At 67.4% G+C, this 111,116-nt stretch carries 108 protein-coding genes, 1 tRNA gene and 3 pseudogenes (1 of these 112 running past the window's edge); 54 read left to right on the top strand and 58 right to left on the bottom strand.

Features of this window, described 5'->3' with window-relative positions; genetic code table 11:
* A protein-coding gene (locus tag G524_RS15055; RefSeq protein ID WP_051220925.1) for a DMT family transporter crosses the window boundary here: on the bottom strand, positions 1-242 show its 5' portion. Its footprint begins 697 nt before the window's first position; 242 of the gene's 939 nt are visible here — the first part of the coding sequence; the start codon lies at positions 240-242; the stop codon falls past the left edge of the window.
* 65 nt (positions 243-307) lie between these two features.
* On the opposite strand from G524_RS15055, the gene G524_RS0105295 reads away from it, so the two are divergent.
* Positions 308-547 carry a hypothetical protein gene (locus tag G524_RS0105295; protein ID WP_027442780.1) on the top strand — a complete coding sequence of 80 codons (240 nt, stop codon included), beginning with the start codon at positions 308-310 and terminating at the stop codon, positions 545-547.
* A gap of 32 nt (positions 548-579) precedes the next feature.
* Here the strand turns inward: G524_RS0105295 and G524_RS0105290 are convergent, their stop codons facing one another.
* Positions 580-2,118, bottom strand: coding sequence for a TadA family conjugal transfer-associated ATPase (locus G524_RS0105290; RefSeq protein WP_027442779.1), 1,539 nt, complete (start codon positions 2,116-2,118; stop codon positions 580-582).
* A gap of 210 nt (positions 2,119-2,328) precedes the next feature.
* On the opposite strand from G524_RS0105290, the gene glmS reads away from it, so the two are divergent.
* Entirely contained in the window at positions 2,329-4,164 is a 1,836-nt protein-coding gene (glmS, locus tag G524_RS0105285) for a glutamine--fructose-6-phosphate transaminase (isomerizing) (protein WP_027442778.1), read from the top strand.
* A 75-nt stretch (positions 4,165-4,239) separates the two neighbouring features.
* Positions 4,240-6,597 carry a putative bifunctional diguanylate cyclase/phosphodiesterase gene (locus G524_RS0105280; RefSeq protein WP_027442777.1) on the top strand — a complete coding sequence of 786 codons (2,358 nt, stop codon included), beginning with the start codon at positions 4,240-4,242 and terminating at the stop codon, positions 6,595-6,597.
* A 6-nt stretch (positions 6,598-6,603) separates the two neighbouring features.
* On the opposite strand, the gene purQ is transcribed toward G524_RS0105280, so the two are convergent.
* Together purQ and purS are read right to left on the bottom strand one after the other, a co-directional pair.
* Complete coding sequence (gene purQ / locus G524_RS0105275) at positions 6,604-7,293, bottom strand: phosphoribosylformylglycinamidine synthase subunit PurQ (RefSeq protein ID WP_027442776.1); 690 nt, start codon at positions 7,291-7,293, stop codon at positions 6,604-6,606.
* The gene (gene purS, locus G524_RS0105270) at positions 7,293-7,541 is read right to left on the bottom strand and encodes a phosphoribosylformylglycinamidine synthase subunit PurS (RefSeq protein ID WP_027442775.1); all 249 of its coding nucleotides are present in this window, start codon (positions 7,539-7,541) and stop codon (positions 7,293-7,295) included. The genes purQ and purS overlap by 1 nt, the downstream gene beginning before the upstream one ends.
* Before the next feature lie 305 nt (positions 7,542-7,846).
* On the opposite strand from purS, the gene G524_RS0105265 reads away from it, so the two are divergent.
* Positions 7,847-10,087 (top strand): TonB-dependent receptor, encoded by a 2,241-nt coding sequence (locus G524_RS0105265; RefSeq protein WP_027442774.1) that lies wholly within the window; start codon positions 7,847-7,849, stop codon positions 10,085-10,087.
* 84 nt (positions 10,088-10,171) lie between these two features.
* Here G524_RS0105265 and G524_RS0105260 read toward each other — a convergent pair whose 3' ends face one another.
* The 7 genes from G524_RS0105260 to infA form a co-directional block, all read right to left on the bottom strand.
* Positions 10,172-13,084 carry a M16 family metallopeptidase gene (locus tag G524_RS0105260; RefSeq protein WP_036857469.1) on the bottom strand — a complete coding sequence of 971 codons (2,913 nt, stop codon included), beginning with the start codon at positions 13,082-13,084 and terminating at the stop codon, positions 10,172-10,174.
* 61 nt (positions 13,085-13,145) lie between these two features.
* Positions 13,146-13,949: a phosphoribosylaminoimidazolesuccinocarboxamide synthase gene (gene purC, locus G524_RS0105255; protein WP_027442772.1), complete on the bottom strand. Its 804-nt coding sequence runs from the start codon at positions 13,947-13,949 to the stop codon at positions 13,146-13,148.
* Between the two features lie 23 nt (positions 13,950-13,972).
* A tRNA-Phe gene (locus G524_RS0105250) sits at positions 13,973-14,047 on the bottom strand.
* Between the two features lie 131 nt (positions 14,048-14,178).
* Positions 14,179-14,367: a DNA gyrase inhibitor YacG gene (gene yacG / locus G524_RS0105245; protein WP_027442771.1), complete on the bottom strand. Its 189-nt coding sequence runs from the start codon at positions 14,365-14,367 to the stop codon at positions 14,179-14,181.
* Complete coding sequence (locus G524_RS0105240) at positions 14,364-15,338, bottom strand: ribonuclease E/G (protein ID WP_027442770.1); 975 nt, start codon at positions 15,336-15,338, stop codon at positions 14,364-14,366. Before G524_RS0105240 ends, yacG begins: the two co-directional genes overlap by 4 nt.
* Positions 15,331-15,903, bottom strand: coding sequence for a Maf family protein (locus G524_RS0105235; RefSeq protein ID WP_027442769.1), 573 nt, complete (start codon positions 15,901-15,903; stop codon positions 15,331-15,333). The genes G524_RS0105240 and G524_RS0105235 overlap by 8 nt, the downstream gene beginning before the upstream one ends.
* Positions 15,904-15,921: 18 nt before the next feature.
* A complete protein-coding gene (gene infA / locus G524_RS0105230) occupies positions 15,922-16,167 on the bottom strand; it encodes a translation initiation factor IF-1 (RefSeq protein ID WP_007163491.1) in 246 nt (81 codons plus the stop codon).
* A 228-nt stretch (positions 16,168-16,395) separates the two neighbouring features.
* Between infA and G524_RS0105225 the strand changes: the two genes are divergently transcribed.
* The 4 genes from G524_RS0105225 (at position 16,396) to G524_RS0105210 (ending at position 23,043) form a co-directional block, all read left to right on the top strand.
* On the top strand, positions 16,396-19,623 hold the full coding sequence (locus tag G524_RS0105225) for a porin family protein (protein ID WP_027442768.1): 3,228 nt from the start codon (positions 16,396-16,398) through the stop codon (positions 19,621-19,623).
* Between the two features lie 73 nt (positions 19,624-19,696).
* A complete protein-coding gene (gene uvrC / locus G524_RS0105220) occupies positions 19,697-21,658 on the top strand; it encodes an excinuclease ABC subunit UvrC (RefSeq protein ID WP_027442767.1) in 1,962 nt (653 codons plus the stop codon).
* A gap of 9 nt (positions 21,659-21,667) precedes the next feature.
* A complete protein-coding gene (locus G524_RS0105215) occupies positions 21,668-22,351 on the top strand; it encodes a DUF6445 family protein (RefSeq protein WP_027442766.1) in 684 nt (227 codons plus the stop codon).
* A gap of 119 nt (positions 22,352-22,470) precedes the next feature.
* Positions 22,471-23,043 (top strand): beta/gamma crystallin-related protein, encoded by a 573-nt coding sequence (locus G524_RS0105210; RefSeq protein ID WP_027442765.1) that lies wholly within the window; start codon positions 22,471-22,473, stop codon positions 23,041-23,043.
* Between the two features lie 81 nt (positions 23,044-23,124).
* Here G524_RS0105210 and G524_RS0105205 read toward each other — a convergent pair whose 3' ends face one another.
* From G524_RS0105205 to G524_RS15050, 3 genes are all read right to left on the bottom strand, one after another.
* Entirely contained in the window at positions 23,125-23,997 is an 873-nt protein-coding gene (locus G524_RS0105205; RefSeq protein WP_027442764.1) for an OmpA family protein, read from the bottom strand.
* Positions 23,998-24,236: 239 nt separating this feature from the next.
* Complete coding sequence (locus tag G524_RS0105200) at positions 24,237-26,087, bottom strand: DUF885 domain-containing protein (protein ID WP_027442763.1); 1,851 nt, start codon at positions 26,085-26,087, stop codon at positions 24,237-24,239.
* A gap of 103 nt (positions 26,088-26,190) precedes the next feature.
* A complete protein-coding gene (locus G524_RS15050) occupies positions 26,191-27,690 on the bottom strand; it encodes a carotenoid oxygenase family protein (protein ID WP_036857465.1) in 1,500 nt (499 codons plus the stop codon).
* Positions 27,691-27,842: 152 nt separating this feature from the next.
* On the opposite strand from G524_RS15050, the gene G524_RS0105190 reads away from it, so the two are divergent.
* Positions 27,843-28,655 carry a universal stress protein gene (locus tag G524_RS0105190; RefSeq protein WP_027442762.1) on the top strand — a complete coding sequence of 271 codons (813 nt, stop codon included), beginning with the start codon at positions 27,843-27,845 and terminating at the stop codon, positions 28,653-28,655.
* A gap of 38 nt (positions 28,656-28,693) precedes the next feature.
* Here the strand turns inward: G524_RS0105190 and G524_RS0105185 are convergent, their stop codons facing one another.
* The 8 genes from G524_RS0105185 to hisG all read right to left on the bottom strand — a co-directional run bounded on the left by G524_RS0105185 (position 28,694) and on the right by hisG (position 37,559).
* Entirely contained in the window at positions 28,694-29,635 is a 942-nt protein-coding gene (locus G524_RS0105185) for an acyl-CoA thioesterase (protein ID WP_027442761.1), read from the bottom strand.
* Positions 29,636-29,657: 22 nt separating this feature from the next.
* Positions 29,658-30,536, bottom strand: a complete 879-nt coding sequence (locus tag G524_RS0105180) for a cupin-like domain-containing protein (protein WP_027442760.1) — start codon at positions 30,534-30,536, stop codon at positions 29,658-29,660.
* On the bottom strand, positions 30,533-31,702 hold the full coding sequence (locus tag G524_RS15045) for a GNAT family N-acetyltransferase (protein ID WP_245561298.1): 1,170 nt from the start codon (positions 31,700-31,702) through the stop codon (positions 30,533-30,535). The genes G524_RS0105180 and G524_RS15045 overlap by 4 nt, the downstream gene beginning before the upstream one ends.
* Before the next feature lie 203 nt (positions 31,703-31,905).
* Positions 31,906-34,050, bottom strand: a complete 2,145-nt coding sequence (locus tag G524_RS0105170; RefSeq protein ID WP_027442759.1) for a sodium-translocating pyrophosphatase — start codon at positions 34,048-34,050, stop codon at positions 31,906-31,908.
* A 186-nt stretch (positions 34,051-34,236) separates the two neighbouring features.
* Positions 34,237-35,094, bottom strand: coding sequence for a thiamine-phosphate kinase (gene thiL / locus G524_RS0105165; protein ID WP_425387205.1), 858 nt, complete (start codon positions 35,092-35,094; stop codon positions 34,237-34,239).
* A gap of 16 nt (positions 35,095-35,110) precedes the next feature.
* Entirely contained in the window at positions 35,111-35,581 is a 471-nt protein-coding gene (gene nusB / locus G524_RS0105160) for a transcription antitermination factor NusB (protein WP_027442757.1), read from the bottom strand.
* Positions 35,578-36,870 (bottom strand): histidinol dehydrogenase, encoded by a 1,293-nt coding sequence (hisD, locus tag G524_RS0105155; protein WP_027442756.1) that lies wholly within the window; start codon positions 36,868-36,870, stop codon positions 35,578-35,580. The genes nusB and hisD overlap by 4 nt, the downstream gene beginning before the upstream one ends.
* A complete protein-coding gene (gene hisG / locus G524_RS0105150; protein ID WP_027442755.1) occupies positions 36,870-37,559 on the bottom strand; it encodes an ATP phosphoribosyltransferase in 690 nt (229 codons plus the stop codon). The genes hisD and hisG overlap by 1 nt, the downstream gene beginning before the upstream one ends.
* 45 nt (positions 37,560-37,604) lie before the next feature.
* On the opposite strand from hisG, the gene G524_RS0105145 reads away from it, so the two are divergent.
* Positions 37,605-38,693: a DUF2332 domain-containing protein gene (locus tag G524_RS0105145; RefSeq protein WP_027442754.1), complete on the top strand. Its 1,089-nt coding sequence runs from the start codon at positions 37,605-37,607 to the stop codon at positions 38,691-38,693.
* On the opposite strand, the gene G524_RS0105140 is transcribed toward G524_RS0105145, so the two are convergent.
* The 4 genes from G524_RS0105140 to G524_RS0105125 are packed head-to-tail and all read right to left on the bottom strand — an operon-like array spanning position 38,690 to position 41,176.
* Positions 38,690-39,586 carry an alpha/beta fold hydrolase gene (locus G524_RS0105140; RefSeq protein ID WP_027442753.1) on the bottom strand — a complete coding sequence of 299 codons (897 nt, stop codon included), beginning with the start codon at positions 39,584-39,586 and terminating at the stop codon, positions 38,690-38,692. The two genes, G524_RS0105145 and G524_RS0105140, sit on opposite strands and share 4 nt — an antisense overlap.
* Positions 39,583-40,395, bottom strand: coding sequence for an SDR family NAD(P)-dependent oxidoreductase (locus G524_RS0105135; RefSeq protein ID WP_027442752.1), 813 nt, complete (start codon positions 40,393-40,395; stop codon positions 39,583-39,585). Before G524_RS0105135 ends, G524_RS0105140 begins: the two co-directional genes overlap by 4 nt.
* 53 nt (positions 40,396-40,448) lie before the next feature.
* Complete coding sequence (locus G524_RS0105130; RefSeq protein ID WP_027442751.1) at positions 40,449-40,904, bottom strand: NUDIX hydrolase; 456 nt, start codon at positions 40,902-40,904, stop codon at positions 40,449-40,451.
* Complete coding sequence (locus G524_RS0105125) at positions 40,901-41,176, bottom strand: BolA family protein (RefSeq protein WP_051220922.1); 276 nt, start codon at positions 41,174-41,176, stop codon at positions 40,901-40,903. The genes G524_RS0105130 and G524_RS0105125 overlap by 4 nt, the downstream gene beginning before the upstream one ends.
* Before the next feature lie 78 nt (positions 41,177-41,254).
* Here G524_RS0105125 and G524_RS0105120 point away from each other — a divergent pair, with 78 nt between their 5' ends.
* A complete protein-coding gene (locus G524_RS0105120; RefSeq protein ID WP_027442749.1) occupies positions 41,255-41,848 on the top strand; it encodes a J domain-containing protein in 594 nt (197 codons plus the stop codon).
* A gap of 4 nt (positions 41,849-41,852) precedes the next feature.
* On the opposite strand, the gene aac(6') is transcribed toward G524_RS0105120, so the two are convergent.
* From aac(6') to G524_RS0105105, 3 genes are read right to left on the bottom strand one after another with little or no spacing between them, the layout of a single operon-like run.
* Complete coding sequence (gene aac(6') / locus G524_RS0105115; RefSeq protein ID WP_027442748.1) at positions 41,853-42,299, bottom strand: aminoglycoside 6'-N-acetyltransferase; 447 nt, start codon at positions 42,297-42,299, stop codon at positions 41,853-41,855.
* Positions 42,296-42,928, bottom strand: a complete 633-nt coding sequence (locus tag G524_RS0105110; RefSeq protein WP_027442747.1) for a glutathione S-transferase family protein — start codon at positions 42,926-42,928, stop codon at positions 42,296-42,298. The genes aac(6') and G524_RS0105110 overlap by 4 nt, the downstream gene beginning before the upstream one ends.
* A 24-nt stretch (positions 42,929-42,952) precedes the next feature.
* Positions 42,953-43,810 carry an oxygenase MpaB family protein gene (locus G524_RS0105105; RefSeq protein WP_027442746.1) on the bottom strand — a complete coding sequence of 286 codons (858 nt, stop codon included), beginning with the start codon at positions 43,808-43,810 and terminating at the stop codon, positions 42,953-42,955.
* A gap of 116 nt (positions 43,811-43,926) precedes the next feature.
* Between G524_RS0105105 and cobS the strand changes: the two genes are divergently transcribed.
* Complete coding sequence (cobS, locus tag G524_RS0105100; RefSeq protein WP_027442745.1) at positions 43,927-44,916, top strand: cobaltochelatase subunit CobS; 990 nt, start codon at positions 43,927-43,929, stop codon at positions 44,914-44,916.
* Positions 44,917-44,966: 50 nt separating this feature from the next.
* Here the strand turns inward: cobS and G524_RS0105095 are convergent, their stop codons facing one another.
* From G524_RS0105095 to G524_RS0105085, 3 genes are all read right to left on the bottom strand, one after another.
* A complete protein-coding gene (locus tag G524_RS0105095; RefSeq protein ID WP_027442744.1) occupies positions 44,967-46,151 on the bottom strand; it encodes a glycosyltransferase in 1,185 nt (394 codons plus the stop codon).
* 27 nt (positions 46,152-46,178) lie between these two features.
* On the bottom strand, positions 46,179-46,493 hold the full coding sequence (locus G524_RS0105090) for a hypothetical protein (RefSeq protein ID WP_027442743.1): 315 nt from the start codon (positions 46,491-46,493) through the stop codon (positions 46,179-46,181).
* 168 nt (positions 46,494-46,661) lie between these two features.
* Positions 46,662-47,024 (bottom strand): hypothetical protein, encoded by a 363-nt coding sequence (locus G524_RS0105085; protein ID WP_027442742.1) that lies wholly within the window; start codon positions 47,022-47,024, stop codon positions 46,662-46,664.
* A gap of 372 nt (positions 47,025-47,396) precedes the next feature.
* On the opposite strand from G524_RS0105085, the gene G524_RS15040 reads away from it, so the two are divergent.
* On the top strand, positions 47,397-49,595 hold the full coding sequence (locus G524_RS15040) for a transglycosylase domain-containing protein (protein ID WP_051220921.1): 2,199 nt from the start codon (positions 47,397-47,399) through the stop codon (positions 49,593-49,595).
* 30 nt (positions 49,596-49,625) lie between these two features.
* On the opposite strand, the gene G524_RS0105075 is transcribed toward G524_RS15040, so the two are convergent.
* The gene (locus G524_RS0105075; RefSeq protein ID WP_036857461.1) at positions 49,626-50,024 is read right to left on the bottom strand and encodes a PaaI family thioesterase; all 399 of its coding nucleotides are present in this window, start codon (positions 50,022-50,024) and stop codon (positions 49,626-49,628) included.
* On the bottom strand, positions 50,017-50,499 hold the full coding sequence (locus G524_RS0105070) for a PaaI family thioesterase (protein ID WP_027442740.1): 483 nt from the start codon (positions 50,497-50,499) through the stop codon (positions 50,017-50,019). Before G524_RS0105070 ends, G524_RS0105075 begins: the two co-directional genes overlap by 8 nt.
* A 132-nt stretch (positions 50,500-50,631) precedes the next feature.
* On the opposite strand from G524_RS0105070, the gene G524_RS0105065 reads away from it, so the two are divergent.
* The 3 genes from G524_RS0105065 to G524_RS15035 are packed head-to-tail and all read left to right on the top strand — an operon-like array spanning position 50,632 to position 52,638.
* Positions 50,632-50,772, top strand: coding sequence for a hypothetical protein (locus tag G524_RS0105065; protein ID WP_156894017.1), 141 nt, complete (start codon positions 50,632-50,634; stop codon positions 50,770-50,772).
* 7 nt (positions 50,773-50,779) lie between these two features.
* Positions 50,780-51,721, top strand: a complete 942-nt coding sequence (locus tag G524_RS0105060) for a hypothetical protein (RefSeq protein ID WP_027442738.1) — start codon at positions 50,780-50,782, stop codon at positions 51,719-51,721.
* Positions 51,721-52,638 carry a hypothetical protein gene (locus tag G524_RS15035; RefSeq protein WP_036857459.1) on the top strand — a complete coding sequence of 306 codons (918 nt, stop codon included), beginning with the start codon at positions 51,721-51,723 and terminating at the stop codon, positions 52,636-52,638. The genes G524_RS0105060 and G524_RS15035 overlap by 1 nt, the downstream gene beginning before the upstream one ends.
* Here the strand turns inward: G524_RS15035 and ruvX are convergent.
* Genes ruvX through pyrE form a run of 7 tightly spaced genes read right to left on the bottom strand, consistent with a single transcriptional unit; the run spans position 52,635 to position 57,173 of the window.
* Positions 52,635-53,114 (bottom strand): Holliday junction resolvase RuvX, encoded by a 480-nt coding sequence (ruvX, locus tag G524_RS0105050; RefSeq protein ID WP_027442737.1) that lies wholly within the window; start codon positions 53,112-53,114, stop codon positions 52,635-52,637. The two genes, G524_RS15035 and ruvX, sit on opposite strands and share 4 nt — an antisense overlap.
* A 5-nt stretch (positions 53,115-53,119) precedes the next feature.
* Positions 53,120-54,256, bottom strand: coding sequence for a DUF3089 domain-containing protein (locus tag G524_RS0105045; RefSeq protein ID WP_027442736.1), 1,137 nt, complete (start codon positions 54,254-54,256; stop codon positions 53,120-53,122).
* Between the two features lie 20 nt (positions 54,257-54,276).
* Positions 54,277-55,149: a signal peptidase I gene (lepB, locus tag G524_RS0105040; RefSeq protein ID WP_027442735.1), complete on the bottom strand. Its 873-nt coding sequence runs from the start codon at positions 55,147-55,149 to the stop codon at positions 54,277-54,279.
* Between the two features lie 11 nt (positions 55,150-55,160).
* The gene (gene acpS / locus G524_RS0105035) at positions 55,161-55,562 is read right to left on the bottom strand and encodes a holo-ACP synthase (protein WP_027442734.1); all 402 of its coding nucleotides are present in this window, start codon (positions 55,560-55,562) and stop codon (positions 55,161-55,163) included.
* The gene (locus G524_RS0105030; protein ID WP_245561297.1) at positions 55,559-55,792 is read right to left on the bottom strand and encodes a pyridoxal phosphate biosynthetic protein; all 234 of its coding nucleotides are present in this window, start codon (positions 55,790-55,792) and stop codon (positions 55,559-55,561) included. Before G524_RS0105030 ends, acpS begins: the two co-directional genes overlap by 4 nt.
* Positions 55,793-55,839: 47 nt before the next feature.
* On the bottom strand, positions 55,840-56,595 hold the full coding sequence (locus G524_RS0105025; protein ID WP_027442732.1) for a pyridoxine 5'-phosphate synthase: 756 nt from the start codon (positions 56,593-56,595) through the stop codon (positions 55,840-55,842).
* The gene (gene pyrE / locus G524_RS0105020; protein ID WP_027442731.1) at positions 56,592-57,173 is read right to left on the bottom strand and encodes an orotate phosphoribosyltransferase; all 582 of its coding nucleotides are present in this window, start codon (positions 57,171-57,173) and stop codon (positions 56,592-56,594) included. The genes G524_RS0105025 and pyrE overlap by 4 nt, the downstream gene beginning before the upstream one ends.
* Positions 57,174-57,421: 248 nt before the next feature.
* Between pyrE and coxB the strand changes: the two genes are divergently transcribed.
* The 16 genes from coxB (at position 57,422) to G524_RS0104940 (ending at position 69,147) form a co-directional block, all read left to right on the top strand.
* On the top strand, positions 57,422-58,432 hold the full coding sequence (gene coxB / locus G524_RS15030; protein ID WP_036857457.1) for a cytochrome c oxidase subunit II: 1,011 nt from the start codon (positions 57,422-57,424) through the stop codon (positions 58,430-58,432).
* A gap of 39 nt (positions 58,433-58,471) precedes the next feature.
* Positions 58,472-60,184 carry a cytochrome c oxidase subunit I gene (gene ctaD / locus G524_RS0105010; RefSeq protein WP_027442730.1) on the top strand — a complete coding sequence of 571 codons (1,713 nt, stop codon included), beginning with the start codon at positions 58,472-58,474 and terminating at the stop codon, positions 60,182-60,184.
* A 95-nt stretch (positions 60,185-60,279) separates the two neighbouring features.
* Entirely contained in the window at positions 60,280-61,209 is a 930-nt protein-coding gene (locus G524_RS0105005) for a heme o synthase (RefSeq protein WP_027442729.1), read from the top strand.
* Positions 61,206-61,337 carry a hypothetical protein gene (locus G524_RS17305; protein ID WP_027442728.1) on the top strand — a complete coding sequence of 44 codons (132 nt, stop codon included), beginning with the start codon at positions 61,206-61,208 and terminating at the stop codon, positions 61,335-61,337. The genes G524_RS0105005 and G524_RS17305 overlap by 4 nt, the downstream gene beginning before the upstream one ends.
* Complete coding sequence (locus G524_RS0104995) at positions 61,337-61,936, top strand: cytochrome c oxidase assembly protein (protein ID WP_027442727.1); 600 nt, start codon at positions 61,337-61,339, stop codon at positions 61,934-61,936. The genes G524_RS17305 and G524_RS0104995 overlap by 1 nt, the downstream gene beginning before the upstream one ends.
* Positions 61,937-61,968: 32 nt before the next feature.
* On the top strand, positions 61,969-62,838 hold the full coding sequence (locus G524_RS0104990; RefSeq protein WP_027442726.1) for a cytochrome c oxidase subunit 3: 870 nt from the start codon (positions 61,969-61,971) through the stop codon (positions 62,836-62,838).
* Entirely contained in the window at positions 62,838-63,209 is a 372-nt protein-coding gene (locus G524_RS0104985; protein WP_245561296.1) for a DUF983 domain-containing protein, read from the top strand. The genes G524_RS0104990 and G524_RS0104985 overlap by 1 nt, the downstream gene beginning before the upstream one ends.
* On the top strand, positions 63,206-63,769 hold the full coding sequence (locus tag G524_RS0104980) for an SURF1 family protein (RefSeq protein WP_027442724.1): 564 nt from the start codon (positions 63,206-63,208) through the stop codon (positions 63,767-63,769). Before G524_RS0104985 ends, G524_RS0104980 begins: the two co-directional genes overlap by 4 nt.
* A gap of 11 nt (positions 63,770-63,780) precedes the next feature.
* The gene (gene thrC, locus G524_RS0104975) at positions 63,781-65,190 is read left to right on the top strand and encodes a threonine synthase (RefSeq protein ID WP_027442723.1); all 1,410 of its coding nucleotides are present in this window, start codon (positions 63,781-63,783) and stop codon (positions 65,188-65,190) included.
* Positions 65,190-66,089 (top strand): RsmD family RNA methyltransferase, encoded by a 900-nt coding sequence (locus tag G524_RS0104970; RefSeq protein WP_027442722.1) that lies wholly within the window; start codon positions 65,190-65,192, stop codon positions 66,087-66,089. Before thrC ends, G524_RS0104970 begins: the two co-directional genes overlap by 1 nt.
* 63 nt (positions 66,090-66,152) lie before the next feature.
* Positions 66,153-66,539 (top strand): dihydroneopterin aldolase, encoded by a 387-nt coding sequence (locus G524_RS0104965; protein WP_027442721.1) that lies wholly within the window; start codon positions 66,153-66,155, stop codon positions 66,537-66,539.
* Between the two features lie 4 nt (positions 66,540-66,543).
* Positions 66,544-66,894 (top strand): Rossmann fold domain-containing protein, encoded by a 351-nt coding sequence (locus tag G524_RS15025; RefSeq protein ID WP_051220920.1) that lies wholly within the window; start codon positions 66,544-66,546, stop codon positions 66,892-66,894.
* A complete protein-coding gene (gene moaA / locus G524_RS0104955) occupies positions 66,866-67,927 on the top strand; it encodes a GTP 3',8-cyclase MoaA (RefSeq protein ID WP_156894023.1) in 1,062 nt (353 codons plus the stop codon). The genes G524_RS15025 and moaA overlap by 29 nt, the downstream gene beginning before the upstream one ends.
* 1 nt (position 67,928) lies before the next feature.
* Positions 67,929-68,168 (top strand): MoaD/ThiS family protein, encoded by a 240-nt coding sequence (locus G524_RS0104950; RefSeq protein ID WP_027442719.1) that lies wholly within the window; start codon positions 67,929-67,931, stop codon positions 68,166-68,168.
* Between the two features lie 3 nt (positions 68,169-68,171).
* On the top strand, positions 68,172-68,636 hold the full coding sequence (locus tag G524_RS0104945; RefSeq protein WP_027442718.1) for a molybdenum cofactor biosynthesis protein MoaE: 465 nt from the start codon (positions 68,172-68,174) through the stop codon (positions 68,634-68,636).
* Positions 68,637-68,706: 70 nt separating this feature from the next.
* On the top strand, positions 68,707-69,147 hold the full coding sequence (locus G524_RS0104940; RefSeq protein ID WP_027442717.1) for a hypothetical protein: 441 nt from the start codon (positions 68,707-68,709) through the stop codon (positions 69,145-69,147).
* A 60-nt stretch (positions 69,148-69,207) separates the two neighbouring features.
* Here the strand turns inward: G524_RS0104940 and G524_RS0104935 are convergent, their stop codons facing one another.
* Positions 69,208-69,900 carry a Crp/Fnr family transcriptional regulator gene (locus G524_RS0104935; protein WP_027442716.1) on the bottom strand — a complete coding sequence of 231 codons (693 nt, stop codon included), beginning with the start codon at positions 69,898-69,900 and terminating at the stop codon, positions 69,208-69,210.
* The gene (locus G524_RS15020) at positions 69,897-70,394 is read right to left on the bottom strand and encodes a hypothetical protein (protein WP_051220919.1); all 498 of its coding nucleotides are present in this window, start codon (positions 70,392-70,394) and stop codon (positions 69,897-69,899) included. The genes G524_RS0104935 and G524_RS15020 overlap by 4 nt, the downstream gene beginning before the upstream one ends.
* Positions 70,395-70,629: 235 nt before the next feature.
* Between G524_RS15020 and rplU the strand changes: the two genes are divergently transcribed.
* The 4 genes from rplU to G524_RS0104910 all read left to right on the top strand — a co-directional run bounded on the left by rplU (position 70,630) and on the right by G524_RS0104910 (position 72,695).
* Entirely contained in the window at positions 70,630-71,013 is a 384-nt protein-coding gene (gene rplU / locus G524_RS0104925) for a 50S ribosomal protein L21 (RefSeq protein WP_027442715.1), read from the top strand.
* A gap of 15 nt (positions 71,014-71,028) precedes the next feature.
* On the top strand, positions 71,029-71,298 hold the full coding sequence (gene rpmA, locus G524_RS0104920) for a 50S ribosomal protein L27 (protein WP_027442714.1): 270 nt from the start codon (positions 71,029-71,031) through the stop codon (positions 71,296-71,298).
* A gap of 219 nt (positions 71,299-71,517) precedes the next feature.
* The gene (locus tag G524_RS0104915; protein ID WP_027442713.1) at positions 71,518-72,051 is read left to right on the top strand and encodes a GNAT family N-acetyltransferase; all 534 of its coding nucleotides are present in this window, start codon (positions 71,518-71,520) and stop codon (positions 72,049-72,051) included.
* A 47-nt stretch (positions 72,052-72,098) separates the two neighbouring features.
* Positions 72,099-72,695: a TetR family transcriptional regulator gene (locus G524_RS0104910; protein ID WP_027442712.1), complete on the top strand. Its 597-nt coding sequence runs from the start codon at positions 72,099-72,101 to the stop codon at positions 72,693-72,695.
* Here G524_RS0104910 and ygfZ read toward each other — a convergent pair.
* Complete coding sequence (gene ygfZ, locus G524_RS0104905) at positions 72,692-73,432, bottom strand: CAF17-like 4Fe-4S cluster assembly/insertion protein YgfZ (protein WP_027442711.1); 741 nt, start codon at positions 73,430-73,432, stop codon at positions 72,692-72,694. The genes G524_RS0104910 and ygfZ overlap by 4 nt on opposite strands.
* Positions 73,433-73,470: 38 nt before the next feature.
* Between ygfZ and pyrC the strand changes: the two genes are divergently transcribed.
* A complete protein-coding gene (gene pyrC / locus G524_RS0104900; RefSeq protein ID WP_027442710.1) occupies positions 73,471-74,508 on the top strand; it encodes a dihydroorotase in 1,038 nt (345 codons plus the stop codon).
* Here the strand turns inward: pyrC and rarD are convergent.
* Positions 74,505-75,422 carry an EamA family transporter RarD gene (gene rarD / locus G524_RS0104895; protein WP_027442709.1) on the bottom strand — a complete coding sequence of 306 codons (918 nt, stop codon included), beginning with the start codon at positions 75,420-75,422 and terminating at the stop codon, positions 74,505-74,507. The two genes, pyrC and rarD, sit on opposite strands and share 4 nt — an antisense overlap.
* A 326-nt stretch (positions 75,423-75,748) precedes the next feature.
* Between rarD and G524_RS0104890 the strand changes: the two genes are divergently transcribed.
* Positions 75,749-76,468 carry a hypothetical protein gene (locus tag G524_RS0104890; protein WP_156894016.1) on the top strand — a complete coding sequence of 240 codons (720 nt, stop codon included), beginning with the start codon at positions 75,749-75,751 and terminating at the stop codon, positions 76,466-76,468.
* Between the two features lie 8 nt (positions 76,469-76,476).
* Here G524_RS0104890 and G524_RS0104885 read toward each other — a convergent pair whose 3' ends face one another.
* Positions 76,477-77,889 carry a succinylglutamate-semialdehyde dehydrogenase gene (locus G524_RS0104885; RefSeq protein ID WP_027442707.1) on the bottom strand — a complete coding sequence of 471 codons (1,413 nt, stop codon included), beginning with the start codon at positions 77,887-77,889 and terminating at the stop codon, positions 76,477-76,479.
* Between the two features lie 112 nt (positions 77,890-78,001).
* A complete protein-coding gene (locus G524_RS0104880) occupies positions 78,002-79,429 on the bottom strand; it encodes a protein adenylyltransferase SelO family protein (protein WP_027442706.1) in 1,428 nt (475 codons plus the stop codon).
* 92 nt (positions 79,430-79,521) lie between these two features.
* Here G524_RS0104880 and G524_RS0104875 point away from each other — a divergent pair, with 92 nt between their 5' ends.
* The 5 genes from G524_RS0104875 to G524_RS15015 all read left to right on the top strand — a co-directional run bounded on the left by G524_RS0104875 (position 79,522) and on the right by G524_RS15015 (position 85,359).
* Positions 79,522-80,388 (top strand): alpha/beta fold hydrolase, encoded by an 867-nt coding sequence (locus G524_RS0104875; RefSeq protein WP_027442705.1) that lies wholly within the window; start codon positions 79,522-79,524, stop codon positions 80,386-80,388.
* The gene (locus G524_RS0104870; RefSeq protein WP_027442704.1) at positions 80,385-81,524 is read left to right on the top strand and encodes a glycosyltransferase family 4 protein; all 1,140 of its coding nucleotides are present in this window, start codon (positions 80,385-80,387) and stop codon (positions 81,522-81,524) included. The genes G524_RS0104875 and G524_RS0104870 overlap by 4 nt, the downstream gene beginning before the upstream one ends.
* A gap of 167 nt (positions 81,525-81,691) precedes the next feature.
* On the top strand, positions 81,692-82,477 hold the full coding sequence (locus G524_RS0104865) for a tetratricopeptide repeat protein (protein WP_027442703.1): 786 nt from the start codon (positions 81,692-81,694) through the stop codon (positions 82,475-82,477).
* Between the two features lie 26 nt (positions 82,478-82,503).
* Positions 82,504-83,847, top strand: coding sequence for an outer membrane protein assembly factor BamB family protein (locus tag G524_RS0104860; protein ID WP_027442702.1), 1,344 nt, complete (start codon positions 82,504-82,506; stop codon positions 83,845-83,847).
* Positions 83,848-83,937: 90 nt separating this feature from the next.
* The gene (locus G524_RS15015; protein WP_051220940.1) at positions 83,938-85,359 is read left to right on the top strand and encodes a methyltransferase family protein; all 1,422 of its coding nucleotides are present in this window, start codon (positions 83,938-83,940) and stop codon (positions 85,357-85,359) included.
* A 3-nt stretch (positions 85,360-85,362) separates the two neighbouring features.
* Here the strand turns inward: G524_RS15015 and G524_RS0104850 are convergent, their stop codons facing one another.
* The 3 genes from G524_RS0104850 to G524_RS0104840 form a co-directional block, all read right to left on the bottom strand.
* Positions 85,363-85,665 carry a putative quinol monooxygenase gene (locus G524_RS0104850; RefSeq protein WP_027442701.1) on the bottom strand — a complete coding sequence of 101 codons (303 nt, stop codon included), beginning with the start codon at positions 85,663-85,665 and terminating at the stop codon, positions 85,363-85,365.
* A gap of 14 nt (positions 85,666-85,679) precedes the next feature.
* Positions 85,680-87,050, bottom strand: coding sequence for a glutamate--cysteine ligase (locus tag G524_RS0104845; protein WP_027442700.1), 1,371 nt, complete (start codon positions 87,048-87,050; stop codon positions 85,680-85,682).
* Positions 87,051-87,173: 123 nt separating this feature from the next.
* On the bottom strand, positions 87,174-87,917 hold the full coding sequence (locus G524_RS0104840) for a 16S rRNA (uracil(1498)-N(3))-methyltransferase (RefSeq protein WP_027442699.1): 744 nt from the start codon (positions 87,915-87,917) through the stop codon (positions 87,174-87,176).
* 39 nt (positions 87,918-87,956) lie between these two features.
* Between G524_RS0104840 and ubiA the strand changes: the two genes are divergently transcribed.
* The 4 genes from ubiA (at position 87,957) to G524_RS0104820 (ending at position 94,123) form a co-directional block, all read left to right on the top strand.
* Positions 87,957-88,865 carry a 4-hydroxybenzoate octaprenyltransferase gene (gene ubiA / locus G524_RS0104835; protein WP_027442698.1) on the top strand — a complete coding sequence of 303 codons (909 nt, stop codon included), beginning with the start codon at positions 87,957-87,959 and terminating at the stop codon, positions 88,863-88,865.
* A gap of 6 nt (positions 88,866-88,871) precedes the next feature.
* Positions 88,872-89,531: an SOS response-associated peptidase gene (locus tag G524_RS0104830; protein WP_027442697.1), complete on the top strand. Its 660-nt coding sequence runs from the start codon at positions 88,872-88,874 to the stop codon at positions 89,529-89,531.
* A 95-nt stretch (positions 89,532-89,626) separates the two neighbouring features.
* Positions 89,627-90,514: an ABC transporter ATP-binding protein gene (locus G524_RS0104825; protein ID WP_027442696.1), complete on the top strand. Its 888-nt coding sequence runs from the start codon at positions 89,627-89,629 to the stop codon at positions 90,512-90,514.
* 15 nt (positions 90,515-90,529) lie between these two features.
* Positions 90,530-94,123 (top strand): ABC transporter permease/M1 family aminopeptidase, encoded by a 3,594-nt coding sequence (locus tag G524_RS0104820; RefSeq protein WP_027442695.1) that lies wholly within the window; start codon positions 90,530-90,532, stop codon positions 94,121-94,123.
* 24 nt (positions 94,124-94,147) lie between these two features.
* Here the strand turns inward: G524_RS0104820 and G524_RS0104815 are convergent, their stop codons facing one another.
* Together G524_RS0104815 and G524_RS15010 are read right to left on the bottom strand one after the other, a co-directional pair.
* Entirely contained in the window at positions 94,148-94,687 is a 540-nt protein-coding gene (locus G524_RS0104815) for a SixA phosphatase family protein (protein WP_027442694.1), read from the bottom strand.
* Positions 94,684-97,485: an ATP-dependent DNA helicase gene (locus tag G524_RS15010; protein ID WP_051220918.1), complete on the bottom strand. Its 2,802-nt coding sequence runs from the start codon at positions 97,483-97,485 to the stop codon at positions 94,684-94,686. The genes G524_RS0104815 and G524_RS15010 overlap by 4 nt, the downstream gene beginning before the upstream one ends.
* A 127-nt stretch (positions 97,486-97,612) precedes the next feature.
* Between G524_RS15010 and G524_RS0104805 the strand changes: the two genes are divergently transcribed.
* On the top strand, positions 97,613-99,232 hold the full coding sequence (locus G524_RS0104805; protein WP_156894014.1) for a lysine--tRNA ligase: 1,620 nt from the start codon (positions 97,613-97,615) through the stop codon (positions 99,230-99,232).
* Positions 99,233-99,296: 64 nt separating this feature from the next.
* Here G524_RS0104805 and G524_RS17185 read toward each other — a convergent pair whose 3' ends face one another.
* Positions 99,297-100,454, bottom strand: coding sequence for an RcnB family protein (locus G524_RS17185; protein ID WP_245561295.1), 1,158 nt, complete (start codon positions 100,452-100,454; stop codon positions 99,297-99,299).
* 175 nt (positions 100,455-100,629) lie between these two features.
* Between G524_RS17185 and G524_RS0104795 the strand changes: the two genes are divergently transcribed.
* Entirely contained in the window at positions 100,630-101,217 is a 588-nt protein-coding gene (locus G524_RS0104795; RefSeq protein WP_027442692.1) for a pyridoxamine 5'-phosphate oxidase family protein, read from the top strand.
* On the opposite strand, the gene G524_RS0104790 is transcribed toward G524_RS0104795, so the two are convergent.
* Together G524_RS0104790 and ettA are read right to left on the bottom strand one after the other, a co-directional pair.
* On the bottom strand, positions 101,214-101,897 hold the full coding sequence (locus tag G524_RS0104790) for a GGDEF domain-containing protein (RefSeq protein WP_027442691.1): 684 nt from the start codon (positions 101,895-101,897) through the stop codon (positions 101,214-101,216). The genes G524_RS0104795 and G524_RS0104790 overlap by 4 nt on opposite strands.
* A 90-nt stretch (positions 101,898-101,987) precedes the next feature.
* Entirely contained in the window at positions 101,988-103,661 is a 1,674-nt protein-coding gene (ettA, locus tag G524_RS0104785; protein ID WP_027442690.1) for an energy-dependent translational throttle protein EttA, read from the bottom strand.
* Between the two features lie 213 nt (positions 103,662-103,874).
* Here ettA and G524_RS0104780 point away from each other — a divergent pair, with 213 nt between their 5' ends.
* The 3 genes from G524_RS0104780 to G524_RS16790 all read left to right on the top strand — a co-directional run bounded on the left by G524_RS0104780 (position 103,875) and on the right by G524_RS16790 (position 107,912).
* Positions 103,875-105,101 (top strand): GGDEF domain-containing protein, encoded by a 1,227-nt coding sequence (locus G524_RS0104780; protein WP_169447831.1) that lies wholly within the window; start codon positions 103,875-103,877, stop codon positions 105,099-105,101.
* Complete coding sequence (locus tag G524_RS0104775) at positions 105,098-106,528, top strand: M20/M25/M40 family metallo-hydrolase (protein ID WP_027442688.1); 1,431 nt, start codon at positions 105,098-105,100, stop codon at positions 106,526-106,528. The genes G524_RS0104780 and G524_RS0104775 overlap by 4 nt, the downstream gene beginning before the upstream one ends.
* Before the next feature lie 241 nt (positions 106,529-106,769).
* Entirely contained in the window at positions 106,770-107,912 is a 1,143-nt protein-coding gene (locus G524_RS16790; protein WP_156894013.1) for a DUF4145 domain-containing protein, read from the top strand.
* Positions 107,913-107,960: 48 nt separating this feature from the next.
* Here the strand turns inward: G524_RS16790 and G524_RS16550 are convergent.
* The 3 genes and pseudogenes from G524_RS16550 to G524_RS17410 form a co-directional block, all read right to left on the bottom strand.
* Positions 107,961-108,348, bottom strand: a pseudogene (locus G524_RS16550) (transposase); the annotation flags it as partial.
* 156 nt (positions 108,349-108,504) lie between these two features.
* Positions 108,505-109,749, bottom strand: a pseudogene (locus G524_RS17180) (PAS domain S-box protein); the annotation flags it as partial.
* Positions 109,697-110,029 carry a hypothetical protein gene (locus tag G524_RS17410; protein WP_425387202.1) on the bottom strand — a complete coding sequence of 111 codons (333 nt, stop codon included), beginning with the start codon at positions 110,027-110,029 and terminating at the stop codon, positions 109,697-109,699. The pseudogene G524_RS17180 and the gene G524_RS17410, both read right to left, overlap by 53 nt.
* A gap of 28 nt (positions 110,030-110,057) precedes the next feature.
* Between G524_RS17410 and G524_RS16265 the strand changes: the two genes are divergently transcribed.
* Both G524_RS16265 and G524_RS16535 read left to right on the top strand, forming a co-directional pair.
* A complete protein-coding gene (locus G524_RS16265; RefSeq protein WP_051220916.1) occupies positions 110,058-110,393 on the top strand; it encodes a hypothetical protein in 336 nt (111 codons plus the stop codon).
* Positions 110,394-110,771: 378 nt separating this feature from the next.
* A pseudogene (locus G524_RS16535) lies at positions 110,772-111,116 on the top strand (transposase); the annotation flags it as partial.

Below are 111,116 nucleotides of genomic sequence, written 5' to 3'. Positions count from 1 at the left end.
GCGCGCCGGGCATGGGCGCCAAGCCGCCTTGTCCTGAGCAGCGCCAGCCTGCCCGTGAGCACCATCCCTGTGCCCAGCAGCAGCGCGGTGAGCGCCTGGCGCCAAAAGATCAGCTCGACAAGATGCGCGCCGCGCTGCCCTGCCAGCTTGACCAGCATCCCCATGCTCGCCAGCGCAAAGGCAGCAAGCAGTCGGACGAAGAGCGCGAGCATCGGGCGGGGGCGGGCGATCGAGCCATCCATCGCCCTGTCGCTTGGCCGAGCGGCGGGGATTGCGCAAGCGGGCGCAGGCCCCATATGCGCGCGGCATGGACATTCTCACCCGGCTCGAACTGCTCAGCGACGCGGCCCAGCTTGCCCTTCTGGGCGGGCTGTTCTGGGCGCTGGCGGGGATCGCTGCGGTGATGGAGCGCCGCCGCACCCGGCGCCGCGATGTCGCCCGCCTTGATCGGGTCGGCTGGGTGCCGTGGCTCACGCTGTTCGTGCTCGCCGCGGTGCTCGGCGGGGGGCTGCTCGCGGTCAGCCTTCCGGCCGTGCTGGCGGGTTGAGCCAAAGCGGCACGAAAGCGCCGTGCGCCGTTTTACAGGCAGGCCTCCAGATAGGCCTGATCGAAGCCGAACTGGCGCGCCTTTTCCAGCGTGTAGGGCCTCAAGCCCGAGCTGCGGAACTCGCCGATGATCTTCCCGTCCTCGGTCTCGTCGAGATATTCGAACTTGAACAGCTCCTGCGTCACGATCACGTCGCCCTCCATCCCGATCACCTCGGTAATGTTGGTGGTGCGGCGCGAACCATCGCGCAGGCGCTTGACCTGGACGATGAGATCGACGCTTTCCGCGATCTGGCGGCTGATCGCTTCCTTGGGGATCTTGATATCCCCCATCATGATCATGTTCTCCATGCGCCCGAGCGCCTCGCGCGGCGAGTTGGCGTGGAGCGTGCACATCGAGCCATCGTGACCGGTGTTCATCGCGGCGAGCAGGTCGAAGCACTCCGCGCCGCGGATTTCGCCGAGGATGATGCGGTCCGGGCGCATACGCAGGGCGTTCTTGACGAGGTCGCCGATGGTGATCGCGCCCTGGCCTTCAAGGTTGGGCGGGCGGGTTTCGAGCGGCAGCCAGTGCGGCTGCTGCAAACGCAGTTCCGCCGCGTCCTCGATCGTCAGCACGCGTTCGCCCGGATCAATCATTTTAGAGAGGGCGTTGAGCATGGTCGTCTTGCCCGAGCCGGTGCCGCCCGAGATGACGATGTTCATCCGGCACGCGCCCGCGATCTTCAATGCAGTGCACATCTTGTCCGACATCGAGCCGAAGTCGCGCAGCATATCCAGCGTGATCGGCTTTTCGGAGAATTTGCGGATCGAGATCGCGGTGCCGCGCAAGGAGAGCGGGGGCACGATCACGTTGACGCGGCTGCCATCCTTGAGGCGCGCGTCGGCGAGCGGCGTGGTCTGGTCGACGCGGCGGCCGACCTGGTTGACGATGCGCTGCGCGATCTGGAACAGGTGCTGCTCGTCGCGGAACTTGATCGGGGCGAGCTGGAGCTTGCCCTTCTTCTCGATGTAGGTCTGATCCGGCCCGTTGACCATGATGTCGGAGACGTCGGGGTCGTTGAGCAGCTCCTCGAGCGGGCCGAAGCCGAGCAGCTCGTCGATCAGCACCTTCTCGAGCGCGAATTGTTCGCGCCGGTTGAGGGTGACCTTGAGCTCGGCCAGCACCTCCATGATGATCGGGCGGAACTCCTCGGACAGTTCCTCCTTAGAGAGGGTCGCGGCGGCCTCGGGATCGACGCGCTCGAGCAGGCGCGGGAGCACCTGTTCCTTGATCTTGTGGACGCTCGCCTCGAACCCGCCGACTTCCGACTGCGCTTCGGCAGCCGCCGCCATGCGCTCGTTGAGCCGGCCGAGCGCTTCCGCGGTGGAATTGGGGCGGGGCTGTGCCGGTCCGGGGGGCGGCGCCGGGCTTGACGGCATGGCTTCGCCCGGAATCGGCGGGAACTGCTCGCCCCCGCGCATGGCCGGAACCGCGGGCCCGCCGCCCTTCATCGGGCGAGCAACGCCGAAGGCAGGCCGGGCGCCGGGCTTGATCCCGCCAACATTGCCTCTCTTGCCGAATGCGCTCATTCTCAGCCCCCAAGGCTTTCCATCACGTTGCATCCCCGCCGCGGCGTCGCGGCAGGTGTTCGGGCCATGGTCAATAGGTAGGAATGGTTGTTTTTTCCTAAATCGGCCCGCTGGCGCGCCGGCGCGGGGCGGCCCAGGCTAGCGGGGGCTTGTCGCGGCGCGCGCGGCGGCTAGAGCGGGAGAAGAAACAGCAGGGAATCGGCCAGGATCATGTGCGGCATTATCGGGATCGTAGGCAGCAGCGCCGTGGCCGACCGGCTGGTCGATGGCCTCAGGCGCATGGAATATCGCGGCTATGACAGCGCCGGGCTGTGCACGCTCCACGATGGCGCGCTGGTGCGGCGGCGGGCCGAGGGCCGGCTTGCCAATCTGGTGCGGGTGCTCGAGGCCGATCCGGCGCCCGGCATGGTCGGCATTGCCCATACCCGCTGGGCCACCCACGGCGCGCCCACCGCGGCCAATGCCCACCCCCACGCCACCGACGAGGTGGCCATCGTCCACAATGGCATCATCGAGAATTTCAAGGAGCTGCGCGCGCAGCTCGCCGCGCTCGGGCGCCGCTTCGAGAGCGAGACCGACAGCGAGGTGGTGGCCCATCTGATCTCGGTCGAAGTCGAGGCCGGGGCCGATCCCGAAACCGCGGTGCGCCGCGTGCTGCCGCGCCTGCGCGGGGCCTTTGCGCTGGCGATCGCCTTTCGCCAGCATCCCGATCTGCTGATCGGCGCCCGGCTCGGCTCGCCGCTGGTGCTGGGCTATGGGCCGCAAGGGCGCGAGGCCGAGATGTATCTCGGCTCCGATGCGCTCGCGCTCGCCCCGTTGACCCAGCGCATCACCTATCTTGAAGAAGGCGATTGGGTGGTGATCCGCCGCGATGGCGCCACCATTTTCGATGGCGCGGGCCAGCCGGTCAGCCGCCCGATCCAGACCTCGGGCGCCTCGGCCGCGGCGGTGGAGAAGGGCAATTACCGCCACTTCATGCAGAAGGAGATCTTCGAGCAGCCCACCGTGGTGGCGCAGACCCTCGCTTCCTACCTGCGCCTGTCGGACAATTCGGTGGCGCTGCCGCAGATCGACTTTGATCTTTCCGCGATCCGCCGCCTCACGCTGGTTGCCTGCGGCACCAGCTTCTATGCCGGGATGGTGGCCAAATACTGGTTCGAGCGCTTCGCCCGGGTGCCGGTCGATATCGATGTGGCAAGCGAGTTCCGCTACCGCGAGCCGGTGCTCGAGGAAGGGGGCCTTGCGCTGTTCATCTCGCAGAGCGGCGAGACCGCCGATACGCTCGCCGCGCTCAGGCACTGCAAGGCCAATGGCCAGACCATCGCGGTGGTGGTCAATGTGCCCACCAGCACCATGGCGCGCGAGGCCGATTTGCTGCTGCCCACCCATGCCGGGCCGGAGATCGGCGTTGCCTCGACCAAGGCCTTCACCTGCCAGCTTGCGGTGCTTGCGGCACTGGCGGCGCACATGGCGGTGAAGAAGGGGCGCCTGTCCCGCGAGGAGGAGGCCGAGATCGTGCGCCACCTGCTCGAGGCGCCCGCCGCGCTCAACGCCGCGCTTGGCCATGATGATGACATCGCTGCCATGGCGCACCTTATCGTCCCGGCCCGCGACGTGCTCTATCTGGGGCGTGGTCAGGATTATCCGCTGGCCCTCGAAGGGGCGCTCAAGCTCAAGGAAATCAGCTATATCCATGCCGAAGGCTATGCCGCAGGCGAGATGAAGCACGGGCCGATCGCGCTGATCGACGATCAGGTGCCGGTGGTGGTGATTGCCCCGTCTGGCCCGCTGTTCGAAAAGACCGTCTCCAACATGGAGGAGGTGCGCGCGCGGGGGGGGCAGGTGGTGCTGATTTCCGATGCCGAGGGCATCGCCGCTGCGGGCGAGGGCTGCATCGCCAGGATCGAAATGCCGGTGGTCCACCCGCTGATCGCGCCGCTCGTCTATGCCGTTCCGGTGCAGCTGCTTGCCTATCACGTGGCGGTGGTGAAGGGCACCGATGTCGATCAGCCGCGCAACCTGGCCAAGTCGGTGACGGTGGAATAGCGCGCCCGCACGCGCGGCAAGGATTGTGCTGCGGGCTTTACCGCAATCTAACCATTGCGCGTTAATTGCGCCTGCGTGCATCAGCAGCCCGCGCCTTCTCCGCCGCCGGCCGTGCCGGCCAGCCTGCCGATTTCCGACGTGCTTGGCCTGTCGCGAAATCCGGCATTCGATCCTGCGCGCCTGCGCGGCGATGACTATGCCGAACTTGCCTATGCCAGCCGCAACCGGATGTTCGCCAATGCCCTGGTGATGCTGTTCGTCTGCGTGGTGTTCATGCCGCTGATCGGGCCGCCGCTGGTGGGACCATGGGCCCTGCTGCTCGGCTTCATCCTGTTCAAGGCCCGCCAGACCGACATGCGTCTCGTCAACCCGGGCAGCCGCAGCGCGGCGGCGGAGCTGGAGCGCTGGCAGCTCACCTATGCGGTCGCGGCGGCGGTGTGCTGGGTGGGGGCGTTGCTGGCCTTCCCGGCGCTCGCCGGCGGGGCCGAGGCCATCACCATGGTGCTGGTGCTCATGGTGCTGATGGCTTGCTCGACCTTCGTCTTTTCAACCTCGCCGCTGGGCGTGGTGATCTACATCGCCATGCTCGGCCTCGGGATCGTGATCCATCTTGCGCTTGCGGGCCAAATGCTGGCGATGGGCGGGGCGGTGCTGTTCACCATCTCCTGCCTCGTTGCCACCATCCAGGTGCGCACCATCTTCCTTAAGGCGCGGCTGGCCGAGGCGGCGGTGCTCGAGAAGGAGGAGGTGGTCTCGCTGCTGCTGCGCGAGTTCGAGGAGAACGAGGCCGATTGGCTGTGGCAGATCGACCCGGCTCGGCGGCTGCGCTCGGTCTCGCCCCGCTTCGCCTTCGCGCTCGGGCGGTCGCAGGCCGAGGTCGAGGGCAAGTCCCTGCTGGAACTCATCGCCGGGCCGGGCTGGGAACGGGGACACTATTCGCCCAGTCTGCGCGATCTGGCCGAGCGGCTGAAGAACCGCGAGAACTTCTCCAACCTGCTGGTGCAGGTGACGATCATGGGCGAGGAGCGCTGGTGGGAGCTTTCGGGCACGCCGATGCGCGATGATCAGGGCCGCTTCTCGGGCTTTCGCGGGGTTGGCTCGGACGTGACCGAACAGCGCAAGTCTTCCGAGAAGATCGCCTATCTGGCGCGCTTCGACACGCTCACCCAGCTGCCCAACCGCCTGCAGCTTACCGAAGCGCTGGGCGATGCGCTGCGCTATGCCGAACAGTGGCGCACCCGCTGCGCGCTGCTTATGGTCGATCTGGATCGTTTCAAGGCGGTCAATGATTCGCTCGGCCACATGACCGGCGACAAGCTGCTGGCACAGGTATCGGCGCGGCTGAAGTCATTGATGAGCGAGAATCAGCTGGTTGGCCGGCTCGGCGGCGACGAGTTTGCGATCGTGATTCGCGATGCCGCCTCGCCCGCGACGGTGCGCGACCTAGCGCAGCAGGTGATCGCGCGCCTGTCTGAGCCCTATCAGGTCGATCAGCACACGCTCTATGTCGGGGCCAGCGTCGGCTCGGCGGAAGGGCCGCGCGATGGCACCACGGTGGAGGAGTTGATGCGCAACGCCGACCTTGCGCTCTATCGCGCCAAGGACATGGGCGGGGGCGAGCATTGCCGCTTCGAGCCGACCTTGCACGCCTCGGCCGAAGAACGCCGCCAGCTCGAAGTGGCGCTGCGCAAGGCGCTGGGGCGCGAAGAGATGGTGCTGAACTTCCAGCCGGTGGTCGATGCCCGCAGCGAAAGCGTGGTCAGCTTCGAGGCGCTGGTGCGCTGGAACAGCGCCGAGCACGGCTTTGTCAGCCCCGGCAAGTTCATCCCGCTGGCCGAGGACACCCGGCTGATCGTGCCGATCGGCCAGTGGGTGCTGCACCGCGCCTGCGAGGAAGCGCGCAATTGGCCCGAGCATGTGAAGGTCAATGTCAACGTGTCGCCCGAGCAGCTGCTCGAACCGGGCTTTCATGCCGAGGTGGTGCAGGCCCTCGCGGCAAGCGGCCTCAGGCCCGAGCGGCTCGAGATCGAGGTGACCGAGAGCATCTTTTTGCGCGATGCCAGCTTGGCGCGCAACGCGCTCGAACAGGTGATGGCGCTGGGCTGTTCGGTGGCGCTCGATGATTTCGGCACCGGCTATTCCTCGCTCGGCTATCTGCGCAAGCTGCGCTTCTCGACAATCAAGGTCGATCGCACCTTCGTGCAGGGCGCGGCGCAGGGCAGTGCCGAGAGCCTGGCGATCATCAACGCGGTGGTCGCCATGGCCAAGAGCCTCGACATGACCACCACCGCCGAAGGGGTGGAAAATGCCGAGGAGGCCGAGCTTATCCGCAACCTCGGCTGCGACAATATCCAAGGCTATTATTTCGGCCGCCCGATGAGCGCCGAGGAGGCGCGCAGCCTGTTCCGCCAGCCGATCGAGCGGCGCGCCTGATCGCGCTCAGGCGCTGGCCAACGCCGCCAGCACGCTCTCGAACAGGCGCCGGCCATCGGCCCCGCCCAGCGCCGGGTGGGCTGCCGGTTCGATCGCGCGTTCGGGATGGGGCATCATGCCGAGGATGCGGCGGTTGGCGCTGAGCACCCCGGCAATCCCGCGCGCCGATCCGTTGACCTCCTCAGCATAGCGAAAGGCGATCCGCCCTTCGCCTTCGAGCGCATCGAGCGTTGCCGCATCGGCATAGTAATTGCCGTCGTGATGCGCGACCGGAATGCGGATCGTCTCGCCCGCCCGGTAGGCGCTGGTAAAAAGCGAATCCGTGGTCTCGACCGTGAGGCTGACGGTGCGGCAGATGAAGCGCTGGGCGGCATTGCGCAGCAGCGCACCGGGCAGCAGCCGCGCCTCGGTGAGAACCTGGAAGCCGTTGCACACGCCGAGCACCGGCACCCCGCGTGCCGCTGCGGCCACCACCGCGCGCATGATCGGGCTTTGCGCGGCCATCGCGCCCGAGCGCAGATAGTCTCCATAGGAAAAGCCGCCGGGCAGGGCGATGAGATCGAGCCCTTCGGGCAGATCGGCATCGCCGTGCCAGATCCTGAGCGCCGGCGTGCCCGAAACCGCCTCGAGCGCCACCGCCATGTCGCGGTCACAATTGGAGCCGGGAAAGGTGATGACCGCCGCGCGAAAGCCCATCAGTCCGCCCCTCCCGCCGCGGGCGCCTCGATGGTGTAGCTTTCGATCACGGTGTTGGCGAGCAGCTGCTCGCACATCTGCCTGATCGTGGCGTGATCGGTGCCATCGGCAAGATCGAGTTCGATCAGCCGGCCCACGCGCACATCCGCGATCCCCGAAAAGCCGAGCCCCTCGAGCGCATGATGCACCGCGCGCCCCTGCGGATCGAGCACACCGGGCTTGAGGCGGACGAGGACGCGCACATGCATGAGGGCTTGCTCCCTTGGCTGGACCAACGGGCCGCGCGGCCCTGACGGCACGCGCTATAGCGCCCCCGCGCGGCGGTGCAATCGCCTCGATCGCGCCCGCACACCGCGGCGCGCGGCGCAGGGCTTGTCGCAATCCGGTCATACACGGCCCGCGCATGTAACCTGCTTGCAACATCTGACCGCAGATCGCCGCCAAAGTGACGTCTTGGCGCAACATTTGCCTCGGCCAGCCTCGCGCGAATCGCGCAAAAGTGCCAGCCACCGCCGCGCCCCTCTCCATCCGATCCAGCCCTGGAGGTTGTTTCATGTCCAAAGCTTTCACCGCCGCCCGCGCCGCCTGGGCGTGCAGCACCATCCTTGCCGCGGCCGCTGCCGGGTTTGCCGCTCCTGCCGCCGCGCAGGACGAGCTTGCCGCCGAAACCGAAGGCGGGCTTGCCACCATCATCGTCACCGCCAACCGCCGCGAGGAGAACCTGCAGGACGTGCCGGTATCGGCCGAACTGCTCGACAGCGAGCGGCTCGGCGCGGTGTTCAGCGGCGCGGCCGACATCACCGCGCTCGCCGGCACGGTCCCCGGGCTCAATGTCGAAAGCTCGAACGGCCGGGTTGCTCCGCGCTTCTATATCCGCGGCCTTGGCAACACCGATTTCGATCTTGCCGCCTCGCAGCCGGTCTCGGTGCTGCTCGATGACGTGGTGCTCGAGAACGTGACGCTCAAGAGCTTCCCGGTGTTCGATGTGGCCGGGGTCGAGGTGCTGCGCGGGCCGCAGGGCACCCTGTTCGGGCGCAACACCCCGGCGGGTCTTGTCAAGGTGACCTCGATCAAGCCGTCCAATGCCCGCGATATCCGCGCCTCGATCAGCTATGGCCGCTATGACACCATCGCGCTCAACGCCGCGATCGGCGGGGCGCTGGTCGAGGACGTGCTCGCCTTTCGCGTCTCGGGCCAGCTGCAGAGCCGGAGCGACTGGATCAGCAACGGCTTTACCGGCGAGAACGACGCGCTCGGCGGCTACACCGATATCGCCGTGCGCGGCCAGCTCCTCTTCACCCCGGGCGAGCGCGCCAGCATCCTGGCCGCGGTCAACTACCGCGATCTCAAGGGTGCCTCGACCTTCTTCCGCGCCAACGTGCTCGGCCCCACGCCGCAGCAGCCGCGCAACACCAACGGGCTCAACAACAACTACGAGCGCGACACGGTTTTCTTCGATGGCGGGGCGGGCAACAATGCCGATTACGAACAGCTCGGCCTGACGCTCACCGCATCCTACGAGTTCGACGGCGCCACGCTGACCGCGATCGCCAGCCGCTGGACGAGCGAAGGGGCAAGCCGCGGCGATATCGACGGCGGCTTTGGCGCCTCCTTCCTGCCGGTGATGGGGCCGGGCTTCATTCCCTTCCCCGCCGACACGCAGGATTCGATCGATCTGGAGCAGAACACCTTCGAGCTGCGGCTCGCCTCGAGCGGCAGCGGGCCGCTGACCTGGCAGATCGGCGGGTTCTATTTCGACAGCGACTTCGATGTCACCACCGTCGGCTTTCCCTTCCCGCCGCAGGTTACCGTCAACCACACCAACACCGCCTGGGCGCTGTTCGGGCAGGTGAGCTACCAGCTTACCGATACCCTGAGGGCGACCGGGGGCATCCGCTACACCGATGACGAGAAGGATTTCTTCGTCCGCGCGGGCGCGCCGCGCCAGCCGGTGAGCGTGGGTGACGACCAGTTCGACTGGGATATCAGCCTGTTTGCCGACGTGGCCGACAATGCCAGCGTCTATGCCAAGGTGGCCAATTCCTTCCGCGCCCCCACCATCCAGGGCCGTGACGTGGCCTTCTTCAGCGCGCCCTCGGTCGCCCAGTCGGAGAACATCACCTCCTATGAGGTGGGGTTCAAGAGCGAGCTTTCCGACCGCCGCGTGCGGCTTAACGGGGCGGCCTATTATTACACCGTGGAAGACCCGCAGTTCACCGCGGTGGGCGGGGCCGGCAACCTGGTCCAGCTGATCAACGCCAACAAGGGCGTGGGCTGGGGGCTCGAGCTTGACGGCGCCTTCCAGATCACCCCGCGCCTGATGCTGACGCTGGGCTTTGCCTATACCAACACCGAGATTAAGGATCCCAACCTTGCCGTGGGCATCTGCGCCCAGTGCCGGGTGATCGATCCGACCGTGGTGATCGCCGGCACGCCGCGCGCGCTCATCGATGGCAACCCCTTCCCCAACGCGCCCGAGATCAGCGCTGATCTTACCGCGCGCTATGGCGTGCCGGTGGGGCAGAGCGGCGAGTTCTTCGTCTTTACCGACTGGGTGTTCCTCGGCGAGACCAACTTCCTGCTCTACGAAAGCGCCGAGTTCAACGCCGGCAGCCGCCTCGAAGGCGGGCTCAAGGTCGGCTATTCCGGGAATGACGGACAGTGGGAAGTGGCCGCCTTTGCCCGCAACATCACCGGCGAGGACAATGTCCTTGGCGTCATCGACTTCAACAACAACACCGCCTTCGTCAACGAGCCGCGGATCTTCGGGGTGATGCTCGGCGTCAAATATTGAGGCGCTGCGCTCCGACACCCGTGCCGGGTGCGGGCAGGATCGGGGCCGGTCGGAGCAGTCCGGCCGGCCCCTTATCATCGCGGCTCAGGGCGAAGGCGCGGCCGGCACCACGCTGAAGGTGACCGCGGCCTTAAGATCGAGATAGCGCCGCGCGGTTTCCTGTACCTCCTCGGCGGTGATGGCGCGCATCACCTCGGGCACCGCGGCAAAGCGGGCGAGGCGCTCGGGCTCGCTCTGGGCGCGCGCGGCAAGGGCAAGCCAGCCGCCGAGGTCCTTGAGCGCGTTGGCGTGTTCCTCGAGGAAGGGGCGGCGCGCCCGGGCGATCACGTCCTCATCGAGCGGCGCGCGCTGGAGATCGGCGATCAGTTCGGCCAGCGCGGTGCGGGTGGCGGGCAGGGCATCGGCAGAGACTGCGGCGGCGATGGCGAAGGTGCCAAAGCCCGGATAGTGGTGGCTCGGCTGCGAGGCGGCGGAGGGGGAATATGCCTGCCCCAGCCGCTCGCGCAGCCGCTCGGTGAGTTCGATCCTGACGATCCGCGCGAGCAACTCGAGCCGCAGCAGCTCGGCCAGATCGCTGTCATCCCTGGTCGGCCACACCCATTGCAGCAGCGCCTGATCCGCCTCGCCCCGGTGGGTGAGGCGATGCTCGCCGCGGCTGGCCGTGAAGCTGCGCTGGCGCGCCTCGGGCCGGGGGAGGAACTCGGCCTCGCGCGGCGGCAGCGCGCCCAGCGTCGCGGCGATGGCGGCAATCGCTTCCGCTTCGTCGAGATCGCCCACCAGCGCCACCTCGATCGCCCCGCGGCGCAGCCGCTCGCCGATCGCCGCGTCAAGCCCGGCAAAATCGAGCGCGCGGAAGGCCTCGCGCGGTTGCAGGCTGAAGCGCGGGTCATTGTCCGAAAGGATCGCCCCGCTCGCCGTGGACAGCGCGCGCGCCGGAGTGGCATCGAGCGTGTTGAAGAAATTGTCGATGTTGCGGCGGAAGCGCTCGATCCCCTCAGGACGGTAGCCGGGATCGGTGAGCGTGGCGGCCAGCACCTGGAGCTGCAGCGCCAGATCGCGCGGGGTGGTGGTGCCCGAGGCGGTGAAGGCATCGGTGTCACTCGCCAGGCTGAAGGCCACCGATCGCCCGGCAAACAGGCTCGCAAGCTCGTCCTGGCTGTGCTTGCCAAGCCCGCCGGCGGCGAGCGAATTGGTGAGGTAGGTGGCAAGCGGGGCTGCGCGGGTGTTGAGCAGATCGCCGCCATCCACCGCCATGGCAAAGGCGATGCGGTCCTTGTGCACATCGGTGCGCTTGAGCGTCAGGCGCACGCCATTGGCAAAGCGGATGAAGCGCAGGCCGAAGCGTGGCTCGAGGCTGTCCGACACGACCGTGCCGGGCGGGCCGAAATCGCTGTAGGCAAAGGCGAGCGGGCCGCGCTCGGCAGGCGGGGCGATGGGCAGCGCCATCGCCCGCGCAAAGGCGGCGCGCAGGGCTTCCTCTCCACCTTCGGGGGCGCGGCGGCCCTCGAAGCGGATCAGCGGCTCGTCGAGCGGCGCGGCATCCGCGCGCAGCGCCTGCCAGACGGCCTCCGGTGTGATCGCAGGAGCTTCGGCCTCGAAGGCGGCAAGCTGGAACGCCGGGGTGGTGGGCACGCGCTCGTCGTTGACGAGGGCGAGCGCGGCATTCACGAAGACCCCGTGGGCGCGGGTATCGGCGGCCTTGGCGGCGTTTTCGAGCGCGGTGCGGGTGTTGGCGAGCTGTTCGTCAAGCTCGGCGCGGGTGAAGCCATGGGTGAGCGCCTGGTTGACTTCGCGCACCGCGGCGAGCAGGCCCTTTTCCCATTCGCCATCGGCGCTGCTGATCGCAAGGCTGGTGAGGCGTGCTTCCCTGAAGATCTCGCCCGAGCCATAGCTGGCGCTGCGAAAGGGCGCATCGGGCCCGCGGGCGAGGCGCGCCAGCCGCCGGTTGATGATCGCATAGCCCAGCGCGCGCAGCCGCGCGGTGCGGCGATTGGCAAGGGTATCGGGCTCCTCGCGCCAAGGGGCAAGGCGGGTGAGGGTGACGCTCTCGGCCAGCGCCGGATCGAGGTGGATGCGGGTGAGGCCGCGGCGGTCAACATCGATCGGCCCGGCCTCGGGCCGCTCCGGCGCCGGGGGGCCACGCCAATCGCCAAAGCGCGCGCGGATCGCCGCCTCGACCGCCTCGACCGGCAGATCGCCCACCACCACCAGCACGGCGTTGGCGGGCGTGTAGCTGCGCGCATAGAGCGCGCGCAACTGGGCCGCGCTTGCCTGTTCGATCACCGCGGCGCTGCCGATCGGCAGGCGCGCGCCATAGCGCGCCTCGGGCGCGAGAAAGGCGATGCTGTCTTCGAGGTTGCGCTGCTGGAACCCGGAGCGATCGCGCCGCTCGGCAAGGATCACCCCGCGCTCGCGCGCCACCGCATCCTCGCTCAGCAAAAGCTCGCTCGCTGTTTCGCGCATCAGCATCAGCGCGGTATCGAGCAGCGCCGGATCGGCGCGCGGCAGGTTGAGCATGTAGGTGACCGTCTCGAACCCGGTCGCGGCATTGGTGTCGGCCCCGAAGGCAAGCCCCTCGCGCGCGAGCAGCTTGACCATCTCGCCCTCGGGCAGGCCCTTCGAGCCGTTGAAGGCCATGTGCTCGAGAAAATGCATGAGGCCCCGTTCCGCCTCGCGTTCCTCGAGGCTGCCCGATCCGATCCGCAGCCGCACCAGCGCGGTGCCCGCCGGGGTGGCATTGTGGCGGATGATGAAGCGCAGCCCGTTGTCGAGCCGGTCGAAGCGATAGGCCGGATCGACCGGCACGTCGCTCGCCTCGAAGGCCCAGACCGGGGAGGGCGCGGGAGCAGGGGTAGGGGCAGGGCTGGCCGCCGCTTGTGCGTCAGGCGCGGGCGGGGGCGCTGCGGGCGGCGCATCGGCCGCGCGCGAGGCAAATTGTGCGGGCAGGGCCAGCGCCAGCGCAAGGCTGGTGGCAAGCGCGCCGCGGCGCGAGGCCATCACCTTTGGTTTGCTTCCTGATGCACTGCGCCAGACTAGCGCGCGCAGCCGGTCTGTCAGCCTATTTCTTGATCGGCGGCGGCGGGCGCAGGCGCGAGCGATGGTGCGACAGGTCGAACACCTCGCCCGGGCTGTTGTCATCGCCGTTCAGAAGCCCGAGCCGGCGGGCGACCTCGCGATAGGCTTCTTCCTCGCCGCCGAGGTCGCGGCGGAAGCGATCCTTGTCGAGCTTCTCGCCGGTGGTCATGTCCCACAGGCGGCAGCCATCCGGGCTGATCTCGTCGGCGAGGATCACCCGGCTATAGTCGCCATCATAGATGCGCCCGAATTCGAGCTTGAAGTCGATGAGGCGGATGTCGATCGCGGCAAACATCCCGCAGAGGAAATCATTGATGCGGATCGCCATCGAGGAAATGTCGTGCATCTCCTCGTGGCTGCACCAGTTGAAGCAGGCGATGTGTTCCTCGGCCACGAGCGGATCGCCGAGCGCATCGTCCTTGTAATAATATTCGATCAGGGTGTGCGGCAGCGGCTCGCCTTCCTCAAGGCCAAGGCGCTTGCACAGCGAACCGGCAGCCACATTGCGCACCACCACTTCGAGCGGGATGATGTCCACCTGCCGGATCAGCTGCTCGCGCATGTTGAGCCGGCGGATGAAGTGGGTGGGGATGCCGATATGGGCAAGGCGGGTGAAGACGTGCTCGCTAATGCGGTTGTTGATCACGCCCTTGCCCGCGATCGTGCCCTTCTTCTCGGCGTTGAAGGCGGTGGCATCGTCCTTGAAATACTGGATCAGCGTGCCCGGCTCCGGCCCCTCATAGAGGATCTTGGCCTTGCCTTCATAGAGCTTGGTGCGGCGGGACATCGGCGGTTTCCCTTATCAGCGAATGGTGCCCGGGGGCGGATTTGAACCACCGACACGCGGATTTTCAATCCGCTGCTCTACCCCTGAGCTACCCGGGCATTCGCTGCAAGCGACGGGTCAGGCAGGCGCTGCTTTCCCCGGCGAGCAAATGAGAGCGGCCCTATGGCGAAGGCGGCTGGCCTTGGCAAGGGGGTTTTCGCGCTCCTCGTCCCGGTTTCGCGCGCCGGCGCTATTCGTCCTCTGCCGGGCCCTCGCGGGCAAGATCATCCGGCTCGGCGGGCGGGCCGGGAACGGCGTAGGAATCGGAAAACCAGCGCGCAAGGTCGCGGTCGCGGCAGCGGGCCGAGCAGAACGGGTGGTGCGCTGCCTGGCGCGGCTTGCCGCAGATCGGGCAGGGCTTGTGGGCAGAAGGGCTCATTGGCCAACAAGCTGGGCATTGGCCGCAATGATAGCAAGGCCCGGATCGCTGCGGATTTCGAGGCCCCGCCCGGTGCGCCGCGCCAAGGCCTCGCGCCAGGCCGGGGCGATCCGGGCTTCAAGCGCGGGATGAACCATGAGTTCGATCACCCGCCCGGTGCCCCCTGCCTCGGCCGCGATCTCCGCTCGGCGCAGCGCCATGCGCGCGGCCATGCCGAGCCGCTGATGGGCGAATCGGTGGATCAGCGAGGGGCCTTCGAGCCGGGCGACCAGCTGGACGAGGCCAAAGCCGTTCATCGCCGTGCGCTCATGCGGCCAGTCAGCCAGCGCCGCCGCGAGCGCGGCATCGACCGCGCGGCGATCATCGCGCGCGGCGAGCGTGGGAAAATCTATGGCAATATTGCCGCCCAGATCAAACCAGGCCAGCGCCCGGGCGATCGCGGGGACGGCGGCGAGCGCAAGGCTGCGCGGCGCGCCGATCCCGTCGATGTCGATCACGCTCATCGCCGCCGTGGTGCCGATCAGGATCTCCCCGCCGGGAAAGTCGAGCCGGGCGCTGGCCGCGGCCTGCCACACCTCTTCCCACAGCCCGGCGGGAAAGCGCGGCACGATCCGCCCCTCGGGAAAGGGCGAGGGCAGCGGCCCGGTGCCGGCCACGCGCGCTTGGGCGCGCTTCAGCCGCCCGCGTTCGGCCATCGGCGCCCGGGTGATCACCAGCGCGAGCGAAGCGCCCTCGCTCACGCCCTGCGGCAGGTGATCGACCAGCGCCTCGCGCCCGTCATCGAGCCGCGCCAGCCCCCGCCGCGTGCCCTTGAGCTTGGCGACAAGTTGCCCGTGCGTCTGTGTGCCGGCGGCCAGTTCTCCGGGCCAGCTCAGTCTTGCAGCGCGCACCTGCCCGCCTTCGACGAGCAGCGCGCGCCTTTCCCCGATCCCTTCCTCGATCAGCCATTCTGCCGCACCGCGCTCAGGCAAGGGCGAACCCCGCCGCCTTGAGCAGTGCCCTGGTTTCATAGAGCGGCAGGCCCATCACCCCCGAATGGCTGCCCCTGATCCACTGGATCAGCCCTTCGGCACTGCCCTGGATGGCATAGCCCCCGGCCTTGCCGCGCCATTCGCCCGAGGCAAGATAGGCGGCGATCTCCTGATCGGTGAGGCGCTTGAAGCGCACCACGGTTTCGCTCACGCGCGCGCGGCAGCTGCCATCGGGGCCGCGCAGCACCACGCTGGAGAAGACCTGGTGCCGCCGCCCGCTCATCAGGGCAAGGCACGCGCGCGCCTCGGCCTCGGATTCGGCCTTGGGCAGGATCCGTCGCCCCACCGCCACCACCGTATCGCCCGCGAGCACGAAGCCGGGGGCGCACACGGCCTCGGCCTTCTCCAGCCCCATGCGCAGGGCATAGGCGCGGGGGCGCTCGCCCTTCATCGGGGTCTCGTCGATGGCAGCGGGGGCAATGGCATCGGGCACAAGGCCCAGCCGGGCGAGCAATTCGCGCCGCCGCGGCGAGGCCGAGGCCAATGTGAGGTGAGGATCGCCCATCGGGCGGGCCGGTGGCCCCTATTGCGGCCCGGGGCCGCCGCGACCCGGCATGAAGCGATAGGTGATGCGCGCCTTGGTGAGATCGTAGGGCGTCAGTTCGCACAGCACCTCATCGCCCACCAGCACGCGGATGCGGTTCTTGCGCATCTTGCCGGCAGTGTGGCCGAGCACTTCATGGCCGTTTTCAAGCTCCACCCGGAACATCGCATTGGGCAGCAGTTCAACCACGCGCCCGCGCATTTCGAGGAGTTCTTCCTTGGCCATGTAATTCCTTCGTGACTCGTGGCTGGGCAAAGACGCCCGTCGATGCGGGGCAGCGCTTTAGCGATGTGGGAACCAAAAGGGAAGGCTCGTGCTTTAGGCCCGGGTTGAAGCCCCCGTTCAGGCGGGAGCCAGCCATGTGGCGACAGGTCAGGGCCCGATGCGGTCCCGGCCGGATGGGACCGGTAACAAGCCGCCCTGCCGCTTGAGATCGATCGCAAAAGGGACCAGATGCACCTCTCCCCCTTCATCCGCGGCGCCCTGCGCGCCGGCACGGCGCTTGCCGGTCTTGCCGCAATTTTCCCTGCCAGTGCCGCCGACAATGCCGCGGCCCAGCCGCAGCCTACCACCCCGCCCCCTGCCGAAAGCGAGGAGGAGGTTGCCAGCGCCAATGACGCCGGGATCGGCATCAACGGCGAAATCGTGGTGCGCGCCGGGCGGCTGCGCGGACAGCTGACGGTGGAGCAGGCCCCGCTCTTGCAGCTCACCGAGGAGGCGATCGCGGCCGAGGGCGTGACCTCGATCACCGATCTCATCGCCCAGATCAGCGCCCGCACCGGCTCGGCCCGGGGGCGCGGCGGGGGCGGGCAGCCGGTCATTCTGGTGAACGGCATCCGCATCGGCTCGTTCCGCGAATTCGCCAATTACCCGCCCGAGGCGCTGGCGCGGGTCGAGGTGTTTCCCGAGGAAGTCGCCCAACGCTTCGGCTTCCCCCCCGATCGCCGGGTGATCAACCTCATCCTCAAGGACAATTACGCCAACCGCCAGATCGATTTTGAATATGAAGGCCCCTCGCGCGGGGGCTATGCCCGCAACGAACAGCAGTTCGGGCTGCTCAAGATCGCCGATGGCGGGCGGATCAATCTCAATCTCCAGGTCGAGGACACTTCGCTCCTGAGCGAGGCGGAAAGGGGCGTGGCGCAGACCTCGGGCTCGCTCTCGCAGGTGGCGGGCGATCCCGATCAGGCGCGTTTCCGCAGCCTGCTGGCCGATAGCTTCGACTTCGAGGGCAACCTTTCCTGGGCCAAGGCGATCATCGACAGCGGCACCTCGCTCAGCGCCAATCTCAACTATGCCCGCAGCGAAAGCCGCAGCCTCGATGGCCTCAACACCGTGGTGCTGCGGGCTCAGCCCGGCGATCCGGGCGTGATCCGCACCTTTGGCGCGGACACGCCGCTCGCGCGCCTGACTTCGACCGACACCCTTTCCTCGGCCGGATCGCTGACCCGCCCGCTCAACAATTTCCGCCTCACCAGCACCTTCGATGCCTCCTTTTCGGAGAGCGAGACGCGCATTTCCCGGCGCTTCGATACCACCGCGCTCGAGCAGGCGGCGCTCGCCGGCACGCTCGCGCCCGATGGGCCGCTGCCCGGCAATGCGGCCGCCGGCTTTGATGTTGCGCGCAGCCGCAACCTTGGCGGCACCATGCTCACCACGCTCAATGGCCCGCTTGCCGAGCTGCCCGCGGGCGAGGTGCTGGCAACCTTCGATGTCGGGCTCGATTGGCGCCGCATCGAAAGCGCCGATACCCGCACGCTGCAGGATGTGACGCTCACCCGCCGCCAGCTTTCTACGGGTGCCAATCTGGTGGTGCCGATCACCAGCCGCCGCGCCGGGGTGGCCGATGCGCTCGGCAGCTTCACCCTCAATCTCCAGGCGGGGCTTGAGGATTTCAGCGATTTCGGGGTGCTGGGTGATTGGAACGCGGGGCTCACCTGGTCGCCGGTCGATGGGCTTGATCTTTCGGCCACCTATATCTGGCGCGAGGTCGCCCCGGGGCTGGCTGCACTGGGCAACCCGGTGGTGGTCAATTTCAACGTGCCGGTGTTCGATTTCGTTCGCGGCGAGACCGTGCTTGCCGATGTCACCACCGGGGGCAATCCCGCGCTGCCGCCCGAGACCCAGCGCGACTGGAAGTTTGCCGCCAATTGGGAACTGCCATTCTGGGACAACACCCGGCTGACAGTGGAATATATCCGCAACCGCTCCGACAATGTGGTGAGCGCCTTTCCGCAGATCACCGCCGAGATCGAGGCGGCCTTCCCCGGAAGGGTGACCCGCGATGCAGACGGGCAGCTGATCGCGGTGGATCGCCGCCCGGTGAGCTTTGCCGCCACCCGCGCCAACCGGCTGCAATTCACTTTCTCGACCAATGGCAGCTTCGGCGCGCCGGCGGGAAGCGGCGGGGGTGGCGGCTTCGGCGGTGGGCGCGGTAGCGGTGGGCGCGCGGCAGCCCTGGCCGCGGCGGCGGCTCCGCAGCCGGCTCCGCCGACCACGGGGCCGATGCCGGGTGCAGGTGCGGGAACGCCAGAGCGTCCCGGTGGCGGATTTGCCGGCGGCGCAGCCAGCCCCACGCCCGAGCAGCGTGCCCAGTTCATGGCCTTCCGCGCGCGCCTGTGCGCCGAGGATGGCGAGGCCTTTCTCGCGCGGCTGGTGGGCGCGATTGAGCGCGGCGAGGACATTGCCGCTGCCTATCCCGATATTGATCCGGCGCGCCTTGCGCCGCTGATCGCGCGGCTGCGCGGGGCCGATGGCAGCATCGATCCGGCGCGCCTCGCGCAGTTCCGCAGCCGCATCTGCAGCATCGATCCGGCGCTGATCGGCGGCGCGCCGGGGCAGGGCGCTCCAGGACAGGGCGCCCCTGGCGGAATGCCGCCCCAGTTTGCCACCTTCCGCGCGCGCGCCTGCGGGCCAGATGGCACCGCGGCGATCGCCGAGCTGGTGGGCAAGATCGAGCGCGGCGAGGATATCTCGGCCGAGCTGCCCGGGGTCGATCCGGCCTTCATCAAGCTTGCGCTCGATCGTTCGCGCGGTCCGGATGGCACCATCCCGCCCGAGGCGCTGGCGCAGTTCCGCGAGCGCTTCTGCGCCGCAGCGCCGCCTGCCGGCGGGCAGGGCGGGGCGAGTGGCGGCCCGGCGGCGAGCGGCGGCGGCGGCGCGCCAGCGGGCGGGCCGGCCTTCAACCCGCTCGCCCAGCGCAATTTCCAGGGCTGGCGCTATTTCTTCAACCTCACCCACACGATCGAGCTTGATAACACCATCCTCATCGCCAAGGGCCTTGCCCCGCTCGACCAGCTCGAGGGGGAGGCGACCGGGGCCTTCGGCCTGCCGCGCCATTCGAGCCGGCTTGAAGCCGGATTGTTCGGCAAGGGGCTGGGCCTGCGCCTATCGGGCATCTACACCGGCAAGACCCGGCTGGAGGGGGCAGCGGGCACCAGCGACCTGTTCTTCGATGACATCGTCACCTTCAACCTGCGCCTGTTTGCCAATCTCGGCGAGGTGACCGGCAAGAACGAGGGACTGTTCAAGGATCTGCGCGTCAGCCTGGTGGCCGACAACCTGTTCGATGCCCAGCGCCGGGTGCGCGATTCGGCCGGGAACACGCCGATCAACTACCAGCCCTTCGTGATCGATCCGCTCGGGCTCTACCTCGGGATTGACCTTAGGAAGCTGTTCTAGCGCGGGGCCTTGGCAGAGGCTGGCGGGCGGCGGGAATTGCCAAGCGCCCCTGCCAGCCCCTATGGGCCAGCCCATGGCCCGAACCCCGGCAGGCAGCCCCCAGGATCCGCGCGGCGCTGCGCGTTTCAACGAGGAACGCGCCGCCACCACGCTCGCCAGCGCCCAGCCCGATATCGAGGCCGGGCTCACGGCGATCCGCGAGACGGTGAAGGTGCTCAAGCCCGTGCCCGGCGTCTATCGCATGTGCGACAGCCGCGGCGAAGTGCTCTATGTCGGCAAGGCGCGCAGCCTCAAGGCGCGGGTGGCCAACTACACCCAGTTTGCTGCCCTGCCCAAGCGGCTGCAACGCATGGTCAGCCAGACCCGCGCGATGGAGATCGTCGTCACCAATTCCGAGGCCGAGGCGCTGCTGCTCGAGGCCCAGCTGATCAAGCGCTTCCGTCCGCCCTTCAACGTGCTGCTGCGCGACGACAAGAGCTTTCCCTTCATCCTGCTGCGCGCCGATCATCCCTTCCCGCGCATCCAGAAGCACCGCGGCGCGCGCCGCGCCAAGGGCAATTACTACGGGCCCTTTGCCAGCGCCGGGAGCGTCAACACCACCTTGAACGCGCTGCAGAAGCTGTTCCTGCTGCGCTCGTGCACCGACAGCTATTTCAACAACCGCGATCGGCCCTGCCTGCTCTACCAGATCAAGCGCTGCTCGGCCCCCTGTGTCGGGCGCATCAGCGAAGCGGACTATGCCGCGTTGGTGCGCCAGGCCAAGGACTTCCTCGCCGGCAAGAGCTCGCAGGTGCAGGCCGATCTTGAACGGCAGATGGGCGAGGCCGCCGCCGCGCTCGACTTCGAGACCGCCGCGATCCTGCGCGATCGGCTGCGCGCGGCGACCTTCATCCAGGGCGCGCAGGCGATCAACGCGCAAGGGCTGGGCGATGCCGATGTCTTCGCGCTCGCGGCCAAAGGCGGGGTGATCGCGGTGCAGGGCTTCTTCATCCGCGGCGGGCAGAACTGGGGCCACCGCGCCTTCTTTCCGCGCCACACCGCCGAGGTGGATGAGGCCGAGGTGCTCGCCAGCGTGCTGCTGCAATTTTACGAGGAGGTGCCCCCGCCGCCCACCATCCTGCTCGATCGCGCCCTTGCTGAAAGCGACCTCGTTGCCTCGGCGCTTAGCGGTCTTGCCGGGCGCAAGGTGCGCCTTTCCGTGCCAGAGCGCGGCGACCGGCGCCGGCTGCTCGCCCAGGCGCAGCGCAACGCCCGCGAGGCGCTCGACCGGCGCCTTGCCGAAACCGGCACCAAGGCGCGGCTCAACCGCGAACTTGCCGAGTTTCTCGAGCTTGATGGCCCCCCACAGCGCATCGAGGTCTATGACAACAGCCATATTCAGGGCGCCAAGGCGGTGGGGGCGATGGTGGTTGCCGGGCCGGAGGGCTTCGAGAAGGGCCAGTATCGCAAGTTCAACATCCGCATAGCGCAATCGAACGATGATTTTGCCATGCTGCGCGAAGTGATGGCGCGGCGCTTTCGCAACTTTGGCGAGAGCGCCGAACCGCAGGCCGGGCGGGCGGGCGGGCACGAGAGCGTGCTGCCCGATCTCATCCTGATCGACGGCGGCAAGGGGCAAGTGTCAAGCGTGATGCGTGTGCTCGAGGACATCGGGATTGCCGATGAGGTGGCGGTGATCGGCATTGCCAAGGGGCCGCATCACGGGCGCGAGGGGCGCGAGGTGTTCCACTTTCCCGATGGGCGCGAAAAGACCTTGCCGCCCGGCTCGCCGCTCTTGTTTCACCTCCAGAACCTGCGCGATGAGGTCCACCGCTTTGCCATCGGCGCCCACCGCGCGCGGCGCGCGAAGGCGCTCACCGCTTCGCCGCTCGACGAGATCCCGGGCATCGGCCCGGCGCGCAAGCGCGCGCTGCTGCTCCATTTCGGCACGGCGAGCAAGGTGCGCGCCGCCGCGCTCGAAGACCTCCAGCGCGCCCCCGGCATCAGCGCCGCGGTGGCGCGCAAGGTCTATGATTTCTACCACGCCGGGAGCTAGGTAAGAGCGATGCACCTGCCCGAGCCTCGTGTCACCATCGCGCGTCTTGGCCGCGAGGGAGAGCCGCTGGTGATCATCGATGATTTCACCGGCCAGCCCGAGCGCCTGCGCGCCATGGGGGTGGCAGCGCAATATCACCCCGCCGGCGCGGATTATCCCGGCCTGCGCGCGCTTGCCGACCCTTCCTATCTCGATCTGCGGCGCGGGCTGATGATGGCGATCATGGCCCGGGTCTTCGGCCTTGAGGGAATGGTGCATTGCGAGATCGCCGCCTTTTCGCTGGTGACCCTGCCGCCCGAGCAGCTCAGCGAGCGCCAGCGCATCCCCCATCACGACCATTCCGATCCGCGGCGGGTGGCGATCATGCATTATCTCGGCGGGCCGGACAGTGGCGGCACCGCCTTCTATCGCCACCGCCGCACCGGGTTTGAGGCGATCACCCCGGCGCGCGAGGCGGCCTATGCCGCCGGACTTGCCGCCGATGCGGCCGAATATGGCCCGCCCCCGCCAGGCTATCCCGGCGCCGACAGCCCGGCCTATGAACAGATCGGCATGGTCGAGGCCCGGCCTGATCGCCTCGCGCTCTACCGCGGGTGCCAGCTCCATTCGGGGGTGATCCCCGATCCCGCCGCGCTTTCGCCCGATCCGGCGCGCGGGCGCTTGACGATCAACATGTTCCTCTACGGCACCTGAGCCGGCGCGGCGCTTCGGCGCTTGCCACCAGCATGGCGACAAGGCAGTCGCGAACGGGAGACGCAACGCTGGTGGCCGTGCCGGTGAAGGGGAGAGAGGCAATGGCAAGGCGCTGGCAAGTGGCAGCGGCAGGCGCGGCGGCGCTCGCTGGGGTTTCGGTGGTCTCGGCACAGCAGGATGATCGCATGTGGCGGCCCGAGCCACAGCCCGAGGCGATCATCTACCGCGAGGTTGGCTATCAGGGCTCGGCGGTCAATGTCAGCGAGCCGCAGCGCAATCTCGGCCTTGCCTGGAACGTCAAGTCGATTCGGGTGATGTCCGGGCGCCGGGAGCTGTGCGAAAGGCCCAATTTCCGCGGCACCTGCCGCACCTATCAGAGCGATGTGCCGATGATCGGGCAGCCGTTCCGCGGCATGGTGTTGCAGTCGATGCGCCCGCTCGGCTGGAACCCGCCGGGCGAGCCGGGCGGCAATCCCTCGCTGCGCGGGACGGCCTCGGAGTTCTTCCCGGCTCCGGCGCGCGGCGGCTACCGCGTCGAAGTCTGTCCCAGCGGCACCGCCAGCGCCGCCTGCGCCCAACGCAATGCCGATCGTTTCTGCGCCGATTCCGGCTGGCGGCGCAGTGCGCGCCAGATGATGGAAACGCTGCGCGGCCGGGCCTATCTCGCCGACGTGCTCTGCACCAATTCCTGAAAGCGTCAGGCCAGGGGTTGGCGCGGGGGGCTGGCGCAGCGGGGGCTGCGCTTGCCCCGCTGCGCGCGGTCACGCTTGTCCTCAGCGCTGGTCGAGCGCCTTGCTGACGAGCACGTTGACCGAGACCCGCCGGTTCTGCGCCCGGCCCGCGGGAGTGGAATTGTCGGCCGCCGGATCGGAACTGGCCATGCCGGTTGGGGTCAGCATCCGGTAAGGCTTCCAGCGGCATACCTGCTGGAGGTGGTTGACCACGGCCGCGGCCCGCTTTTCCGAAAGCGCCTGGTTGACCTCGGGCGAGCCGGTGGCATCGGTGTAGCCCAGCACCAGCAGCAGGGCATTGGGATTGGCCTCGGCAGCGCGCGCCGCGTTGCACAGCTCGACCCGCGCACCCGGGCTCAGCACCGCCTTGCCGCTGTCGAAATAGACGTTGGTGGTGCTCTTGACATTATATTGATCGATATCGCCAAAGCGCCCGCGCAGCGCTTCGGTCGCGGCCGCGTTCTCGGCGATCGCGGCGCCCTGCTCGCTGAACTTCTGCGCGGTGCCGGCGCTGATCATCGCAGCGATCTGGCGATCATCGCTGCGGAAACGCACTTCGCTGGCAACCAACCCTTCGCCGAACTGCGCGGTCTTCACCATCACCGGCAGGCCGGTGATGAGCGCGGTGTGATCGAAGGTCTTGTTGCCGATGCCGAGAAAGCCCCCGCGGGTGCGGATCTCGGTTTCGGGGTGGAGGGTGATGGCGATCACCTGCCCGTCATCGGCCACGATCTGCATCCGCTGGCCCTGCCGGGCGGAAATGATCCCGCTCACCCGCGGGCCTGCAGCAAGGTCGACGAGCGGTGGCAGCGCGCCCTCGACGATCGCGAGCACCTCGCCGCGGTCTTCAACCGGCAGCGCCTGAGCGCCAAGCGGCGCGGGGGCCATAATGGCGCCGAGCAGCGCGGCGGCCATGAAGCGGCGCGCGCCGGGCTTGGGGGCGGGACGGGAGAAGAAAATCGGGGCGGTCACGGCAAAGTGCTCCTTGCTGGCGGGCCGGCGATCCAACTGGGGCGGCCCTTTCTTGGCTCTGTGCGCGCAAGCCCGCTGCCGGGCAAAACCTTGCCCGCAGATGAACGCCAGCGCCCCCGGGGGCGCCGCGAGGGGCCACCGGGGGCGAGGCTGCGGTGAGCCGAGCCGAAAAGCGGCAGAGCCTATCGTGCCGCTTCGCGCGCGATCCAGCGATCGATCTTGGCCTCGAGCACGCTCAGCGGCAGCGCGCCGGTGCCCAGCACCTGTTCGTGGAAGGCCTTGATGTCGAAGCGCTTGCCCAGCTGCGTCTCGGCGCGCTTGCGCAGCTCCTGGATCTTGAGCGCCCCGATCTTGTAGGCCAGCGCCTGGGCGGGAATGGCGATGTAGCGATCCACCTCGGCCACCACTTCGGTGCGGGTCATGCCCGAATTTTCCAGCATGTATTCAATCGCCTGGTCACGGCTCCAGCCCTTGGCATGGATGCCGGTATCGACCACCAGCCGCATGGCGCGCAATTGTTCGTCCTGCAGCGTGCCATAGCGGTTCCAGGGGTTCTTGTAGAAGCCCATCTCATAGCCGAGCGTCTCGGCATAAAGCGCCCAGCCCTCGACATAGGCGGTGGCGCCACCAAAGCGCATGAAGGCCGGCAGCGCCTCGTTCTCCTGCGCAAGGCTGATCTGGAAATGGTGCCCCGGCGCGCCTTCGTGCAGGTAGAGCGTGACATTGCCCGGGGTGAGGCGGCTCGGCAGATCATAGGCGTTGAAATAGAACACCCCTGGACGCGCGCCGTCGGGCGAACCGGCCTGGTAGGAGCCGCCTGCCTCGAACTTCTCGGTCGAAGGGTCATAAGGGCGGATTTCGAGCTTCGACTTGGGCAGCCGCGCAAAATAGGCACCGATGCGCGCATCGACCTCGCGCCCGATACGGTAATAGTCCTCAGTCAGCGCCGCCCGGCTCTTGGGCTGGAACCTGGGATCGGTGCGGACATAGTCGAAGAACTCATTGAGTGTGCCCTTGAACTTGACTTCGGCCTTGAGCTTTTCGAGCTCGCCCTTGATCCGCGCCACTTCGGCAAGGCCGAGCTGGTGGATGGTCTCGGGATCGAGCGGCAGGGTGGTGGTGTCCTCGACCAGCTGGGCATAGAGCGCGGCGCCGCCCTTCATCTGCGAAAGGCCGATGCTCGTGCGCGCCTGTGGCAGATATTCGTCGCGCAGGAAATCCCTGAGCCGCGCATTGGCGGCATAAACTTCGCGGGTCTTGGCCTCGTAGGCCGCGGTAAGGCGCGCCTTGGCCGCATCGGAGAAATCCGCCGGAAAGTTGCGCACCGGCCCCATGAACTGCGACTGGTCAAGTGGGGTCTCAAGCTGGGTGTCGAGCTGGCTCACCATGATGCCCACGGTGAGCGAAGTTTCGAGCACCCCGGTTTTCAGCCCCTGGCGGAACTTGCCGATCGCACGGTCGATGATCGCGATATAGTCATCGTGGCGCTTGAGGTTGTCCTCGTAGTGGGCAAGCGTCTTGAACGGGGCCACCCCGGTGCCGCTGGCGAACTGGGGGTAGAAGGTGTGCAGGCCGAAGAAGTGATTGAGGGGGCGTACCTCGGTGAGCGCGCGGATTTCGTCGCTGGCTCCGGCAAGCGCGCGCTCTTGCGTGTATTTGAACACGTCGTAGGCGAGGCTGTCGGTCTCGTCGAGCTTGGCTCGGTCGATCGCGGCCAGCAGGGCGAGGTTGAGCCGCGTGTCGGTTCGGCTTGCCAGGAACTGCGAATCGGTGAGGAAATCGCCAAGCCGGTCGGCGTTCTCGTCCTCGCCGCGGAACAGCCGGCTCAAGGGGCTGAGCGCAAGCTCGCGCGCATCGGCATCGGCAAACAGGGCAAAGAGCTTGTCATGCTCGGCCTTGCGCGCTTCGTCCTGCGGCGCGGCGCTGGTGGCGGCGCCTGAGGCGATGCTCGCCGGGGCTGCCGGTTCGGCGTGCAGCGGCGGCGCGCTGAGCACCGAAGCGCAGGAGATGGCCAGAGCCAGGCGGAATTTCATGCTGATTGCCCCTTGTTGCGCAAGAAAGATGCGCGGCCCTAGGCGCGGCGATCGGATGCGGCAATCGCCCTCCCGATGAGCGGGCGAGCCGCATCGACCGGGGTCAAGCAGCGCGCGCCAGCCGGGCGGCGTGGAAGGCGCGGTCGCGCTTCAGCTGCGCGTGTTCGACCCACACCGAATGGGTGCCCGAGGAAATCTTGTGCGGCAGGGCAAGGCGGCAGATCGGCCCCCTGGCGATGTCGGTCGCATCGAGGATCGCGCATTCGGAGGTGCCGGCGTTCTCGTCGATCAGGAAGGTGATGAGATAGCCATCATCCTCCGCTTGCCCTCCCTTGCGCGGGATCATCGGGCTTTCGCTGGCATAAACCCCTTGGGGAAGTTCAAAAATCTGCTCGGCGCCCGTCTCGGTATCGTGGCGGACATAGCCGTTGAACAGGAACCAGCCGGGCCGGGTGGTGGTGGACCAGACATAGCGGCTCTTCTTCATCGCAAAGGCCGGGTTGATCATCCCGAACTCGACGATGCGCTCGGACAGGCGCTCCTCGCGGGTCTCGCCGGTGGCAAGGTTGAAGCGCCAGCGGTGGAGCCGCGACTGGAAGGAATGTTCATCGACATAGGCCATCATGTGGCTGTAGCGGCCCATTTCGTGGAGCGGCTCGGGCATGGGCCGTGCCTGATGATAGCCTTCGAGCACCACCTCGTCGCCCTCCTCCCAGGCATTGGTCCAGTGCAGCACATAGGTGGGCGAGGCCTCGAACCAGCGGATATCCTGCACAGAGCCATGGCGCGGGATCAGGGCAAAGCGCGTGGGCACTCCCTCGTGCAGGCGCGCGGCATGGATGTTGCGCGCCAGCAATTCGCTGTCCCAGAACAGCGGCATGTCGTTGAGGATCGACCAGTTCCTTGTGATCGCCATGTCATGCGGCAGGCGCGGGCCCGGCAGGGGAATGGGGACATAGTGCACCAGCGCGCCGCTGCGATCGACCACGCCGTAATGCATGTAGGGCGGGTGCTTGGAATAGTTGAAGAACATCAACTCGCCGGTTTCCTCGTCCACCTTGGGGTGGGCGGAGATGCCGTCGAGCGGAACCCACGGGGCCTTGCCGAGATTGGCGAGCGTGGCCGGATCGAGCATCCACGCCTCGCCGCATTGGTAAAAGGTGGCATAGGCTATGCCGGCATGAACGATGATGTCGGTCGATCCGGTGTCCTTGAGGCCGCCATGGGCGCCAAAGCCGGGCCGCAGGGAGGTGCCCCAGGGATCCATCAGCCCGCCCCACAGCGCCCGCCCGGCAAGCTGTTCGGCAACAAAGCAATGGCTGCGCACGAAGCGGTTGCGATAGCTCGCCTTGCCGCCCGAGATATTGACCTGGTGGATCATCCCGTCGCCATCGAAGGGGTGGTGGCGGCCAAGCGGCTGGTGCACCGGATTTTCGGTGTTGCGCAAATAGATGCCGTCGATATCGGGCGGGATCGCCCCTTCGATCACCGGCAGCTCATCGACGTCGACCTCTTCGTGGCAGGGCGTCCACGGCCCGGTGAGATAGGGGTGATTGGACGGCTCAAGCGTGGTCCTGACCGGCGGATGGCGCGTGATCTGCATGGCTCTCTCCCGCAGCGCAAATTGCGCGATGGGCGCGGCGCTGGCAAGCAGCTATGATCGCTGAGCGGCGCGGTGCCAGCGAAATTTGATCCCGATCAAGGCAGCCCCCGGCTGGCTCGGCGATAGCGGGGCACGTTCTTGGGAGACAGGTGATGAAATCGATTCTGCTGCACATCGATCATGACAAGGCGATGGAAGCGCGGCTTCAGGTCGCGCTCGATATTGCCCGGGCGAGCAATGGGCATATCACCTGCCTTCAGGCGGTCAGCTACGAGGTCTTTGCTCCGGGCGACATCTACGGCTCGGCGATCGCCGCGGCGATGCCGGTGATCAAGGAGAATGCCGAAAAGCTGCGCAGCCAGATCGAGGCCGACCTCGAGAACGAGGGCGTGAGTTGGGACTGGCGCTTTGTCTATGGCACCGCGGCGCATCGCCTGCTCGAGGCCTCGCCGCTGGCCGATGTGATCATCCTCGGCCCGGCCGAGGTCGGCGCGGCGGGCGGGCCTTCGGCGCTGGTGGGCGAGGTGGCGATCAAGGCCCGCACGCCGGTGCTGGTGGTGCCCGAAGGAACGAAGGGCCTCGATGTCAGCGGGCCGATGGTGATCGCTTGGAACGGCTCGGCTGAAGCGGCCCATGCGCTGCGCGGGGCGGTGCCGCTGCTCGCCTGCTCGTGCAAGGTGACGCTGGTCAGCATCACCGATGAGGGCGAGCGGGCGCGCTTTGACCTGCCTTCGACCGAGGGCGCGCAATATCTGGCGCGCCACGGGATCGCCTGCGAGCTGGTGGAGATCCCGCGGGGCGAGGCATCGATCGCCGACACCCTATTTTCCGCCGCGCAGCTGCGCGAGGCAGCGCTGATGGTGATGGGGGCCTATGGCCACGCGCGGTTTACCGAGATGCTGCTCGGCGGGGTGACGCGGCGGATGCTGAGCGAGCCGCAGCTGCCGATCCTGCTGGCGCATTAGGGCGCTGGGCAGGGCGCCCCCAAATCCTTGCCCATGCCCTAGCGCGGCGCGCGCCGGCGCATCATCCCTTCCTGCGCCACGCTGGCGATGAGCTCGCCCGCCTGGTTGAAGATGCGCCCGCGGTTGAACCCGCGCCCGCCGCCCGACCAGGGCGAATCGGTGGCATAAAGCAGCCATTCGTCGGCCCGCGCCTCGCGGTGGAACCAGATCGCGTGATCGAGGCTGGCGCCGACCAGCTCGCCGCGCATCCACGAGAGGCCATGGGGAAGGGCGCTGGTGCCGAGCAGGGTATAATCGCTGGCGTAGGTGATGATTGCGCGATGGAGTTCGGGCGTGTCGGCCGCGCCGGTGATCGGGGCGATCACCCGGAACCAGGTGTGGGCATAGGGCGGGCGCGGCGCGCGGCTCATCCAGTGCAGGGCATCGCAGGTGCGCATCTCGATCGGGCGCGGGCGCAGCATCATCGCGCGCTGGGGCTCGCTGATGCGATCCGCCCATTTCTCGGCGAGTTCACGGCGCTGCTCCATGTCGGGGCGCAAGGCATCCGGGCCGGGCACATCGGGCATGGCCGCGTCGCAATGTTCCAGCCCGACTTCGGGTTGCTGGAAGCTGGCGGTGAGGTTGAGGATCGGCACCGCGATCCCTTCCTCGTTCTCCTGCGCGGCCACCACCCGGCGGTTGGCAAAGCTGCGCCCGTCGAAATCGCGTTCGATGCGGTATTCGATCGGCGTCCCCTCGCGCCCGCCGCGCAGGAAATAGGCGTGGAGCGAATGGGCCTTCTTGCCATCGGCAACCGTGGCTTGCGCGGCCTGGAGGGCCTGGGCAAGCACCTGGCCGCCGAACACCCGCCCGACCCCGCCGAGCTGCGGCGGGCCGGCATAGACATCGGCGGCGCGCTTCTCGACCGTGAGCAGGCGGATAAGGTCGGCGAGCAGGCTTTCGGGCGTTTCGGGCGTTTCGGGCTTCAGGCAGTCACTCATGGCGCTGCGCCATGCGCGCGCCTTACGCTCCCGTCAACCCGAGGCGGCGCAGCGCCCGGAAGGCATAGGCCTTGAAATAGTTCTGCTGCGGCCAGCGGCCCGGCGCCTTGGGGGAAAACCCGCGTTCGCGCAGCAGGGCGTTGAAGATGCGCGCATCGCTTTCGCGGTAGCTCCATTCGCTGCGCCAGGTGATCGAGAGCGAGACCGAGGAGGCCGGCCCGTTCTCGACGAAATGCGGCGCCATCACCGGCACGAACAGGGCCTCGCCGGGCGAGAGCGCAAAGCGCCTCCCATGGGGCAGGAAGGCATCATCCCATGCCAGCTCGCGCGGGCCGCCCGCGTGATAGGTCTCGTGCGCCTCGTCGGGCACGAAGCGGGTGTCGCCGGCGGGAAATTGGGTCATCACCTTGTGCCCGCGGATCTGGAGCAGGATGTTGTGCTCCGGATCGAAGTGATAGGGCGTCACCGCCCTCGGGCTGGAGACGAAGATGAAGCCCTGCGGAGTCAGCATCCGCCCCGTGGCTGCCTCGATCTCGGGGCGGATCTCCTCGAGCAGGCCCATCAGCAGTTCGCGATAGGCGCCCACCTGCTCGATGTTCTTGAGCACCGCCCAGCTTTCGGCCTCCTCCACCCGGCGGATGGTCTCGGCGATCGAAAGCCCGTTGGCGCCGGGCTTGCCCGTAACTCCGATCGGCAGGTCGCCGCGGTTATATTCGACGCTCGCCAGCGGCAATTGCTCGGCCAGGGCGGCGAGCGCCTCGATCTCGAGCAGCGGATGGCTGGTGAGGCTGTGCTGGAGGATATGCGGCGCTTCCGGATAATGCGCGGCAAAGCGCGCGCGTGCGGCGGCATCGAACACCGGGCGGATTTCAAGTTCGGGAAAGCGGGCAGGGGCGTTCATTGCGTCCTCCTCGGGCGGGTTTCATAGGCCGTCAGCAGGCGAAAGCAGGCGCGCCTTGCGGCCCCGCCGATGGCGATGTTGCGGCTCACCATGTGTCGCCGCGCGCGCCACAGGCGTTCGATCATGGGGTGCCCCTCGGCTGCGCAGCTATCGGCCCAGGCAATGCCGGGCCGCTCGATCAGCGCGAGGTTTTCAAGCTGCAGCAACATGCCCGGCGAGAAGCGGGCAAAGGTCTCGTCATAGGCGGTCTTGAAGCTGTAGGCCCCGGGCGGGGTGAGGAAGTTGACCAGCATGGCGATCGCGCGGCCATCGAGCCGCAGCGCCATTCGCTCGAGCCGGCCCGCCGCCGCTGCCCCGGCGAGCGCCTCGGCAAAGAGCGTGCGGGTCTCGCGCGACTGGGCGAGCGCCGATCCGGCCGCACCCTTCCACCCGGCGGCCTCGAGCGCCAGGAACTCGGCGATCCAGCGATCGAGCCCTTCGTCCCCCTCGATCCGCTCGAATGTGAGCGCGCCCTGTTCGGCGAGCCGGGTGTGCTGGCGGCGCAGCTCCTTGCGCTTCTTGGCGCTCATCGCCGCTTGGAGATAGGCCGCGGCGTTGGCGGGGCCCTCAAGCAGGGCGCGGCTTTGCGTGGCAACGGTCGAATGGGGCCGTCCGCTTGCCGCCAGCACCCGCTCGAGCGCGGCATTGACGGGGCCTTCGGCGGCAAGCAGCGGCAGGTGGAGGAACAAGGCGCGGCGCGGCAAGCGGTCGAAATGGGCCAGCAGCGCGCGCCAGAATTCTTCCTCGCACCCTCGAGCCACCAAGGGCACCCCGCAAAAGGCATTGGCATGGAGCCAGGTGGCAGCATGGGGCACGGGATAGTTGTAGTAGCGCGCGCGCCGGATGATCGGGATGAGGCCGGCAAGCCGGCCCTGGTGACACCAGGCCTTGACGCGCACCCCTTCGTCTGCGCCCCATTGGCTGAGCGCGGGCAGCAGGAACCACGGCTCGAAGAAGGGATTGGGCTCGGCCGCGCGCGCGGCAAGGCGCTCCCACTGGGCAATGAAGCAAGGTTCTGCCAGCGCATCAGGGGCAAGCAGGCGCAGCGCGGGCGCTTGCTCTCCCACCCCTCGGGCGGGCATCGGCCCCGCCCGGGTGCGCAAGCTGCCCGCCGACCCCATCTCCATGCCTGTCACCCCGCCTGCTGCAGCGCTTCTGCAAATTCACGCAGGCTTGTGCCACAGGCCGATTAAGAAAGCCTCAGCGCGCATCCCCCATGTTCGATTGCCGGACAGGCAAGCTGGCAAAGATGAACCCCGCCGGGATCGCTCCCGACGGGGTCAGTCTTGGGCGGCCCTGCCGCTTGGCTAGGTGAGCGCCCCAGCCTCGGTCACGCGGCAGCGTGGGCGAGGGCGGCGAGCAGCAACAGCGCGACGATGTTGGTGATCTTGATCATCGGGTTCACCGCCGGGCCGGCGGTGTCCTTGTAGGGATCGCCGACCGTATCGCCCGTCACCGCGGCCTTGTGGGCTTCAGAGCCCTTGCCGCCATGGTTGCCGTCCTCGATATACTTCTTGGCATTGTCCCAGGCGCCGCCGCCCGCGGTCATCGAGAGGGCGACAAACAGCCCGCCGACGATCACGCCGAGCAGCAACGCGCCGAGCGCGGCAAAGCCATTGGCCTGGCCCGCAATCGCGGTGATGACGAAATAGACCACCACGGGCGCGAGCACCGGCAGCAGCGAGGGGATGATCATCTCCTTGATCGCCGCCTTGGTAACGAGGTCCACGGTCTTGGCGTAATTGGGCTTCGAGGTGCCTGCCATGATCCCGGGATCATTGGCGAATTGTTCGCGCACATCGATCACCACATCGCCCGCCGCGCGGCCCACCGCGGTCATGCCCATCGCCCCGAACAGGTAGGGCAGCAGCGCACCGAGGAACAGGCCGACGATGACATAGGGGTTTTCAAGGCTGAAGGAGACCTCGCCGTTCACGAGGTCACCGTCTCGAAGGCCGGGGAAGAACACCGAAAGGTCGGTGGTGAAGGCGGCAAACAGCACCAGCGCGCCGAGGCCCGCCGAGCCGATCGCATAGCCCTTGGTCACCGCCTTGGTGGTGTTGCCCACCGCATCAAGCAGGTCGGTCTTGTCGCGCACGCTGTCGTCAAGCCCCGACATCTCGGCGATCCCGCCGGCATTGTCGGTGACCGGGCCATAGGCATCGAGCGCGACCACCATGCCGGCGAGCGCCAGCATCGCGGTGGCGGCATAGGCAATGCCGATGAGCCCGGCGAGCTGGTAGGCGATGATGATCCCGCCGGCGATCACCACCGTCGGCAGCGCGGTCGCCTCGAGACTGATGGCGAGGCCCTGGATGACGTTGGTGCCGTGGCCGGTTTCCGAGGCCTTGGCGATCGAGCGCACCGGGCGGAACTTGGTGCCGGTGTAATATTCGGTGATCCAGATGATGAGGCCGGTGATGGCAAGCCCCAGCAGCGCGCAATAGAACAGCGCCCGCCCGGTGAACTCGACCATACCCTGATCAGGGTTGATCACCGTGTTCATGCCAACGCCAGCCGCGCCGAGCGCAAACTGCACCGCGAACCAGATCAGCGGGATCGAGGTGATGGCGGTGACGATGAAGCCCTTGTACATCGCCCCCATCACATTGGTGCCCCCGCCGAGGCGCACGAAATAGGTGCCGAGAATCGAGGTGACGATGCAGGCACCCCCGATCAGCAGCGGCAGCGCCATCAGCGGCAGCAGCAGATCGCCCAGTTGGGTGAGCAGCAGCGCGGTGAGCACCATGGTGGCGCCGACCGTGACGACATAGGTTTCGAACAGGTCGGCGGCCATGCCGGCGCAGTCACCGACATTGTCGCCCACATTGTCGGCGATCACCGCCGGGTTCCTCGGATCGTCCTCGGGAATGCCGGCTTCGACCTTGCCGACGAGGTCAGCGCCGACATCGGCCGCCTTGGTGAAGATGCCCCCGCCAAGGCGCGCGAAGATCGAGATCAGCGAGGCGCCGAAGGCAAGCCCTACCAGCCCATCGACCACGCTGCGTTCGGACGGGCTCATGCCCATCGGGCCGACCAGCACATAGAAGAACACCGCAATCGCCAGCAGCGCAAGGCCTGCCACGAGCAGGCCGGTGATCGCCCCGGCGCGGAAAGCGAGGGTCAGGCCCGATTGCAGCCCCTTGCTCGCCGCTTCGGCGGTGCGGACATTGGCACGCACCGAGATGTTCATGCCGATGTAGCCGGCCACGCCCGAAAGCACCGCCCCGGCGATGAAGCCCGCCGCGGGAATGGCACCGAGCGCAAAGGCCACCACCGCGGCCACCACCGCGCCGACCATGGCGATCGTGGTATATTGGCGGTTGAGATAGGCTTGGGCGCCTTCCTGGATCGCCGCGGCGATCTCCTGCATCCGCGCATTGCCGGCGCTGGCGCCGAGCACCTGCGAACTGGTGATGATGCCGTAGATCACGGCCAGCACCCCCAGCCCAATCGAAATGAGCAATAGATTCACGAGTTATCCCCTCTCGTTTGTGATCTGTTTCCCGTGGGAGAAACGCGCGCCTCGTGTGATCCCCTGGGCGCGAGGCCGCAGTCATAGGGGCTGGCGCAGGGCTGGCAAGTCTCGGCATGGCCTGCAAGCGGTCCGAGCGCGGGTTTTGCGCGCTTTTGTGAGGGGGTGAGAGGGCGCTGGCCCGTTTCAGCCGTGCTGGTAGCCAAGCCCGGCAGGATCGGTGAGGATCGCCCCGTCCAGTTGCAGCGGGCTGGCGCCCGGCTGGATCACCCGGCCGATCGCATGGGCTGCCACGGGCAGCGCGGCAGCGGGCGGGGCGGTGAAGAGCAGTTCATAATCATCGCCCCAGCGGATGCAGGCATCGCGCCGGGCCGGATCGGCGACGGGGATGGCCTCGCCCTCGAGCGCAAAGGTGACGCGGCTGGCCTCGGCCATGCGCCAGCAATCGATGAGCAGCCCGTCGGAAATATCCATCATCGCCGTGACATGGGGGGCAAGCGCCAACCCCTCGGCAAGGCGCGGGGAAGGGCGGTTGAAGGCCTCGCGGTGCTCGGCCACGCCTTCAAAGCCGAGCATCGCCCGGCCAAGCGGGCCGGTGACGAAAATCGCATCGCCCACTGCCGCACCCCGGCGCGCGGGCACCGGAAGGTGGGTGGCGCGGCCGATCGCGGTCATCGCGTAGGTGCTTGCCCCCGTCGCTGCCACCGTATCGCCGCCGAGCAGGGGGACGGCAAAGGCCTCGAGCGCCTGGCCAAGGCCCAGAAGGAAGCGCGCATCATCGCGCCCAAGCGCATGGCCAAGCAGCACCCCCACCGGCTCTGCCCCCTTGGCGGCAAGATCTGAAAGGTTGGTGGCAACCAGCTTCCAGGCAACATCGGCAGGATCGGCCTCGGGGCGGAAATGGGTGTCCTCGGCCATCATCTCGTGATTGATCACCAGGGTTTGCGAACCAATGGTGATGAGCGCGCAATCATCCTCGAGCCGGCGCGCACCGGGGTGCAGCGGCATCCGCCGCAGCGCGGCGATGAATTCGGCTTCGTTCATGGCCATCGGCTATGGCTTAGCCGGAGCGCGCCTGCCTTGCCACGGCATCGAGAATGCCGTTCACAAATTTCGCCTGGCCATCATCGAAGAAGGCCTTGGCCACATCGACATATTCGCTGATCGCCACCGCCACCGGCACGTCAGCCCGGGCGATAAGCTCATAGGTGCCCGCGCGCAGCACCTGGAGCATGGTCTTGTCGAGCCGGGCAAGGCTCCATCCGGCCGCGAGCCGGGGGCCAAGCAGCGCGTCGATCTCCGCGCGTCGGGCTGCCACCCCGCGCACGATATCGTCGAAAAAGGGCACCTCGGCCTCGGCATAGGCGGCATCGCCGAAGGCCTCGTCATCGATCGCCCGGCCAAGGCGATGCTGGTGAAACTCGTCGAGCAGGCGGGCAAGCGGCGTGCCTTCCATCTCGTGCTGATAGAGCGCCTGGACGGCGGCAAGCCGCGCCGCCGAGCGGGCCCTGGATCGTGCTGGCTGGCTCATCGGCGCCTGAGCTCCACCGAGCGCGCGTGGGCGGGCAGGCCCTCGGCATGGGCAAGGGTGGCAGCCGCCGGGCCGATCGCGGCGAAGGCGGCCTCATCAAGCCCGAGAAAGCTGGTGCGCTTCATGAAATCGAGCACCGAAAGCCCGCTCGAAAAGCGCGCGCGCCGCCCGGTGGGCAGCACATGGTTGGGCCCGGCGACATAATCGCCCACCGCCTCCGGCGTCATCCGCCCGAGAAACACGCTGCCGGCATGGCGGATTGCATGGAGGTAAGGCTCGGGATCGTCGAGCGCGATCTCGACATGTTCGGCGGCGAGGCGGTTGGCAAGTTCGGGCGCCTCGCGCAGCAGGTCTTCGACGATGATGATCACCCCATGCGCATCCCAGCTGGCCCGGGCGGTGCGGGCAGTGGCGAGCTGGCCGATCTGCAGGTCGATGCAGTCCTCGACCTGGCGGGCGAAGGTTTCATCATCGGTGATCAGGATCGACTGCGAGGTGGGATCGTGCTCGGCCTGGCTGAGGAGATCGGCAGCGATCCAGTCGGGATCATTCCTGCCATCGGCGATCACCAGGATTTCTGATGGGCCAGCAACCATGTCGATGCCGACGACGCCGTAAAGCTGGCGCTTGGCCTCGGCCACCCAGGCATTGCCCGGGCCGGTGATGACATCGACGGCACGGATGCGCTGCGTGCCATAGGCGAGCGCTGCCACCGCCTGGGCGCCGCCGATGCGCCAGATCTCGTCCACCCCGGCGATATGCGCGGCGGCGAGCACCAGCGGATTGGCCTGGCCCTTGGGGGTGGGGGTGACGATCGCGAGCCGCTTGACCCCGGCCACCCGGGCAGGAATCGCGTTCATCAGCAGCGATGAGGGATAGGCCGCCCGTCCGCCCGGCACATAAAGCCCGGCGGCATCGACCGGGCGCCAGATCGCCCCAAGCCGCACTCCCGCCTCATCCACGAAATCGCGGTTCTGCGGTAATTGGGCCTCGTGATAGGCGCGGATGCGGCGAGCGGCGAGTTCGAGCGCTGCGCGCAAATCGGGCGCAAGCGCCTGATAGGCCGCTTCGCAGGCCGCCTGCGGGATCTGCCAATCGGCCTCGTCAGCCAGGGCATAGCCATCAAAACGCTGGGTATATTCGACCAGCGCCGCATCCCCACGCAGGCGGACGGTGCGCAGGATATCGGCGACCTGGCCGGCAACCTCGCTGTCAGCCTCGCGCCGCGCCTCGACGATGCGCTGGAAGCGCGCCTCGAAATCGCTCTGGGTGGTCGCAAGCATGGCCATCATGCCGCCACCTCCAGCGCGCGCGCCTCGGCCTCGCGGCGGAAGGCGTTGACCAGTTCGGCAATGCGCGGATCGGTCTTCAATGCCGTGCGGTTGACGATCAGCCGGGCCGAGACCTGGAGGATCACCTCGGCTTCGACGAGGCCGTTTTCGGCAAGGGTGCGCCCGGTCGAGACCAGATCGACGATCTGGCGCGCCAGCCCGAGCGAGGGCGCCAGTTCCATAGCCCCGTTGAGCTTGACGCATTCGGCCTGCACCCCGGCAGCGGCGAAATGGCGGCGGGTGAGATTGGGATATTTGGTCGCCACCCTGAGGTGGCTTACCCCTTCCGGCGCGGCCCCGTCGGCTGCAGGGCGCGCCACCGAGAGGCGGCACAGGCCAATGCCGAGATCCACCGGGGCATAAAGATCGGCATAATCGAACTCCTCGATCACGTCCGAGCCGACGATGCCCGCCTGCGCCGCGCCGTGGGCCACGAAGGTGGCAACATCAAAGGCGCGCACGCGGATGAGGCGCATGTCGGGGCGAAGGCAAGCAAAGGCGAGCGCGCGGCTGTGCGGATCGCGGAATGCGGCTTCCGGCTCCACCCCGGCACGCGCCATCACCGGAAGCGCTTCATCAAGAATGCGCCCCTTGGGCACAGCGAAGGTGAGCTGTGCGGGATTGTCGGGAAGGCCGGTGCTGATCATGATCGGGGGCGCACTTAGGGGCGAGCGGGCGAAAGGGCAATGGTCATGGCGGCGAACGCGGCGGGAATCATGGGTCTCGAAAGCTTTACCGCCGCGCTCGAATGGCAGGCCCGCCATGCCGAGGAAAACGGTGCGCCCGCCACGGCGCGGGTGATCCGGGCACTGGCCGGTGTGCGCGCCAGCGACACGGCCACTGGAAGGCGGATGGCGAACTGGACGGGTCTGACGCTGAAGGACGCGATGCCCTTGCGGATCGCGGGCGGGCTGCACCATCTGGTGCTGACCGGTGCGGACACGCGGCTGGCGCAGGTCTATTCGGGCGAAATCACCGATCAGGCGGTGGTGAATGCTCTGGTGCTCGATCTGGTGCACAGGTTCGATGCGCGGCTGCGAAAGTGGCTTGATGGTCCGCCGCAAACCAACGAGGCGGGCCGCGCGGCCAGTATCATGGCGGGGCTGTTGTGGCTGGCCCAGCGCGTGCGCGCGCCGCGCTTTGACGTGTTCGAGATCGGGGCGAGCGCCGGGGTCAATACCATGATCGACCGCTACTTCTTCCGGTTTGGCGATACCGATGCCGGGCCGGAAGACTCGCCAATGCGGATCGTGCCCGAATGGCGCGGGGCAGCGCCGCCACCGCCGCCCGCCGGGTTTGCGATTGCCTCGGTGAAGGGCTGCGACATTGCGCCCATCAACCTCGCTGACCCCGAGGCGGCGCTGCGTCTCAAGGCCTTTGTCTGGCCTGATGCCGTGGAGCGCATGGCGCGGATCGACGCTGCAATGGCGCTGGCGGCCCGGCAGCCGCCGGATCTGGTCGCCGCTGACGCCGGGGACTTTGCCGCCGACATGCTCGCCCGACCCCGTCAGCCGGGGACAGCACGGGTCATGTTCCATTCGATCATGTGGCAATACATGCCCGCCGCCACGCAAAGCCGCATCACCGTTGCCATGGAGGCGGCGGGTGCCGCGGCTACACCCGCAATGCCCATCGGCTGGATCGCGCTCGAGACCGACCCGTCGACCTTCCGCCACGAACTGCGCGTGCGCTTGTGGGACGGCGCTGCGCGTCATGGCGAGGAATACCTGCTTGCCCACGCGCACCCCCACGGCGCGTGGGTGGAGTGGCTGGCAGTTTAGCGCGCCAGAAACGCCTCCATCGCCGCATTGACCGCCTCTGGCGCTTCCCACGGCACGAAATGCCCGCAATCGGGCACGCGCACGATGGTGAGCGGGTCGATGATCTCCTCCAGCCCTTCAAGGTTCTCAGGCGGCAGGGCGAGATCGTCCATGGCCCAGATCACCAGCGTCGGAATGGTGAGCTTGGGCAGGGTGGGGGGCGTCCAGCCTTCGGGAAGGGCAAAGGGCGCGTCCATCGGCGGCACATCGATCGGGCTCGCGCGGTAATAGTTGAGCATCCCGAAGGCGGCATCGCGGTTCTGCCAGTCGCGCAGCAGGGCGTCGCGCTCCTCGGGTTCCATCGCGCTCGGGCGGTCCCATTTGACTTCCTTGAGCAACAGGCCGGTAAGGCCATGTTCCTTGACCAGCGCATCATTGGCCGGATCGCGAAAGCCGCGGATATATTGGCTCGCGGCCCGCTGGACGGGATTGAGATAGAGGAGCTTCTGGAAGATCGCCGGATGCGGGGCATTGGCGATCACTGCGCGGGTGACGCGGGCGTGCTGCCCAGCCAGCGCCACGCCCCAGGCGATCGCGCCGCCCCAATCATGCCCGACGATGGTGAATTGCGCGATTCCCAGCACGTCGGCGAGCAGGAAGACATCGCCGATCAGCTTGTCGGGGGTGTAGGCGCTCACCTCCTGCGGCTTGGACGAGCCGCGATAGCCGCGCTGGTCGGGAGCGATGCAGCGGAAGCGATCGGAAAAATGGCGGATCTGGTGGCGCCAGGTGCGGTGGCTTTCGGGAAAGCCGTGCAGGAAGATCAGCGCCGGGGCCTCTGCCGGGCCCTCGTCGACGATATCGAGACTGATGCCATTGGGCAGTTGCACCCGCTTCAAGTCGAACCCGCTCATTCGGCTGCCTCCAGCTTGTCCATATATCCGCTTGCGACCATGGCCGCGACCTGATCGAACAGCGCATCGGGGGTGCGGCGCGCTTCGCCCATGGCCTTCTCGGCGCCCTCGGCGATGATGACCTCGCGCTCGCCCCGCGCGATGGCATCGAGCATCGCAGCGGCCGCCACCTCGGCGGGAATGCCGTTGTCGATCGCCTTGTCGCTGCGACCGCGCGCGCGGCCCTCGCCAGTGAGCGCATTGCGCGAGACATTGGTGGCGACCGAACCGGGATAGATGGTGTGGACCGCCACACCATTGATCGACAGCTCGGCGCGCAGCGCATCGGCATAGCCGGCAAGGCCGAACTTGGCGGCGCAATAGGCGGTGCGCATCGGCACCCCCACCTTGCCCGCGATCGAGGAGATGAAGACAAGCGCGCCCGATCCGCGCGCGGCCATGTGCCCGATCAGCCCCTGGGCAAAGGCGATCTGGGCAATGAGATCGACCTCGATGATGGTGCGATAGACCTCCATTGCTGTGCCAAGCGCCCGGCTGCGCTGGGAAATCCCGGCATTGGCGATGGCAAGATCAACGCCGCCCTGCCAGCCGATCGCGCGGGACGTGGCCTCGGCAAGCGCGGATTCATCGCGCACGTCGAAAGGCAAGACCAGCGCCTGCCCGCATTTGGCGGCCACCGCCTCGAGCCGCGCGGCATCGCGACCCGAAAGCACCACCCTGGCCCCGCGCGCCGCCAGTTCGCGCGCCAAGGCGGCGCCGATCCCCGAGGAGGCGCCGGTGATCCACGCCACCTTGCCCGTGAAATCCATCCCTCTCTCCCTTCTCGGTGTCGAGGACTAGCCGCAGCGCGCGCGCCGCGCAATCAGGTTGCGATTTGCGACCGGATGATCGCGGCAAGTTCCTGCGGGAACACCGCCTCGGGCCAATCGGCCAATTCGGTGAGGGTGAACCACCGGTGGCTGGTCATCACCTGCTGTTCGAGCGCGGTGTGGCGGCGGGTGTCGATCACCGGATGATCGACCCGCACGAGGAAATAGCGCTCGTCGGCCTGCACCGGCTCGCCTTCGACGGTGACGAATTGTGGGGTGAGGCGGGCGATCTCGGGGCCGGGATCGGCGCGAATGCCGGTCTCCTCGAACAATTCGCGCCGCGCCGCCTCGGCAAAGCTCTCCTGCGGCTCGCATTCGCCCCCCGCGGTGACCCAGAAGGGCGCCCGGCCCGGCACGTCGAAGCGGAACATCAGCGTGCGCGCCTCGCGGTCGAGCACGATGATCCGCGCCGCCCGGCGCAGGCGCAGCGCCTGGCCCGGCGCGCTCATGCGGGAGACGCTCCGGGCGCGCTCGCCCTGATCGCCACGGCGTGCACCCGCTCACCCACGATATCGCCAAGCGCGGCGATCACCGCGCGCTGGCGGGCAAGGCGGTTCATCGTGGCAAAGGCCTCGGCCTCGATAAGGATGGTGAAGTGCGATTCGCCCGAACCATCATCCCCCGCATGGCCGCGGTGACGGGCGCTGTCATTGACGATCTCGAGCCGGGTGGGGGCAAAGGCGGCGGTGAGGAGCGCGTGCATTTCCTCGGCAATGGACATCGGGTCTGGTCCTTGGGGCTTGCGCAGATGCGCGCGATTGGGTCTTGGAACAGGCGCGGCAGATTGCCATGCTTGGCCATGCCTTCACCACGATTCCATGGCCGCGTCGAGGGGGCTCAGCGCTGCTGCGAGGCGCCGGGCTGTGATCAGCCGGGCGAGTTCCGCGCTCCCGGCGCGCGCCCGCACGGCTTTGACGGGCCGGGCGAATGGCGCTGGTTCTGCCTTGAACATGTGCGCGCATTCAACGCCGCCTATGACTGGTTTGCCGGGATGAGCGCTGAGGAAATCCTCGCCGCCCAATCGCCGATCGCCGGCTGGCAGAGCGAGACCCGCGCCTTTCGCCCCACCGCCGGCATTGCCGATGGCCCGCGCTGGGCCGATTTTGCCGATCCGCTCGATGCCATCAGCGCCCGGGCGCGCGGCATTCGCTCGCGCGCCGAGCGCCAGGCCCGCGCGGCGACGTCGGCCCGCTTCACGCGCGAGGAGGCCGCCGCGCTCGACGTGATGGGGCTGGGCACCGATACGGATCGCGCGCGGCTGCGGCGCCGCTACACCGAGCTGGTGCGCCGCTACCACCCCGATCGCAACGGCGGGGATCGCCGCCACGAGGCGCGGCTCAACGCTGTGGTCGAGGCCTATCAGCTGCTGCGCAAGAGCGCGGCGCTGGCCTGAGCCGTCACAGCATCCGGCGGAAGAACACCACCCGCTCGGTCTCCTCGAAGCCAATGGCCCGGTGAAAGGCGTGGCTGGCGCTGTTGTCGAGAAGGGCGTTGGAGGCAAGTTCGCTGCAGCCGCGCGCGCGGCCCCATTGGGCCACGGCCTCGACCAGCGCGCGCCCCACCCCGGTGCCGCGCCATTCGGGCAGGATGAAGGCCCCTTCGCCAAAGGCCACGGGCGAGGTGTCGCAGCCATCGACATAGTCGCGCCGGATGCTTGCCTCGACAAAGCCGATGAGGCGGCCATCCTCGTGCTCGGCCACAAAGGCCACCTGATTGGGCTCGCCGGCGAGGAAGGTTTCGGCGATATCCGCGGCGTGGGCCGCGGCATCATCATCAGGCCACAGCGCCGCGCGCATCGCGGCCCAGGCCGGCACATCGGTAGCGCAAGCGGGGCGGATCTTCATGCGTCTTGCTGCGCCGCCTTGATCAGCGCCGCATCGATGGCGTTGGCCTGCGCATAGGCGGGCCGCTGGGTGACCCGATCGACATAGGCCCTGAAGGTGGGCGTCTCGGGGATCGAGCCGAAGCGCAGGCCCCAGACGAACTGGCTGCCGACATAGGTGTCGGCCATGGTGAAGCGGCTTCCGGCGATGAAATCGTGGGTCTTGAGCCATCCCTCGATCGCCGCGAGCGCAAGCTCGAGGCTGCCGAACCCGGCCATGCCCTGCTTGCCTTCGGGCACCTGCCAGCCCATCGCCTTGCCCACCACCGCCTGTTCGAGCGGCCCGGCGGCAAAGAACAGCCAGCGGAAATAGGCCGCACGCTCGTGAGGTTCGGGCAGCAGGCCCTTTTCGGGGTGGGTTTCGGCCAGATAGTGATTGATCGCCGCACATTCGGTGATGACGTGGTCGCCACCATCAAGGTGATGGACGAGCGCGGGCACCTTGTTCATCGGGTTGATCGCCCTGAAGCTTTCGGGCCGCGTGGCCCATTCCATCACCACCTGCTCATAATCCGCGCCGGCCTCGTGCAGCGCCCAGCGGGAAATCTGCCCGCGGCTCATGGCGACGGTGTAGAAGGTGAAGGCGGCCATTGGCACGGTCTCCATGTTCGTGGATCAGCGTGGGCGCGGTGCGGCGTTCTGGCGAAAGGCCCAGCGCAGGGTGCGGCCCATGCCCCAGGTCGCCGCCCGCGCCGGAAGCGCGCTGAGCACAGGGCGATGCAGGTGGAGCATCGCGCGCGCCCAATCGGGCAGCATCGCCACCGCCTCGGCAGCGATCATGGTCTGCACGCTGCGCGGCGTCCCGGGCGGGCGCTGCGAAAGCACCAGCTGCGCCACCTCGCGGGCCGCGGGCGAGGTGCGCAGATCGCGGCGCAGGCTGCGGAAGATGGCTTCGGCCTCGGCGCGGCTTTCAGGCACCGGATCGGCCCCCAGCATCCGCGCAATCAGCGCGAACTGGCGGTAGTATTCGTCCTGCTCGTGGCCCGGCATGTCGGGCCGCACATGGCGCAGGTAGCCTGCAAGAAAGCTCTGCGCCTCGGTGACATGCACCCAGGCCAGCGTGCGCGGATTGGTTGCCTCATAGGGTGTGCCATCGGGCAGGGTGCCGCTCACCCGGGCATGGATGCGGTTGACCCGCGCGATTGCGGCCAGGGCTTCGTCGCGGTGGCCGAAGGTGGTCACCGCAATGAAACGCGCGGTGCGCCGCAGGCGCCCGTGCATGTCGGAACGGAAATTGGAGTGGTCGAGCACGCCCTGCAGCGCGTGGGGATGGAGCATCTGCAGCAGCAGGGCGCGGATCCCGCCGGTCATCATTCCGACAAGATCGGCATGAACCAGGCGGATCGGGGTGTCGCGGGCGAACAGCGCCGCGTCCGAAGGCGGGGTGGGGGCCTGTCCGGCGCTGGCATCATGGAACACGCCGCGCACCCGCTTGACGAGGCTGAGACGCAGCGATTCGACCGGATCGGGCATGGCACTGGCTATAGGCGCGCAGCAGCGCCAAGACCATCCGCCTCGCCAAATTGCCAGCCTGCTGGGCAAAGCCAGCCCTTGCAGGCGGCGGGCCGGCGTTCTAACCCGGCGCGACGATGACTGCACCTCTCTCCCTGAGCGCCACCGGCGCTGCCGCCATGCCCACCCAGCCCGACACCACGGTCAATGTCCGTGACGTGTTCGGCATTGATGTCGATTGGCAGGTTCCGGCCTTCTCGGTGAAGGACGAGCACGTGCCCGAGATCGACAGCGCTTATGTGTTCGATCCCGATACCACGCTGGCCATCCTTGCGGGCTTTGCCCACAACCGCCGGGTGATGGTGCAGGGCTATCACGGCACCGGCAAGTCCACGCATATCGAACAGGTCGCCGCGCGGCTCAACTGGCCGAGCGTGCGGGTCAACCTCGATGCCCATATCAGCCGTATCGACCTTGTCGGCCGTGATGCGATCGTGCTCAAGGATGGCTTGCAGGTCACCGAGTTCAAGGAAGGCATCCTGCCCTGGGCGTTGCAGCACCCGGTGGCGCTGACTTTCGACGAATATGACGCGGGCCGCCCGGACGTGATGTTCGTGATCCAGCGCGTGCTGGAGTTTGACGGCCGCCTCACCCTGCTTGACCAGAACCGGGTGATCACCCCCAACCCGTGGTTCCGGCTGTTTGCCACCACCAACACCGTGGGCCTGGGTGACACCTCGGGCCTCTATCACGGCACCCAGGCAATCAACCAGGCGCAGATGGACCGCTGGAACATCGTGGTGGCGCTCAATTATCTGCCGGCCGAAACCGAGCAGCAGATCGTCAAGTCCAAGGCGCCCGAGGCTGATGACAAGCTGATTGCCGACATGGTCAAGGTCGCCGAACTCACCCGCCAGGGCTTCATCAATGGCGATATTTCGACGGTGATGAGCCCGCGCACGGTGATCACCTGGGCGCAGAACGCGGCGATCTTCGGCTCGGTGGGTTTTGCCTTCCGCCTCTCCTTCCTCAACAAGTGCGACGAGGCCGAGCGCACGCTGGTGGCCGAATACTATCAGCGCGTGTTTGGTGAAGACCTGCCGGAAGGGGCGGCCAAGCGGCGCTGATGAGGCCGCTTGCGGCCAAGTGTGCTAGGCTGACCAAGCAATTGCCGTCATCAGGGGTGACAGCAAGAATTTGACAGAAAAGGCACAATCGCCTCGCGTAGCAGCGTCTCATCATCCCTGGTGAAATGCGGCAAGAGCGTCTCGGCGAGTCCCCTGGCGCGCAGCTGCATGGCGCTATCATCATAGGTGGAGCGCAAGACGTCGCAGATCGTATCGGCCGGCGCGCTGCGCGGCCAGATCACCTGCGCCACTCCGGCTTGCTCGGCGCAGCGGGCGACATAGAGCTGTTCAAGGTGCTGTGGCAGGCAGACTTGCGCCAAGCCCGCTGCGAGCCCCAAGCTGAGCATCCCGTGCTGCCCCGCGTTGCACACGATCCGCGCGCAGCGGGCGATCTCGTCAGCCGACAGGGGGGCAGGTTCGATCCGCATCCCGGCCGCGGCCAGGCGATTGATGATCTCCGGGCAAGCGCCAGGCAAGTAACCGCGCAGCGGCAGGCCGCAGCGCTCCAACGCCTCGACCAGGCCCGGCTGTGCCAGTTCCGTGGTGGAGAAATAGCAGAACACCTCCGTGCCCGTGCCAGCCGTAATCCCGCTGTAATTGGCCACTGGCGGAAGATAGGGTGCAGAGCGCATGCCGCGATAGGGATCGAGCATTTCGAACGAGCGGACAATCTCGCCGCTGCGGGCATAGACATCGGGCAGATGGGCCAGCTCGGGAAGGCCAAGCGGGCCCAGCGCGGCGTTGAGCGTGGCGGTGAGCATGGCCTCGTCCGCCTCGCGCGCGGCATATTCCGGCAGGAAGATCGGAAAACTTTTCAATCCTGCCGGGGGTATCCCATAGCCGGTGCCAATTGCCAGCGCCGGGATCCCGGCAATGCGCGCCGCCATCAAAGCGCAGGGGGCATAATCGCCGATCAGCAAACCGATCTGGCGGCGTCCCAGCGTATCGAGCCACCATGACACGCGCCGGGCCATTTTCGCTCCGTCGCCGAAACCGCAATCGAGCAGCCATTCCGCCCAGCTGGCCGATGGTGGCGCCTTTCGGGCGGCGCGCCCGGCGCGGTCATAGGGCAGCCTTACCCCTGGGAACACGCCTTCGCACCACGGCGCGATTTCACCGGCATGGGTCATCCAGCCGAGCGCGGCATCACAAGGCGCAAGCCCGGAAAGGGCGCGGGCAACGCGGGCCAGGGTAACCACGTGCCCGCGCCCCGCGCCTCCTTCCCAGGCCAGCATGACCCGGTCCACAGCTTGCCCTAATTGCTAAATGCAATATCCGCCGTAGGAGCCGCAATCGTCATCATCATCATCATCCGGCGGCGGCAAGGGCACGGCAAGCGAGCGCCGCGTGCTGGAGAAGGTGAACAGATCTTCCATCAGCATGTTGTCGAGCAGCGGCTGGCCGCCTTCGCCACCGCCAAAGCGGGTGCGCAGCCCGATGAACAGCGCGTCGGCGTCGCCCTTGCCGGCACGGCCTTGTGCGAAAAGCGCAAAGTTCTCGCCAAGGCCGACAACAACGCCGGCGGCCACCGCGTTGCGCCCGCCGTTGAGACGATGTCCAGCCGAAATGCCAAACATCTTTGACGGCTGGAATCGGATGTCCGAAGCGGCAAAGAACCGGCCCCGACCGCGATAGACATCGAAGATATCGTCGGTTGCGGTGGTGCGGATCAGGAAGGTCCCACTGTCGGTATCCTCATACCCGGCGATGCTGCCGAGGCTGAAATTGCCAAGGTCGAAATCGATCTAACCGCCAAGCCGATAAACCGTGAGCCCCCGGTGGCGATCATTCTCGCTTACCGAGGCATAGGCCCCCACAAAGCCTCCGTCCGCGACCCGTGCCCCGGCATGCAGCGCAACGCCTGCCACGGTGTTGCTGCGGTGCTCGGCGAGCATCCCGTCCACCTGCACCAAAAAGTCGCTGCCAAAGGCCACGCTGGCCAATCCGCCAAAGGTGCCATCATCATTGCCGTCCGTCTTCTCGCTGTCATCCTGCACGACACCGCCGAATGCCCCGAGTTCGAAGCGAGCGGATTCGTCTTCGGCCTGGACGGCCACCGGTGCAGTGATCGCCAGCGCAGCGGCAAAGTGCCGGAACTTCCATTTCATCGGATCTTACCCCCATTTGCCCAATCAACTTGGAACCGATCAATGAGCGACCCGATGACCCAGCTTTTTTCTTTGCTGGTGCTCAGGACTCTAGCAGCAGGGGCATGTGTGCAATTCCTGCAACCCAGTCGTTCCAGCTCTCTTCTGACGAGAGCCGGACCCGCAAGGCGGTTACGATGGCGCCTTGTGCCGCATCGGACATCGGTTTGGCATGCCCCGTCGCTGCGCCAAAAGTTGTGCGTTGGCGGGAAGCAACTGGTCGCCGAAGATTGCCAGCGCCCTGAGGCGACGACCTGCCGGAAGGGGCAGCCAAGCGGCGCTGACCAAGGCGCTTGCGGCCGAGTGTGCTAGGCTGGTAATACAGCGGGCGCGATGGCTTTCCTCGATCGATTCCGCAAGGGCACACCGGCTGGCGCGCGCGCTGGCGAGGATGCGCCCGGCGGCTTCTTCCCGCTCTACGAATCGACCCGCGCGCTCGATGATGACGAGCCCGAGGAACGCCCCGGCGCGCGCGCCGCTGGCGCCCCTGATTATGCCGCCTGGGACGCGCGGCTTGGCGCGATCGATGAAGCGCTTTCCGCCGAGGAGCGGCGTCGGCGCAGATGGTGGCAGCGCGCCTATTGGCAGGGCCGCTCGCGCCTGTGGTGGGCGGGGCGGGGGCTTATCGCCGCCCTCGGCCTCTTTGCTCTGCTCATCGCCTGGCTCGCCATCACCGCGCCGCTTTCCAAGAGCCTTGAACCCATCGCCCCGCCGCAGATCACCCTGCTTGCCAGCGATGGCACCCCGATCGCGCGGCAGGGGGCGATCGTTGCCGCCCCGGTCAGGGTTGCTGACCTCCCCCCGCACGTGGTGCAGGCTTTCCTCGCGATCGAGGACCGGCGCTTCTACAGCCATTGGGGCATCGATCCGCGCGGTATCGCCCGGGCGGCGCTCACCGGCTATGGCGGCGGCTCGACCATCACCCAGCAGCTCGCCAAGTTCACCTTCCTCACGCCCGAACAATCGCTCAGCCGCAAGGCGCGCGAGGCGCTGATCGCTTTCTGGCTCGAGGCTTGGCTGACCAAGGACGAGATCCTCGAGCGGTATCTGTCCAACGCCTATTTCGGCGACAACCAATATGGCCTGCGCGCCGCGTCCCTGCACTATTTCTACCGCCAGCCGGAAAAGCTCAGGCCCGAACAGGCGGCGATGCTGGCCGGCTTGTTGCAGGCGCCCTCGCGCTATGCCCCCACGCGCCATTATGACAAGGCCAGGGCGCGCATGGAGCAGGTGATCGCGGCGATGGTGGAGGAAGGCTACCTCACCCCGGCCGAGGCCGCGGCGCTGCCCGATCCCCGGCTTGACGTGCGCACGCGCGACGACAAGCTGCCCACCGGCACCTATTTTGCCGATTGGGCCCTGCCGCTGGCGCGCGAGGGGATCGAGGCAAGCTATGCCACGCAAACCATCACCACCACACTCGATGCCCGGCTTCAGGGGCTGGCAAGCCGGATTGTCGCTCGCGCGCCGCTGGGCAAGGCGCAGGTGGCGCTGGTGGCCATGCGCCGCAACGGCGAGGTGGTGGCGATGGTCGGTGGGCGCGACTATGCGCGTTCGCCCTTCAACCGCGCCACCCAGGCGCGCCGCCAGCCGGGATCGACCTTCAAGACCTTCGTCTATCTGACCGCGCTCGAGGAAGGGTGGAAGCCGTCCGATACCATCGCCAACACCGAGATTGTCGAAGGCAGCTATCGCCCGCGCAATGCCGGGGGGCGCTATTCGGACAAGATCACGCTGGAAGATGCCTTTGCCTCATCGAGCAATGTCGCTGCGGTGCGGCTGCTCCAGGCGGTGGGCAGCGACAAGGTGATCCGCACCGCCCGGCGCCTCGGCATCCGCGCCCCGATGGCCGAGGGTGACCCGAGCCTCGCGCTCGGCACCAGCGCGATGACCTTGCTCGAACTCACCGCCGCCTATGCCGGGATCGCGGCCAACCAGTTCCCGGTTGAACCCCATCCCTTTGCCCGGGGCGAGCCGGGCTGGTGGGAATGGCTGACGAGCGGCAAGCGCAGCTTCTCGCGCCGCACCCATGCGGACATGGAGGCGATGCTACGCGCCGCGATCAACCGCGGCACCGGGCGCGCGGCGCGCCTGCCGGTTGCCAATTTCGGCAAGACCGGCACCACCCAGGATTACCGCGATGCGCTGTTCGTGGGCTATGCCGGCGATCTGGTTGTCGGCGTGTGGATCGGCAATGATAACAACACCCCGCTTGCCGGGATCACCGGGGGCAGCCTGCCCGCGCGGATCTGGCGCGATTTCATGCGCGGGGCGCTCAGGATCGAGGGCGAGGGGCGGCCCCGGCCCGATACCACCCCCGACCCCGAAGGCCCGGTGCAGCCGCTCGATGTCGAGGGCGGGGCGCTCCCGCTCGGGCAGGAGGGGGCCACGATCAGCATCGAGGGCACTGGCGTTACCCTGCGGCAGGAAGGCGTGCCGGTCGAACTCAGGATCGATGGGGGCGGGGTGGCGGTGCAGCCCGCGCCGGCGCCGGCGCCGACGCCCTCGGTATCGCCCACCGGCCCGCCATAAGGCCGCCATCACCTTCGCGCCGCCGCGGCGTTAGACCATCAGGATGTTCATCACCGCGGTGGCGATCGGGCGGCTGCGATCATCCTGCCAGGCCTCGACCGCGATATTGGCGTTGCGCCGCCCGAGGCGGGTGATGCGGCCCACCGCATGGCTCGCCTGCGACCGGCCTGCGGAGAGATATTGCACCGTGATGTTGATCGGCTTCATCACCGGATCGCGCCCGGCCGCCACCAGCGCGGTGCGCAGCGCGGCATAGCCAGCGGTCTCGAGCAGCCCGGCGGTCGCCCCGCCGTGGAAGTGCCGGGGGCGGCCCTCGACCATTTCTCCAAAATCAAGCCGCAGCACCGGCATCCCCGCCTCTTCCTCGCCAGTGAGTTTGATCCCGAGCGAGCGGGCATAGGCGGGCAGTTCGATGATCGTGTCAGCCAAGGCCAACAGCTCCCTTGAGTGCGGGCACCTCCTGGCGCGGATCGGCGGCAATGGTCATGAAGCAGCCGGCCACATGGGCGACCGGATCGGCCGGGTCGGCATCATAGGCAATGCCGCGCACGAAGGCGGCCGAGCGGGTGGTGCGATAGCATTCGACCCTTCCCCTGACGCTCGCCCGGGGGCGCGCCGGGCGCTGGTAATCCACCCTAAGATCGAGCGTTGCCACCGGGGCAAAAGTGCCGCGGGTCTGCCAGATCGCCATGCCGCTGGCCATGTCCATGAGGCTGATGATCGGGCCAGAGGCGAGCACCTCGCGGCCGGGATCGCCGATGAGATCGGCGCGCCAAGGCAGTTCCAGCTCGACCCAGTTGTCCCCCTGATCGGTGAACCTGAGGCCGAGCCAACCGGTATGGCCATGGCGGAAGAACCATTGCGAGGCGGTGCGCGCATCGAAACGGGCAGCAGGCGTGGTCATGCGCTGGCAATAGGAGCGGCGGCGGCAGGGTTGCAATCTTTTAATTTTGCATCCCTCATGCCGGCGCGCACGCTTGCCGGCGGGCGCTTGCCGCACAGGCGCGCCGCCGCACAAGGGGAAGGGGAACGCCACATGCCCAGAATCGAACTCAACGAGATCCCGCTGCTCGATGATGCCGCCGCGCTGTTCGGCGCGGTGATCGAGGCCGGCGGCCAGGTTGACGACCGGGTCTTCGAGATCATGGTCTATCTCTACGAGATCCTGCCCAAGTGAGCGCGCGATGCGGGTTGATCCTGCGCTCGCCCGGCTGCGCGCGCAGGGGCCAGACCAGCCGCTGACCGAGGCGGCGCTCGCCACATGGCGCGCGCAGAGCGAGGTGGGCGCGATCACCGCGGAACTGGCGCGCCATGCCGGGGGTGCGGGGCTGGAGCAGTGCCCGGTGCTCGCTCGCCTTTTCGCCGATGCACAGGCGGGCCAAGCCCTGCTTGCAAGCCTGTTGCAGCCGCTGTTCGCCGCCTTGAGGGCCGAGCCGCTGGCCTTGCCCGCGCTTGGCCACCGCAGCGCCGAGGGCCTCGTCCGGCTCGAACTTGCCGCTCACGCCGGCGCGGTGCTGGGCCTTGTCGTCCACGCTCCCCGGGCCAGCGCTGTGCCTGAGGCCGTGCTCTTCGAGGATGGCGAGGTGCACGAAGTGGTGCTGGCCGGCGAAGGCGCGGCGATCTGCTATCAGCGGGCGCCCGCAAGCCTGATGAGTGCCGAAATTGCGCTCAACCCAGGCGTTAAGCTCGCGCGCCGCGGGGTGGGCGAGGCCCGCCGGATCGTCGCCGTCACCCGCCCGCTTGTGCTCCTGCAGCTGATCCGCGTGCCCGATACGCCTGCTGAAGGGGCGCTGGTCGCCTGCGCTGATGGGCGCGTGCTGCGGCGAGTGAGCGGGTGCAAGCGCACCAGCCAGAAGCTCATGGCGCTGGACGTGCTCGGCGCACTTGGCCATCGCCCGGCGCTCTTGCACATGGCGCGGCTGGTACGCGACCAGGCGGCAGCGCGCGATCTGCGCTGGGAAGCGCTGCGCCAGGCGCTGGCGCTCGATGCGGCGGAAGGTCTCAAACTCCTCGGCGCGCTGGCGGGCGATCCTGCCGATCCGCTTGCGGCTGAGGCGCGCGGCCTGACGGCGCGGCTGTGCGCGGGTCGGCCCGAGATGGCCGCACTATTGACCGAGGCAGCCTGATGCCGCTGGTGATCGACAATCCTCATGAGGAGAGCTGCACGCTTGCCGAATGCGTCGCAGCGCTCGAGGACATTGCCTTCCTGGCCGACGATCCGGCCAGCACCCGCGAAGCGGCCGATTGGATGCGGCGGCTGGCTAACAACCGCGACTTCCTCGGCGAATTGCTGGTCGATCAACTGGCCGGTCGCACTGGCGCGCTGATTGACAGCGCCTATGGGGTGCAGGCGCTCATGCTCAGCCGCCCGCGCTTGAGCCGCCCGGGAGCCGCCTTCCTGCGCGCGGCGATTTGGCCCGCGCCGCACGACCATGCCTTTCATGCAAGCGGGCCGCAAAGCTTTGTCTATGGCATTGCGCATGACCACAATTTCGATTTTCTCACCGTGGGTTATTGCGGCCCGGGCTATGTCAGCGACTATTACGAGGAAGATTATCAGGCGCTTGCCGGCTACACGGGCGAGGGTGCAGGCCTGCGTTTCGTCGAGCGCAGCGCGCTCACCCCGGGCAAGCTCATGCTCTATCGCCGCCATGTCGATGTGCATTGCCAGCACCCGCCCGAAAGCCTCTCGGTCTCGCTCAACCTCATTGCGGTGGATCCGGCCCAGGCCTGGTTCGATCAGTATGGCTTTGATCTGGAGCGCGGCACGCTGGCGCGGCTCCTCAACCCCAATGTGCAGGAGGTGCTGCTGAAGGTGGCGGTGGCGAGCGGGACGGATGCGGCGCTCGACTATGCCGCATGGGTCGGCGCGCATCATCCCAGCGATCGGCTGCGCCTCGCCAGCTTTGCGGCGCGGGCGGAAATCGCCGCCGATGCCGAAGCTGCCGAGGCGATCTGGCGCGCGGCGGAGCTTTCGGGTAGCCGCATGGTGGCCGGCGCCGCCCGGGCACGGCGCCGGATGCTATCGGCACGGGAAGGTTAGAGCACGCCGCCGGCGAGCCGGTCGATCGCCCCTTGCAGGATCACCGCAGCGGCATGGGCATCGATCGCGCGCGCGCGCTTGGCCCGGCTCATATCCTGATCGATCATCGCCGCTTCGGCTGCCTGGGTTGACCAGCGCTCGTCCCAGAGCAGGATCGGCAGGCCGAAGGCGGCGGCAAGGTTGCGGGCATAGGCGCGGCTGGCCTGGGCGCGCGGGCCTTCCGAACCGTCCATGTTGCGCGGCAGGCCGAGCACGATGCCCCTGACCGCTCGTGCCGTGATCAACGCGGCAAGCGCCTCGCGGTCCTTTCCCCACTTGCTGCGGGGAAGGGTGGTGTGATTGGTGGCAAAGCGCCAGCCGGCATCGCACAGCGCGGTGCCGATGGTCCGCGTACCGAGGTCAAGGCCGAGCAGCACCCCGCCATCCGCAAGCGCCGCAGCAAAGCCGCGCGCATCCTCGTGGATCAGTGCGTCCATCGGCTCTAGGGGGCTTTCCAGGCTGCGGCGCGGCGGATGACATCGGCCCGGGTGTTGGCCCAGAACAGCGGGATATCATAGACGTGGTAATTGTTGCCCGGCAGGACATAGCTGCCCATTTCGGGCGGCGGGCCGATCAACAGGATCCCGCGGCTGTCGCAGCGCGCCGGGACGAGTCCGGGGACGAGTTCGCCCTTCTCCATCGTGTCCTCGGGCACCAGCGTGCCGAGATTGGCGCTGGCGGGCGCGGCGCCGCCGGGCATGCCGGTCAGCGGATTGGTGCACAGCATCGGCTCGGCGCCCGGCGGCGTGCCATCGAGCGCCGGGGTCTTGCCATAGGCTTCGAGCACTTGCGCGGGATCGGCCGGCTCGGCAAAGCTCGACCAGCTGATGACGCAGCCGGTCTGGTCTGGCGCACCGCAGGCGGGAAGGCCCATAGCGGGCAGATCGCGGTGGGGCGAGACCGGCCAGCCGATGAGATAGGCCGCCACCAGCCGGCGCGCTGCCGGGGTGCCCTTCACTTCCTCGGCAATCAGGCGCTTGAGATGGAGCGCGCCTTGCGAATGGCCGGCGAGCACGAAGGGCATCGTGGGGTCGATGGTGGAAAGAAAGAAGCGGAAGGCTTCGCGCACATCGCCATAGGCGGCATCGAGCGCCTGGCGCGCTTCGGGCGCATCGGTGAGGAAGGCGCCCATGGTCGCCTGGCGATAGCGCGGCGCCCAGATCTCCTGCGCCGGGTTGAAGGCGCTCGCCATGCCGCGCAAATAGATGCGGGCAATGCGCTCAGCCTCGGGATCGCCGCCATTTGCGAGCGGCGCGTTCCAGGCGGCCCGGTTGAGATAGCTCGTCGGGTGGACGAAGAACACCGCGAAGGGTGGCGCCTCGTCTGCCGGGAGCGGGGCAGCGCCGGGAGCGAGCGGCGGCTGCCAGCGGGTGGGATCGCCAAGACCGATGCCGGGGCGCGCATACCACATGCCCGCCGCCTCATAGGCGCTCTCTTCAAGCGGGCTGACCGGGGCAAAGGGCGCGGAGGGCACCAGCGCAATCGCCGCCAGTTCCTTCTGGAACAATTCGTAAACGATCCGCGCCCCGATGACGAGCACGATCACCGCCGCCACGATATAGAGGAACTTGCGCGCCATGGGCTGGTTTGCCCCCTTTGCTAGTGCTTGGCCGCGCCTTCCACCAGCGGCGGGCGCAGGCTGGTCCAGGCGCGGCCGGGCCGCAGGCTCGAAAGCCAGGTCGCCGGGTTCCAGGTGGTCGAGCCATCGAGGCTGAAGGTGATGAACTCCGCGCGCCCGCCGATATTGGCCATCGGCACCCCGCCACCCAGCCCGTTTTCCTCGGCCGGGGCGCGGCTGTCGGCGCTCTGGTCGCGATTGTCGCCCATCACGAAGACGCTGTCCTTGGGCACAGTGTAGGGGCCGAAATCATCGAGCGGCTGATCGATGAAATCGATGGTCAGATAGGTCGCGCCATTGGGCAGGGTTTCGCGCCAGGTGGGCGGGGCGAAATAGTCGCGCCCGTCCGGCCCGGTCTCGCGATAGGCCTCGAAGCTCGCAAGGCACGGGCCATCGCGGCAGATCAGATCAGGCTCGAAGGGCAGGCGCACCGGGGGCACCACCTCGCGCTTGATCGGCTTGCCGTTGAGGATGATCTGCCCGCCGCGCACCTCGATGGTATCGCCCGGCAGTGCCACCACGCGCTTGATGTAGTCCTCGTCGCGCAAGGGGTGCACGGGGATGACGATATCGCCATATTCGGGCGTCTTGGGCCACACCCGCCAGCTGCCGCGCGGCAAGAGGTGGAAGCTCGCCGAGGCCCATGACCAGCCATAGGGATATTTGCTCACCACCAGCCGGTCGCCCACCCACAAGGTCGGCATCATTGAGGTCGAGGGGATGTAGAAGGGCTTGGCCACCAGGCTGTGGAAGGCCAGAACGGCAAGCAGCATCAAGGCCAGGCCGCGGATTTCCGCGATCCAGTTGATCTTTTCGGGCTGGGCCTGAGCGGAAGTGGTTTTTGTGCTTGCCATGAAGGGGCCGATCACAGGGGGATTGCCTCGATGATCACGAAGGCCTGGGCCCAGGGATGATCATCGGTAAGGGTGAGATGGATGCGCGCCTCATGGCCCTTTGGCGTCAATTCTTCAAGCCGCTTTGCCGCGCCGCCGGTCAGCGCGAGGGTCGGCGCGCCCGAGGGGGCGTTGATGACGCCGATATCCTTCATGAAGACGCCGCGCCGGAAGCCCGTGCCCACCGCCTTGCTGAAGGCCTCCTTGGCAGCAAAGCGCTTGGCATAGGTGCCGGCGATGGTGAAGGGGCGGCGCCGCGCCTTGGCGATTTCAACGGGCGTGAAGACGCGGTTTTCAAAGCGCTCGCCATAGCGTTCGAGCGAGCGGGCGATGCGCTCGATATTGCACAGGTCGTTGCCGAGGCCGATGATCACTTGAACGCCCGGATGATCACCGCGACCAGGAGGCCGATGGCAACGAGGTGGAGCATCACCTGCGCCTTGAACAGCGGGTGGGCAAAGTCGCCCTTGGCCACGCGGATCGCGCCGACAAAGCCGAAGATCATCAGCGCCACCCAGCCCACCGCGAAGACGCGCATCACCCCGCTGCTCAAGGCAAAGCCGAGAAAGCCGATGCCGAGCAGGAACAGGCCGGCAGCAGCCAAGGCCCAGCGCTTCTGTTCGCCTGAAAGGGGGGGAAGATCGGGCGGGTTCACCGTGCTTCGTCCATCAATTCGCGCATCCGGCGGATCGCGTGATCAAGGCCCACGAACACTGCTTCGCCAATGAGGAAATGGCCGATGTTGAGCTCGGCAATCTGCGGGATGGCGGCGATCGGCTGGACATTGGCATAGGTAAGGCCATGGCCGGCGTGCGGCTCGATCCCGTTCTTGGCGGCGAGCGCTGCCATGTCGGTAATACGCTTCACTTCGCGCGCAATCTTATCGCGGTCGCCATCAAGGAAGGCGTGGGCATATTCGCCGGTATGGAACTCGACCACCGGCGCGCCCAGCCGCAGCGCGGCATCGAGCTGGCGCTCGTCCGCCTCGATGAACAGCGAGACGCGGATTCCTGCGCCCTTCAGCTCATCGATGATCGGGGCAAGCGAATTGTGCTGGCCCGCCGCATCGAGCCCGCCCTCGGTGGTGCGCTCCTCGCGCCTTTCCGGCACGATGCAGGCGGCATGGGGCCGGTGCCGCAGCGCGATCTCCAGCATCTCGCGGGTCGCCGCCATCTCGAGGTTGAGCGGCAGATCGGTCGCCTCCTGGATGCGGGCAAGATCGGCGTCGCGGATGTGTCGGCGATCCTCGCGCAGATGGGCGGTGATGCCATCGCCGCCGGCTGCCGCGACGATCTCGGCCGCGCGCACCGGATCGGGATGATCCCCGCCGCGCGCATTCCTGATGGTTGCGACGTGGTCGATATTGACGCAGAGGCGCAAGGGCCGGGGGTGGAGGGTGGTGGTCATGCTTTGCGGCTTCCGGGCTTGGTCACGGGCAGGCGTGCCAGGCTCTCGGGCAGAGAATCGGGATCGTAGGTGGGAAAATCAATGGCGATGAGCGGATGGAAGGGCACGCCGAGATCGACAGTGCCGCAGGAACGATCGATGATCGCGCATTCGGCGATCACCTCGCCGCCCTCACGCGCCACCGCGGCGATGGCCTCGCGGCTCGAAAGGCCGGTGGTAACCACGTCCTCGACCATCAGCACCTTGGCGCCCGGCTTCAGGGCAAAGCCGCGGCGCAGGTGAAACACCCCCTCGGGCCGCTCGAGGAACAGCGCATCCTTCTCCAGCACCCGGGCGACCTCGTGGCCGATGATGATCCCCCCCATTGCCGGAGAGACCACCACTTCAACCGCCTCGCGCACTGCGGCCGGGATGCCTGCCACCACCGCCGCGGCGATGCGCGCGGCGCGCGCCGGGTTCATCAGCACCCGCGCGCATTGCAGATAATGGGCGCTGTGGCGCCCCGAGGAGAGCTTGAAATGCCCCTCGAGCAGCGCTCCGGAAGCGCGGAACTCGGCCAGGACTTCATCTTGCGTCACAGGCAAACCTCATGGAAAACAGGGGGAGAAATGGCCGACTTGCGCGGGCAACATGCCGGCTTGCATAATTTTCTCCCTAGAAGCGCTTGAGGCCCTCGGCAAGCATCGCTAAGGGCGAGGCTGAGACAGGCTGCAAGGCCGGCTTGATGCTGTCTGGTGCGAATCCGCGAGGGGGTCGGGCAGGCAGGCGGCATGGGATCAGTTTCGAAGCACTTGGACACATGCACATGGGTCAAAGGGACACCCGTATGAAGAAGGCTATCCTGGCGGCGCTCGCTGCCGGGCTCGCGGCGTTTGCGCCGCTGAGCGTTGCGGCGCAGGACGCCGCTCCTGCGGCGCCGGTTGCCGCTGAAGCCCCCGCCGCTGCTGCAGCGCCTGCCGATGCCTCGGCGCCCGCTGCACCTGCTGCCGATGCAAGCGCCTACACCCCGATGGCGCCGACCAAGGGCAAGGGGATGCCGACCGATCCGCGCGGCGATGAACCGGATGCGATGGCCAAGAGCCTGACCTTCCAGGATCAGTATTCGCCCAATGGCGATTACGCGCTGTGGATGCATGACACGATCCTGCTCCCGGTGATCACCGCGATCAGTCTGTTCGTGCTCGGCCTGCTCCTCTACGTGGTGATCCGCTTCAACCGCCGTGCCAATCCGGTTGCCTCCAAGACCACCCACAACACCATGATCGAGGTGGTGTGGACGATCGTGCCGGTGATCATCCTGGTGGTGATCGCGGTGCCTTCGATCACGCTGTTGGCCCGCCAGTATGAGACTCCGCCGGCAGATGCCGTCACCATCAAGGCAACCGGCTATCAGTGGTACTGGGGCTATACCTATCCCGATCACGGCGACATCGAGGTGATCTCGAACATGCTGCCTGCGGATGAGGCGCTCAAGCGCGGTGAGCCGGCGCAGTTGGCGGTGGACAATCGCATGGTTGTGCCTGCGGGCGTGCCGCTCAAGATTCAGACTACCGCGACCGATGTGATTCATGCCTTTGCGATACCTTCGCTGTGGTTCAAGATGGACGCGGTGCCCGGGCGGCTCAACGAGAAGCTGCTGACGATCAAGGAGCCGGGTGTCTATTACGGCCAGTGCTCCGAACTGTGCGGCGCGCGCCATGCCTATATGCCGATCGTGGTCGAGGCTCTGCCGCCGGCCGAATTTGCCGCCTGGGTCAAGGCGCAGGGCGGCACCATGCCGGGTGAGCAGGCGGCCAGCGCCGCTGCCGCGCCCGCGGCCCCCGGCGCGGCCGGCTGAACCATCCGACGAATTTGGAAGCATGAAGAGTAGCTGACCATGGCAACCACCGCAGAAGGCTTCGACATCCATCACGATCATGCCCACAGTGCGCATGATCATGCCGACCACAAGCCAGGCTTCTTTGCCCGCTGGTTCATGTCGACCAACCACAAGGACATCGGCACGATGTACCTGATCTTCGCGATCATCGCGGGGATCGTCGGGGGCGCCATCTCCGGGATCATGCGTCTCGAGCTGGCCGAGCCGGGCATCCAGTATCTTCAGTGGTGGGCCCAGTTCATGGGCGGCGGCAATGATCTCAACACCGCGCTCCACATGTGGAACGTATTCATCACCGCGCATGGCCTCATCATGGTGTTCTTCATGGTGATGCCGGCGATGATCGGCGGCTTTGGCAACTGGTTCGTGCCGCTGATGATCGGCGCGCCCGACATGGCCTTCCCGCGGATGAACAACATCAGCTTCTGGCTGACCGTGGCGGGCTTTTTCAGCCTGCTGTTCTCGCTGTTCGTGCCGGGTGGCTCCGGCCCGGGGGCGGGCGTGGGCTGGACGGTCTATGCGCCGCTTTCGACGAGCGGTTCGGTTGGCCCGGCGGTGGATTTCGCGATCTTTTCGCTGCACCTTGCTGGCGCCGGCTCGATCCTTGGGGCGACCAACTTCATCACCACCATTTTCAACATGCGCGCGCCGGGGATGACCCTGCACAAGATGCCGCTGTTCGTGTGGTCGGTGCTGGTCACTGCCTTCCTTCTGCTGCTGGCGCTGCCCGTGCTGGCGGCAGCGATCACCATGCTGCTGACCGATCGCAATTTCGGCACCACTTTCTTCGATCCGGCCGGCGGCGGCGATCCGATCCTTTACCAGCACCTGTTCTGGTTCTTCGGCCATCCCGAAGTCTACATCATGATCCTGCCCGGCTTCGGCATGATCAGCCAGATCGTCGCCACCTTCAGCCGCAAGCCGGTGTTCGGCTATCTCGGCATGGCCTATGCCATGGTGGCGATCGGTGTCGTCGGCTTCATCGTCTGGGCGCACCACATGTACACCGTGGGTCTCGACGTGAACACCAAGATGTATTTCACCGCGGCGACCATGGTGATCGCGGTGCCCACGGGGGTAAAGATCTTCAGCTGGATCGCGACGATGTGGGGCGGCAGCCTCCAGTTCAAGTCGCCCATGGTCTGGGCGCTTGGCTTCATCTTCCTGTTCACCGTGGGCGGGGTGACCGGCGTGGTGCTCGCCAATGGCGGGATCGACGACAACCTGCACGATACCTATTACGTGGTGGCCCATTTCCACTACGTGCTCTCGATGGGCGCTGTGTTCTCGATGTTCGCCGGCTTCTACTACTGGTTTCCGAAGATGAGCGGGCGGATGCATTCCGAGCTGCTCAGCCACCTGCATTTCTGGACCTTCTTCGTCGGGGTCAACGTGATCTTCTTCCCCCAGCACTTCCTCGGGATGCAGGGGATGCCGCGCCGCTATCCCGACTATCCGGAAGCCTACCAGTACTGGCATGAGATCAGCACCTATGGCTATTACATCATGGCCGGCTCGATGGTGCTGTTCTTCCTCAACATCCTCTATGCCTTCGTGGCCGGGCGCAAGGCTGAGGCCAATCCATGGGGTGAAGGGGCGACCACGCTCGAATGGACCCTGCCGAGTCCGCCGCCCTTCCACCAGTTCGAGACGCTGCCGGTGATCACCGACGCGCATGATTACCACGATCATCGTCCGGTGACGGCGTAACCGGGCGTGATCGCCCCCCCAAGGGGGCAAGCAAGGACAAGGCAGGGGCGCGGGCAATATTGGCCGCGCTCCTCGCCCATGAAAGCAAGGAGAGCATGGCCAGCACCGCCCCTTCGACGCGCGTGAGCCTACCGACCGAGTGGCGCGACTTCTTCGCGCTCACCAAGCCGCGGGTGATGACGCTGGTGATCTTCACCGCGATCTGCGGGGTGCTCGCCGCGCCCGGCAGCCTGCACCCGGTGCTTGCCTTCACCGCGATCCTTGCGATTGCGATGGGCGCGGGCGGATCGGCGGCGCTCAACCATTGGTGGGAGGCCGATCTTGACGCGGGCATGAAGCGCACCCGCAATCGCCCGCTGCCCGGTGGGCGGATGCGGCGCGAGGACGCGCGCGATTTCGGCATCTTTCTTTCGGCGGTGTCGATCTGTCTGATGGGGGTGGCGATCGGCTGGCTCGCCGCGGCGCTGCTGCTTGCTGCAATCATCTACTACGCGGTGATCTACACCATGTGGCTGAAGCCACGCACGCCGCAGAACATCGTCATCGGCGGCGGGGCGGGGGCCTTCCCGCCGCTGATCGGCTGGGTGGCGGTGACCGGCGAGATCACCGCCATGCCGCTGCTGCTTTTCGCGATCATCTTCTTCTGGACCCCGCCGCATTTTTGGGCCCTGGCGCTGTTCGTCGAGGCCGATTACGCCAAGGTCGGCATCCCGATGCTGCCGGTGGTGGCGGGGGAGCGGGCGACCCGGCGGCAGATCATGGCCTACACCCTGGTGCTGGCGCCTGTTGCGATTGCCCCATGGGTGATCGGTGGGGCGGGCTGGCTCTATGGCTCGGTTGCGGTGGTGCTGTCGGCGCTGTTCGTGGTGCTGGCACTTCCCGTGGCGCGCCGCCGCCGTGACGGGCTGACCGACAAGATGCTGCCCGAAAAACGCCTGTTCAAGTTCTCGATCGTCTATCTCTTCGTGCTCTTTGCCGCGCTGGTGGCAGATCGGCTCGCGGCCTATCAGGGGTGGCTGGCATGACGCCTGAGGAAGAGCGCGAATTCATCCGGCGGCGCAAGAGCCGCAATCTGGTGGTGGCGGGCACGCTGCTTTTCTTCGTGATCCTCTTCTACGCCATCACCATCGCCCGGATCGGAGGGCAGGGCTGATGGCGAGCCTTCCGCAGACGTCTGCCGAGACCGCCGAGCGCAACCGGCGCACCGGGCTCATTGCGCTCGCGGGAGCCTGCGCGATGCTGGGGCTGGGCTATGCTTCGGTGCCGCTCTATCGCCTGTTCTGTCAGGTCACCGGGTTCGGCGGCACCACCATGGTGGCAAGCGAGGCCAAGGCCGCCGCTGCCGCGGCGCAGGCGACGGGGGCGAAGATCTCGATCCGCTTCGATGCCTCGACCGCGAGTGACATGCCCTGGCGTTTCCGCCCCTCGCAGCCAACCGACACCGTCACCATTGGCGAGCGTGACATCGCCACCTATGTCGCGCGCAATTTGTCGTCCGAGCCTGTCACCGGCATGGCAACCTTCAACGTCACACCCGAGAAGGCCGGCAAGTATTTCAACAAGATCCAGTGCTTCTGTTTCACCGAGCAGACCCTCGCGCCGGGCGAGGAAGTGACCATGCCGGTGCTCTATTTCGTCGATCCGGCAATGCTTGACGATCCGGCGATGAAGGGGGTCGAACAGATCACGCTGAGCTATACCTTCCACCGCGCCAAGGCGCCGGCAGAACCGGCGCCGCCGCGCGCGCGATAAACCCAAGAGGCAACCCAGGACGGGACAGACCAATGGCTGGCAAGGCAAACCACGATTATCACATCCTCGAACCCGATATCTGGCCGCTGATCGGATCGATCGCGGCGCTCACCTTCACCAGCGGCATGGTGATGTCGTGGCATCCCGACGTCTTCGGGACGGCTTCCCGCGTGGTGCTGTGGGCCGGTCTTGCCGGGCTGCTGGCGACCTTCTTCTTCTGGTTCCGCAACATCGTGATCGAGGCCCAGCGCGGCGATCACACTCCGGTGGTGCAGCTGCACCTGCGCTATGGCATGATCCTGTTCATCGCTTCGGAGGTGATGTTCTTCGTCGGCTGGTTCTGGAGCTTCTTCGATTTCGCGCTGTTCCCCGCACCGCTTGAATATGATCCGGCGACCGGCGCCACCACCAGCCTGTTCGGCACCGAAGGGGCGATCGCCAAGTTTATCCCGGAAGGGATGGAGGTGCTCGATCCCTTCTCGCTGCCGCTGCTCAACACCCTGATCCTGCTGTGCTCGGGCACCACGGTCACCTGGGCGCACCACGCGCTCATTCACGGTGACCGTGAGGGGCTCAAGCAGGGGTTGTGGGCGACGATCGCGCTTGGGCTGCTGTTCACCGCGATCCAGGCCTATGAATACAGCGCTGCGCCCTTCGGTTTTGGCGGCAACACCTATTCGAGCGCCTTCTACATGGCGACCGGCTTCCACGGATTCCACGTGATCGTCGGCACCATCTTCCTCGCCGTGTGCCTCTACCGCGCCTATCTCGGCCACTTCACCCCGCGCCAGCACTTCGGCTTCGAAGCCGCCGCGTGGTACTGGCACTTCGTCGACGTGGTGTGGCTGTTCCTGTTCGTCGCCGTCTATGTCTGGGGCGGCTGGGGCGCCGAATACCACTGATGGCTCCGGGCGAAAGTCCGAAGGATAAGGGAGGGCAGCCGGGGTTCGTCTCGGCTGCCCTTTCCGGTTTGTGTCCCCGCTGCGGCGCGAAGACGCTGTTCGCCGAGCCGGCAGGCCTCGCGGATCAATGCGCGAATTGCGGGCTCGACATTCTGGCCCTCGAGCGGGGCGGGCGCTTTGTCGGCGTGGTGACGATGCTGCTGGCGCTGGTGCTGATCATCGCGGCGCTGGCGGTCGACGAATGGCTACGGCCGCCGCTGTGGACGACCTTCCTGTTCTGGGGGCCGGTCACGGTGGGCAGCGTCGTTTTCGGTCTGAGGTTCTACAAGACCATGTGGGTCTACCACCAATACGAGGAACGCGCTCAATGACCGCCCGCCGTGTGCCGATCATCCCGACGATCTTCGTGCTGGCGGCGGTCGCCACGATGATCGGCCTCGGTATTTGGCAACTGGGCCGCCGCGCCGAGAAGGAGGCGCTGATTGCCCGCTACGAGGCGGCGGCGAATGCCGGCGAGGCGGTGGTCTTTCCGCTCTCCGGCAAGGGCGAGGATGTGCTGTTCCGCCGCAGCCGGGTGGCCTGTGCCGGCGTCACCGCCATCGAGGCGGTATCGGGCACCTCGGCGAGCGGACAGAAGGGCTGGGTCCAGCGCGCGACTTGCGCGGTCAGCCCGGATGCAAGCGTCGCGGTCGATTTAGGATACACCCGCGACATCGCCAGGCCGGACTTTGCGGGCGGCATCATCACCGGCGTGATCGCGCCGGGGCCGCGGCTGGTTGCCGATCCGCCGGTGGCCGGATTGCAGCCGATGGCAAGGCCCGATCCCGGCGATTTGCCCAACAACCACCTCGCCTATGCCGGGCAGTGGTTCTTCTTCGCGCTGACGGCGCTGGTCATCTACGTGCTGGCATTGCGCCGCCGTCGGCGCTAACCCGCGCGCCCATGCAATATGTCTCGACACGCGGGGGCGCGCCGGCGCTCGATTTCGAAGGGGTGACGCTGGCAGGCCTTGCCAGCGACGGGGGCCTTTATGTTCCGGCCGAGTGGCCGCGGTTCAGCAAAGACGAGATCCGGGCGATGCGCGGCCTTGCCTATCCCGATCTTGCCGCGCGGGTGATGGCGCCCTTCGTTTCAGGGAGCCTGACCGAGGATGAACTCTCGGCCATCTGCCACAAGGTCTATGGCGATTTCGGCCATGGGGCGGTCACGCCGCTGGTGCAGCTCGACGCACAGCATTGGCTGCTCGAGCTGTTCCACGGCCCGACGCTCGCCTTCAAGGACGTGGCGCTGCAATTGCTCGGGCGGCTGTTCGAGACCTTCCTTGCCCGCCGAGGCGAGAGACTCACCATCGTCGGCGCAACCAGCGGGGATACCGGCTCGGCAGCGATCCAGGCCGTGGCCGGTCTCGATCGGGTCGAGATCTTCATGCTCCACCCCAGAGGGCGGGTGAGTGACGTGCAGCGTCGGCAGATGACCACGGTCCTGAGCCCCAACGTGCACAACCTGGCGATCGACGGCAGTTTCGATGATGCCCAGGCGCATGTGAAGCGCATGTTCACCGATCCCGAGGTGACGGGGCGGCTCAATCTCGGTGCGGTCAATTCGATCAACTGGGCGCGGCTGATGGCGCAGGTGGTCTATTACTTCGCCTCGGCGCTGCAACTGGGCGGGCCTGATCGCCCGGTCGCCTATTCGGTGCCGACCGGCAATTTCGGCGATGTGTTCGCGGGCTATGTCGCCGCGAAGATGGGCCTGCCCATTGAGCGGCTGATCGTCGCCACCAACATCAACGACATCCTCCACCGCGCGCTCTCGTCCGGCGATTACTCGGCGGGCGGCGTCACCCCCACCATCACGCCCTCGATGGACATCCAGGTCTCTTCCAATTTCGAGCGGCTGCTATTCGATTGCGGCGGGCGCGATGGGGCGGCGCTGGCCCAGCAGATGCGCGGCTTTGAACAGACCCGCGCGATGCAGCTCACCAACGCCCAGGCCGAAGGGGCGGCGGCGCTGTTCACCAGCGCTCGCGCTGATCAGGCCGAAACCGCCCGCGCCATGGCCTGGGCCTATCGCGTGGCCGGGCAGGTGATCGATCCCCACACGGCCGTTGGGCTGCACGCCGCGCAGGCTGTGGCCGCCGCTGGCGTTGTTCCCGCCGGAGTGCCGCTGGTGACGCTGGCGACCGCACATCCGGCCAAGTTCCGCGATGCGGTGGAACGGGCGGTGGGCGTGCGCCCGGCCCTGCCGGCGCGGGTGGGCGATCTGTTTGGGCGCGAGGAGAGCATGGTGGCGCTCCCCGGCGATTATGTCGCAACGCGCGACTATGTGCTTGGCCATGCTGGGGCCGGGTGATGGCGCGCCTGGTCCAGCAGCCGCTGGTGATGGAGTGCGAAGCGTGGCCCGGCCCTGATCCGGCCTATCGCCTGATCGACAGCGGCGGCGGGCGCAAGTGGGAGGGCTTCGGCCCCTACAGCTTCATCCGGCCCGAGCCGCAGGCGCTGTGGCAGCCGCGCCTTGCCGACTGGCAGGCTGCGGGCGAGTTCATCCCCGGGGCAGACGAGGATGGCGGCGGGCGCTGGCACCTCGCCGCGCCGCTGCCCGAGGGGGGCTGGCCGCTCGCCTGGCACGAGGTGCGATTCATCGCCCGGCCCACGCCCTTTCGCCACCTGCAATTCTTCCCCGACATGGCGCCGGTGTGGGAATGGATGCGCGCCCAGCTGGCGGGGATGGAGGGGGCGGAAATGCTCAACCTCTTTGCCTATACCGGGCTAGGCACTCTGGCGCTGTCCCGCCACGGGCGCGTGACCCATGTCGATGCCTCGAAGAAATCGGTCGCCCAGGCCCGCGCCAACGCCGCGCTCTCGGGGATGGAAGATCGCCCGATCCGCTGGCTGATCGATGATGCCGCGAGGTTCACCGCGCGCGAGGTGCGCCGGGGCAAGCGCTATGACGGGATCATCCTCGATCCGCCCAAGTTCGGGCGCGGGCCAGAGGGCGAGGTGTGGCGGCTCGAGGAGCACCTGGCTGGCCTCATCGCCGATTGCGCGCGGCTGCTTGATGGGCAGAGCCGCTTCCTGTTCCTCACCGTCTATGCCGTGCGGATGAGCAGCCTTGCGCTTGCCGGGCTGCTCAACGAGGTGCTTGGCCACCTGCCGGGCCAGATCGAGCATGGCGATCTTGCCGTGCGCGAGGAGGGCGAGGGCGCGCGGCTGCTGCCGAGCGCGATCTTCGCGCGCTGGTCAAACCACTAGAGCGCGCGCCGCGGCCCGGCCAAGGCTGGACTTGTGCCCGCCATCCTGCCAACGGGCCTCGCCATGGCCGATACCCTCACCCTTGAAGTCAACGATCTCGTCGTCGATGTCCTTACCGGCATTTATTCCGAGGAGACCGGCCAGCCCCAGCCGCTGCGCATCTCGATCGCGGCACGTTACCGCGTTGCGCAGCACTATCACCCCGACACCCCGCTTGAGGCGAGCAAGAACTACATGGATCTCAAGTTCGCCGCCACCGAGGGGCTGCCCAAGGGTGTGCACTTCAAGCTGATCGAGGCGGTGGCCGATCATATCTGCCAAACCCTGTTCGTGCAGGACGAAAAGGTCGAGGCAGTGACGGTGAAGATCGTCAAGCTCGCCATCGCCGAGGCGGGCGAGGCGATCGGCATCACCCTGCACCGCGAACGGCCAGCCGATCCGGCGGAGTGAGCCGATGCAGCGCGTGCTCGAGGTTCCCGCCCTGCCGGCGGCCGCGCTCGATGCGGCGGGGGCCTTCATGGCCTTCTATCTCGAAGCGGCAAGGCGGCTGATCGCTGCGCCCGAAACCGGAGCGCTTGCCATCCTCATGCACCCGGCGCCCCACGATCACGCCGATTGGCGCCGCGCGCTCGCCCGCGACCTCGCCCGCGAGGCGGCGCCCACCAGGGTCAATGTGGTGGCAGGCCGTCCCGGCGAGGCGCGCGAGACGGTGCTGCGCTTTTTGGCAGATGCGCCCGGGGTGACAGGCCAGTATCTCGTGTGCCATGACGATGAGGATGCCGGTTCAGCCACCCCGCCAGCCTGATCTTCTGGTGCTGCCTGATGTCGGTGTGTCGCCCTCCGCGCCCCCGCTGATCGACCGCTTCCAGCGCCGCATCACCTATCTGCGCCTGTCGGTCACCGATCGCTGCGATCTGCGCTGCGCCTATTGCATGCCCGAACGCATGACCTTTTTGCCCAAGCGCGAGGTGCTGAGCCTCGAGGAACTTTATCAGCTCGCCTGCGGCTTTATTGCGCGCGGCGTCACCAAGCTGCGCCTCACTGGGGGGGAGCCGCTGGTGCGGCGCGGGATCATCGACCTGATCGCCGCGCTCGGGCGGCACCTCGGCCATGGGCTTGAGGAACTTACCCTGACCACCAATGCCACCCGCCTTGCGGGCCACGCCGAGGCGCTCGCCCGCGCCGGGGTCAGGCGGATCAACGTCTCGCTCGACACGCTTGACCGTGCGCGCTTTGCCAGGCTCACCCGGCGCGATGCCTTGCCTCAGGTCTTGGACGGCATTACCGCAGCCCGCCGCGCAGGTCTCACGGTCAAGCTCAATGTCGTGGCGCTCAAGGGCGTGAACGAGGCCGAACTGCCCGAAATCATCGCCTGGGGCCATGGCGAGGGGCATGATGTCACCCTGATCGAGGTGATGCCGCTCGGCGATGTCGAGGAAGACCGGCTCGACCAATATCTGCCGCTCAACGAGGTGCGCGCCCGGCTCGCCCAACGCTGGAGCCTCACCGACAGCGATCACCGCACCGGCGGCCCGGCGCGCTATGTCACCATTGCCGAGACCGGCGGCAGGCTCGGCTTCATCACGCCGCACACCGGTAATTTCTGTTCCGGCTGCAACCGCTTGCGCGTGACGGCGACCGGCCAGCTTTTCCCCTGCCTTGGCGGGGGCGAGCGGGTCGATCTGCGCGCCGCGCTGCGCTCGGAGGATCCCGAGGCGCGGCTGTCCGCGGCGCTCGATGAGGCCCTGGCGATCAAGCCCGAGCGCCATCACTTCCGGATGGATGCGCGCGGTGCTGCCCCGGCGCTGGCGCGGCACATGTCGCTGACAGGGGGGTGAGGTGGTCAGGGTGGTCTTTCTCGGCCGGCTCGCTGACCTTGCCGGCGCTCCCGCGCTCGAACTGGCAGCGCCGCTCGACTGGGCGGGGCTGAAGGCCGAGCTTGCTCCGGCCCTCGCCGCTGCGCTTGACGACCCGAGGAACCGGGTGGCGCTGAACGGCGCGCTGCTGGCCGACAAGGCCTCACTGCAGGCGGTTGCGGGCGACGAGATCGCGCTGCTCCCGCCCGTTTCTGGGGGCTGAGCGATGCCCTCGCGCGCCTTGCACCGCGATATCCGCCTGCTCGATGCGCCCTTCCATCCCGGCGCGCTGATCGGGCCCTTCACCGAGGCCAACCCCGGCCTTGGCGGGGTGTGCACCTTCGTGGGCGAGGTGCGCAGCGATCCCGGGGTCGAAGCGCTCGAACTGACGCATTACGAGCCGCTGACCCTGTCGGGGATGCACGATCTTGCCGACCGCGCCTTCCAGCGCTTCACCCTGATGGGCCTGCTGATGGTCCACCGCATCGGCCTGATGCGCCCCGGCGAGCCGATCGTGTGCGTCTCGGCCGCCGCGCTCCACCGCCGCGACGCAATCGATGCGGTCGATTTCTGCATGGATCACCTCAAGAGCGCCGCCTGGTTCTGGAAGCGCGAGAAGCGCGCCGGGCAATGGTACTGGATCGAGCCGCGTGAGGCCGATCACCGCGATCTGGCGCGCTGGCAAAGCTGATTTGATCCACCTCAAGGTTTCTCCGCTGCGCGCGGGCTAGGTTCTCCTCCAAGCCAAGGAGGATCGAGCCATGAGCCATATCGTTACCGAACGCATCGCCCGCGGCGAGGCCCGCCGCCTTGATCAGCCCCCTGCCGCGCTGGGAGTGCGCCACCAGATCGAGGCCGATCGCAATTTCGGCCTGCCCAATTCACTCTACGCTGCCACCATCGCCTGCTATCTCGGCTTTCTGGCGATCGTGGGCAGCGCCTTTGCCAATCCGGGCCTCGCCATTCCGATGGCGGTGATCGTTCTGCTGATTGCTGCCTTTTTCGGGGTGCCGGCGATCTGGACGCGGCTCAAGGAGAATGCCTCGCGCCCGGCAACGCAGGGTGAGTTCGAGGCCCACGGGATCATGACCCTGACCGGCCACCTCAGCGCCGGTGAGGCAAGCGCGCAGGTCCTCGTGCTCCCGGTGCTGCTGGTGTGCTGGGGCCTTGCCGTGGCGCTGATTGCGACGCTGGTGGCCTGAAGCTCCCCTGGGGCAGCGTCCCTCTCCCATGGCGCTGCCCCATCCCGATTTGGGTGAACCCTAGCCGCGTCCGGAAAGCTCCACCAGCAGGCCAGGATCGGTGAGCGCGATGCCGCGCTTGCCCTCGCGCCGGATCGCGCCCATTTCCTCAAGTTCGCCGAGCTTGCGGCTCACCGTCTCGATGGTCAGCCCCAGCATGTTGGCGATCTCGCCGCGGGTGAGCGGCAGCTCGAAACGCCTGGCAAGGTGGCACGAGCTTTCGCTCGCCGCCGCGGCAAAATCATGCAGCAGCGCGGCGAGGCGCGCCTCGGCGCTGGCATGGCCGGTGAGTTCGAGCAGGTTGCGGCTGGCCAGCAGGTCTGCCTGGCTGCGGCGCAGCAGCGCCCGGGCGAGCGCCGGATAATCCTCGATCGCCCGCTCGATATCGACCTTGGCAAAGGTGCAAAGGCGGCTTTCGGTCAGCGCCACCACGTCGTGATGGGCAAAGGGGCTGAACAATTCGCCGATGAAGCCCGAAGGGTGAACGAGCGCGAGGATCTGCTCGTTGCCCTCGACATCGACCGAGGAGACCTTGAGCGCGCCGCTCAGCAGCGTGGCGCAGGCGGCATCCTCATCGCCAGCGGCAAACAGCATCTCGCCGCGCTTCAAGACGCGGGTGCGCCCGGCTGCGGCCAGCGCCTCGCGCTCCTCGGGGGTAAGCACCGCGCAGGCGGCGGTTTCCTTGACCGGACAGGTGCTGCACGCAAGATTCACGATCCCATCGCCTCCCACAGCTGCGCGAGCACGGCATCCTCGCGCATCAGCAAGGCGGCAACCTCGGCCTGGGCTGCTTCCAGCGCCGGGTCGCGGGCGAGGCGGGTGGCCGCATCGGCTGCAAGCGCATCGATCTCGGCAAGGACGGCGGCGGTATCGCTGCGGCGCGAGGAAACTTCGCCCAGCGCCACCAGCGCCCGGGCGCGTGCCGGGCTTTCGATGGCAAGGCCGCGCGCGGCCTCGGCAAGCGGGGCGGCGGTGCCTTGCGCGGCAAGAAAGGCGGCATGGGCCGCCTCCGCCCGGCGGGTAAGCGTATCGATCATCGCCGGATCGATCCCGGAGCGAATCGGCGGCGGGGCAGGTGCTGCGGCTTCGGGCGGCGAGACCTCGAACGGGCGCAGCGCCAAGGAGGGATAGCGTCCCTCGCTCGCCGAACAGGCCGAAAGCGCGGCGGCAAGGCCGATGAGGCCGGGCAGGTGGCGAAGGTGGTGCATGACAATCCCGAAGCAGCGTTACCATGCCGCGCGCGCTTGGCAAAGGTGCCTCAGCGGCGCCCTTGCGGCGATTTTTGGCCGCTTCAGGTTGGCTCGCCGGTTGACTTGCACAAGCCTTTCACCTAGGGGCGCTCATCCTTCACGGGGTCACCGCGCGTGGCCCCCGATTGCCGTTCGGTTGGGGGAACATTGGTTCCACAGGCCGGGCACCGCACCAGTTTGAGAGTATGAAGCCATGTTCGCGATAGTGCGCACTGGCGGCAAGCAGTATCGGGTTGCCGCTGGAGACAAGATTGCCGTTGAGAAGCTGGCGGGTGAAGCCGGTGACACGATCACGCTGGGCGATGTCTTGCTCGCAGGCGAAGGTGACACCCTGGCCGATCCCAAGGCGGTGACGGTCTCGGCAGAGATCATCGCCCAGGCCAAGGGCGAGAAGGTGATCGTGTTCAAGAAGCGGCGCCGCCACAATTATCGCCGCAAGAACGGCCACCGCCAGCAGCTCACGCTGCTGCGCATCACCGCCGTGGGCGCCGCCGCGGCAGAAAAGCCGGCCAAGAAGGCCGCCGCCAAGAAGACCAAGAGCGCAGCGCCGGCCGAAGCCGACGCCAGCGCCGCATAAGGAGGCTCGCGCACCATGGCACACAAGAAGGCAGGTGGTTCCTCGCGCAACGGGCGCGATTCGGCCGGTCGGCGCCTCGGCGTCAAGAAGTTCGGCGGTCAGGAAGTGATCGGCGGCAACATCATCATTCGCCAGCGCGGCACCAAGGTCTATCCGGGCGTGAATGTCGGGATGGGCAAGGATCACACCCTCTATGCGCTTACCGCCGGGGTGGTGCGATTCCACGCGGCCAAGCTCGGCCGCAAATATGTGTCGGTCGATGCCGTGGCGCAGGCTGCCGAATAGAACGGATGATTCGCTGAAGGGATCGTCCGTCAGGGACGGTCCCGGGAGGTGCAAGACCTCCCATTGAGGGAGACAGGGCCGTCCCTTGCTGCAAGGGGGGCTCGTCTCCCTTTTGACGTTCTCCCTCGAGCTTCAGGTCTGCCGAATCACAAAGTTTCGCGGCCTTAAAATTGTCATGCGTCCGTTCTATCGGCGACGCGGGGCGAGGAGGAGGATGGCGTGTTTCACCGCACCAACAGATTGCTGCTCCGACCGATCTGGGGCGAGGATGCCCCGGCGCTTCACCGGGCAATTGCCGATGAAGGCGTGGTGCGCAATCTTGCCCGCGCACCCTGGCCCTACGACGAAGCCGATGCCCGCGCCTTTGCCGCCCGGCCTGTTGATCCGCTCTTTCCGCGCCTGCTCGTCACACTCGCGCGCGATGCGCAGGTGATCGGCTGCATCGGCCTGGAGCCGGCAGAGGTTGGCGCCGAACTCGGCTACTGGATCGCCCGGCCGCATTGGGGGCAGGGCTATGCCAGCGAGGCAGGGAAAGCCATGCTCGCGATCGCCGCAATGCTCGGCCACACCATTCTGGGTGCCTGGCACTTCCTCGACAATCCGGCCTCGGGCAAGGTCCTGAGGAAGCTCGGCTTCGAGCCGAGCGGGCGGATCGAGGAGCGTTTTTCCTGCGCCCGCAAGGGCAAGGCGCCCGCGGCGCAATATCGCCGCAGCCTCGCCGCGCAAGCGGGGGTGCACCAGCGCGCGGCCTGATCGGGCGGCTCTTGTCCGCCCCGGCAAAAGCCATTACCGGCTTTTGCATGGCAGTCCGCAAGCGATTGAGCCCGGAGGAATCGCGCAGCCACGCGCTGGCGGCGGCGCGCGCGCTCCTGATCGAGGCTGGCCCACAAGCGGTGACGCTCAAAGCGGTCGCGGCGCGGATCGGGCGAACCCATGCCAACCTTTTGCACCATTTCGGATCGGCCTCGGGGCTGCAGAAGGCCCTGGCCGAGCATCTTGCCCGGGCGGTGTGCGAGACCATCCGCGAAGCCGTGCACGCCAGCCGCGCCGGGCTTGGTTCGGCGCGCGAGGTGGTCGATCTTGCCTTCGATGCCTTCGACCGCGAAGGGGCGGGGGCGCTGACCAGCTGGATGCTGCTGACCGGCAACGAGGATGCGCTCGATCCGATCATCGGCACGATCCACGATCTGGTGGATGAGCTGGCTGCGGGCGAGGCCGAGGCTCCGGGCTGCGAACAGCGCATCCACCGCGACACCCTGATGCTGGTTTTGATGGCACTGGGCGATGCGTTGATCGGCTCGGCGCTGGCCAAGTCGCTTGGCCTGCCGCGTGATGCCGCGCGCGAGCGGGCCACAGCGCTGCTTGAAGCGAGCCTTGCCGCGCGTGAGGCGGCCTAGGCGGGTGGCGATCCTGCCCGGATGAGAGCGGCGCGCTGCCAGGCTGGCAGGCTGGCCGGATCGAGCGTTTCGACCTTGAGGTGATCGATGGCGAGGCCCAGTTCCGGCCAGGCAGCCTTGCGCCGCGTCGGATCGGAGGCGGCGAGCGGCACCACCACCAGTCGGCGGTTCACCTTCTGCCGCCAGTTCATCCGCGCGGTGTTCTCCTGCCCGACATAGCAGCCCTTGGTGAAGCTCACCCCGTTCAGCTCGGCGGCATTGGTTTCGAGCCACAGGATATCGCCCATTTCGGCCCGGCCCTCTGGCACGCCGTGGGCAAGGCGATGGGCGTGCCAGGCCGCATCGGCGCTTGCCCCGCTGGGCGGTCCCAGCCAGCGCCAGCCAAGCGCAGCGAGGCGCGGATCGGGCACGGCGCCGGGATGCGGCTCGGGTGACCAATGCACCCCCAGGCGTTCCTCGCGGGTGATGGCAAGCCGGCGGCGCAGGCGATAGACCATCAAGCGCTTTATCAGCGCCTCGGCCTCGGCCGCCTCGCAATCGAGGAGGATATCCGCTCCGTCCGCCCAGACGAGAAAATCGAACAGGTGCTTGCCCTGTGGGGTGAGCAGGCCAGCATAGCAGGGCAGCGGGCCCTTGACGTCATTGGTGACAAGCCCCTGCAGAAAACCGGCGGCATCCTCGCCCGGATCGAGCGGGGCAATGCGCACAAGCGCGCGCTGGGCAAGATGGCTGGCCATGGGTGACAGATAGGGCGCGGCGCGGCTAAGGGGAAGGGATGACCGATCGCTTCACCATCCGCCGCCCCGATGACTGGCACCTGCACTTTCGCGATGGTGAGATCATGCGCGACGTGGTGCCCTATACCGCGCGCCAATTTGCCCGGGCGATCGTCATGCCCAATCTCACCCCGCCGGTGACGACCATGGCGCTGGCCGAGGCCTACCGCGCGCGCATCCGCGCCGCGGTGCCGAATGGTGTGCGCTTCGAGCCGCTGATGACCTGCTATCTTACTGATGACACCGATCCCGATGATCTTGTCCGCGGCGCGGCGGCGGGGGTGTTCACCGCGGCCAAGCTCTATCCTGCCCATGCCACCACCAATTCGGCTGCGGGCGTGACCAATGTCGAGAAGATCCATCCGGTGCTCGAGCGGATGGAGGCCGAGGACATCGTGCTGTGCATTCACGGCGAGGTGACCGATCATTCGGTCGATGTGTTCGACCGGGAAAAGGTGTTCATCGAGAGGCACCTGCGCGCCATTGTTGCGGCTTTTCCGAAGCTGCGGATCGTGTTCGAGCACATCACCACCGCCGATGCGGTCGATTTCGTGCTTGGCGCCGGGCCACAGGTGGCTGCCACCATCACCCCGCAGCACCTCCACATCAACCGCAATGCCATGCTGGTGGGCGGGATCCAGCCGCACAATTACTGCCTGCCGGTGGCCAAGCGCGAGGAGCACCGCCTGGCACTGCGTAAGGCGGCGACCAGCGGCAATCCCAAGTTCTTCCTCGGCACCGACAGCGCCCCGCATCTGCGCAAGGCCAAGGAAGCGGCCTGCGGCTGTGCCGGCATCTTCGGCGCGCCCTTTGCGCTTGAAAGCTATGTCACCGTGTTTGACGAGGAGGGCGCTCTCGAGCGGTTCGAGGGCTTTGCTGCGCTCCATGGCCCGGCCTTCTACCGCCTGCCGGTCAATGAGGAAACGATCACGCTCGTGCGGGGGGAGACCGATGTGCCTGAGGTTCTGACCGTGGCCGGGGAGGAAATCGTCCCCTGGCACGCCGGGCAGCGGCTCGGCTGGCGCCTTGTCGGCTAGGCCCGGCGGCGGCGCCACAGATCGGCCACGAAGATCGCCACCGCCAGCCAGATCAGCATGAAACTTGCCAGCTTGGCTGGGGCCAGCGGCTGGCGGAAGACCGTGAGGCCAAGGATGAAGACGATGGTGGGGGCCAGATACTGGATGAAACCGAGCGTCGAATAGTCCATCCGCCGCGCCGCGATCGCGAACAGCAGCAGCGGCACCGCGGTGGCGACGCCGGAGAAGATGATCAGGATGCTCATCCACCAGTCATGGCCGAAGGCCGAACCTGTGGGGCTCAGCGCATACCAGCCCACCACCGCCGCCGCCGGAATGGCAAGCAGCGTACTCTCGATCGTCAGGCCAGCAAGAGCGCCCACTGCCACCTGTTTGCGCACCAGCCCATAAAGCGCGAAGGTGAGGCTTAAGCTCAGGCTGATCCACAGGCTCGTCGCCGCCCCGGCGGCAAGCAGCGCCACGGCAGCCGCGGCGATCGCCACCGCCAGCCACTGCCAGCGCGACAGCTGCTCGCCCAGCAGCAGGGTGCCAAGCAGCACGTTGAGAAGCGGATTGAGGTAATAGCCGATGCTGGTGGCATAGACCTCGCCCGCCATGATCGCCCAGATATAGACGAACCAGTTGATCCCGATCAGCGCGGCGCTGGCCATCAGCGCCAGCAGGCTGCGCGGGCGGGCGAGCGCGGCGCGAAGCTCGGGCAGCTGGCGGCGCAGGGCGAGGATCGCGAGGCACAGCGGCAACGTCCAGATGATCCGCCAGCCGACGAACTCGACCGGGGGAACGCTGCGCACCAGCAGCAGGTAAAGCGGCAGGAAGCCCCACATGATGTAGGCGCCAAGCGCCGGGAGCAGGCCCGAGGTACGCTCGGGGCTGTGGGGAGCAGTGGCAGCGGCGGCGGCGGGGGAAGCGCTCATTCGCAGCGCCGTTAGGGACGGGCGCAGAGCAGCGCAAGCGCTGCGGCGCGCACCCCTGCGGCTGAACCGGCGCTGTCACCTCTCAGTGGCCGTTGTTCATCTTGGAGTTCCTATAGATGAATGGACAGAGCGAATCACCCGCCGGGCCAAGGGTAATGGCGAAAGGTTCAAAGGCTTGCGGCCATGCCCACCACATGGCTGCCGGCGCGCTGGCTGCGGTCGGCGTGAGGGGCGCCCCCGGGTCGATTGCGGCCCGGGGGCGTCTTGCCATGCCCCAAGCCCCGAACAGGGGGCAGTCTTAACCATATTGTGCCACTTCCCTGCTCGTGGCCCGAATCCTTGCCCTTGCTTTGCTGTGCCTGCTGCTGGCGGCCTGCGCTCCGCGCGAGCGCGCCGGGGCGGGTGAGGAGGCGGCGCTGGCGCGCGATCCAGTGGTTGCCCGGGCGCTCCACGATCCATTGATGAGCGATCCCGATCTTGCCAGCCGCAACGAGGCCAATGCCATCCTCGGCCAGGCTGACAGCAGCGCCTTGCCGCTGTTCAAGGCCACACGCGAGGCGGCGCGCGCGGCGCGCGAGGCGGCGCGGATCGCACTGCTTGAAGGCGGCCCGATCCCGGCCCTGCCGCCGCCTGCCGAGGCCGCCTTTGCGCGCGCGCCGGGGCCGCAGGCGGATGCGGGCGCCTTGCTCGCTGCGCTTGGAGCGCCGGCGGCCTGCGCTCGGCGCCTCGGCGAGGATTTTCTGCTCGCTGCCGATCTTCCCCCCGCCGCTGCCCTGCCGCCGCAGGCGATGGTGCTTCAGGCTGCCGGGGCCGATCAGACCCCCTGCCGCATCCGCATCATCCGCTATGCCACCCCGGCGGCGGGCGAGGACGTGCTCCATTATCACTACGTCCGCGCCCGTCGCGCCGGGCTGGCAGCCACCCGTTACAGCGCTCCCGCCGCGCTCATTGCCGCGCAAGGCAAGGCAGGCGCGCGGCTGCTGGTGCTGGCCCGCCCGGCAGCCCATGGCATGACCGCGGTCGAGCTTCTCTATCGCGCGCCCTGATACGGGTCTCAGGAGCGCACCCCGAGGCCAAGGCTGGCGCGCGGCTGATCCAGCTCGGTGCTGGCGACCGGATAGGCGCAGGCATCGGCGGCATAACCTGCCCCGGGGCGATGGTTGCCCGACAGGCCGATCCCCCCCAGCGGCGCCTTGGGCGACACCGCGGTGGTGGGGCTGTTCCAGTTGATCACCCCGGCGCGGACATTGGCCCAGAAGCGCCCGTAATCCTCGGCCGAGCCGCCGATCAGCGCGGCGCAAAGGCCAAAGCGGGTGTTGTTGGCCTCGGTGATCGCGGCGTCGAGATCGGGCACCCGGATGACCTGCAGCACCGGTCCGAAAAGCTCGAGATCGGGCCGCTCGGGGATATCGGTGACATCGATGATGCCCGGGGTGATGAAGGGCAGATCGGGCATTGAGCGGCGCATGTGCAAGAGCGGGCGCCCGCCCGCGGTGAGGAGCGCAAGGAAGCTCTCCGCCAGCCGGTCGGCGGTGTCATTGTCGATCACCGGGCCCATGAAGGGCTGCGGCTCGCCCACCGGATCGCCCAGCATCAGCTTGCGGGTGAGCGGCACGAGGTGCTCCATCAGCCCGTCATGCGCGCCCGGGGTGACAATCAGGCGCCGCGCTGCGGTGCAGCGCTGCCCGGCACAGGCAAAGGCGCTCTGCACCACCAGCGCGGCCGCATCTGCCAGCTTGGGGGTCTCCACCACCACCAGCGGGTTGTTGCCTCCCATCTCGAGCGCGACCAGCTTTCCGGGATTGGCGGCAAGCTTGCGGTTGATCGCAAGGCCCACCTGCACCGATCCGGTGAACAGCACCCCATCGACGCCGGGATGGGCGACCAGCGCCTTGCCTTCCTCCGGCCCGCCGATCACTGCCTGGATCACCGCTTCGGGCACCCCGGCGCGGTGGAAGCAGGCGACCAGCGCTTCGCCCACCGCGGGTGCCTTTTCCGAGGGCTTGAACAGCACCGCATTGCCCGCGATCAGCGCGGGCACGATATGGCCGCAAGGCGCCTGCGCCGGAGCGGAGAAGGGGCCGATCACCGCCATCACCCCGTGCGGCTTGTGCCGCACCGCGGCGCTGGCGCCCACGCCTGCATCGAACTTCTTCTTGCCGGTGCGCTCGGCATAGGCCTGGACGGCGATATCGACCTGGCCCGCCACGGCATCGACTTCACCGCGCGCTTCCCACAGGGGCTTGCCCACCTCGCGCCCGATCAGCTCGGCCAGCGCCTCGCCCTCGCGGCGCAGCTCGTTGGCAAAGCTGCGCAAGGTCTCGATCCGGGTGCCGAGCGGCAGTGCTGCCCAGGCTGCCCAGGCACCGCGCGCGGCCGAGATCGCCGCCTCGACATCGCTGTGCGCGCCGCGCCACAGCTCCTCGCCGCTGGCCGGTTCAAAGGATATGAGAAGCTGCTCGCTCACCTTGCCCATGCCCCTTTGATGATGCGGCCCGCACCCCGTTGCCGGCCCGCGATTGCTGCCAGCGCTATCGCGGAAAGCCGCCAAAAGATAGGGTAAGGCAGGCTAAAGGATATCACTTGTGCGCCTGTGCGGCAGCATGGCCCGCCGGGGCTGGCGCGGGACCATGGGCCTCGCCCATGCGGCGCAGCGCGGCAAGCTTGGCATAAAGCGGCTCCCAGTCATCTGCCGCATCGATCGCGGCCCAGATCGCCTCGACCTCCTCGATCAACAGGCTCTGCGGGGCGGGCTCGGCCCAATAGGGATGCGCGCCTGGCAGCGGCTCATAGGCGGCGAGCGCTTCGGCCAGCGCGCCCCTGGCCCCGCGCCCGCCGCGATGGGCGAAGAAGAAGGCATCGGGCTGCCAGCCGCCCGCGCGCATGTCCCGCTCGCACAGGGAGACAAGCCGCGCATCCTCCTCGAGCCCGCGCGGCGCCACCCCCAGCCGCCAGCACCAGCGCCGCGCCACGTGCTCCATGTAGAGCGGCCCGAAACGCTCGAGCGCTGCCACCAGCGGGGCGCTGTCGGCCAGCAGCCGCAGCGCCACGGCCAATTGCCCGCAATTCCAGTGGATCGCCTCGGGCTGGCGACCAAAGGCATAGAGCCCGGCATGATCGAAATAGGCCGCGGTAAAGCCCGGATCCCAGCGCGGCAGCCAGCGCCACGGGCCATAGTCGAAACTCTCGCCGGTGATGTTCATGTTGTCGGTGTTGAGCACCCCGTGGACGAAGCCGGCGACCATGTAGCTGGCGGCAAGATCAGCAAGGCGCTCGACCACCTGGTGCAGCAATTGCACCGCCGGTTGCTCGCGCCCCGGGGCATCGTCGGGCGGGGGCGGGCCAGGGAACTGCGCGAGACAGTAGGCAACCAGCGCCGCCATGCGCGCTTCATCCCCGATCGCCAAGAGGCGCTGGAAGGTGCCGATGCGGATATGCGAATGCGACAGGCGCACCAGCACCGCCGAGCGGGTGGGCGAAGGCTCGTCATTGCGCCAGAGTTCCTCGCCGGTCTCGATCACGCTCAGCGTCTTGGAGGTGTTGACGCCGAGCGCCTCGAGCATTTCGGTGGCGAGGATCTCACGCACCGCGCCCTTGAGCGTGAGGCGCCCGTCTCCCGAGCGGCTGTAGGGGGTGGTGCCCGATCCCTTGGTGCCCAGATCGAGCAAGCGCCCATCGCCGGCGCGCAGCTGCGCAAACAGGAAGCCGCGCCCGTCGCCGATCTCGGGGTTGTAAACCCGGAACTGATGTCCGTGATAGCGCAGCGCCAGCGGCTGCGGCAGATTGCCGGGCAGGGGCGTGAAGCGGGCGAAATGCGAAATCCAGGCCTCATCGTCGAGGTGATCGAGCCCGATGCTCGCCGCTGCCCGGTCATTGCGCCAGCGCAGCCGCGCCGTCGGAAAATCGGCCGCAGCAACCGCATCGCCGATCCAGCCAGCCAGTGGCAGGATCGCCGGATCGGGGCGGTAGGTGGCGGGCCAATCAGGCAGTTGCGCAGGCGCGTTCATCCCGCGATAGTGCGACCAAGCGTCGGGGTGCGCAAGCCATGCGGCTGTGCCATGCTCCCGGCAAGGATCGATCGAGGGGACAATTGCCGTTCATGGCTGCACTTTACGAAGATCGCTTCTGGACCAGCAGCGATGGCCTCAACCTGCACTATCGCAACTATCCGGGGCCTGAAGGCAGCAGCGCCCTGCCGGTGCTGTGCCTGCATGGCCTGACCCGCAATGCCCGTGATTTTGCTGCGCTGGCCGAGGATCTGAGCGCCAAGCGCCGGGTGATCGTGCCCGAAATGCGCGGGCGCGGGCAGAGCGACTATGCCCGTGATCCCGAAACCTACACCCCAGCCACGTATGTCGCGGATGTGGAAAAGCTGCTGGCCGAGCAAGCGATCACCCGCTTCATCGCCATTGGGACCTCGATGGGCGGGCTGATGATCATGCTGATGGCCCAGGCGCAGCCCGGGCGCATGGCCGCAGTGGTGCTGAACGACATCGGCCCGGAGATCGCGCCGGAGGGGTTGCAGCGCATTGCCGGCTATGTCGGGCATGGGCGCAGCTTTCCCACCTGGGTGCACGCCGCCAGGGCGCTGGCCGAAACCCACGGCGCGGCCTTTCCCGATTACACGCTCGACCAGTGGCTCGAGCTGGCCAAGCGCACCATGGTGGTTACCCAGAACGGACGGATCAGCTTCGATTACGACATGGCGATTGCCGAGCCTTTCGCCCGGCCCGGCAATGCCGCGCCGCCCAATCTGTGGCTCGCCTTCGAGGCCCTGGTGGGCGTGCCGATGCTGCTGGTGCGCGGGGAATTGTCCGATCTCCTGAGCGCGGAGACGGTCAAGCGCATGGCAGCGCGCAACCCAAAGATGCGGACCATCACCGTGCCGCGGGTGGGCCACGCTCCGACGCTCGACGAGCCCGAGGTGCGCGCCGCGATCCACGCCCTGCTGGACGAGGTCGCGTGAACCCACCCGCCCGCGGGCGCCTTCGCGTCCTTCATTGCCATTCGACCTTCGATGCCGGGGGCAAGGAGGTGCGCTGCGTGCGGCTGATGAATGCGCTGGGCGAGGGCCTTGCGCACAGCGTGATTTCCGCCGAGCCTGGGGCACTGGGGGCGCGCGCCCTGATCGATCCCGGGGTGGCGGCAAGCTTCCCCGAGGATTTCCCCCCGCTCAAGGGCCGGCCCAGCCCGGCGCGGCTGTGGGCCCTGGCCCGAGCGATGCGCGGGCATGACCTCATCCTCACCTACAATTGGGGAGCGATGGACGTGGTGATGGCCCATCGCCTGTTTGCACGCGCGCTTGGGCTTGCACCGCTCATCCACCACGAAGATGGTTTCAACGAGGACGAGGCGGCGGGCCTCAAACCGCAGCGCAATCTCTACCGCCGCGTGGGCCTGGGCACGGCGGCGCGGCTGATCGTGCCCTCGCACGGGCTTGAGCGCATCGCGCTTGGTGCCTGGCGCCAGCCGCGCGGGCGGGTGCTGCGGATTGCCAACGGGATCGACACCGCTGCCTTTGCCGCTCCGCCCGATCCGGCCGCGCTGCCGCTCGCCAAGGCGCCGGGCACGCACTGGGTTGGCACGCTCGCCGGCCTGCGCGCGGTCAAGAACCTGCCGCTCCTCGTCAAGGCCTGTGCCGCCTTGTCCCCCGAATGGCACCTCGTCATCTGCGGCGAGGGGCCGGAGGAAGCGGCGATCCGGGCTGCGGCGGCGGCCCATGGGCTGATGGACAGGGTGCATCTCCCGGGGCGGGTTGATCCCGCGCGGGTGGTGGGCCTGTTCGACATCTTCGCGCTGTCCTCGCGCTCGGAACAGTTTCCGCTTGCGCTGGCCGAGGCGATGGCCGCGGGCCTACCGGTGGCCGCGCCCGATGTCGGCGATGTGCGGGCCATGCTCTCCGAGCCCAACCGCGCGCTGGTGGTGCCGCCGGGCGATGGCGCCGCGCTGGGGGCCGCGCTCGCGCGGCTGGCGGGCGATCCTGCGCTGCGCGCTGCGCTGGGCGCAGCCAACCGCGCCCATGCCCGGACGCATTATGATTTTGCTGCGATGCTCGCGGCCTATCGCGCCGCTTATGGCGCGGCAATCGGGCGGGCGATCTGAGCGGCGCGGCGCTTCATCCCCGGTTCAATCGTGCTGCACGAAGCGGTGGGCCGCCGGGCACGGGGCTCAGCCTGCCATTGCGCGCAAGGCAGCACCTGCCTAAAGAGCGCGCTCACCGGCCCGCCTGATCGGCGGGCCGACCCACGGCAAGGATCACAGGCCCATCCATGGCACGCATTCCCACCTCTCGTCCTCCTGTCCCGACCGCCTCGGCCGAGGACGAGGTGCTGATCCGCGAGATCGACGAGGCGGTGCGCGAGGATGCGCTGCTCACCTTCCTGCGCGAACATGGGTGGAAGCTGCTCGGCGGGATCGTCGCGCTGATCGCGGCTCTGGGGGCCTACATGCTGTGGCACAACTGGCGCGAGGGCCAGCTCGAGGCCCAGTCCGAGACGCTGATCTCCGCGCTTGACTATGCCGAGCAGCGCGATTTTGCCACATCGAACCAGAAGATCGCGCCCCTGCTGAGTGGCGAGGCCTCACCCGGGGCGCGCGCGGCGGCTCGCTTCATCGAGGCAAGCAACGCCATCGAGGAGCGCGATCCGGCCCGCGCTCGGGTGCTTTACAAGGCGATTGCCAGCGATCCGGAAACGCCGCCGGCGCTGCGCGATCTGGCGCTGCTGCGCGAGGTCACGCTCGGGTTTGACAGCATGAAGCCCACCGAGGTGATCGCCCGCCTCGCGCCCTTGGCCAAACCCGGCCAGGCGCTGTTTGGCAGCGCGGCGGAGCTGGTGGCGATGGCCCACCTTGAAAATGGCAATCGCGCCGAGGCGGGCAAGCTGTTTGCCGCGATCGCCAAGGATGAGAGCCTCTCTGAAACCCTGCGCTCACGCGCGCGGCAGATGGCCGGGCTGCTTGGCGTTGACGCGGTCGAGGATGTGGGCAAGCTGCTCAAGGAGGAAGGCGCCGAGACCAACGGGGGGAGCGCGGCCGCGGCAGATGCGGCCGGATAGGTGACGGGATTGGACGGACGGGTATGATGACAAGCAAATTTGTGCGCGCCGCGCTGCTGGCGGGCCTGATGGCCGCCGGGCTGACGGGGTGCAAGGGCGGGCTGTTTGGCGGTGGGGACGACAAGACCACCCCCACGATCGGCAACCGCGTGCCGATCCTCTCGCGGATCGAGCGCGGCACCGAGGTCGATCCGGCGCTGGCTGCGGTCTCGGTGGTGCTGCCGCCGCCGCGCATCAATGCCGAATGGGCGCAAGCAGGCGGCACCGCCAGCAAGAGCTATGGTCACCTTGCGCTGGCGCAGAACCCTTCGAAAGTGTGGACCGCAAAGGTGGCCGGTTCGACGAATCGGATGCGGCTTGCCGCGGCTCCGGTGGTGGGCGGCGGCAAGCTCTATGCCGAGGGCACCGATGGCGCCATCGTCGCCTTCGACAAGAACACCGGGGCGCGGATCTGGAGCCGGGTCGAGGACGATCTTACCAAGGACCAGTCCCCTTCGGCTTTCGGCGGCGGGGTCAGCTATGATGCGGGCCGGGTCTATGCCACCAACGGCGTTGGCGAGGTCAAGGCATTGAATGCCGAGACAGGCGAGGTGATCTGGAAGGTCAAGCCCGCCGGCCCGCTACGCGGATCGCCTACCATCGCCTTTGGCCAGCTGTTCGTGATGACGCAGGACAACCAGCTGCTGGCGCTCAATCTTTCCAACGGCGCGCTGGTGTGGAACGAAAGCGGCTCGACCACCGCTTCGGGGGTGTTCGGGGTGGCCGCGCCCGCCGCCGGGCAGGGCACCATCGTCGCCGGCTATTCGAGCGGCGAGCTGACCGCCTACCGCTACGAAAACGGCCGCGTGCTGTGGTCGGACGCGCTGGCGCGCACCAATATCTCGACCACGGTGGGCTCCGTCACCGATATTGATGCCGATCCGATCATCGATTCGGGCCGGGTCTATGCGCTCGGCCAGGGTGGGCGCATGGCCGCCTATGAGCTGGTTACCGGCCAGCGCATCTGGGAGCTCAACCTTGCCGGCATCTCCACCCCGGCGATTGCGGGGGAATGGATCTTCACGCTCACCGATGATGCGCGCCTGCTCGCCATTGCCCGTTCCTCGGGCCGGGTGCGCTGGATCGCCCAGCTCCAGCGCTACAAGGACGAGGAGGACAAGAAGGGCCCGATCTTCTGGACCGGCCCGGTGCTCGCCGGGGGGCAGCTGTGGGTGGCCAGCTCGCGCGGCGAGGTGTGGCGGGTGAGCGCGGGGGAAGGCTCGGCGCAGTTCTTCGCCGATCTCGGCGCGCCGGTGAGCCTGGCTCCGATCGTGGCTGACGGGATGCTCTACATCCTCGACGACAGCGGCACCATCCACGCCTGGCGCTAGGCGCGCGCGAACCGGGCGCTTGGGGTGCGCGCCGCGCCGCGGCCGCCATGGCCAAGGCGTTAACCCTTTTGCGCTATGGGCCTTGGCATCATGGCCCCGCTTGTCCCGCCCACAACCTCAGCGCGCCCGGCGCCGCCGGCCAGCGATGTCTCGACCGGTGTCGGCCTTGCCGGGCTTGCCGGGCTGATCGGCTGGATCGCCTTCTGCCGCAGCTATCCCGACATCGCCGGGGCCTTGGCGCTGGAGGGTGCGCTGGGGCCAGAGCGCGGGGTGCTCTCCGGGCCCTATGCCGCGCTTGCCGCGCTGCTCTTTGCCGCCCTGCCGATGGCGCTCTGGTCGGTGCTGGTGGACAAGGTGCACCTGCGGCCCTCGACCGGGATCGACTGGCGCCGCCCCCGCCCCTTGGCCGAAGTGCTGCCGATCGCGGTGGTCAAGCTGTGCGGGCTGTGGGCCACATGGGCGATCCTCGCTGCCTTCTATGGCCTTGCGCGCTGGTATTGGGAAGGCTCCTACCTGTTCGCGATGCAGGTGCTCACCTTTGCCGTGGTGCCGCTGGTGGCGCTTTCGGTGCCCTATGTCATCTGGCTTGACCGCTACCTCGTCGAGCCGCGCGATGGCACCTGGCATTTCGGCGCGGCGCTGCTCGGCGGCGGGGCGATCGGGCGCGGCACCTGGGACGGCGCAGCGATCGCCCGGCACTGGCGCGCCTGGGCGATCAAGGGCTTCTTCGGCGCCTTCATGATCTCGATCCTGCCGGCAGGCTTTGCCCAGGTGGTGGAGGCCGATCTTTCCAGACTTGCCAGCGACCCGGTTGGCCTTGTCGGCCTGTTGGTGACGCTGCTGTTCGTGATCGATGTCGAGATCGGCACGGTGGGCTACCTCCTCACCTTGCGCCCGCTCGATTCGCACATCCGCTCGGGCAATCCGCTGCTTGCCGGGTGGCTCGCGGCGCTGCTGTGCTATCCGCCCTTCGTCTGGGGGATCATCGGCCCCGACCGGCAGATCCTGAGCTACGAGATCGCCGCCCCGGGCTGGGCGCACTGGTTTGCCGGTAATCCCGCGCTGCTGTGGGCCTGGGGGGCGCTGCTCGTGTTTCTCACCGCGATCTATGCCTGGGCCACGGTGGTGTTCGGCATCCGCTTTTCCAACCTCACCTATCGCGGGGTGGTGACGAACGGGCCCTACCGCTTCACCCGCCACCCGGCCTATCTCGCCAAGAACCTGTTCTGGTGGGCTTCGGTGCTGCCCTTCCTCGTCACTTCAGGCTCGTTTGCCGATGCCTTGCGCAACAGCGTGTTCCTGCTGGTGGTGAACGCGATCTATTATTGGCGCGCGCGCACCGAGGAGGCCCACCTTTTGGCAGAGGACCCCAAGTATCGCGCCTATCATGCCTGGATGGCCGAGCAGGGCCTCATCACCGCGCCGCTGGTGCGGCTGGGGCGCTGGCTCAGCGGACAGAGGAGCGCCGCCGCGGCAGGGGCGCAGGGCGCGCCGCCTTTCCCGGCGGAATAGGCCTCACATCACCGGCGCGCCCTCATCGGCGTGATATTTGCGCGCCTCGATCACCTCGAAGCCGAGCCCGGCAATCGCCGCGCTGAAGGCGGCCATGTGCGGCGTCGCAAAATGGGCGGCGAGCGCCGCCTCGTCGCGCCACTTCTCGACGATGTGGAGCAAGCTCGGATCAAGGAGGTCCTGCGCGAAGGCATAGGCGATGCAGCCTTCCTCGGCGTTGGACGCTGCCACCATCGCGGCAATCGCCTTGCGGGCCTCGTCAAGCGCGGCAGCGCTCACCTTGGCCTTGGCCAGAACGATCAGCATGTCCCTCTCCCCCCTTAGAATGATTGCTCGTAAACCCGGGTGATGTCGCCGTTCCATTCGCCATGATAGGCATCGAGCAGGCGCTCGGCCGGCACCTTGCCGCTGGCGACAATCTCGTCGAGCGTTTCGAGATAGCCGGTCTCGTTGTCTCCGGCTGCGTTGAGGCGCGCGCGCGCCTTCAGTCCCGCATGGGCGATCTTGAGCACCTCGCGCCCCAAGTCCTGCAAGGTGCCGCCGCTCGGTGATTTCGTGGCGAGTGCCAGTCGCGGCACTTCGTTCCGCAGGCGTTCGCGCTCTTCCATCGACCAGTGCTTGACGAGGTCCCACGCCGCATCGAGCGCGCTCTGGTCATAGAGGAGGCCGACCCAGAAGGCGGGCAGGGCACAAATGCGGCTCCATGGCCCGCCATCGGCGCCGCGCATTTCGAGAAAGCTCTTGAGCCGCACCTCGGGAAAGGCGGTGGAAAGGTGGTCCCACCAGTCGCTCTGGCGCGGGCGCTCACCGGGCAGGACCGAGAGCCTGCCCTCGAGGAAATCACGGAAGGATAGCCCGGCGGCATCGATATATTTGCCGTCGCGGAAGACGAAATACATCGGCACGTCGAGCATGTATTGCGCCCAGCGCTCGTAGCCGAAGCCTTCCTCGAAGACGAAGGGCAGCATCCCGGTGCGCGCCGGATCGGTGTCCGACCAGATGTGCGAACGATAGGAAAGAAAGCCGTTGGGCCTCCCTTCCGTGAAGGGCGAATTGGCGAACAGCGCGGTCGCCAGCGGCTGGAGCGCAAGGCCCACCCGGAACTTCTTCACCATGTCAGCCTCGGACGCATAGTCGAGGTTGACCTGGATGGTGCAGGTGCGCAGCATCATGTCGAGCCCGAGCTTGCCCACCCGCGGCATGTGCCGCATCATGATGGCATAGCGGCCCTTGGGCATGATCGGCAGGTCTTCGCGGCGCTTGTCGGGCCACATGCCTAGGCCAAGATAGCCGACCCCGCATTTCTCGCCCACCTGCTTCACCTGGGCGAGGTGACGCCCGGTTTCGGCACAGGTCTCGTGCAGGTTCTCGAGCGGCGCGCCGGACAGTTCGAGCTGGCCGGCAGGTTCAAGGCTGATCGCCCCATCCGCGCCCTTGAGGGCGATAACATTGCCGCCTTCCTCGATCGGCGTCCAGCCAAAGGCCTCGAGTCCCTTGAGCAGATCGCGGATGCCGCAAGGCTCGTCATAGGACGGCGCGCGAAAATCGGCGCGCTTGTAAACCAGCTTCTCGTGCTCCGTGCCGATCCGCCAGCGCTCGGGCGGCTTTTCCCCGCGGATCATCGGCGCGAGCAGCTGCTCGAAGCTCTCGATCACCGGATCGTCGGCAGTGGTGGATTCGCGTGTGCTCATGCGGCTTGGCCCTCTCCGTGGCCGGTTGCCTTAGGAAACCGATCTGCCGCTGGGAAGGCCAATTCGCACTGGCGCGGAACAGGCCGCAAGGTGTGGCCCACGGGGGCGGCAGTGCCCCTGCGCTCACCAATCCCCGGCGCTGCCCATCCACAGTGCCAGCGCGGCGATTGCGGCGGTCTCTGCGCGCAGGATGCGCGGGCCGAGGCTCACGGGCCGCGCCGCGGCAAGAGCGCGGATGCGCGCGCGCTCGGTCTCGTCAAACCCGCCTTCCGGCCCGGTGAGGATTGCCGCCGGCCCGCGCGCGGCGGCAAAGGCTTCGGCTGCGGGCGCGCCCCCGGCTTCGTCGGCGAAAAACAGGATGCGATCACCGGGCCAGTTGCCGATTAGCGATTCGAGCCGTGCCGGTTCGGCAAGGTCGGGAAGGGCGGTGCGGGCGCATTGCTCGGCCGCCTCGATGGTGATCGTCCGGGCGCGTTCGAGGTTGAGCTTGTCGGCAACGCAGCGCCGGGTGATCACCGGCTGGATTCGCGCCGCGCCCAGTTCGGTTGCCTTTTCCAGCACGAGATCGAAGCGGTCCTTGCGGATCAGCGCCGGGCACAGCCACAGATCCGGCACCGCCTCGCGTGCGCGCAGCTGCTCGGCCACCTCGAGCACCACCACGCGCTTGCCCACTTCGGCGACGCGCGCGGCCCATTCGCCGGTGGCATCATCGCACAGGATCACCGTATCGCCGGGCGCCACCCGCATCACCCGGGCGAGGTAATGGGCCTGGTTGCCCTCGATCTGCCGCTGCGCGCCCGGGCCAAGCACGGGGGGCACGAACAGGCGCGGGGCGCTTTTGGGGGGCCATGCGGGGGTTGCGGGCATGGCTTGGCCCTAGGCCCACGGCGGGCTAGGAAGCAAGCGATGAACACAGGGATCGTCCCCGACACCGAACACCGCGGCCTGGTGGCGCGCCTGCCGCAAGGCCTGCGCGACCTTGCCCTGCTTGCCCGGTTCGACCGGCCGATCGGCTGGTGGCTGCTGTTCTGGCCCTGCGGCTTTGCCGTGTGGCTGGCAGGCGCAGGGCCGCAATGGGGCCTTGTGGCCTGGCTGCTGCTTGGCGCCATTGCCATGCGCGGGGCGGGCTGCGTCTATAATGACATCATCGATGCCGATCTCGATGCGCAGGTGGCGCGCACCGCGGCGCGCCCGGTGGCCAGCGGCAGGGTGTCACAGCGGCTCGCCTGGGGCTGGCTCGCGGCGCTGTGCCTCATCGGCCTCGTGGTGCTTGTGCAGCTGCGCTGGCAGGCGCAGGTGGTGGCGCTGGCAAGCCTGGTGCTGGTGGCCGCCTATCCCTTCATGAAGCGTATCACCTGGTGGCCGCAGGCCTGGCTTGGCCTCGTGTTCTCCTGGGGGGCGCTGGTCGGCTGGGTGGAGCTGCGCGCCGACAATTGGGATGTGCTCGCCGCGCTCTATGCCGGGTGCGTGGCCTGGGTGATCGGCTATGACACGATCTATGCCCTGCAGGATCGCGAGGATGATGCGCTCGTGGGTATCCGTTCCTCGGCGCTCGCCTTGGGGCCGCGGGTGCGCGCCGGGATTGCCGCCTTCTATGCCGCGGCGGTGGGCCTGTGGGCGCTGGCCTTCTGGCTCTACCGTGCCGATCCCCTCGCGCTGGCGGCGCTGCTCCCCGTCGCCGGGCACCTGGCCTGGCAGGTGGCGAGTCTCGATCCGGTCGATCCCGCCAATCCGCTCGTTCGGTTCCGCGCCAACCGCTGGGCCGGGGCGCTGATGGCGGCGGCCTGCTTTGTCGTCGGCAATGCCGGGGCCTGAGCGGCGGTGTGCAACCTCTACCGCATGACCAAGAACGCGGGCGAGGTTGCCGCCTGGTTCGATGCGCGCGAGGCGGCAGGCGGCGCCAATTTTGCCGCCGAAGTCTATCCCGGCTATTCCGGCCTCGTGGTGGCCGAGGCGCGCGTGCGCGCGATGGTCTGGGGCTTTCCGCTGGTGCTCACCGGCAAGCAGGGCCAGAAGCTCAAGCCCAAGCCTGTCAACAATGCGCGCGCCGACAAGCTTTCCACCTTCTTCTGGCGCCAGGCCTTTGCGCAGCGGCGCTGCCTCATCCCGCTCACCGCCTGGGCCGAGGCCGAGGGTCCCAAAGGGCGAATGACGCGCACCTGGCTTACCCTTCCCGATGCGCCGCTGTTCGCCGCGGCCGGGGTGTGGCGACCCTCGGCCGAATGGGGCGATTGCTATGCCATGGTGATGACCGACAGCGCCGGAAGCGATGCCGCCACCGTCCATGAGCGCATGCCCGTGTTGCTTGCACCCGGTGATCAGGCCATCTGGCTTGGCGGCAGCGCCGCGGAGGCCCTGGCGCTGTGCCGCCCCTGGCGCGGGCCGATCACCATCAGCCGCAGCGATGAGCCCTGGGTGCGCCGCAGCCCGCCGCCCACCAATGGGCCATCCGGATCGACCAACCGCCCGCCTGCTCGATAAAGCCGCGGGGCCGCTCCACCAATGCAGCTTTCCATTGCGCGCCGCGGCGCTAGGATGGAGCACAAGGCTGGTTGTGGCCGCCATGGGGGATCATCATGCTCGAACTTCAAGGCGTCAGCCACACCTATCCCAACGGCACCCGTGCGCTCGACAACGTGACGCTGTCGATCCCCAAGGGCATGTTCGGGCTGCTCGGCCCCAATGGCGCGGGCAAATCGACGCTTATGCGCACCATCGCCACGCTTCAGGCACCCACGCAGGGGAGCATCCGCTTTGGCGAGATCGACGTGCTCTTGCAGCCCGATCTCCTGCGCCGCACGCTTGGCTACCTTCCGCAGGATTTTGGCGTATATCCGCGCATTTCGGCCTATCGGATGCTCGATCACATGGCTCTGCTCAAGGGCATTACCGCCCGGGGGGAGCGGCGGGCGGTGGTCGAGACCCTGCTCGCCCAGACCAATCTGTGGGCGGTGCGCAACAAGGCGATCGCGGGCTTCTCGGGCGGGATGCGCCAGCGTTTCGGCATTGCCCAGGCGCTGATCGGCGATCCGCAGCTGATCATCGTCGACGAGCCGACCGCCGGGCTCGATCCGGAAGAACGCAACCGCTTTCTCAACCTGCTCGCCGGGATCGGCGAGAACGTGGTGGTGATCCTTTCCACCCACATCGTCGAGGACGTGGCCGACCTGTGCCCGCGCATGGCGGTGCTTGCCGGCGGCAAGGTGCGGCTCGAGGGCGCACCGCGTGAACTGATTTCGGCGACTGCGGGAAGGGTGTGGCAGCGCACCATCCCGCACCACCAGCTCCCCGACATCCAGGCTGCGCACGAGGTCATCTCGCACCGCTTCTTTGCCGGGCAGGTCATCGTGCACGTGCTTGCCGATCAGCAGCCCCAAGGCTTCGAGCCCGTCACCGGCACGCTCGAGGATGTCTATTTCGCGACGCTGGCCGAAACCCGCCGCGCTGCGGCGCTGGCCTCCTGAGGGGGAGGCCGCGCCATGCTCGCCGCTCGTCTTGCTGCCTTTGAAGTGCGCTATCAGCTTGCCAACCCGGTGTTCTGGGTTGCGCTTGCGATCTTCTTCCTGCTCGGCTTCGGCCTTGCCGCCAGCGACAATGTCAGCGTCGGTACGCCTGGCGCGGTGCACGAGAATGCCCCTTTTGCCATCACCTTCGCGCTCGGGGTGATGGCGACCTTCTACCTCTTCGTCATCACCGCCTTTGTCGCCAATGCGGTGGTGCGCGATGATACCACCGGCTTTGGCCCGATGATCCGCGCCACCCCGGTGGGGCGCACCAGCTTTCTTGCCGGGCGCTTCCTCGGCGGCCTTGCCATCGCGCTGATCGGCTATCTTGCCGTGCCGCTGGGGATCGCGGTGGGGGCGGCGATGCCCTGGGTCGATCCGGAAACCGTGGGGCCGGCGGGCCTTGGCACCTATGCCTGGCCGTTCCTGGTGATCGCGGTGCCCAACATCATCCTCTCCTCAGCGCTGCTGTTCAGCCTTGCAACGCTGACCCGCTCGATGCTGGCGAGCTATCTCGGTGTGCTGGTGCTGGTGATGGGTTATCTGGTGATCGGCGCGGTGCTGGGGGCCGATCCCTCCTATCAGGATGAGGTGGCGCGCTTCGAGCCGCTCGGCGTGGGCGCGCTGGGCGAGGCGACGCGCTACTGGACCGCGGCGGAAATGAACACCCGCGCCATCCCGCTTGAAGGCAACCTCTTGTTCAACCGGCTGTTTGCGCTCGGGCTTTCAGCGCTGTTCCTGGGGCTGGCCTGGTGGCGCTTCAGCATGACCGAGCGCGCGCCCTCGCGCTGGCGCCAGCGGCGACTGGCGCGTGAGGCGGCCCGCAGCGAGGACGCGGCGACCGCCGCGCCGCAGCGCCTTGCCGCCCCGGCCACCCGGCGCTTTGATGCCGGCCAGCGCCTCGGCGCCTTCCTCGCGCGGCTGCGCACCGAGGTGCTGCTGGTGCTGCGCAGCCCGGGCCTTGCGGTGCTGCTGCTGCTCGGCCTCGGCTTCGTCGCGCTCAACCTTGCGCTGGCCGAAACGCTCTACGGCACCCCGTCCTATCCGCTCACCGCGCAGGTGATCGAGACCGTGCTGTCCAACATGTTCCTCATCAGCCTGATCGTTGCCGTGTTCTATGGCGGGGAACTGGTCTGGCGCGAGCGTGAGGTGAAGATCGGCGAGCTGATCGATGCCGCCCCGGTGCCGGCCTGGGTGATGTTCGTGCCCAAGATCTTGGCGATCCTGGTGGTGCTGCTTGGCCTCTCGCTCGCCGGGATGCTCGCGGGCATCGCCTATCAGCTGATCAAGGGGGCGCCGGCGATCGGGCTTGATCTTTACCTTGGCGCCTATGTTCTGCCGCAGACGATCGACCTCTTGCTGGTGGCGGTGCTGGCGGTGTTCTTCCAGGTGCTCAGCCCCAACAAGTATGTCGGCTGGGGGCTGTTTCTCGCGTGGTTCCTCGCGCGCATCTTCATGGTGAACCTCGGCTACACCAACATCCTCTATAATTACGGCGGCACCCCGGCCGAACCGCTCAGCGACATGAACGGCACCGGCGGCTTCTGGATCGGCGGGCTGATCGCGCGCGCCTATTGGGCCTGTTTTGGCGTGGTGCTGCTGGTGCTGGCGCATTGGCTGTGGCCGCGCGGCACGCAGACCTCAGTGTTGCCGCGGATGCGCGCGATGGCGCGGCGCATCACCCTGCCATCGGCCGGCATCGGCGCGGCGGCGCTCGCAGGAATGGTGGGCACGGGCCTGGCGATCCACCACAACATCAAGGTGCTCAATATCTACGAGACGGCCGACGAGGCCGAGGCGCGGTTGGCGGAGATGGAGCGCAAGTATCTGCGCTATGAAACCCTGCCGCGCCCGGTGGTCACCGATGTCGCCTTTGACGTGGCGATCTATCCCGAAGATCGGCGCATGACGACGTCGGGCCATTATGAGCTCGTCAACAACAGCGGCGTGCCGATCCGCGAGCTGGTGCTGCGCCAGGAGCAAGAGACCGCCTATCCCCGGCTCGCGATCGCCGGCGCCCGGATGGTGCAGCACGATCCGCGCCACGGCATCCGCATCTACCGCTTTGCCGAGCCGCTCACCCCCGGGGCGCGCACCCGGCTCGATTTCACCTCCGAGGTGTGGCGGCGCGGCTTTGCCAACCGCGAGGCGGCCACCGATATCGTTGCCAACGGCACCTTCGTGAACAACGCCACCTTTGCGCCCGTGATCGGCATGAGCCGCTTCGGCCTGCTCACCGACCGCACCCAGCGCCGCCGCCAGGGCCTGCCCGACGAGCTGCGCATGGCAAGGCTCGAGGACAGCGCCGCGCAGCAGCGCAATTATATCGGGGCGGATTGGGTGAATGCGCGCATCACCATCTCCACCGCCGCCGATCAGGTGCCGGTGGCACCGGGCGACAAGGTCTCGGACGTCATCAAGGACGGGCGGCGCATCGCCGTGTTCCAGAGCCCGGCGCCGATCCTCAATTTCTTCTCGGTGCAATCGGCGCGCTATGCGGAGGCCAGGGACCGGGCCGGCAAGGTTGCCCTCTCGGTCTATCACGATCCGCGCCATGTCTGGAACGTGCCGGGGATGCTCAAGGCGATGAAGGCCAGCCTTGCCTATTACGAGCGCCATTTCGGGCCCTACCAGTTCGGCTATGCCCGGATCATCGAGTTTCCCGGCTACGAGAGCTTTGCCCAGGCCTTTGCCGGCACCATGCCCTATTCGGAAAGCATCGGCTTTGCCGCCGACGTGCGCGATCCGGAGACGATCGACTATGTCTCCTATGTCACCGCGCATGAGCTGGCGCACCAATATTGGGCGCACCAGGTGATCGGCGCGGACATGCAGGGGGCAACGCTGCTGTCGGAAACGCTCGCGCAATATTCGGCGCTGATGGTGATGAAGCAGCTCTATGGCGAGGACAAGATCCGCCGCTTCCTCAAGTTCGAGCTCGATCGCTACCTTGACGGGCGCAAGGGCGACGTGTTGGGCGAGCAGCCGCTTGCCCGGGTCGAGAACCAGCAGCACCTGCATTACCGCAAGGGCAGCCTGGTGATGTATCTGCTCCAGCACCGGCTTGGCGAGGAGGCGGTCAACCGCGCGCTCGCGCGGCTGGTCGCGCGCTACAAGTTCAAGCCCGCGCCCTATCCGCGCAGCCTCGATCTCATCGCCGAGCTGCGCAAGGAAGCGAAGACGCCCGAGGATCAGGCGCTGATCACCGACCTGTTCGAGAAGATCACCATCTATGATCTCAAGGCGCGCGAGGCGGTGAGCAGGCGGGGTGCCGATGGCCGGTGGCGCACCCGCATCACCATCGAGGCGGGCAAGTTTTACGCCGACAGCAAGGGGGTGGAGCGGCCCGCACAGCTGGCCGAGCCGATCGAGATCGGGGTGTTCGTCGAGCGGCCCGGTGCGGGCGCCTTCGACCAGGCTGATGTTCTGGCGATGGAGCGCCGCACCTTGCGCAGCGGGCGGCAGGTGGTGGAGGTGGTGACGGCAAGAAAGCCCGCCTTTGCCGGGGTTGATCCCTACAATTTCATCATCGACCGCGATTCGGACGACAATCTCGTGCCGGTGACCTAGGGACCGGCGCGGGGCGTGACTGCGCTAGCCTTCGGGCGCCAGCGTGGGATCGAGATCGCGCGGACGGGTGAAGTGGACGAGCTTGCCGCAATAGCGCTTGAGCTCGGACCAATGGGAAATGTCGCATTCCAGCACGGCAAAGGCGGCGGTGGGAAATTTCGCCGCTGCCTCCCTGAACAGCGCGTTCTCCTTGGCCGGGGCGACAAGCTCGAGGATCACGTCCTGCAGCCCCGGATTGTGCCCGGAGATGAGGATCGCATCGGCCTCCTCGGCGCCGCTGCCGGCATGGGCCTCGATCGTCTCGAAGATGGTATCGACGCTGGCAAGATATAGCCGCTCGTCCCAGATCACCGGCATTTCGGGAAGGGCAGATTCGAGCGTCAGCTTCACCCGCACCGCGGGCGAGGCGATGAGCTTGTCCCATGTGACCGGGTGCTGGCGAATATGCGCGCCGATCAGCGCTGCGCCCTTGCGCCCGCGCGCGTTGAGGCCGCGATCGAAATCGCGCTGGCTGGTATCGTCCCAGTCCGACTTGGCGTGGCGCAGGAGACCGAGGGTTTTCATCGCTGCAAGGCTCCTCCCGCATCCGCATCCGCATCCGCATCCGCATCCGCCACGCCCCCAACACCAGCGGCGAGGGCTTGTAAAGCCTCATCGAGCGTCACCCGCCGCACCGGCGTGCCCTCGGGAAAGGCGCTGAGGAGGCGCGAGGGAAAGGCGGGTGAGAGCACCACGAAATGCCCGGCATCCTGCCCGGAGCGAATGAGGCGCCCGAAGGCCTGGGCAAGCCGCGCGCGGATGATGCGATCATCATAGGCGCTGCCCCCGCCGCTGCTTGCCGCCGCTGCCGCGCGCCGGGCGCGGTGGAGAATGTCGGGCCGGGGCCAGGGCACCTGTTCCAGCACCACGCAGCGCAGCGAATCGCCGGGCACGTCCACCCCGTCGCGCAGGGCATCTGTGCCGATCAGGCTGGCGCGCGGGTCCTCGCGGAAGATATCGACGAGCGTGCCGGTGTCGATCGGATCGACATGCTGGGCGTAGACCGGAAGCCCCGCCCGCGCGAGGCGATCGGCGATCCGGCCATGCACCGCGCGCAGCCGCCGGATCGCGGTGAACAGGCCGAGCACCCCGCCGCCCGAGGCCTCGATGATCCGGGCATAGGCACCGGCGAGCGCGGGCAGATCGCCCTTGCGGATATCGGTGACGATCAGCACCGCCGCGCGCGCGGCATAATCGAAGGGGCTGGCAACGGCCGAAAGCAGCGGGGTGCTGGCCACATGCGCGGCGCCCGAGCGGGCAATGGCGCTGGCCCAGCCATCCTCGCCGGCTGCGCGATCGGTAAGGGTGGCGCTGGTCAGCAGCACCCCGTGCGCCGGCTCGAGCACCACCTTGGCAAAGGGCTTGGTCGGATCGAGCCAGCGGCGGTGCAGCGCCACATCATATTCGCGCGCCTCGGCCCGCTCGACCGCGAGCCAATCGACGAATTCAGGATCTGCCGGCCCGCCGAGCCGGGCGAGCAGCGCTTCCCAGGCCGCCAGAAGATCGCAGCGCCAGGCAAGTGCAAAGCGCGTCCCTTCGATGCGCGCGCGGCCCTGCGCATCGAGCCAGTCGGGCGGATCGGCAAGGATCGCTTCGAGCCGGGCGGAGAGCCGCAGCAGCGGCAGGCGGATCGCGGCGAGTGCCTCACCCGCTGCACCGGCCGCCTCGATCATCTCGCCCGGCAGGCCCGCGGCCTCGGTCTCGATGCCATAGCCTGCCTCGGCCCCGCCGCTCTCGTCCCGAGCATAGACGAGCGCGCGCACCGCGGCGAGCAGCGCCTCGACCGGCCCGCTCGGGCTGCTTTCGACAAGGCGCTGGAGCCAGCCCTCGCCCGGCAGGGCTTGGCCCGCCTCGGCGGCAGCGGCGATGGCCTCGGCTCCGGCATCGTCATAGCTCGCGACATCCGCCAGCCTTGCAGCGAGCCCGCGCCGGCGCCCGCGTCCCTCGCGCTCGGGGCCGAGCAGCCAGCGCCGCAATTCGATCGCCTCCTGGCCCGAAAGGCTCACCGCAAAGGTCGAATCGGCAGCATCAAAGACATGGTGGCCTTCATCGAAGATCAGGCGGGTGGGGCGCAGGGCAGGGTCGCGCCCCCGGGCTGCCGCCACCATCACCAGCGCGTGGTTGGCGATCACCAGATCGGCCTGCGCGCTGTCGCGCACGGCGCGTTCGATGAAGCATTTGCGGTAATGCGGGCAGCCGGCATAGATGCACTCGCCGCGGCTGTCGGTGAGCGCGGCGATCCCGCGCCTGCGGAACAGCGTGGCGAGCCAGCCGGGCAGATCGCCGCCGATCATGTCGCCATCGCTGGTGTAAGCAGCCCAGCGCGCCACCAGCTGCGCCAGCACCGCCGCCCGCCCGCCAAAGCCGCCTTGCAAGGCATCCTCGAGATTGAGCAGGCAGAGATAGTTCTCACGGCCCTTGCGCACCACCACCGGGGGCGAGCCATCGGCGCGCCGGGCAGGCCAGGCGCGGCGCGCCTCGGCGCGCAACTGCCGTTGCAGGTTCTTGGTATAGGTCGAAACCCAGACCGTCCCGCCGCTCTCCTCGGCCCACAACGCCGCCGGGGCGAGATAGCCCAGGGTCTTGCCGATTCCGGTGCCCGCTTGGGCGAGCGCCAGATGCGGGCGCGCCGCTGCGGCGCGCGGGGCGAAGATGCGCGCCGCCTCGAGCGCATAGACGCGCTGGCCGGCGCGTTCCTCGGCGCCGGTGCCGGTGAGCCGCGCAAGCCGCGCGAGCACCGCCTCGGGGGCAAGGTGCACCTGCCGCGGGGCCGGGCGTTCGGGCGCTTCTTCCCACTCGGGCAGGCGGGCAAAGAGCCAGCGCTCGGCGCGTTCGGGCCGTGCGACATGGGGTTTCAGCACCGGAACCCAGGGCCAGCGCAGCCGCTCGAGCGCCTGCAGCGCGCTCCAGGCCCCGTCACGTTCGGGCCAGTCGTGGCTCTGGCAGGTGGCGATCAGCACCCCGGCAGCGCGCTGGAGCAGTTCGGGCACATCGTCCTCGCTCGCCGGCGGGGCGAGGCCCAGCGCCTCGGCCAGCCCGCGCGGGGTGGGTACGCAGAAGCGCGCCGGATGGACGAAGGCGAAGGCCTCGAGCAGATCAAGGCCGGAAAGATCGGGGTAGCCCAGCCGACTTGCCACCAGCGGCGCATTGAGCAGCAGCACCGGGGTGTCGGCGGCGGCCATGATCGCATCGCCCTTGGATGCCGCTCTGGTCGGCCCTTGCGCATCGCCGCGCAGCCAGGTTCCGGCATGGCTGGCGTGGAGCGCGGGAAGGGCGAGCACGGGCGGAATGGGCGGGGTAGGGGCACTCACGCGGGCGAGCATGGGCGAGGGCGCCGCGCTTGTAAATCCGGCGCCGCCTCGCAAGGAAGCGACACGGCAAGCCGCATCCATGCCGCGGCGGCCTTTGCTCTTGCCAGCGCTGCGTGCTTGGCAGATAGCGCGCCTCGCCATGACCATCAGCCAAGACGAACTGATTGCCGCCGCGCAGGTCTCCAAGGCCTGGCCGTTCCAGGAGGCCCAGCGCCTCGCCCGCCGCCTGCCGCACGGCAAGCCCGGCGGGGTGCTGTTCGAAACCGGCTATGGCCCTTCGGGCCTGCCGCATATCGGCACCTTCCAGGAGGTGCTGCGCACCACGCTGGTGCGGCGCGCCTATGAAACCCTGACCGGCGGGGCGCCAACCCGGCTGGTGGCCTTCTCGGACGATCTTGATGGGCTGCGCAAGGTGCCCGACAATGTCCCCAACCAGGCGATGCTGGCCGAGCACCTCGGCAAGCCCTTGTCGCGCATCCCCGATCCTTTCGGCAAGTATGAGAGCTTTGCCGCGCACAACAATGCGATGCTGCGCGACTTTCTTGATCGCTTCGGCTTTGAATACGAGTTCGTCAGCTCCTCGGAGTGCTACAATTCGGGCCGCTTCGACGATGCGCTGCGCAACGTGCTTGCGCATTATGATGCGATCATGGCGATCATGCTGCCGACGCTGGGCGAGGAGCGGCGCCGCACCTATGCGCCGGTCATGCCGATCAGCCCGACCACCGGCCAGGTACTGCAGGTGCCGATCGAGGTGGTCGATGCCGAGGCCGGGATCATTCGCTTTACCGATGCCGATGGCAGCCTGGTGGAGCAATCGGCGCTGGGCGGCCGGGCCAAGTGCCAGTGGAAGGTCGACTGGGCGATGCGCTGGGTCGCGCTTGGCGTTGACTACGAGATGTACGGCAAGGATCTCACTGACAGCGGCATCCAATCGGGCAAGATTGCCGAGGTGCTGGGCGGGCGCAAGCCGGAAGGGTTGATCTACGAGCTGTTCCTCGATTCCAAGGGCGAGAAGATCTCCAAGTCCAAGGGCAATGGCCTCTCGATCGAGGAGTGGCTGACCTATGGCAGCGAGGAATCGCTGGGTTTCTACATCTTCGCCAATCCCCGCAGCGCCAAGCAGTTGCACGCCGGGGTGATCCCCAAGGCGGTGGATGATTACTGGCAGTTCCGCAGCGCCATCCCTGGCCAGGATATTCACAAGCGTCTGGGCAACCCTGTGTGGCACCTGCTGCGCGCCAATGGGCGCCACGAGGGCGCCGATGCGCCGGGGCAGGGGGAGAGCCTGCCGGTGCCATACAGCCTGCTCCTTAATCTCGTTGGCGTGCTCGGCGCCGGGGCCACGCGCGAGGCGGTGTGGTCTTACCTTGGCAATTATGTCGCCAATGCCGATCCTGCTGCCCATCCGGCGCTCGATGCGCTGGTGACCAAGGCGATCGCCTATATCCGCGACATCATCGCCCCCACGCTGGTGCGCCGCGCGCCGGTGGGTGGCGAGATCGCGGCGCTGCAGGCGCTCGATGCGGCGCTCGCCGCGGTCGATCCGGCAACGGGCGCCGAGGAGTTGCAGACCCTCGTCTATGAGATCGGCAAGCAACCCGAATTCGGCTTTGCCAATCTGCGTGACTGGTTCCGGGCGCTTTATGAGACCCTGCTCGGCAGCGAACAGGGGCCGCGCATGGGCAGCTTCATCGCGCTTTATGGCATTGCCCCGACCCGCCAACTCATCGCCGAGGCGCTGGCGCGGGCCGAGTGATCGGCAAGAGGCACAAAGACCCCGCCGGCCTTGCGGCGCGGCGGGGGCTTCAGGGGGACTGATCTTACCAGAAGAAGTCGTAGATCACATCGACCACTTCGCCGGTGTAGATATCCACCAGCAGCACATCATCGTAATAGCGCACCCACTGATAGGGCCCATAGACCGGCGGCAGGCGGTAGGCCCAGGGATCGTTGATGAAGAAGCGCGGCTGGAAGAACAGGCTGTCGAGGAACAGCCCGATGCTCAGGCGTGAATAGCGATGGCTGCGGTAGGGCGGGAAATAGGGGCCGGGGCGGAACAGGAAATGGTTGCCCCGGCGATAATCGAACCAGTTGTAATTGCGATCATAGCGCCAGCCGCGATCCCAGCGGCGGAAATCACGCCGATCCCAGCCCGGGCGGCCCTGCCAGTTCCAGCGCCAGTCATCGCGGCGCCAGCGGCTGCGGCCCCAGTCATCATCGCGCCTGCCATCGCGCCAGCCGCCACGGCGACCATCGTTCCAGTCCCCACGGCGGCCATCGCCCCAGGTGCCGCGCCCATCCCGGCGCCCGTCTCCCCAGGTGCCGCGCCCGTCTCCGCGACGATCGTTCCAGTCGCCGCGGCCCCGGTCGCCCCAGCTGCCGCGGCGGTCATCGCCCTGTGCGATCTGTCCGGCGCGCCGGTCGCCGCGCTCCTCGATCCGGTCGGCGCGGACGTCGCTGCGGCGTTCGACCCGCGCGGCGGCACGATCGCGCCCACGTTCCTCAAGCCTGTCGGCGCGCCAATCGCCGCGCTCCTCGATCCGGTCGGCGCGGCGCTCGGCGCTCCGGTCGATCCGCCCGGCACGTGGCGGGGCGAGTTCGGCGGCGCCGAAGCGCGGCCGCGGCGCGACGCCTGCGGCAGGCGCGGCCGGGCGCATCGGCGCCTGGGACTGCTGCCAACCCGTCTGCGCCGGACGCGGGCCATCGAAACGCGGCGCGCGCGCGGCCTCGCGCCGTTCGAGGCGCGGCGGCGGTGCCGCACGCATCGCTTCGGCGGGCGCGGGAGCGCGGCGCATCTCACTCCGCCGCATCGGGCGATCGCTCTCGGTTCGGGCCTGGGCACGCGCCTGGGCGCGCGCCTCCATCCGGGCTTCGCGCGAATCCTGTGCTGTCACCGGGGCGGCGCCCAGCCCGGTGGCCAGCGCCAGGGCCAGTGCCATCAGCGACGCGCTGCGGGCGGGGAAGGGTATCATCATCATGGCCTCCAACTGCGCCGGCCCACCACACGCGGCTGATTTGAGAATCGGGCGATTATCCGCTGCAGACTGTCGCAGGGATGAACCGCTTCACCGATGTTCAGAAAAAATGCCGTATAAATGAATATCTCCCCCGGCAGCTTGACGTCGCGCCCCGACCGACCGATGGCGCCCTGCGATGTTCGCAAGCCTCGAGGATGTCCGCAAGGACTGCGCCCAGCGCCTGATTCGCGCCGCGCGCGATCGCCGCTCGGCGATGCATACCCCGGTGATCGTCACCGGCGATGTCGATGCCCGGGTGATGGTGCTGCGCGCCTTCGATCAGGCCGCCTGGAGCCTGCGCCTGCACACCGATGCCCGAGCCCCCAAGGCCGCGGTGATCGCGGGCGATCCGCGGGTCGCGGCGCTGTTCTATGATCAGGGCGCCAAGATCCAGATCCGCCTGCGCGGCACCGGCGAGATCCTCACCACCGGCCCTGAGGTCGATGCCGCCTGGACGGGGAGCACCCGCTTTGCCCGGCGCTGCTATCTCGGCGAGGGGCCGGGGGTGGTGTCATCCGGCCCGACCTCGGGCCTGCCCGGCGAAGTTGAGGGGCGAGAGCCGGAGGAGGCCGAGCTGGTCCCGGCGCGGGATCATTTTGCCCTGCTCAGGATCAGGATTGCCGTGATCGACTGGCTCTATCTTTCCCATACGGGCCACCTGCGTGCCCGCTTCACGCGCACGGACGAGGGAGCGGCCTGGCAAGGCTGCTGGCTGACGCCCTAGGCCACCTCGGGATCGCGCCCGGCCGAGGGGGCGGGAAGGCTAATGGGCTCGGCCGAGCTGCTCGCGGTGATGACCTCGGATGAGCCTCGCATGCGCGCGGCTGCCAGCGCGCGCCGGGCGCGCCGGGCGATCAGCACGGCATCCTCGTCCGATGGTGCGGCGCCGACCCCGAAGCTGGCGGCAAGCTGACCGCGCCGCCCGATCCCGGGCAGGCGCAGCTGCGAAAGCACCAGCCCCAGCCGCCGCGCGATCCGCACCCCCGCCTGCTCGTCGGCACCAGGCACAAGGATGGTGAAGCCCTCGCCGATCGTGCCATCACCAAGCGCGATGCGATCATGGCGGCGTAGGCTGGCGCGCATCACCGCGGCGATCTGCGCGCGCACCGCCTCGCGGGTGGGCGCGTCCCATTGCGCCTCGAGCGCGGCAAGCCCGTCGATGTGGCCATGGAGCACCGCCCGGCCGCTGCGGGGCTGGCGGCGCTCGACCCGGTTGATGAGGCGCGAAAGAGTGGCCGGCCGGAACAGCGCCCCGAGCGGATCGGCCTCGGCATCCGCTGTTGCGGGCGCCATCCTGCGATTGCGCCACTTGCCTGCCCAGACAGCGATCCCCGCGCCGAGGCCGAGCGAGCCCGCGCTCAGCGCCGCTGCCACCTCGAACGGCACATTGATCCCTGTTGCCACGCCCCGCTTCCTTCTTGCGACCCCTTGTCTATGCGGCGCAAGGTGGAGGCGGGCTGATTAACAGCGGGTAAAGGACACCCTTCCTGCGGCCTAGCGCGTCAGCTTCTTGTAGGCGAGCCTGGTCGGCCGGTCGGCGGCATCGCCGAGGCGCCGGCGCTTGTCCTCCTCATAGGCCTCGAAATTGCCTTCGAACCACTCGACATGGCTATTGCCCTCGAAGGCGAGGATATGGGTGGCAAGGCGATCGAGGAAGAAGCGGTCGTGGCTGATCACCACCGCGCAGCCGGCGAAGTTCTCGATCGCATCCTCGAGCGCGGCGAGGGTTTCGACATCGAGATCGTTGGTCGGCTCGTCGAGCAGCAGCACATTGCCGCCGCGCTTGAGCATCTTGGCCAGATGCACCCGGTTGCGTTCGCCGCCCGAGAGCTTGCCGACATTCTTCTGCTGGTCAGGCCCCTTGAAGTTGAAGGCCCCAACATAGGCGCGGGTGGACATGTCGTGGCCATTGACCTTCATGTAATCGAGCCCGTCGGAGATTTCCTCCCACACGTTCTTCGTCGGGTCGAGATGATCGCGGCTCTGATCGACATAGGCAAGGCGCACTGTCTCGCCGATCTCGATCGTGCCGCTGTCGGGCTGCTCCTGCCCGGTGATGATCTTGAACAGGGTTGATTTGCCCGCGCCGTTGGGGCCGATCACGCCCACGATGCCGCCCGGGGGCAGGGTGAAGGAGAGGTTTTCAAACAGCAGCTTGTCGCCATAGGCCTTGGAGATGTTCTTGGCCTCGATCACCTTGCCACCCAGCCGCTCGGGCACCTGGATGACGATCTGCGCCTTGCCCGGGCGGCGATCGTTCTGGGCTTCCTGGAGCTGCTCGAACTTGCGGATGCGCGCCTTGGACTTGGTCTGGCGCGCAGCCGGGGTCTGGCGGATCCATTCGAGCTCGCGCTGGAGCGCCTTCTGCCGCCCGGATTCCTCGCGCGCCTCCTGTTCGAGCCGCTTGGCCTTCTTTTCGAGGTAAGTGGAATAGTTGCCTTCGTAGGGATAATAGGAGCCGCGGTCGAGCTCGAGGATCCAGCCAACCACGTTGTCGAGGAAATAGCGGTCGTGGGTGATCATCAGCACCGCGCCGGGATATTCCTTGAGGTGGTTTTCGAGCCACTGGACGCTCTCGGCATCAAGGTGGTTGGTCGGCTCGTCGAGCAGCAGGATCGAGGGCTTCTGGATCAGCAGCCGGGTGAGCGCCACGCGGCGCTTTTCCCCCCCCGAAAGATTGGCGACGCTGGCATCGGACGGCGGGCAGCGCAGCGCTTCCATCGCCACTTCGAGCTGGTTGTCGAGCGTCCAGCCATCGACCGCATCGATCTTGTCCTGGAGCTCGCCCATCTCGGCGGCCAGCGTGTCGAAATCGGCATCCGGCTCGCACATCAGCGCGCTGATCTCGTTGAAGCGATCGACCATGTCGGCGATGTGACGCGCCCCGTCCTTGACATTCTCGAGCACGTTCTTGTTCGGATCAAGCTCGGGCTCCTGCGGCAGATAGCCCACGGTGATGTTCTCGCCCGGCCAGGCCTCGCCCGAAAAATCGGTGTCGATCCCGGCCATGATCTTCATCAGCGTGGATTTGCCCGCGCCGTTGGGGCCGACAATCCCGATCTTGGCGCCCTGGTAAAACTGCAGGTTGATGTTGTTGAGCACCGGCTTGCTGGCGCCGGGGAAGGTCTTGGTCATGCCCTTCATCACATAGGCATATTGCGCGGCCATCACTTGTCCTTCGGGTGGAGGGAAACGTGCGCCGCAGATAGGGCGGGGCGCGGGCAAGAGCAAGGCGGGAGGCGGGCCGCCGTGCCGGGCGTCACCCGGGCACGGATTTAGGCGCCTGTTAACCCGCTTGGCTTACCCGTAAGCAAGGGTGGTGGGCCAAGCTGGCGGGGGATGGCCGTGTTCGATCAGATTGTCGGATTGGTCAATCCGGGCATGTCGCTGATTTTCGCGGGCGGCGGCCTTGCGCTGTGGCTGCGCGAACGCCAGCTGCGTTATATCCTCGGCTATGTGCTCGCCGCGCTGCTTTTGGGCACCAGCTTTGCCATCAATCACTACAGCCCCGATCCCGGCCATCGCCTCGTGCAGATGGCGGTGGCGGCGCTCTCGATCTCCTCGGTGATCGCGCTGGTGGCGAGCATGTGCCAGCGGCTCGGCCAGCCGGTGCCGCTGCGGCTGTGGGCGGGGGCAGGGCTGGTTGCAGTGGTGCTGGTGGGCCTTGCCGATCACCGGCGCGATGTCAGCGCCAGTCTGCTGGCGGTCAACCTGTGCTGCGGCCTCGTGATGGTGATGGGCACGCAGATCATGGCCCAGGCCCGATCGCACCAGCTGGTTGACCGGCTGCTTGTGTGGATCTTTGCCATCGTTGCCGCACAATTCTTCCTGCGCCCGATCGGGGTGCTCATGCTCGGCGGGCCGATGTCAACCGCGGCCTATCGCGACAGCGCCGGCCATGCCGTGCTGGTGCTTACCGCAGCGATCCTCACCCTGGTGCTGACCGCGGCGATCCTGGCGGCCACCATCTCCGACCAGATCCGCGCGGTGCGCCAGGTGGTGCGCAAGGACGAGCTGAGCGGGCTTTTGCGGCGCGACAGCTTTGACGAGGAAGCCCGCGATCTCATCGCCCGGGCGCGGGCCGAGGGGCGGCCGGTGAGCATGGTGATTGCCGATATCGACCACTTCAAACAGATCAATGATGCGCTTGGCCATCCTGCTGGCGATGCGGTGATCCGCGCCTTTGGCAGCATCATGGCGGCATCGATCCGGCCCACCGATCTTGCCGGGCGGATCGGCGGGGAGGAGTTCGGCCTCATCGCCTGGGATTGCCCCGCGGCGCCGGCCGCCCATCTGGCCGAGCGGCTGCGCGCGGCGCTCGCCGCCCGCCCGGTCGAGGCTTTGGGCGCGCAGATCGCGCTCACCGCCAGCTTCGGTGTGGCCACGCTGCGGCCGGGCGAGGCCTATGGCGATCTTTATGCCCGCGCCGACAACGCGCTCTATCAGGCCAAACGCGCCGGGCGCGACCGGGTGGTGGTCGCAGGGGCGCTGCCCGCGGCACGGCTGGCGACAAGCGCGCCCTTGTCGGCCGAAAAGGAGGCAGGGCGCAGCGGCGGCAGCGAGGCGGGTGGACTTGGCATCGGGGGAGCGATAGCACGGCGGGCATGACCCGCCTTCACACCCGCACCCCCACCGCGCTGGCCGCGCTCCTGCTCGCCTCTGCCGCTCCCTTGGCTGCCAACACTCCGCCGCCGCCAAGCCTTGCGCAGCGCGCTGACATGGCGCTCGCCCATGATGACCATGCCTATGCCTTCATCGAGGGGCTGACTACCGAGGTCGGGCCGCGCCAGGCCGGGACCGAGGCCGAGGCCCGCGCGCGCGCTTGGGCCGCCGCCTGGCTGCGCCAGCACGGCTTTGCCAATGTCGCCATCGAACCCTTCATGATGGACACCTGGGTGCCCGGCGACATCGCCCGCGCCCGGGTGACCGCGCCCTTCGCGCAGGATCTGGTGCTGCTGCCGCTCGGCAATTCCGCCGCCACTCCGGCGGGCGGGATCGAGGCCGAGGTGGCCTTCTTCCCCAGCCTCGATGCGCTGCGCGCCGCGCCCGAGGGCAGCCTCAAGGGCAAGATCGCCTATATCAGCCACCAGATGCGCCCGAGCCAGGATGGCTCGCATTATGGCTTTGCCGGGCCGGTGCGCTGGGTTGGCCCCGGCATTGCCGCAAGCAAGGGCGCGATCGGCGCGGTGATCAAGTCGATCGGCACCGATCACCATCGCAATCCGCACACCGGTGGCACCAGCTTCCCCCCCGGGGTGGCGGCGATCCCGGCGGCGGCGCTGAGCCTTCCCGATGCGGAGAACCTCGAACGCATGTTTGCCCGCGCCGCCGGCCGGCCGGTGAAGCTCAGGCTCGAGCTCAACCCGCGCCAGCTCGGGCACACCGAGAGCGGCAACGTGGTGGGCGAGATCCCCGGCACCAACCCGCTGCTGCCGCCGGTACTGCTCGCCTGCCATCTCGACAGTTGGTGGAACGCGCCGGGCGCCTTCGACGATGCGGCCGGGTGCGGGATCATCATTGCCGCGGCAAGGCAGGTGGCCGCCAGTCGGCCGCTGCGCACCATTCGCGTGCTGCTCGCCGGAGCGGAGGAAACGGGCCTTTGGGGCAGCCGCGCCTACAGCGCCGCGCACCTTGCCGAGCCGATCGCCGTGGGCCTCGAAAGCGATTTCGGGGCAGACCGCATCTGGCGCATCGATACCAATTTCCGGGAGAGCAACCCGGCGCTCCACCAGCGCCTTGCCGCCGCGGTGGCGCGCTTTGGGGTGGCGGCGGGGAGCGACCCGGCCACCGGCGGGGCTGACCTTAACATCGTGCGCGACCAGAAGGGCGCGCTCGTCGATCTTCAGCAGGACGGCACCCGCTATTTCGACCTCCACCACACCCCCGACGACACGCTCGACAAGATCGACCTTGCCCAATTGCGCCAGAACGTCGCCGTGTGGACCGAGGTGGTCGGCATCCTTGCCAACGAGAGCACAGCGATCCTCACCGGAGCGCCCGTCCCCTCCGCGCCGCCGATCATGGAGCAGCGCTGAGGACAGATCGGCAATCTCGGCCCGCATAGCTGGCAGGGCTCATTGCTTTTCCCGCCCATATTCGGCCTGATGCGGCGTCTTGTCTGCCGGAGCACGTGGGGGTCGGCAATGCGAGCGTGCATGTCTTCGTCATGCTGACGCAATGACGACGCACCGACCGCAAAGCCCATTACAGTAAGGAACTTTCTGATCGCATGAAGCACCCTGCGGGTATATGATCACGGGATCGTGATCAAGATCTATGGGGATTCTGGCCGTGTTGTCAGATGAAGATTATCAAGAGATTGAAAATTTTTTGACGAGCTTTTCCAAATTGAAGGAGCTATGCGAAAATGAACCTTCAATTTTGGCTAGTATATTCACTTCTGATGATAGTTTAATTGACGTATGTGTTCAATGTGTAAGTTCTTACTGTTATCTAAATGACACATTACGAAATTCAAATGAAACTATTTTGCTCAATTTTGATCAATATTTTATTGAAAATTTTAGGGATTTTGAAAACAGATATATTTTTGTATGCTTAATTTATTCGTCTAAGAAGATCAATCCGGATGCATCCGAACATATCAACAAAATTTTGAAGGGTCTTGATAAAGAAACTTGTAAATTTTGGTCAAATCTTCCAAATTTACGCTCTTCAATGAAAATTGAATGGGAGGATCATAACGAAAAGGCTAAAGAATATATTAAATACTTTAGTCATGCCGAAACTTTTGGTAACGGATTGATGATTTACCTTCAGAATGACAATAGATTAAAAAATTATTTGTCCAATCTCGAAGGTGATGGAATTTTTGATGAAAACTCGATTGAGTATGCAGATAAGGGATTTGAATTAATGAGTAGTATTTATTCTTTAGATGATTTATTTAATTCCGAAGAATCAGAATTTTACATACATGATGAAAATTACTATAAAATAGATCTAAAGGGTCTATTCAGAAGAAGAGAACTTATTCCTCATGTGATGGTTCCTCAAAAATTATCATCTGGAGAAACGTCAGATTTGAAAGTTTCAATGTATAGTTTGCTCAGAGAAGCTCATCGTGCCTTCTTGTTTGGCGCGTATTTTGCTGCGATTTCGATGCTCCGGTCCGTTATGGAGGTCTTGCTTAGAGACCACTATGGGCTTGGAGGCGTCAATGCAAATGGGTTGCCAAAGAGTCTCTATGAAATGATTGAAGATGCGGAGGGCCTATTACCAGAAAGAGTTTGGACCTTTCATTTGCACAGAATCCGTAAAAAGGCGAACCAAATACTTCATGGTTATTATAGAAAAGATTCTCGTTCAAAAGAGGAATCCATCGCAGATATTGAGATCGAGATCGTTGAATGCATTCATACCCTCAGGCATCTTATTGAAGGCATTCCCCGTTCTTAATTTGGGCCTTTGGGTTTGATTGCAAGGATTGAGGGGCCGTATCGAATTTCAAGCTGATCGTGCCAATCGGCGGATCATGAGCATGGCGGCGGTGTAGAGGAAGGCTGCTGCGGATTTGAGGGTGGCGTCGACATCCGTGGCGAGGCGGTGGTTACGGTTGATCCAAGCGAAGAAGCGCTCGACCACCCAGCACCGGGGCAGCACGACGAGGCCGGATTGTCCGGCGATCCTGCTGACGATCTCGACGGTAATGCTGGTGGCCTGGGTGACACGGTGATGGGTGTAGCCGCCATCGGCCCAGACCCTCTCGATGAAGGGGAAGAGGCCGCGCGAGACTTGCAGGAGAGCGCCGCCACCGTCTCGGTGCTGGGCATCGGTGCTTCGCGGCTCGACAAGCAGGAGCCCCGCCTTCCGTATCGACCAGAGCATGGCGCTCATCAGCCTCGCGCTTGGCTTTGCGCAGTGGCTGGCGCGCTTCTCGCTTGCCGGCCTGGTGCTCGCCGCCTTTGGAGAGGCGTGGCACCCGGCGCTCTATTGGCTGCTCCAATATCTGGCGCAGGCGATCAGCTCGCTTGCGCCCACCCCCGGCGGCAAGGCGGGTGAAAGGCTGGAACAGGCTGCCTGCCTGTTCGGGGGTGATGCCGATGCCGGTGTCGCTCACCGCAACCCGCGCCCGCCCTTCGTAACGGCTTGCGCTGACGTGCACCTCGCCGCCCTCGCGGTTGTATTTGACGGCGTTGCTGAGCAGGTTGAGCAGCTCCTGGAGCAGCCGGCGCCGGTCGGCGGCCACCGGCGAATCAGTCTCGACCAAGTTGGTGATGGTGATCGCGCGGCTCTCGGCCTCGGGCAGCGACAGCCCCACCGGCTCGGCGATGATCGGCCCCAGCGGCACCGGAACCACCGCGAGCCCGAGCTTGCTCGCCTCGATCCGGGCGATGTCGAGCACCTCGTCGATCAGCGCCAGCAGGTGGCGGCCGGCGCGCAGGATCTGCTCGATGCTCTGCGCGTCGGTCTCGCTGCGGGCCGAAGGATCGAATTCGAGCAAGTGCGCAAAGCCAAGGATGGCGTTGAGCGGCGTGCGCAGCTCGTGGCTCATGCGCGAGAGGAACAGGCTCTTGGCGGTGCTGGCCTGTTCGGCCTCCTGCCGCGCCAGTTCCAGCGCTTCCTGGGCCGGGTGGCGCTCGGTCATGTCGCGGGTGACCTTGGAAAAGCCGCGTAGTTCGCCCTGGTCGTCGCGCAGCGCGGTGATCACGACATTGGCCCAGAACAGCGTGCCGTCCTTGCACATCCGCCAGCCTTCATCCTCGGTGCGGCCTTCGCGCTCGGCATCGGCAAGGTTCCTCATCGAGCGGTCATAGCCATCCTCGCCGGGATAGAAGGTGGAGAAATGCCGCCCGAGGATTTCCTCGGCCCGCCAGCCCTTGATCCGCTCGGCCCCGGTGTTCCAGCTGGCCACGCGGCCCTCGGGATCGAGCGCGAAGATGCCGTAGTCGCGCACGCCCTCGATCACCAGCCGCAGGCGCTCCTCGCCTTCGCGCAGCGCCTGTTCGCGCGCGCGCAGCAGCCGGCTGGCCTCGAGCAGGCGTGCCGCGAGCAACCCGATCTCGTCGCGCCCGGCCTCGCGCGCATCGAGCGCTTCGCCCTGCGCCAGCAGCACCGCATCGCGCTCGAGCCGCTGCACCCGGCGAACGATCCCGCTGGAAAAGAGGAACACCGCAAACAGGCTGCCGATGAGGCCCGCGAGCGTCAGCAGGCCGGTGGCAAGCAGGCCGTTGCGGCGCACCTCATCGAGCCGGTCCTGCCGCGCTGCCAGGAGTTCGCGCACGCGCTCCTGCATCGCCTCGATCTCGCGCCGCAGGGCATCGAGCACCTGCTTGTTGGCGGCAAGACCCGCCGCGATTTCGCGGTCGCCGATGATGTTCGCGCCGCTGCGATCGCGCGCGGCGAGCAGCATCGCCAGCCCCTCGCGCTTCTGGCTTGCGAGCGCCTCGATCCGGGCGAGGTGGCTTGCTGCCTCGGCATCGCGGATCGAGCGGCGCAGCCGAGCGGTAACCTGCGGCACCTCGCGCATAGGGCTCGAGAAAGCGCGGCTTGCCGGTGAGCAGATAGCCACGCACCCCGCTCGAGGCCTCGGGTCAGCAGCGCATGAACCTTGTTGACATCGTTCTGGATGGCAATCGTCAGGCGCACGTCCTGCTCGGCGCGCACCAGTTCGGCCAGCAGCCCGGCAAGGCGCGCTTCGCGGGCCCGGGCAGCCAGCGGCCCGCTGATCAGCTGCGCCACGATCGCCACCGCCTCCTCGTCCTCGGCGGAGGGCCTGGTGACCGGCTGATCGAGCACCAGGGTGCCGACCGATATCCCGCCGCTGCTCTCGGCACCGAGCGGCAGGCACAGCGCCGCGCCATCGGTGTCGCCATCCGCACCATCGGCGATGATCCGCCCGCGGCCAAAGCCGGCAAGGTGCGCGGCCTGCTGCGCTAAGGTGCAGGCCGTCTGCGCGATGGCCTCGGGCGGGCTTGCGGCAAGGGCGCGGCCTGCCTCGACGATCACCCGCAGCCGCGCCGCGCGCGCCTCTGCCGCGCGGTAGAGCGCGCGCAGCTCGGCGGCAGTCTCACCGCTCAAGGGGGATGGAACGGCGGTTGCCATGCCATAAGATTCGAGGCTTCAGGCGGCTTTGTCATATGCCAAGCGGCATAGGCCATCCGGCCCGCCGTGCGGGGGATGCGGCGCGGCGCGGATCGTGCGATCGAGCGGCGAGCAACACCCCAATCATGCACGGAGAGATGGACGCCTCGAAGAACCTCTCGCCTTTGAGGCGCTGATTTGATTCAATGGCCGCCGTATCGAACGGGGGCGATGGTGGTGGGTCAGCCTGGTTTCTTTGATCTGTCGGATCGGTATGCGGCGCTGAGCGCGGCGGGTGATCGGCTGGAGCGTTTGGCGTCGGTGGTGGATTTTGAAGTGTTGCGCGGGCCATTGATCGTGGCACTTCGGCGCAGCGAGCGGGGCAAAGGCGGGCGACCGCCGTTTGCCCCGTGATGATGTTCAAGATCCTGGTGCTGCAGGCGCTCTATTTGCTCTCCGACGAGGGATGCGAGTTCCAGATCAAGGACCGTCTGTCGTTCCAGCGGTTTCTGGGCCTGGGGCTCGATGGCCGGGTGCCCGATGCCACCACGGTATGGCTGTTCCGGGAGAGGCTGGTGC

This window comes from Erythrobacter cryptus DSM 12079, assembly GCF_000422985.1.
GTDB classification, from domain to species: Bacteria; Pseudomonadota; Alphaproteobacteria; order Sphingomonadales; family Sphingomonadaceae; genus Erythrobacter; species Erythrobacter cryptus.
The sequence above is the reverse complement of the archived record's forward strand: the minus strand, read 5'-3'. Positions and strand labels throughout refer to the sequence as shown.

Bases quoted from the DNA above. Each gene is read 5' to 3' on its own strand.
- G524_RS0105295 (WP_027442780.1), top strand. From the start codon at position 308: ATGGACATTCTCACCCGGCTCGAACTGCTCAGCGACGCGGCCCAGCTT.
- G524_RS0105290 (WP_027442779.1), bottom strand. From the start codon at position 2,118: ATGAGCGCATTCGGCAAGAGAGGCAATGTTGGCGGGATCAAGCCCGGC.
- glmS (WP_027442778.1), top strand. From the start codon at position 2,329: ATGTGCGGCATTATCGGGATCGTAGGCAGCAGCGCCGTGGCCGACCGG.
- purQ (WP_027442776.1), bottom strand. From the start codon at position 7,293: ATGGGCTTTCGCGCGGCGGTCATCACCTTTCCCGGCTCCAATTGTGAC.
- purS (WP_027442775.1), bottom strand. From the start codon at position 7,541: ATGCATGTGCGCGTCCTCGTCCGCCTCAAGCCCGGTGTGCTCGATCCG.
- G524_RS0105265 (WP_027442774.1), top strand. From the start codon at position 7,847: ATGTCCAAAGCTTTCACCGCCGCCCGCGCCGCCTGGGCGTGCAGCACC.
- G524_RS0105260 (WP_036857469.1), bottom strand. From the start codon at position 13,084: ATGGCCTCGCGCCGCGGCGCGCTTGCCACCAGCCTTGCGCTGGCGCTG.
- purC (WP_027442772.1), bottom strand. From the start codon at position 13,949: ATGTCCCGCCGCACCAAGCTCTATGAAGGCAAGGCCAAGATCCTCTAT.
- yacG (WP_027442771.1), bottom strand. From the start codon at position 14,367: ATGAGCCCTTCTGCCCACAAGCCCTGCCCGATCTGCGGCAAGCCGCGC.
- G524_RS0105235 (WP_027442769.1), bottom strand. From the start codon at position 15,903: ATGGGCGATCCTCACCTCACATTGGCCTCGGCCTCGCCGCGGCGGCGC.
- infA (WP_007163491.1), bottom strand. From the start codon at position 16,167: ATGGCCAAGGAAGAACTCCTCGAAATGCGCGGGCGCGTGGTTGAACTG.
- G524_RS0105225 (WP_027442768.1), top strand. From the start codon at position 16,396: ATGCACCTCTCCCCCTTCATCCGCGGCGCCCTGCGCGCCGGCACGGCG.
- uvrC (WP_027442767.1), top strand. From the start codon at position 19,697: ATGGCCCGAACCCCGGCAGGCAGCCCCCAGGATCCGCGCGGCGCTGCG.
- G524_RS0105215 (WP_027442766.1), top strand. From the start codon at position 21,668: ATGCACCTGCCCGAGCCTCGTGTCACCATCGCGCGTCTTGGCCGCGAG.
- G524_RS0105205 (WP_027442764.1), bottom strand. From the start codon at position 23,997: ATGGCCGCCGCGCTGCTCGGCGCCATTATGGCCCCCGCGCCGCTTGGC.
- G524_RS0105200 (WP_027442763.1), bottom strand. From the start codon at position 26,087: ATGAAATTCCGCCTGGCTCTGGCCATCTCCTGCGCTTCGGTGCTCAGC.
- G524_RS15050 (WP_036857465.1), bottom strand. From the start codon at position 27,690: ATGCAGATCACGCGCCATCCGCCGGTCAGGACCACGCTTGAGCCGTCC.
- G524_RS0105190 (WP_027442762.1), top strand. From the start codon at position 27,843: ATGAAATCGATTCTGCTGCACATCGATCATGACAAGGCGATGGAAGCG.
- G524_RS0105185 (WP_027442761.1), bottom strand. From the start codon at position 29,635: ATGAGTGACTGCCTGAAGCCCGAAACGCCCGAAACGCCCGAAAGCCTG.
- G524_RS0105180 (WP_027442760.1), bottom strand. From the start codon at position 30,536: ATGAACGCCCCTGCCCGCTTTCCCGAACTTGAAATCCGCCCGGTGTTC.
- G524_RS15045 (WP_245561298.1), bottom strand. From the start codon at position 31,702: ATGGAGATGGGGTCGGCGGGCAGCTTGCGCACCCGGGCGGGGCCGATG.
- thiL (WP_425387205.1), bottom strand. From the start codon at position 35,094: ATGAACGAAGCCGAATTCATCGCCGCGCTGCGGCGGATGCCGCTGCAC.
- nusB (WP_027442757.1), bottom strand. From the start codon at position 35,581: ATGAGCCAGCCAGCACGATCCAGGGCCCGCTCGGCGGCGCGGCTTGCC.
- hisD (WP_027442756.1), bottom strand. From the start codon at position 36,870: ATGGCCATGCTTGCGACCACCCAGAGCGATTTCGAGGCGCGCTTCCAG.
- hisG (WP_027442755.1), bottom strand. From the start codon at position 37,559: ATGATCAGCACCGGCCTTCCCGACAATCCCGCACAGCTCACCTTCGCT.
- G524_RS0105145 (WP_027442754.1), top strand. From the start codon at position 37,605: ATGGCGGCGAACGCGGCGGGAATCATGGGTCTCGAAAGCTTTACCGCC.
- G524_RS0105140 (WP_027442753.1), bottom strand. From the start codon at position 39,586: ATGAGCGGGTTCGACTTGAAGCGGGTGCAACTGCCCAATGGCATCAGT.
- G524_RS0105135 (WP_027442752.1), bottom strand. From the start codon at position 40,395: ATGGATTTCACGGGCAAGGTGGCGTGGATCACCGGCGCCTCCTCGGGG.
- G524_RS0105130 (WP_027442751.1), bottom strand. From the start codon at position 40,904: ATGAGCGCGCCGGGCCAGGCGCTGCGCCTGCGCCGGGCGGCGCGGATC.
- G524_RS0105125 (WP_051220922.1), bottom strand. From the start codon at position 41,176: ATGTCCATTGCCGAGGAAATGCACGCGCTCCTCACCGCCGCCTTTGCC.
- G524_RS0105120 (WP_027442749.1), top strand. From the start codon at position 41,255: ATGCCTTCACCACGATTCCATGGCCGCGTCGAGGGGGCTCAGCGCTGC.
- G524_RS0105110 (WP_027442747.1), bottom strand. From the start codon at position 42,928: ATGGCCGCCTTCACCTTCTACACCGTCGCCATGAGCCGCGGGCAGATT.
- G524_RS0105105 (WP_027442746.1), bottom strand. From the start codon at position 43,810: ATGCCCGATCCGGTCGAATCGCTGCGTCTCAGCCTCGTCAAGCGGGTG.
- cobS (WP_027442745.1), top strand. From the start codon at position 43,927: ATGACTGCACCTCTCTCCCTGAGCGCCACCGGCGCTGCCGCCATGCCC.
- G524_RS0105095 (WP_027442744.1), bottom strand. From the start codon at position 46,151: ATGCTGGCCTGGGAAGGAGGCGCGGGGCGCGGGCACGTGGTTACCCTG.
- G524_RS0105090 (WP_027442743.1), bottom strand. From the start codon at position 46,493: ATGTTTGGCATTTCGGCTGGACATCGTCTCAACGGCGGGCGCAACGCG.
- G524_RS0105085 (WP_027442742.1), bottom strand. From the start codon at position 47,024: ATGAAATGGAAGTTCCGGCACTTTGCCGCTGCGCTGGCGATCACTGCA.
- G524_RS15040 (WP_051220921.1), top strand. From the start codon at position 47,397: ATGGCTTTCCTCGATCGATTCCGCAAGGGCACACCGGCTGGCGCGCGC.
- G524_RS0105070 (WP_027442740.1), bottom strand. From the start codon at position 50,499: ATGACCACGCCTGCTGCCCGTTTCGATGCGCGCACCGCCTCGCAATGG.
- G524_RS0105065 (WP_156894017.1), top strand. From the start codon at position 50,632: ATGCCCAGAATCGAACTCAACGAGATCCCGCTGCTCGATGATGCCGCC.
- G524_RS0105060 (WP_027442738.1), top strand. From the start codon at position 50,780: ATGCGGGTTGATCCTGCGCTCGCCCGGCTGCGCGCGCAGGGGCCAGAC.
- G524_RS15035 (WP_036857459.1), top strand. From the start codon at position 51,721: ATGCCGCTGGTGATCGACAATCCTCATGAGGAGAGCTGCACGCTTGCC.
- ruvX (WP_027442737.1), bottom strand. From the start codon at position 53,114: ATGGACGCACTGATCCACGAGGATGCGCGCGGCTTTGCTGCGGCGCTT.
- G524_RS0105045 (WP_027442736.1), bottom strand. From the start codon at position 54,256: ATGGCGCGCAAGTTCCTCTATATCGTGGCGGCGGTGATCGTGCTCGTC.
- lepB (WP_027442735.1), bottom strand. From the start codon at position 55,149: ATGGCAAGCACAAAAACCACTTCCGCTCAGGCCCAGCCCGAAAAGATC.
- G524_RS0105025 (WP_027442732.1), bottom strand. From the start codon at position 56,595: ATGACCACCACCCTCCACCCCCGGCCCTTGCGCCTCTGCGTCAATATC.
- coxB (WP_036857457.1), top strand. From the start codon at position 57,422: ATGAAGAAGGCTATCCTGGCGGCGCTCGCTGCCGGGCTCGCGGCGTTT.
- ctaD (WP_027442730.1), top strand. From the start codon at position 58,472: ATGGCAACCACCGCAGAAGGCTTCGACATCCATCACGATCATGCCCAC.
- G524_RS0105005 (WP_027442729.1), top strand. From the start codon at position 60,280: ATGGCCAGCACCGCCCCTTCGACGCGCGTGAGCCTACCGACCGAGTGG.
- G524_RS17305 (WP_027442728.1), top strand. From the start codon at position 61,206: ATGACGCCTGAGGAAGAGCGCGAATTCATCCGGCGGCGCAAGAGCCGC.
- G524_RS0104995 (WP_027442727.1), top strand. From the start codon at position 61,337: ATGGCGAGCCTTCCGCAGACGTCTGCCGAGACCGCCGAGCGCAACCGG.
- G524_RS0104990 (WP_027442726.1), top strand. From the start codon at position 61,969: ATGGCTGGCAAGGCAAACCACGATTATCACATCCTCGAACCCGATATC.
- G524_RS0104985 (WP_245561296.1), top strand. From the start codon at position 62,838: ATGGCTCCGGGCGAAAGTCCGAAGGATAAGGGAGGGCAGCCGGGGTTC.
- G524_RS0104980 (WP_027442724.1), top strand. From the start codon at position 63,206: ATGACCGCCCGCCGTGTGCCGATCATCCCGACGATCTTCGTGCTGGCG.
- thrC (WP_027442723.1), top strand. From the start codon at position 63,781: ATGCAATATGTCTCGACACGCGGGGGCGCGCCGGCGCTCGATTTCGAA.
- G524_RS0104970 (WP_027442722.1), top strand. From the start codon at position 65,190: ATGGCGCGCCTGGTCCAGCAGCCGCTGGTGATGGAGTGCGAAGCGTGG.
- G524_RS0104965 (WP_027442721.1), top strand. From the start codon at position 66,153: ATGGCCGATACCCTCACCCTTGAAGTCAACGATCTCGTCGTCGATGTC.
- G524_RS15025 (WP_051220920.1), top strand. From the start codon at position 66,544: ATGCAGCGCGTGCTCGAGGTTCCCGCCCTGCCGGCGGCCGCGCTCGAT.
- moaA (WP_156894023.1), top strand. From the start codon at position 66,866: ATGCCGGTTCAGCCACCCCGCCAGCCTGATCTTCTGGTGCTGCCTGAT.
- G524_RS0104945 (WP_027442718.1), top strand. From the start codon at position 68,172: ATGCCCTCGCGCGCCTTGCACCGCGATATCCGCCTGCTCGATGCGCCC.
- G524_RS0104940 (WP_027442717.1), top strand. From the start codon at position 68,707: ATGAGCCATATCGTTACCGAACGCATCGCCCGCGGCGAGGCCCGCCGC.
- G524_RS15020 (WP_051220919.1), bottom strand. From the start codon at position 70,394: ATGCACCACCTTCGCCACCTGCCCGGCCTCATCGGCCTTGCCGCCGCG.
- rplU (WP_027442715.1), top strand. From the start codon at position 70,630: ATGTTCGCGATAGTGCGCACTGGCGGCAAGCAGTATCGGGTTGCCGCT.
- rpmA (WP_027442714.1), top strand. From the start codon at position 71,029: ATGGCACACAAGAAGGCAGGTGGTTCCTCGCGCAACGGGCGCGATTCG.
- G524_RS0104910 (WP_027442712.1), top strand. From the start codon at position 72,099: ATGGCAGTCCGCAAGCGATTGAGCCCGGAGGAATCGCGCAGCCACGCG.
- ygfZ (WP_027442711.1), bottom strand. From the start codon at position 73,432: ATGGCCAGCCATCTTGCCCAGCGCGCGCTTGTGCGCATTGCCCCGCTC.
- pyrC (WP_027442710.1), top strand. From the start codon at position 73,471: ATGACCGATCGCTTCACCATCCGCCGCCCCGATGACTGGCACCTGCAC.
- rarD (WP_027442709.1), bottom strand. From the start codon at position 75,422: ATGAGCGCTTCCCCCGCCGCCGCCGCTGCCACTGCTCCCCACAGCCCC.
- G524_RS0104880 (WP_027442706.1), bottom strand. From the start codon at position 79,429: ATGAACGCGCCTGCGCAACTGCCTGATTGGCCCGCCACCTACCGCCCC.
- G524_RS0104875 (WP_027442705.1), top strand. From the start codon at position 79,522: ATGGCTGCACTTTACGAAGATCGCTTCTGGACCAGCAGCGATGGCCTC.
- G524_RS0104865 (WP_027442703.1), top strand. From the start codon at position 81,692: ATGGCACGCATTCCCACCTCTCGTCCTCCTGTCCCGACCGCCTCGGCC.
- G524_RS0104860 (WP_027442702.1), top strand. From the start codon at position 82,504: ATGACAAGCAAATTTGTGCGCGCCGCGCTGCTGGCGGGCCTGATGGCC.
- G524_RS15015 (WP_051220940.1), top strand. From the start codon at position 83,938: ATGGCCCCGCTTGTCCCGCCCACAACCTCAGCGCGCCCGGCGCCGCCG.
- G524_RS0104850 (WP_027442701.1), bottom strand. From the start codon at position 85,665: ATGCTGATCGTTCTGGCCAAGGCCAAGGTGAGCGCTGCCGCGCTTGAC.
- G524_RS0104845 (WP_027442700.1), bottom strand. From the start codon at position 87,050: ATGAGCACACGCGAATCCACCACTGCCGACGATCCGGTGATCGAGAGC.
- G524_RS0104840 (WP_027442699.1), bottom strand. From the start codon at position 87,917: ATGCCCGCAACCCCCGCATGGCCCCCCAAAAGCGCCCCGCGCCTGTTC.
- ubiA (WP_027442698.1), top strand. From the start codon at position 87,957: ATGAACACAGGGATCGTCCCCGACACCGAACACCGCGGCCTGGTGGCG.
- G524_RS0104825 (WP_027442696.1), top strand. From the start codon at position 89,627: ATGCTCGAACTTCAAGGCGTCAGCCACACCTATCCCAACGGCACCCGT.
- G524_RS0104820 (WP_027442695.1), top strand. From the start codon at position 90,530: ATGCTCGCCGCTCGTCTTGCTGCCTTTGAAGTGCGCTATCAGCTTGCC.
- G524_RS0104815 (WP_027442694.1), bottom strand. From the start codon at position 94,687: ATGAAAACCCTCGGTCTCCTGCGCCACGCCAAGTCGGACTGGGACGAT.
- G524_RS15010 (WP_051220918.1), bottom strand. From the start codon at position 97,485: ATGCTCGCCCGCGTGAGTGCCCCTACCCCGCCCATTCCGCCCGTGCTC.
- G524_RS0104805 (WP_156894014.1), top strand. From the start codon at position 97,613: ATGACCATCAGCCAAGACGAACTGATTGCCGCCGCGCAGGTCTCCAAG.
- G524_RS17185 (WP_245561295.1), bottom strand. From the start codon at position 100,454: ATGATGATGATACCCTTCCCCGCCCGCAGCGCGTCGCTGATGGCACTG.
- G524_RS0104795 (WP_027442692.1), top strand. From the start codon at position 100,630: ATGTTCGCAAGCCTCGAGGATGTCCGCAAGGACTGCGCCCAGCGCCTG.
- ettA (WP_027442690.1), bottom strand. From the start codon at position 103,661: ATGGCCGCGCAATATGCCTATGTGATGAAGGGCATGACCAAGACCTTC.
- G524_RS0104780 (WP_169447831.1), top strand. From the start codon at position 103,875: ATGTCGCTGATTTTCGCGGGCGGCGGCCTTGCGCTGTGGCTGCGCGAA.
- G524_RS0104775 (WP_027442688.1), top strand. From the start codon at position 105,098: ATGACCCGCCTTCACACCCGCACCCCCACCGCGCTGGCCGCGCTCCTG.
- G524_RS16790 (WP_156894013.1), top strand. From the start codon at position 106,770: ATGGGGATTCTGGCCGTGTTGTCAGATGAAGATTATCAAGAGATTGAA.
- G524_RS16265 (WP_051220916.1), top strand. From the start codon at position 110,058: ATGAACCTTGTTGACATCGTTCTGGATGGCAATCGTCAGGCGCACGTC.